Raw genomic sequence first — 115343 nt, 5'->3', positions numbered from 1 at the left:
TACTTTTAACGGAACTACTTCTTCTTCCGACCACTTTTGCGGCCGGTCACGCCTCCGGGTGCGCCCAGTCCTGGGCCACCCAAACCGGGGAAACCGGGTGGCAGACCCCCTCCCGGCATCCCGCCGGGAAGGCCGCCGGGACCACCCAGGGCGCCAAGGTCGGGGGGCATATCGCCGCCACCGCCCAGACCACCAAGGAGGCCCGCAAGGCCCTTCTTGCCACCCATTTTCTTCATCTTCTTCATCATCGTGGCCATCTGCTGGTGTTGCTTCAGCAGTTTGTTCACGTCGGGCACGGTCATCCCCGCACCCATGGCAATGCGCTTTTTGCGTGAGGCCTTGATCAGATCGGGATTGCGCCGCTCCTTGATCGTCATGGACAGGATCAAGGCTTCTTGGCGCTTGATCATATTGTCGTCCATCTTGGACTCCGCCATCTGGCGCTGCATCTTGGATACGCCCGGCAGCATGCCGAGCAGTCCCTTCATATCACCCATCTTTTTGATCTGACGAAACTGGGCCAGCAGGTCTTCCAGGTCGAACTTGCCCTCGGCCATGCGCTTGGCAAGCTTTTCGGCCTCGGCCACTTCGATGGTTTCTGCGGCCTTCTCCACCAGAGAGACCACATCCCCCATGCCGAGGATCCGGCCAGCGATCCGTTGGGCGTGGAACGCCTCAAGCGCATCCATCTTCTCGCCCATACCCATCAGCTTGATGGGCACGCCGGTAACCGCCCGCATGGACAGGGCCGCACCCCCGCGGCTATCGCCATCCACCCGGGTCAAAACGATGCCGGTAACGCCGACTTTCTCGTTGAACTCGCGGGCGATGGTGACCGCGTCCTGACCGGTCATGGCATCGGTGACCAGCAGGGTCTCGCGGGGATTGGTGATCTCCCGGACCTTGGCCACTTCCTCCATCAAGGCGTCATCGATATGCAAACGCCCCGCCGTATCAAGGATCACCACATCGTAACCACCCTCGCGCGCTTCCTTCATGGCGCGTTTGGCGATCTCCACGGGCTTTTGTCCCATGACGATGGACAGCACATCGACCCCGGTCTGCTCGCCGAGGATTTTCAATTGTTGTTGGGCCGCCGGACGGTAGACGTCCAAGGAAGCCATCAGGACCTTCTTGCGCTCGCGCTTGGTGATGCGCAGTGCCAGCTTGGCCGAGGTCGTGGTCTTGCCGGATCCTTGCAAACCGACCATCAGAACCGGAACCGGTGGGGTATGGGCCAGATCGATGCCGAGCGCGAGGGGATCCGGCTGCTCGTCCAGGGCGCCTTCGCCACCGAGCATCTCCACGAGTGCATCATGGACGATCTTGACGACCATCTGGCCTGGGGTGACGGAGCGGATAACCTCCTGCCCGACGGCCTTTTCCTTCACCTGGGCGACGAACTGCTTGACCACCGACAGCGAGACATCGGCCTCCAGGAGGGCGACGCGCACTTCGCGCATGGCTGCGTCAACGTCGGACTCCGAAAGGGAGCCGCGGCGGCGCAGCTTGTCGAACACATCTCCTAAGCGACCGGACAGACCGTCGAACATGAATAATGGTCCCTGGCTTGGGGTTTCGGCCCGTCCCGGTGAGCTCCACGCAAACGAGTTTGGCGCCAGTGCGCGATACTCGCGGACTGGCGGACCTCCTCGGAGGCAATGGGTCAACCGAAATGGGTGACACGAAACCGGCCCCGTGGATGGTCCACGGAACCGGAGCATCGGTTTCTAGTGCTGGAGGGCGCCGGAGTCAAGCTTTCCCTAGGCCCCATCCCCAATCACGATCCCCGGCCCTCATCCTTGAACGGAGAAACTCCAACGTATCAAAAGCACGTCCAACATCAAATACGCCCTTACTGCAAACGGCCCTCTTTCCTTCCGTGTCCCTTTCCCCTAAACACCTCCCTTGGTCCGAATTCACGGACCCCGGTCGCAGCCTACCCGGTAAAAAACAGGAACCCCCATGAAAACCATCGTCATCTGCTCCGGCGGATTGGATTCCGTCACGCTGGCCCATAAGGTCGCCCAGGAGGCGACCCTCTCCCGCCTCGTTTCCTTCGACTACGGGCAACGCCACGCCAAGGAACTGACCTTCGCCGCCCGCTGCGCTGACCGCCTCCGCGTTCCCCATGACATCGTGGATCTGCGTGCCGTTGGCGCCTTGCTTTCCGGATCCTCCCTCACCTCTGATGCGGTGGCCGTCCCCGATGGTCACTATGCCGAGGAGACCATGCGCATCACCGTGGTTCCCAACCGCAACGCCATCATGCTGACCATCGCCTTTGGCATTGCCTCCGCCCAGGGAGCCGAGGCCGTGGCCGCCGCGGTCCATGGCGGGGATCACTTCATCTACCCCGATTGCCGCCCGGGCTTTTGTGAGGCATTCGCCACCATGCAAAGCCATGCCTTGGAGGGCATGGGTCCGATCGCCTTCCAGACCCCCTACGTCCACCAAAGCAAGGCCGATATCGCCGGAGAGGGCGCCCGCCTGGCTGTGCCCTTCGCCGAGACATGGTCCTGCTACAAAGGGGGCGAGGTCCACTGTGGTCGCTGTGGCACCTGTGTAGAGCGGCGGGAAGCCTTTCACATGGCTGGGGTGGAGGATCCCACGGACTATGCCGATCCAGACTATTGGGTCTCTGCTGTGGCAGACGCCCGGGCTCGCGGTTTGGGCTCGAGGGGAGAAGGGTGATGTACCGGATTCTTAAGGAATTCCATTTCTCGGCCTCCCACCAGCTCAAGCAGCTTCCCGACGAGCACCCCTGCGGCCGCCTCCACGGCCACAATTATGTGGTGGAAGTGGCTCTGGCGGCGGAGGCTTTGAACGGCGTGGGGTTCGTGCGGGATTACCGGGAACTCTCCCCTTTCAAGGACTGGCTGGACAGGACCCTGGACCATCGGCATTTGAATGATGTGCTCGGCGATGAGTGCGTGACGGCGGAGCATATCGCCAAGACCTGCTTCGACTGGTGCAAGGCCCGATGGCCGGAAACCGAAGCCGTGCGGATTTCCGAGACACCAAAGACTTGGGCGGAGTATCGCCCTGAAAGGGCGTTGGGGAATACCCCGCCCGCAGAGGCGTTACCGGATAACGGGTCGTGACCGAGGGGATACTGCGTGTCAGTGAGATCTTTGGCCCGACCATCCAAGGCGAGGGACCGTTGATCGGACATCCCACGGTCTTCGTTCGCCTTGGTGGCTGCGACTATCGCTGTTCCTGGTGCGACACGCTCCACGCCGTTGACCCGAAATTCCGCGCAACCTGGATGCCCATGGACGCCGCCACTGTCTGGGCAAAGGTCACGCGGTTGTCCGGCGGGGATCCGGTGATGATTTCGCTTTCGGGCGGCAATCCGGCGATTCAGCCCCTCGGGGGAGTGATCGCCCGGGGGAAAGCCGAGGGCTATCGCTTCGCCCTGGAAACGCAGGGATCCATTGACCGGGCGTGGTTCGCTGATTTGGACCACCTCATCCTAAGCCCCAAGCCGCCCTCCTCGGGCATGGTCACAGATTGGGGGAAGCTCGCGGACTGTCTCCAGGCCGCCGGTGACGGACCGCAGGTCTCCCTGAAAGTCGTGGTAATGGACGAGGCAGATTACACCTTCGCCAAAGGAGTCGCGTCCCGCTTCCCAACCCTTCCCCTCACCCTGCAGCCGGGCAATCACACCCCTCCGTCCCCAGACACTGAAGACGGAGCCATCGACCTGGACGGGATCGGAGAGCGGTTGCGCTGGCTGGCGGAGCGGGTGACCGCCGACCGCTGGTTTTCCGCCCGGGTCCTCCCCCAATTGCATGTGATGATCTGGGGCAACCGGCGCGGTGTTTGACCGGGGGGGGCATCAGGGCGCCCCCCTTCCAACCGGACCCGCGTCACACCTCGGTCAAACGTCCATCAGCCATCCAGGATTATGGCAAATCCCCCTGGGCACAGCCCCCCTCCATCCCCATGTTCGAGCCATGACACACGATATAGAGCACTTCATCCAAGCTTTGCCCAAGGTGGAGCTGCACCTGCACATTGAGGGCAGCCTTGAACCTGAACTGATGTTCGATCTGGCCCACCGCAATGGCGTGGCTTTGCCCTACGACTCGGTCGAGGAGATCCGGGCTGCTTACCAGTTCGGCAATCTTCAGGAGTTCCTGGACCTCTATTATCAGGGCATGGCGGTACTGCGGACCCGCCAGGATTTCCAAGATCTCACCCGGGCGTATCTGGACCGCGTCGCCCGGGATAATGTCCGCCATGTGGAGATCTTCTTTGACCCTCAAGGACATACCGAGCGCGGCGTTCCCTTCGCCGAGACCATTGAGGGTATTCTGGATGCCCTGGAGGAGGGGGAACGGGACCTGGGCATCACCTCGGGGCTGATCCTCAGTATCCTGCGTCACCTGCCCGAGGCGGATGCGCTGAAAACCCTGGAAGCCGCTCTTCCCTATCGGGAGTGCCTATTGGGTCTGGGGCTGGATTCTTCTGAGGTTGGGCATCCGCCGTCCAAGTTCACCCGGGTATTTGAAAAAGCCCGGGGCCTGGGCCTGAAAGTCATGGCCCATGCGGGGGAGGAAGGCCCGCCCGCCTATGTGTGGGAGGCCCTGGACCTGCTGAAGGTGGATCGGATCGACCACGGCAACCGGTCGCTGGAAGATCCGGCCCTGGTGGACCGGTTGGTGGCAGAGGGGATGACCCTGACGGTCTGCCCGCTTTCCAACCATAAGCTCTGCGTGGTCGAGGATTTGGCGCAGCATCCCCTGAAACGGATGCTGGACCTGGGCCTGAAGGTCACGGTGAATTCCGATGACCCCTCCTATTTCGGGGGGTACCTGGGTGACAATTATCGCGCGGTTGCCCAGGCACTCGACTTGAGCCGGGTAGACCTCGCCCAGCTGGCGAGCAATGGCATCGAAGGCGCCTTCCTGACTCCGGAGAGAAAGGCTGCCCTGCTTGATGAATTGAACGGCCATCTGGCACGTGGCTGAGGCACTGCGTCCCAGCATCATCATATCGCCGAGACAGGGGGAGAGGCAGGGGTATCGACTGGCTCCTCTCAATTCATTGAAAAGAAACAATCGGACCCCCTTTGCATTCCGGTGAAGGTCCGCTTATATTGGGGCTGCCGGGCTTGCTCGGCTATGACGCTAAACCCTTCGTGGAATAAGCGTTGCGGACCCGGGGGCGGTACCCGGCGCCTCCACCAGTTTCAGCGGCCAACCTTGCTTTGCGAAAGTCTGGTTGGTCCCTTTGGGGGCGAAATAGGATCGACGCGCGTGGTAAAGACGTAGGCTGTGTTCGGCATGGTTCCACCGTTACCGGGCCATTGCAACAGTTGCCAATGACAACTTTGCCGAGGTGCGTGCCGCTGCGTAAGCAGTGTCACAATCTCAATTAAGTCCTAGGCCTTCGCACGTCTAGGCGCGGCTCGGGGGGCGCCGGGCAACAGAAGCCCTCCACTTTCCCCCACCCTCCACTTTCCCCCCACTACGCCTGAATGGGCAGAGACTCGGTCTAGAGCATTTTGAGCAACAGTGCTCGCCGGGTGTGCGCACAAAGTGAGATAAAGCAAGATGCTCCAACGGAACGGCCTCTGACAGAGAGGGTTTCTGTCATGAATAACCCACGATTAACTGATTTATCCTCTCCCCGACTACGGGACAGGATTGTGTTGCCCGTGGTTCCGTTTATGCTATGGGGTCAGGATGACCCACAAACCCACTCACGAGGGACGAAGGATTGCCCGTGGACGATATCATCGAACACCTCGCCTATGATCGCATGGTAGAAAAAGCCCTGCGTGGCGTTTTGCGCGAAGCCCTGGAAATTACCTTGCGGCAGGGCCTCCCCGGCGAGCACCATTTCTATATCACCTTCGACACCAACCACCCCGACACGGTTCTGTCTCCCCGGCTGAAAAGCCAGCACCCCGAGGCCATGACCATCGTTCTCCAGAACCAGTTCTGGGACCTGGAGGTTCGGGAGAGCTTCTTCGCTGTGGTCCTGTCTTTCGGCGGTATCCGCGAACGGCTGGTGATCCCCTTCGAGGCTGTCAGCGCCTTTGCCGATCCCCATGCATCCTTCGGTTTGCAATTTCAGACCGGTGTGGTTCTGGAGGACGAGGAGGACGAGGACGACGACCTGTTTCCCGACCCCGTGGCCGAGGACGATCAGGATGGTGTCGATGCCCAGGACGGTGTGACCGCGCCCGAAGATAACGTCATCACACTGGATACCTTCCGCAAGAAGCCCTAATAAAGCAGCCTCGCATGGGGGGTGGACCGGATCGGGAGACCGGTTTCGCTCCTCCACGACCGGAGTCCAAAAGCATGGGGACAAAAGCTTGGGGCCCTAAAGCGGGGGCATAGACCCTGCTCCCAAGGTCCCTGGGGGAGAAGACGACCATGATCGATGCCGCGTTCGCGGACATGTTTCCGTTGTCCAATGATACCACTGAATACCGCCCCGTTGAGGGGACAGAAGGCTTGGTGGAAAAGGATAGCTTCCGGGGCCAACCCATCGTGGTGGTCAAGCCTGAGGCTCTGACCCGGCTCGCTGAAGAGGCCTTCCGCGACATTTCCCACCTGCTGCGTCCGGCCCATCTGAAGCAGGTCCGTGCCATCCTCGATGACCCAGAGGCCTCCCCCAACGACCGCTTTGTTGCCCTGGAGCTCCTGAAAAACGCCAATATCTCTGCGGGCATGGTCCTGCCCATGTGCCAGGACACCGGAACCGCCATCATCATGGGCAAGAAGGGACAACGGATCTTCTCCGGTGACACCGACGCGTTGGCGCTGTCAGAGGGTGTGGCCAAGGCCTATGGCTCCCTGAACCTGCGCTACTCCCAGATGGCGCCCCTGAGCCTGTTCGAGGAAGTCAACACCGGCAACAATCTGCCGGCCCAGATCGACCTCTATGCTGAGCCGGGCGAGGCCTATAAATTCATGTTCATGGCCAAGGGCGGCGGCTCAGCCAATAAGGTTTATCTCTACCAGCAGACCAAGGCCCTTCTGAACCCCGCCACCTTTGCCGCCTTCATGGACGAGCAAATCCGCACCCTGGGGACGGCCGCCTGCCCACCCTACCACCTGTCCATCGCCATTGGCGGCACCAGCGCCGAGGCCTGCCTGAAAGCGGTCAAGCTGGGCAGCGCCCATTATCTGGACAACCTGCCCAGTGAAGGGTCCAAGGCAGGCCACGCCTTCCGCGACCTGGAGATGGAAGCCCAGATCCTCAAAATGACCCAGGATATGGGTATTGGCGCCCAGTTCGGCGGCAAGTACTTCTGCCACGACGTGCGCGTCATTCGACTCCCCCGCCATGGCGCCTCCTGCCCCGTGGGCATTGGCGTATCCTGCTCCGCCGATCGGCAGATGCTGGGCAAGATCACCGAAAAAGGCCTGTTCCTGGAGCGCCTGGAGTCGGATCCCGCCAAATACCTGCCCGAAGTCCGAACCGACAAACTGTCCGAAGACGTGGTCAAGGTCGATTTGTCCCAACCCATGGACGAGATTCGCAAGACCCTCTCTCAATACCCGACCAAAACCCGGGTGTCCCTGACTGGTCCCATGATCGTGGCCCGCGACATCGCCCATGCCAAGCTGAAGGAACGCCTGGACGCGGGCGAAGGTCTGCCCCAGTACTTCAAGGATATGGCCGTTTACTACGCCGGCCCAGCCAAGACGCCCGAAGGCTACGCATCGGGCTCCTTTGGTCCCACCACGGCGGGGCGCATGGATGCCTATGTGGAGCTGTTCCAGGCCAACGGAGGGTCCATGGTGATGATCGCCAAGGGCAACCGCTCGAAAGCCGTCACCGACGCCTGCCAGAAGCATGGCGGTTTCTACCTCGGCTCCATCGGTGGCGCAGCCGCTCAGCTTGCACTGAACAGCATCAAAAAAGTCGAAGTCCTGGAGTATCCGGAATTGGGCATGGAAGCGATCTGGAAGATCGAGGTGGAGGACTTCCCTGCTTTCATCATCGTTGACGACAAAGGCAACGACTTCTTTAAACAGCTTTGACTTGTACCTGTTGTGGGGGCGGCTTGATTTCCGCCCCCTCCTTCTTCCTTCCCATTTCGCGGCCCCTCCGGTAATTCTGTCCGGCCCGCTCCCTTGGAAGGTCCCCTGCCCATGGCCAACGACCAACAATCCACTGCCCAGGCCCTCTTGCCCCTGATGCGTGCGGCGCTCGGCGGGGTGAAGGCCCATGAGATGTCCGATGCCACTGGTTTCTATTTGGATGGCGTTTTGTTCGGCATTCTCTCTGGCGGATTGCTGCACTTCCGCGTCGATCAACAAACCCAGGCTCCCTATGACGCCTGGGAGCGGGAGGAAGGCCAAGAAGATGGCGGAGCGGGAGGAGATCTATTCTCCCAAGGCGGTGTGCCATCCGGTGGCCTGAAATTCCGCCTCGTTCCCCCCTTCGTTCTCGATAGTGAGGATCGCTTGGCCGAATGGGGCAAAAGGGCCTGGGAAGCGGCCAAGCGGTCCCGCAAAGCCGCCGGATAAGGTGCCTCTGAGCCGCCCCGGAGGTGATGGCGCGGGGTCCAGGTCACGTTGGGCCACTGTATTCGGCAGGGGATGTTTTCCTGTCACGGGGCTTTGCCCCGTCCCCCACTGGGGCCGAAAGGCCCCAGACCCCAGGCCATTAAAAAAAGGGGGTTTGGGGGCATTTGCCCCCAAATGGGTTTGGGCAATCGCCCAAAAATACGAAACACCGTCGTGTACCGTAGCCAGCTTGACTCAAGCTGATCCCGTTTCACTCTAGAGCAATCTCCTCGAAGGGGAGGCCTGAGATCTCTGCAGCGAGGCTGTCGGCGGTCAGGCCGCGCTCGAACAGGTGGTCAGGCCAGAAAAAGGCCTCTTCCGGGGTGAGTGTGGGATAGGTCTCCTCCAGTTCTCCAGCCCTGAGGTAGAAGGCGTTCACACCAGAGGTCTCGCAGCCGATCAGCCGATAGCCTTTGTTTTGCGCGAGTTGGGTCAGGGCGGCGAGTGAGGCCCCGTGGAAAAGAGGATTCTGACCATCGGCAACGGGCCTATGGATCAGGGGGAAGGTGGCCATGCGGGTAGGGCCAAGGGCGCCATTGTATTCGAGGACCACCAGGGGAGGGCGGGCGACCTCCAGGGCTTTCCAGATCCAATAGTCGATGCTGTCGACATCCAGCGAGAGAATCCCCAGGTTCGTCCCTCCGGCTTCCAGAACCAAGGCATTGATCGTGTCAGGCGTCACCCTCCGGTTCAGAATGCGGTAATTCGCGGGTCCGGATCGACGGAATACACGCTCTGCCAGGGCGCATCCCCGGGCGTTGGCGTCAACGAATGTCCCCTGGCCCGGGTTGCGCAAGGCATGGTGGATCAGGTTGGCCTCTGCCGGGTGAAACCCGATTTCCAGGAAGGGTCGCGCACCCAGGTCAAGGGCGCGGACCAAATGGGCGAGAATGCCATCTTCCCCATGCTGGGAAATGATCTCTCGCTCGTGGTTGTTGATGGCGGAATGGGCCACACCCACCCAGGGTGCTCCCTTTTGGAGGCCATTTCTCCACCGGCCTTTGGCCCAATTTTTGATACCAATACGCAGGGACCGGGGGAGAAGAGTATTCTTGAGGGATGCCATGAAAGCTCCGTCCTGATTGAGGCCTTTGGAAGGCTGGCTCAGGACAAGGGCAATCCGGAAACCACTGTGAAGGCTCAGTATACAAAAAAAGCCGCCCAAGAGGGCGGCTTTTCTGTGATGATCTTATGGGGCCGGGTCAACCGGTCCGTTCGAACATCTTGATCTTGAGTTTGGCGATCGCTTCGCCGGGGTTCAGACCCTTGGGGCAAGTGTCTGTGCAATTCATGATGGTATGGCAGCGGAATAAGCGGAACGGGTCGTCCAACTGATCCAACCGCTCCCCCGTGGCCTCGTCCCGGCTGTCCAGCACCCACCGGGCAGCCTGCAGCAGGATGGCAGGTCCCAGGTAGCGATCGCTGTTCCACCAGTAGCTGGGGCAACTGGTCTGGCAGCAGAAGCAGAGGATGCATTCCCACAGACCGTCCAGCTGTTCCCGGTCTTCGGGGCTTTGCAGACGCTCACCTGACGGCGGGGCCGGGGTATCGGCCTTCAACCAAGGTTCAATGGAGGTGTACTGGGCATAGATGTGGTTCAGATCGGGAACCAGATCCTTGACCACCTGCAGATGCGGCAGCGGGTAGATCGCCACGTCGCCTTTGATGTCGGCGATGGGCTTCAGGCAGGCCAGGGTGTTGTAGCTGTCGATGTTCATCGAGCAGGATCCACAAATCCCCTCGCGGCAGGATCGCCGGAAGGTCAGGGTGGGGTCTACCTCGTCCTTGATCTTGATCAGGGCGTCGAGGACCATGGGGCCGCATTTGTCCATGTCCACGTAGTAGGTATCCAGGCGCGGGTTGCCGCCCTGGTCCGGATCCCAACGGTAAATCTTGAAGGTCCGGGTGTTCTTTGCCCCGGCCGGTGCAGGATGGGTTTTCCCTTCCTGAACGCGGCTGTTGCGGGGCAGATTGAATTCAACCATGTCTCAAAGCCTCCAGCGGAGTGGCCGATATCGCGCCGGATGGGAGAAACCCCGAGACAGGGCATCCCATCCTGTTCTGGATCAGTACACGCGCGCCTTGGGTTCGATGTAATCGACCTCGTCGGTCAGGGTGTAGGTGTGCACGGGGCGATAGCTTAGGCTGACAGCACCCTTGTCATCAATGCGCGCCAGGGTGTGCTTCATCCACTCGCTGTCATTCCGGTCCGGGAAGTCCTCATGGGCATGGGCGCCCCGGCTTTCGTGACGGGCTTCCGCCCCGTGGATGGTCGCCTTGGCGCAGGCCATCAGGTTCTCCAACTCCAAGGCCTCGGCGAGGTCGGTGTTGAAGATCATGCTGCGATCGGCGAGCTTGATGTCGGCCAGGGTCTCGGCGATGGCGTCGACCTTGTCCTTGCCTTCGGCCAGCGAGCTGGTCGTGCGGAATACCGCCGCGTCGATTTGCATGGCCCGCTGCAGGTTGTCCCGGATCACCGAGGTCAGCTTGGTGCCATTGGCGTTGCGCAGGCGCTCCAAACGGGCCAGGGCGAAGTCGGCGTTGCCGTCCTTCAGGGGCTTGTGTTTGGTCCCCGGGGTGATCAACTCGGCCGCCCGGATGGCCGCAGCGCGACCGAAGACGACGATGTCGAGCAGGGAATTGGTGCCCAGGCGGTTGGCGCCATGCACGGAAACGCTGGCGCATTCGCCCACGGCCATCAGGCCCGGGAAGACCCGGTCCGGTTCGTCCGCCGTCGGGTCCAGAACCTCGCCCTTATAGTTGGTCGGGATGCCGCCCATGTTGTAGTGCACGGTCGGCAGCACGGGGATCGGCTCCTTGGTGGCATCGACGCCCGCGAAAACCTTCGCGGTCTCGGTGATGCCGGGCAGGCGGGCATGCAGCACGTCGGCGCCCAGGTGCTCCAGGTGCAGGAAGATATGGTCCTTCTGGGGACCAACACCCCGGCCTTCGCGGATTTCCACGGTCATGGCGCGGGACACCACGTCGCGGGAGGCCAGGTCCTTCGCCGTCGGCGCATAGCGCTCCATGAAGCGCTCGCCCTCGGAGTTGGTCAGGTAACCGCCTTCTCCACGGGCGCCCTCGGTGATCAGGCAGCCGGAGCCGTAGATCCCGGTGGGGTGGAACTGTACGAATTCCATGTCCTGGAGCGGCAGGCCCGCCCGGGCAACCATGCCGTTACCGTCTCCGGTGCAGGTATGGGCCGAGGTGCAGGAGAAGTAGGAGCGGCCATATCCACCGGTGGCCAGAATGGTCTGGTGGGCCTTGAAGCGGTGGATGGTGCCGTCGTCCATGTTCCAGGCGATGATGCCTCTGCACTGGCCCTCTTCGATGATCAGATCCAGGGCGAAATACTCGACGAAGAACTCCGCCTTATATTTCAGGGACTGCTGGTACAGGGTATGCAGAATGGCATGGCCGGTGCGATCCGCCGCAGCGCAGGCGCGCTGAACCGGAGCCTCCCCATAATTCCGCATATGCCCGCCGAAGGGGCGCTGGTAGATCTTGCCGTCCTCGGTGCGGGAGAAGGGCACGCCCGCGTGCTCCAGCTCGTGCACGGCGGGAATGGCTTCCCGGCACATGTATTCGATGGCGTCCTGGTCACCCAGCCAGTCCGACCCCTTGACGGTGTCGTACATATGCCACTGCCAGCTGTCCTCGGCCATGTTGCCAAGGGCAGCGCCGATGCCGCCCTGGGCGGCCACGGTGTGGGATCGGGTCGGGAAAACCTTGGTCACGCAGGCGGTCTTCAGACCCTGTTGGACGCAGCCGAAGGTGGCGCGCAGTCCGGCGCCACCGGCGCCGACGACCAGGGCATCGTATTCGTGGTCGATAATCTCGTAGGATGCCATCGGGTTAGCCTCCGAAGGTCAGCTTGAGGATGGAGACGGCGGCCAGAACCGAGCCCAGGGCGGTATACATCTTAAGACCAAAGACGAGGATGTGTTTCACCGTGTGATGGTGCACATAGTCTTCGATGATGACGATCAGCCCGAGCATACCGTGGTAGAAGGCGCAGAACACCGTCAACAGCATCAGGGTCGCGTTCCATGGCGACCGCATAAAGTCCACCATGTCAGCGTAGGAGGCATCCAGGTTGCCGATGATCGCCACGAAGACGAACCACAGCATCAAGGGGACCAGGGCGATGGCGGGCAGACGTTCGGCCATCCAGTGGGAAGACGCGCCTTCTTTGGCGGCGCCCAGACCACGGGCCTTGCCCAGAGGTGTGCGTAGCGACATTGTTCAGTTCCTCCCTCAGCCGTAAACCGACAGGCCGATGATCCAGGCCAGCAGGGTCAGCACGATGGCGGCGCCAACGGCGATACGGCCTGTCTTGCGCACGGTCGGCATATCGAACCCGTAGCCGGTGTCCCACAGCAGATGCCGCATACCATTGCACATGTGGTAGAATACCAGGACGGTCAGTCCGAAGAGGACGATGTACCCGAAGAAGGATCCGAAGAAATTCTGAACGGCCTCGAAGGCCTCCGGACCGGTGCCTGCGGCGACGATCCATAGAAGGAAGAAGAAGGTTCCCCCCACCATCAGGCCAGCGCCGCAGATCCGAAAGACGATCGACAGCAGTGGCGGAAGCTTGGTCTGCAGCTTGTAAACCTGAAGGTGCGGCGAAATGGGCCTGGGATGAGATTTCATGGCGTCAGCCTCTTGCGCTGGTCCGCGGATTATTTGGTGCGTGCGCCCCCGAAACACGCCCGTCGGCCCTAATTCCCCCAAGGACCTTTCGTGACGGAACCGCGATACCTTCGGCGGCGCGACATGGATAGCGGGTCGGACTGATTGAGTCAACGACACTGGTCTGTCCCGCAGGGTCCCCCCTCTCCTCTCTGCGGTGTGATGGAGAGGGGGAATGGCTTGTTTTGGAAGGGATTGCGCCTTCCAGTGATCCACCGGAGAGTCGGAAGCGATGCGGCAATAACCTACTCAACCGCGTGGCCGGACCGGTGGGAAATCAACCCTCGCGTGGTATGAGGACCCAATAGTCCAAGTCCAGCACCACGTTGGGCAGGTACTTTCCGTCTTCTCCCTTGAGGGGGAAGTCGGTGCAAGGCAGGTCTTTGGTGGCGACGGTGCGCAGGCGCAGGGCCCCAAGGTCCTCGCGGTCCGGCAGGCTGGAGGTTTCCAGGACCTCGGACCAAGCGTGGATGGTATCCCCGGCGAAGGTGGGGTTGCAATGGGTGCCCGCATTGATGGCGGCCAGACGGAAGGCGTTCCCCAGGCCATTGAAGCTGAGAGCCCGGGCGAGACTGATCACATGCCCCCCATAGATCAACCGCTTGCCGAAGCGGCCCTTGGCCTGTTCGAACTGGTTGAAATGGACCTTGGCGGTGTTCTGCCACAGGCGGGTGGCCATCATATGTTCGGCTTCTTCGATGGTCATGCCGTCCATATGGTCAATTCTCTCACCCACGGCGTAGTCTTCCCAGAGGTGAGGGGATCCGGCGAGCGTGGTGTCATAGCCGGACATGTCCAACCCGTCGGAGACATAAAGATCCTCTGGCGCCACCCGGTCGGGCAGGTCGGGAATTTCGGGATCCGGGGCGGGATGGCTGGCGTCGCGCTTGTTGACCATGACCCAGCGGCAATAGTCGGCCACCACCTCGTCATTTTGGTTCAGGCCCACGGAGTTGACATAGACCACGCCGGTTTTGCCGTTGGAGTTTTCCTTCAGGCCGATGACCCGGCTGACGGTGCGAAGGGTGTCACCGGCGTAGACCGGCACTCCCATGCGGCCCCGGGCATAGCCCAGGTTGGCCACGGCGTTCAGACTGACGTCGGGCACCGTTTTGCCAAAGACCACATGGAAAACCAGGAGGTCGTCGAGCGGCGCGTCTTCGTAGCCGATGGCCATGGCCATGCTGGCGGCAGATTGCACAGCGAAGCGGGAGCCGTACAGGGCGCAGTACAGGGCAACATCGCCCTCCGTCACCGTGCGCGGAGTGGCGTGGACCAGTTCCTGGCCCAGGGAAAAGTCCTCGAAAAAGTGACCCGGGTTGGTCTTGTTCATGGAACGGTTCCGTCCTTGTCGGTCGTGAGCTTAGAGTGTCGAGCGGAAAAGTGGGCACCGGTTTTCCGCTTCACTCGATGCTCAACGTGTTTGATCTAAGAAGACAGGTCGGCGGCCAGTTCGGCGATGCGCTCCGACAGGGCAACCAGACGTTTGGCGTTCTCGACGTGTAGGTTCTCTACCAGCTTGCCGTCCACGACGACAACGCCCTTGCCATCTTTTTCGGCTTCGGCGTGGGCGGCGATGATCTTCCGGGACCAGGCAATCTCCGCTTCCGAGGGCGAAAACGCCTCGTTGGCCAAGGCGATGGTCTTGGGATGGATCAGGGTCTTGCCATCAAATCCCAGCTCCAGTCCCTGCTTGCAGGACTGGGCGAACCCTTCGTCGTCCTGAAGGTCCAGGTGGACTCCATCCAGAATCGCCAGACCATAGGCCCGGGCTGCGAGCATGCAAAGCCCCAGGGAGGTGATCATGGGCAACCGGTCGCGGGTATGGGCGCAATGCAGATCCTTGGCCAAGTCCGAGGTGCCCATGACAAAGCCACCCAGGCGGGGGGTGGCCCCGGCGATCTCGCGGACGTTCAACATGGCCAGCGGAGTCTCCATCATGCACCAGATGGTCATTTCGGGCGGTGCGCCATGGGCCTCCATCAGGGCCTGAACTTGCAGAACCTCGGTGGCGCTTTCCACCTTGGGCAGGAGAATGCCATCGCAGCCGGATCCGGTTGCCGCAATGACATCTTCCCGGCCCCATTCGGTGGTCAGGCTATTGGTCCGGATCAGAACCTCGCGCTTGCCATAGGCTTTGGCGGCGGACACCTCGCAGACGGTCTTTCGGGCCTCGACCTTTGTCTCGGGAGCGGTGGCGTCTTCCAGGTCGAGGATCAGGCCATCGGCGGCCAGGGTCTTGGCCTTCTCCAGGGCTCGGGTATTGGAGCCGGGCATGTACAGAACGCTGCGACGCGGACGCACTGTGGGGACCATGGCGGAAAACCTCCTTGCCTGTAGGGCGAATACCTATGAGTGTTCCGGGATGTCGTGGCCCCGGATCGGAAGGGAGCGTAATGAAATTTCGCTCTGGCGCCCGGCAACGTATTCATTGTTGCGTCTCCTGACAAGGATCCCGCAGTGCGAAAGCTGCATCGCTGCGGCCCTGCGCACGATTGTTGCTTGATGGTTTGCTTTTGCCCTTGTCCCCCTCCGCCCAGAGTTCCGCCGTTCGGAGTGCCCCGCATGACCTCCCTTTCGACTGCGCCTTCCTCCTCTTGTTCCGTTTCTCCGATCCTGTCCATTCAGTCCCATGTGGCCTTGGGGCATGTGGGGAATGGGGCAGCGGTTCCGGCCTTGTTGGCGGCGGGGTTCGCCCCCTGGGCCATCCCCACCGCCGTCCTCGCCCACCATCCGGGTCGTGGGGGATTTGTCGGGCGGATCACTCCGGCGGCAGAGGTGGCTGCCCTGGTCGCCGGAGTCGCTGCCCTACCGGAATTCCCCTCCTGCGTCGGTGTCCTCTCTGGTTACGCGGGCGATCCCGGGACTCCGGAGGCGATGGCCGGCGCCGTAGACGCCTTGCGGCGGGTTCGCTCCGGGGCACCCTACCTCTGTGATCCGGTCCTGGGAGAGCTGGGGCAGGGCCTTTATGTCCATGGGGACTTGCCGGAGCGGATGGGGCGGCTTCTTCTGCCTCGGGCCACAGTGGTGACGCCCAATCCCTTCGAACTGGCCCTGCTGACCGGGCGTGCGGCTCCACCCGCGACCCCGGAGGAGGCCCTGGAGGCAGCCCGGGACCTCCGTGCCCGGGGGCCGGAGGTTGTGGTGGTGACCGGTTTGCGCTTGGGCGGTGGCGAAATCGGTGTCCTGCTGGTTGACGGGCAGGAGCCACATTTGTCCCGACAGGACTTCGTGACCGGAGTGGAGTCGGTGAAGGGAACCGGCGATCTTCTTGCTGCTTGGCTGATGGCCCATTTGGCCCGGACGCCGGTGGCGGGTATGGAAAGACGGATCGATCCTGGCCACCTGGACAGCTTGACGGAGCGTCTCGGTGACCTGCTGCGGCAGGCGCACCGCCTTGGCACCCCGGAAATCCCTTTCGTCGGACTCTCGACTTGCGGGTGTTGAGGTTGAAATCCATGCGTTTCCCTTGGGATAGCCCCCGTCCCTCTCCGGTATCGACAACGTTTTTTCCTGGTCTCAAGGGAGCGAGGGAGCTATTTCTGTGACACTCAGTAGCCCGTTTCAACGGGGGCGAGAGTCTTTCGTCACCGTTGAATGAGGTCCTTTGATCCGGCACGCGTTCTCGTTTCGTGGAAAGGTTGACCTTTCGTCGAAAGGGGAGGCCCGCGACCGAAAAAACCCATGGAAAGGAGTGGCCGTGCACGAGGCCCTCAAGCTCCAAAAAACGGAAGCATTGGTGGCAACCTTGGCTGCCCTGGTGGAGCGGACGCCTGACGTGATCCGCGCCCGGATCCACGCCGTGGCTGCCAAAGCGGCGCCAGATGTGGCGAATCAGTTCTATGAGACGTTCCTGCAACACCCGCAAGGGCGGGCTTTTCTGACCCATAAGCTGGTCCAGGAGCGGCTTGTTCATTCCATGACCCATTGGGTGGAAACCCTGTTCCAACCCATGCCTGCCGAGGCCCTGGCCGGGATCATTGGCCGAAATTTTGAAGTGGGCATGGTTCACGCCAGGGTGAACGTTCCGGTCAGTCTGGTGAACCAAGGGGTGCGGGTGGTTCGGGGGGACCTGATCAGCCGGATCATGGAACAGGGCGATTTGTCGATCAATGACCAGATCGGGGCCATTCGCTTTGTCACGGATCTGATGGATATTCTGGCTGACGCCATGCATGAGGCCTATCTGGGGGATTTGCTGGGGACGGTGCGTCATCAGCAATCCCTGAAGATGTTCATGACCAGCCAGAATCTGGCCTTGGAAGCCGAAAGGCTGAAGTCCAGTTTGTTTGATTGGTTGCGCAATACGATCGTCGCCCTCTACGACAGCCCCCAGGGAGTGAATGACATTCCCTCCATCGAACATTCGGATTTTGGTCTGTGGCTGAACCATAAGGCGGAGCTGACGTTTGGTCCGGTACCCGAATTGTCCGCCTTGCGGGATCGCACCCAAGACGTGGATCGACGGATTCGCCAAGGCTTGAGGGGGCGGGTTGACCGGGTCGATCGGGATTTTGTGAAAACCTTGAACACCGACGTCACCCAGTTGGCCTATCTGCTGTCGATCCTGACCGAAAAGGCCATGGAGATCGAAAGCGGCCGGGACGCCCTGACGCGCCTGCTCACCCGCCGTTTCATGCCCGCGATCCTCCAGCGGGAGGTGGGTATCAGCATGCGGCAGAATATGCCTTTCGCCGTGCTTATGCTCGATTGCGACCACTTTAAGCGCATCAATGATACCTACGGCCACAGTGCAGGGGATCAGGTGCTGACAGGGATTGCCGAAAGGCTGTTGGCCCATGTCCGGGCCGGAGATTTCGTCTTCCGATACGGTGGGGAAGAGTTCATGGTGGTCATGACGGAAATGGACGCTTCGGCCTTGCGGATCAAGGCCGAAGCTCTGTGCTCCGTCGTGGCTGCGTCGCCCTTTCCCATTGCGGGGGGCGAGGCGTTGACGGTGACCCTGTCGGTGGGGGCGGCTTTGCACGACGGTCATCCGGACTATGAACACACCGTTAACCAGGCCGATACTGCCCTGTTGGAAGCCAAGCGTGGTGGGCGGAACCGGGTGGTGTTCGCTAACTTGTGACCCGGAGCACAGCGTGATCAATCCCCACCGCCAAGCCCTGTCGGAGGACGCCGAAGGTTTGGACCACACGGCCTGGGATGTGTTTTGATCGAAGGATCGGTGCTTGGGCAGGGAGTAAGACGCTGTTACCCTTTCTGAAAGGCCTCGTGGTCGGTTTCGCCATTGCCGCGCCCGTTGGTCCCGTTGGTATTCTTTGCATCCGGAAAGCCCTGGCCGACGGGCGGATCGCGGCTTTTGTGGCTGGTCTTGGTGCTGCCTTCGCTGATACCTTTTACGGCGCTGTAGCAGGTTTAGGACTCAGTCTCGTTAGCGATTTCCTGTTTGCCCACAGAATCATGCTGTCCGTGGTCGGTGGCGTGTTCCTGGTCATTCTAGGGATGAAAACCCTACGCAAACCGCCTTTGATCCTGCCCACGGGCTCGTCACGGGTGGGGTTGTTCAAGGATTTTCTGTCCAGCTTCACCATCACCTTGACCAACCCTGGTACGATTATCGCTTTTATGGCGGTGTTCGCGTCCTTCTCCGTGGTCAGTTTCGAAAGGGACGCCCTGGACGCCAGCCTGATCATCCTGGGCGTCTTCGTGGGATCGTCCCTGTGGTGGGCAACCTTAGCCTGTGCGGCGGGGGCCGTGCGAAGCCACTTCACACCTGTTTGGTTGCTCTGGCTGAACCGGATTTCTGGTGTGGCCCTGCTGGTCTTCGGTTTGGCTGTCCTGGCGGGGATTTTCTTCTTTTAAACGAGACGGAAGCGGAGGGGCTTCAGCCATGCTTCGACTTAAAAGTCTAGAGTGCAACGGGAACAGCTTGAGGCAAGCTGTTCCCGTTGCACTCTGGTTCTATCGATTTTGGGGCGCCTTCGAGATCAAGTCGGGCCAAGAGGTGGCCCAACTTGATCTCGGAGCAGTCTAAAGCCGGGGCATATTGGTGATGGCGTTGGTTGGGAAGGCGCCCGGGGCGCCCGTCGTTCCCTCATCCCAAGAGGGGACAGCAGGGGTGTTCTGGGGCGCGTCCCCAGGGGTGGACGGGGCCGGTTGCGGCTCTTGGGGCGCGTTGTTGGGATCCCAGGGGGGCGCGTCGCTTAGGCCGCTTGGCGGCGTGGGCGGCTCTGGTGCGACGGAATCTGGGAGCCAGGCCGGGGCCGGAACCTTAATGCGGCCCGGTTGTACCGTTGCTTGGCCTTCTTCGGTTTTGAGGGGCGCCGGGTTGCAGGTGTAGTAGGCCACATTGGGAGCGAGGGGCGTGCAGGCAAATTTGGCGGTCGAAAGATATTGGGCGACCCGTCCCAATTCCGCGCAATGGGCGGCCGCCAAGGATTGGATCTCCCGCGTTTTGGGGTTGTCTCCGGAAAAACAGACGGCCGCCTTCAAACGAGTGCCGTTCATGGGGACGATATTGGCTTCTCGCACCGGGTAATAGTCCAGGAAGGGTTCGCTACCCCCGCAGGCGCTCAGGAGAAAGCCGGTGGCAGCCAGGATGGGCGAGATGCGCCCCATGGACCGCACCATGGGCCAGGGAATTAAACGGCCCATCAATCGCCCCCTGGACTGGCCCTCGGTCTGGCCCTCGGTCTGGCCCTCGGTCTGGCCAGTGGTCTGGCCCGTGGTCTGAACGGCTGAAGTCGACACGGCGGCATCCCCAGGATTTTCATGAACTACGGGTCCCTTTGTACCCGCCTGCCGGGGGAGACAACAAGTTCAAAGGACAAGATCGGTGGAGAGGTGCCTGTGTGCTTGCCTCGCGGGCTTGGTCGGGCTAAACCGGGTGCAACGCGGTTGTGTGGGTGCCAGAACCGGTAAGAGGATTCTGAGGTGCCTGCGCCCGATCGAAGGGAATGATGGAGGGAGAACCAACCCATGGCCGACGGTAAGTTCCGGCTCGTGACCCGTAGTGACTTCGATGGCCTGGTCTGCGCGGCGCTGTTGAAGGAGCTGGGGCTGATAGACGACATCAAGTTCGTCCACCCCAAGGACATGCAGGACGGCAAGATCGAGATCACCGAGCGGGATATCACCACCAACCTTCCGTATGTGGAGGGGGTCCATCTGGCCTTCGATCACCACCTGTCGGAAACGATTCGGGTGGGTAAGCGCGACAACCATGTGATCGACCCCCTGGCGCCGTCTGCGGCCAGAGTCGTCTATGATTACTATGGTGGAAAGGAGAAGTTTCCGCGCATTTCCGATGATATGATGGAAGCGGTGGATAAGGGGGACAGCGCCCAGTACAACATGGAGGAAGTCCTGCACCCCAAGGGGTGGGAACTTTTGAATTTTCTGATGGATGCGCGGACGGGGCTGGGCCGTTTCCGCGAGTTCCGCATCTCCAATTATCAGTTGATGATGGAACTGATCGATTACTGCCTGGAGCATTCCATCGAGCAGATCCTGGAGCTTCCTGACGTGCAGGAACGGGTGGAACTCTATTTCGAGCACGAGCCCAAATTCAAGGAACAGCTCAAGCGCCGGGCTACGGTCCATGGCAATCTGGTCGTTCTGGACCTGCGCGAGGAAGAGACCATCTGGGCGGGCAACCGCTTCATGATTTATGCCCTGTTCCCGGAAACCAATATTTCCATCCACGTGCTCTGGGGCGTCAAGCAGCAGAACACCGTTTATGCCACGGGTAAGTCCATCTTCAATCGGTCCTCCAACACCAATGTTGGTGAGCTGATGCTCAAGTATGGCGGCGGCGGCCACCATGCTGCGGGAACCTGTCAGGTGGAAAATGATCGCGCCGAAGAGGTCCTGGCCGAACTGGTGGCCCGGATCACAGAAGACGGGTAACATGCCCGATTCACCGCTGAGCAAATACCAGCGCAAGCTGGAAGAGGGGGGGCTCATCCGTGACCCCGCCCAGGAAAAGGCCCTGGAGACCCTTCAGGCCTTGCACCACGAGCTGAAGTGCCATCACCCACCCGCGCCGGCCGAGAAGGCCGGGGGCTGGGGGGCGCGCTTGGGCTTTGGCCGCAAGAAGGAGCGCGTGACCCACCCCGCCCCCAAGGGACTGTACATGTACGGCGAAGTGGGGCGCGGCAAGTCCATGCTGATGGACCTGTTCCACTCTTGTTTGGCCCCGGGGGTTGGGCGGCGGCTGCATTTCCATGAATTCATGCGTGAGGCCCATGCCCTGCTGCACCAATGGCGGAGCGGCGGAGGGAAGGGCGGCAAGGTTCCGGATGGCGCGGGAGATCCCATTCCCCGCCTGGCCAGGACCATGACCGAAGGCAATCGGGTCCTTTGCCTGGACGAGATGGATATTCAGGACATCGCCGACGCCATGATCATTGGTCGGCTGTTCCGCGAGATCGTCGATTTGGGCGTGGTGGTGGTCACGACCTCCAACCGGCACCCCGATGACCTGTACAAACATGGCCTCCAGCGCGAGAAGTTCCTGCCTTTCATTGCCTTGATCAAGGAGAAGACCCGGGTGGTCGAATTGGCCAGTGCCAAGGATTACCGCTTGGACCGGATGAAGGGCATGACCGTCTATGTGACCCCCACGGGGGAGGCAGCGGACGCTTGGCTTGACCGCTGTATGAGCCGGGTGGCAGGGGCGGAAAAGCCTGCTCCTGCTGTGGTGGAGGTCCATGGCCGTTCCGTGCCCGTGCGTGCGGCGACCTCCCGAATGGGGCGTTTTACCTTTGACGACCTCTGTGCCCATCCCTTGGGGAGTCATGACTATCTGGCCATCGCAGAACGTTTTGAGACGGTGATCATTTCCGGGATCCCGGTCCTTGGGCCGCGGAACAAGGATGAGGCCCGGCGGTTCGTGGTGCTCATCGATGCCCTTTATGACCATCGGACAGCTCTTATCTGTTCGGCAGACGCCGCGCCGGAGGTGCTTTATCCCGAAGGTCAGGGGGCTTTCGAATTCCAACGGACCGTTTCCAGGCTGATGGAAATGCAGTCCGAGGAATATTTGGACCAAGTCCATTTGCGAAATCTTCCTGCGACCACAGGAACGACCGAGGACATATTGGAGAAGGACGCCTTATGACCGAGAAGCCAATCCTGTTTGTGGTGGATTTGACCTACAAGGTGCCCATGGAGCGGATCCAAACCGTGCTGGAAGCCCATATGGCCTTCGTGCACCGCTGCTATGACGCGGGGGTGTTCATCGCTTCCGGTCCCAAGGAGCCGCGCACGGGTGGGGTCGTCATTGCCAAGGCCGGGGACGAGGCCTCTCTGCGGGCTCTTCTCGCCGAGGACCCGTTCGTTACCGAGGATTTTGTGGAAGTGACCCTTACTCCCTTCCGTCCCTCTCGGGTCGAGCCGGGCGCGTTGGGCGATTGGGTTTAGAGCGGTATAAGGAAAAGTGGGCACCGCGTTTCCGTTACGGTAGACGACAGTGTCTCGTCATTTTTGGGCGATAGCCCAAACCCATTTGGGGGCAAATGCCCCCAAACCCCCATTTTCCTTTTATAAATAAAAGCCTGCGGTCTGGGGCCTTTCGGCCCCAGTGGGGGACGGGGCAAAGCTCCGTGACTTTACGAGAGGGTACAAGGCCCGTCAGGGCGCGAGGAAGAGCCCCCCGGCAGTGCCCAGGGCCAGGACAATGGTCCAGGGAGGCAGGCGCCAAATCCGCAGCCCAAGGAAGCCCAATGCCGCCAGCGCGGCCTCCTGGCCACCGACGACAGAGCGGGCCAGAACAGGGTCCCAGAATGCGGCGGCAAGGAGGCCGACGACGGCAGCATTGATTCCGGCCAGGGCGGCCCGCACATCGGGGCGGCTGCCGAGCGTATCCCAAAAGGGCAGAACACCCAGGAGCAGAAGAAAGCCCGGTAGAAAGATGGCGAGGGTTCCCAGCGCTGCCAGGGCCAGGGCCGAATCGATCCCCATATTCTGCCCGGCGGCGGCGCCCAGGTAGGAGCCGATGGTGAAGAGCGGGCCGGGCATGGCCTGGGCCAGACCATATCCCGCCAGGAAGCTTTGGGGCGTCACCAAGCCGCTGTCCACCACTTCGGCCTGGAGCAGGGGCAGCACCACATGGCCGCCGCCAAAGACAAGGGCGCCGGAGCGGAAGAAAGAATCGAAGACCTGAAAGCCCGCTCCCAATCCGGCGGCGAGGGGAAGCCCCAGGAGCAGGGCTGCGAACAGGACGAGAGGAAGAAGGCCTGTTTTCTGGCTCAAGGGCAAGGAGAGGGCCGTCTGGGCGGGTGGGCTCCGCTCCAGGGCCGCCCAGGTTGCCAGTCCGGCGCAGCCAAGCGGAAGGAGCTGGCCAAGGACCAGTGGAAGGCCCGTGTGGGGCCAAACCAGGACGATCGTCAGGGTACCGATCGCCAGGCTCGCCCGGAATCGGTCTGGGCAGAGGGAGCGGGCCATGCCCAGGATGGCGTCGGCGATGACAGCCACAGCCACCAACTTTAAGCCGGCCAGGGCCCCTTGGGCGAAGGGGCCGTCCACCAAAGCCACCCCCAGGGCCGCCAGGGCCATTACCAGGGCCGAGGGCAGGGTGAAGCCCAGGAAGGCGATGAGTGCGCCGGCCAGACCGGCCCGCCGCAAACCGATGGCAAAACCCATCTGGCTGGAGGCCGGACCAGGCAGAAACTGGCACAGGGCGAGAAGGGAGGCGAAGGCCTCCTCATCCAACCATTTCCGACGGACGACGAAGGTCTTGTGGAAATACCCCATATGGGCGATTGGACCACCAAAGGCTGTGAGGCCCAAGGTGAGGAAGGCGCGTCCCACCTCTCGCAGGGAACCGGCGTTTGGCGTGGGGGGGGCGGCAGGTGAGGTCTTGGATCTGTTCATGGCGTATCAAGAGTGGGGGCATCGGAAAGGGCTGCCAAGAGACGGTTTCGTGACGATGCTTGGGCGACTGATACCAAGGTGCGGTGAGTTTGCCTCACCGCACCTTGGAAGCGGCCAAGTGGCCGCCGCGCCCTATGGCGCGTAAAAGCCCGCGTGGCGTTTGAACGCAAGAAAAGCGGCGTGGGTTTCAACCCGCGCCGCTTGGTATGACTCTCCGGTTGGGCTGTTCAATATCCGATCGTTTTACGCGGCCCGAAGATGGGTGAGGATTCCGTTCAGCTTGTCGCGGAGAGTGTGGTTGTGTTGTTCTATCGCCCTGCTGACCTGCGTGACCCTGTCAACCGCTTGTCCTGTTGACTTGGCGGCTTCCGAGACCCCGGCGATATTGCGTGTCACGTCTTGTGTGTTGCTGACCATGCCCTGGGCATTCCGGGATATTTCGGCGGTTGCTGCGCTTTGCTGTTCCACTGCGGAAGCGATGTGGGCCGTGCTTTCCCGCATTTCGTCGATGGTCTGACGCACATGTGAAATCGATCCAACGGTTTGCTCCGTCGCAGATTGCATGTCGCGAATTTGGTCGGAGATCTCCTGAGTCGCCTTGGCGGTTTGATGTGCCAAAGTCTTTACCTCGTTTGCCACGACGGCGAACCCCTTGCCCATCTCCCCGGCTCGGGCGGCCTCGATGGTGGCATTGAGTGCCAGTAGGTTGGTTTGTTCGGCGATATCCTTGATCAAGCTTGTGACGTCACCAATACGTCGTGCCGCGTTGGCGAGGCCTTCAACGGTTTCGCCCGCCTGTTTGGCTTCTTCGGTGGCCCTTGTGGAGATCGTCCTGGTGTCGTGGGCTTGGTGCAAGATCTCTGCTATGGAGTTGGAGAGCTCTTCAACTGTTGCGGCCACCATTTCCACATTCCCTGTCGTTTGGTCGGCAGCTTTCGCCACGGCGCTGGCCTGCTCACTGGATCGGGAGGCCTCGGCTGACATGTGGTCCGCCGTTCCGCGCAATTCGTCACAGGATGTCCCGAGCATGGAGACAATGTCGGACAGGCTCGCTTCGAAATCATTGGCGATGCCCCGCATCGACTCTCGGCGCCGTACAGCCTCCTGTTCGGCCGCCTTGGCTTGCTCGGTGTCGAGCCGGGTGTTCTCGATGGCTTGATCTCGGAACACTAGGACGGCGCGCGCCATGTCACCGATTTCCGTTTTCAAGTCACTGTCCACGAGGTCAAAGGTGGTGTCTCCGTCGGCCAAGCGACGCATCAACTGGGTTGTTTCTGCGATCGGTCGGCTAATGCTGTGGGCGGTTAGGCCGCCAAGGACGCTGACCGTGAGCAAAAGGGCGACCGCGATTCCAGCCATAGCTGTTTCAGTCCAGGACTGATTCTCAGCCCTCTTTTCTTCGGCCTGGACCATGGTTTCATGGGCGCTTTCGAAGATTTTTGTGAGCGCGGCTTCCATGGTGTCAAAGATCGTGCCGAGGTCTTTGATTTCCGACTTCAGGTCAAGAGTTGTGGCAACCCAGGCTTTGAACGCATTCTGATAGGTATCCATAAGTTGACCAATTTCGGTTTTAAAACCATCAGAAAGGTCCGTTTCTCTCAAGATTTTGTCAAATTCCAACCGCCGCGCGTCGAAGAGGTCCATGTATTTCTGGTCGTGGCGGAGCATGAAATCCTTTTCGTGTCGCCTCATCATCAGCATCTTGATTGTCAGCGGGTCGAGGTGGGCTTCCTTCAATTTGTCTTCAACGGTATGGACCGCGTCTCGAAGTTTCCCGTTCAGGCCTTGGTTCTCATCGAGGCCGATGGTGGTGTAGAGTTGGACTATATGCGAAAAACGCGCGTTCTGATCTACGATTCCCTGTTTGAACTTGGTGAGGATATCCTTGGTTTTTGTCGCTGCTGTCAGGGCAGTCATCTGGTCGAGGAGGCCCATCACGGTTTTGACCTCGGCGTGATATTGATCCGCAATGGCTAGATCGGGCCTGAGGAGGAAGTCTTTCTCCCTGCGACGCATTTGCAGTGCTCCCCTTTCGAGCGCACTGGCCATAACGTCAAGCTCTGTAGAGGTTTTGAGATTGGCTTCCGCACGGTTTATGGCGACGCTTCCCGAAAAATACGTGGCGATCAGGAGGAGGCCGGTCGTTAGTGCGAGACCCACAAGGATCCAAATCCGCAGGCGAACGGTCATTCGTTCCAGTAAACGAGATATCAATGCTGCAGATCCCTTTGTTTCCATGAAAAAAAAGCAGGGTTTTATCTGGCAAGTTTTCGCACGGATTATCCTGAAATGATTTGTGTGTGTAAAATTAAATTTTTCACAAATTTTTATTGAATTTATTTGATATTTAAGGATCGCGTCTGCTCCGGTAAGAATTGTTGGAGTGTATCCTTTATTTTTTCGTGGTTTTTTCGTGAAAGTCGCGGTTGAATGTTTGTGTCGTGAATGAATGTTCGGTGAATCTATTTCTATGCACGCTTGTTTTTCGGAAAATCATTTGATTTGGTAGCGGTTTTCTCGAAAATGGATTATTTTTGTTTTCCAGCCATCTCAAGGTGTATTTTGTGGAGTTGTGCGTCTGATTGTTCTTCTCGTTGAGCGGTGCTGTCCGGAGTGGAACGAAACCTGCTCATTTCAAGGGCAAACACGAACGAACCTTGCCTAGAACTCTTGCCTCTCCCGGGGAATCGCGCTAGGACAACCCCGCCTCTGGCCCCTCGGGAGCGGCCGGAAGGTGCTCCGTATTCGCAAGTCCTCTTGCGGATTCACCTATTTAATCGAGAGGGTTTCAATGGCACGCAAGAAGATCGCCCTGGTGGGGGCCGGTAACATCGGTGGCACACTTGCGCATCTCATCGGCCTTAAGGAACTGGGCGATGTGGTGCTGTTCGATATCGCCGAAGGGACACCCCAGGGCAAGGCGCTTGACATCGCCGAGTCCACACCGATCGAGGGGTGTGATGCGGCCTATTCCGGGTCGAACGATTACAGCGCGATCAAGGATGCCGATGTCGTCATCGTGACCGCCGGTGTGCCCCGCAAGCCGGGTATGAGCCGTGATGACCTGATCGGCATCAACGCCAAGGTTATGTCTGCGGTGGGCGAAGGCATCAAGAACAACTGCCCCGACGCTTTCGTGATCTGCATCACCAACCCGCTGGACGCCATGGTTTGGGTTCTACGCGAGGTCTCCGGTCTGCCCCACAACAAGGTGGTGGGCATGGCTGGCGTTCTTGACAGCGCCCGTTTCCGCTATTTCCTGGCCGAGGAATTCAATGTGTCCGTCGAGGACGTCACCGCGTTCGTGCTCGGTGGCCACGGCGATACGATGGTTCCGCTGACCCGTTACTCCACCGTTGCCGGTATCCCCCTCCCGGATCTGGTGAAGATGGGTTGGACCACGCAGGAAAAGCTGGACCAGATCGTTCAGCGCACCCGGGACGGCGGCGCCGAGATCGTCGGCTTGCTGAAGACCGGTTCGGCTTTCTACGCTCCGGCTGCGGCTGCGGTGCAGATGGCTGAGGCTTACCTGAAGGACAAGAAGCGTGTTCTGCCCTGCGCGGCTTGGGTGGACGGCCAGTATGGTCTGGACGGAATGTACGTGGGCGTGCCCACGGTGATCGGCGCCGGTGGCATCGAGAAGGTCGTTGAGATCGAGCTGAACGACGCCGAGAAGGACGCGTTCGGGAAGTCGGTCGATAGCGTTCGCGGTCTGCTCGCGGCGTCTAAGGAACTGATGCCGAAGTAAGTAAGAGAGAAGTGGGAACCGGCGGATCCTGCCACCGCGCTTCCCCCCGGGTCACCCAATGGATCGGTTCTGGTCCATTGGGGCGGGGCTGGCGTGCTTTGGGCCGTCGATTAGGAGAGGGAAACTTATGAATATTCATGAGTATCAAGCCAAGCAAGTCTTGGCGAAGTACGGCGTGCCCGTACTCAAGGGAGGCGTGGCCTATACGCCTGAGGAGGCAGCTAAGGCCGCTCAGGAGTTGGATGGTCCGGTTTTTGTCGTGAAGTCCCAGATCCACGCCGGTGGGCGCGGTAAGGGGACGTTTAAGGAGGCCGCAGCGGGCGATAAGGGCGGCGTTCGCGTTGTCAAGTCCGTGGATGAGGTCGCGGAAAACGCCAAGCAGATGCTTGGTCACACCTTGGTGACCCACCAGTCCGGCCCCGAAGGCAAGCAAGTCAAGCGCGTCTATATCGAGGATGGCTGCGACATCAAGCGCGAGCTGTACCTGTCCCTCCTGGTGGACCGCGCCACGTCTTCCGTGACCGTGATGGCCTCGACCGAGGGCGGCATGGACATCGAAGAAGTGGCCGCCGAGACCCCGGAGAAGCTGTTCTTCCAATCCATCGATCCGGCAACCGGCGTGTCCGGCTTCCATTGCCGGAACGTGGCCTTTGCGCTGGGCCTGGAAGGCAAGCAGGTTGGCGCCTTCGTCAAGCTGATGTCCGCGCTGTACACCTGCTTTGTCGATACCGATTGCTCCATGCTGGAAATCAACCCGCTTGTCGTCACCGGCGCGGGTGCGGTGATTCCGCTGGACTGCAAGATGAACTTCGACTCCAACGCCCTCTACCGTCACCCGGACCTGATGGACTATCGGGACGAGGACGAAGAGGATCCGATGGAGCTGGAAGCCTCCAAGCACGACCTCAACTACATCAAGCTCGATGGTGCCATCGGCTGCATGGTCAACGGCGCGGGCTTGGCCATGGCGACCATGGATATCATCAAGCTGAAGGGCGGCTCTCCGGCGAACTTCCTGGACGTTGGCGGCGGCGCCACCAAGGAGCGCGTCACGGCGGCCTTCAAGATCATTCTGTCCGATCCGAACGTGGAAGGCATCCTGGTCAACATCTTCGGCGGCATCATGCGCTGTGATGTGATCGCCGAGGGCGTGATCGCCGCGGCGAAGGAAGTCTCGCTGAACGTTCCCCTCGTTGTCCGTCTGGAAGGCACCAACGTGGAACTCGGCAAGAAGATTATGGCCGAATCCGGTCTGCCGATCATCGCTGCGGACAATTTGGCCGACGCCGCCGAAAAGGTGGTCAAAGCGGTGAAGGAGGCTTCCTGATGTCCGTACTTATTGGCAAGGATACCAAGGTTATCTGTCAGGGCTTCACCGGCTCGCAGGGCACCTTCCACTCCGAACAGGCGATTGCCTACGGGACCAAGATGGTCGGCGGCGTGACCCCCGGTAAGGGAGGATCCACCCACCTCGACCTGCCGGTGTTCGACACTGTGGCCCAGGCCAAGGAAGCCACCGGTTGCAACGCGTCGGTCATCTATGTGCCGCCGCCGTTCGCCGCCGATGCCATCCTGGAGGCTATCGCCGCCGAAATCGAACTGGCCGTCTGCATCACCGAAGGCATTCCGGTGCTGGATATGGTCAAGGTGAAGCGGGCCCTGCAGGGCAGTGCCACCCGCCTGATCGGTCCCAACTGCCCCGGCGTGATTACCCCCGGCGAGTGCAAGATCGGCATCATGCCCGGTCACATTCACCGTCGCGGCAAGATCGGCGTTGTGTCCCGCTCTGGCACCCTGACCTACGAAGCGGTGGCGCAGACCACCGCCGCCGGTCTGGGCCAGTCCACCTGCATCGGTATCGGCGGTGACCCGGTCAACGGCACCAACTTCATCGATTGCCTGGAGATGTTCCTGGACGATCCCGAAACCGAAGGGATCATCATGATTGGTGAAATCGGTGGCTCCGCCGAGGAAGAGGCCGCTGAGTTCATCAAGCAGTCCAAGGTGAAGAAGCCCATGTGTGGTTTCATTGCCGGTGTGACCGCCCCCCCGGGCAAGCGGATGGGCCATGCCGGCGCCATTATCTCCGGCGGCAAGGGTACGGCAGGCGACAAGCAGGAAGCCATGAAGTCTGCGGGTATCCTGGTTGCGGATAGCCCGTCGGCCCTGGGCAGCACTATGGTTGAGGCCATGAAAAAGGCCTAATAATATTACGGGAGTACCCCATCCCCCCGGAAAAATTTTCCGGGGGGGTTCCCGTAGCGTAAAAGGGCACCATAGTATGTGAAGGCCGGGGTGTAGAGAGAGCCCTCGGAACTGGTCTACAACGAACACTGTGCCTGTTTGGAACCCACGACCCTCCTGCTCCCTTCCCCTTCGACCCTAGACACTCCTCCGAAGCCTAGACAACGAAGCATGAATCCGAAGCACGGACGGCCGTTGCCCCCTCAGGCCCGCAGAAATGGGTGGTGACGTGGAAACGTCTTTTCTGACCGGCGCGAACGCGGTTTATATTGCCGAGGTTTACAGCCGTTATCTGGAGGATCCGTCCTCCGTCGATCCCAGTTGGATCGATCTCTTCCAGGAATTGCGCGACGGCGCCGACGACCTGTCCGGTGATCTGGTCGGTCCCTCCTGGACGTCCCGAGGCAACAAGGTCATTGGCGCTCCCGATCCGGAGGCCGCTGCGGCCAAACCGGGCAAGGGGAAGGGCGTTCAGCCCCCCCCCGGTGCCAGCCAGGAGGAGATTCGGGCCCGCACCCTGGATTCCATTCGCGCGTTGATGATGATCCGCGCCTATCGGGTCCGGGGCCATCTGATGGCCGATCTGGATCCCCTGGGGCTGCACAAGACCAACGAGCATCCCGAATTGGATTACAGGTCCTATGGCTTTGTCGAGGCCGACCTTGGTCGCGAGATCTTCATCGACAACGTCCTGGGCATGGAAAGCGCGCCCCTGCGCCAGATCATTGACGTGGTCCGCGATACCTATTGCGGCACCATCGGCGTCGAGTTCATGCACATCCAGGACCCCGATCAGAAGAGCTGGATCCAGCGGCGCATCGAGTCCGAACGCAACCAGACCAAGTTCACCCCCGAGGGCAAGACCGCGATTCTGGAGCGCTTGACCGAGGCCGAGGGCTTCGAGAAGTTCCTGCAGGTCAAATACACCGGAACCAAGCGGTTTGGCCTGGAAGGCGGTGAAAGCGTCATCCCTGCTATCGAGCAGATCCTCAAGCGCGGCAGCCAGCTTGGATTGGTGGATGTCAACTTGGGCATGGCCCACCGGGGCCGCTTGAATGTGCTGACCGCCATCATGCACAAGCCCTATCGGGCGATTTTCTCCGAATTCCAGGGGAATAGCGCCAATCCGGACGATGTCCAGGGGTCCGGCGACGTGAAGTACCACCTGGGGACCTCTGCGGATCGGGAATTCGACGGCAATGTCGTCCACCTCTCCCTGCAGGCCAATCCGTCTCACCTGGAAGCTGCGGACCCCGTTGTGCTGGGCAAGGTGCGGGCCAAGCAGACCTTGACCGGTGATCTCGAGCTCGGTCGCAAGAAGGCCATGGCCATCCTGATCCACGGTGACGCGGCTTTTGCCGGGCAGGGTTTGGTGGCCGAATGCTTTGGCCTGTCCCAGTTGAAGGGGTATCGCACCGGCGGCACCATCCATATCGTCATCAATAACCAGATCGGCTTTACCACCAGCCCGCAGTACTCCCGGTCCGGGCAGTATTGCACGGACATCGCCAAGATGGTCCAGGCGCCGATCCTGCATTGTAACGGTGACGATCCCGAAGCCGTGGTCCATGCGGCCCGCATTGCCACCGAGTTCCGGCAGGAATTCGGCGTTGATGTGGTGGTGGATATGGTCTGCTATCGCCGTCATGGTCACAATGAAAGCGATGAACCGGCCTTCACCCAGCCGATCATGTACCAGAAGATTGCCAAGACGGAGACGACACGCACCCTATACGCCAACAGGTTGGTGGCCGATGGTGTTCTCTCTCAGGCTGACGCAGACGCCATGAGCGACCGCTTCACCGCAAGGATGGAAGAGGAATATCAGGCCGGATCCACTTATAAGCCCAACCGCGCCGACTGGCTGGCGGGCAAGTGGGAAGGCCTGGAGGCGATGAATGGCGAGGAGGAATATCGCCAGGACAAGACCACCATCAGCCCCGAGGACCTGAAGCAGGTCGGGACTGTGTTGGGAACGCCGCCAGAGAATTTCGATGTCAATCGCAAGATCCTTCGCCAGATGAAGGCCAAATTGCAGATGATCGAAACCGGTCAAGGCTTCGACTGGGCCATGGGCGAGGCTTTGGCCTTCGGCTCCCTTGTCAAGGATGGCCACCCGGTTCGCCTGTCTGGGCAGGACTCCGGTCGCGGGACGTTCTCCCACCGCCATTCGGTGCTGGTGGATCAGAAGACCGAGGAGCGCTACATTCCCCTGGAGCAGATCTCCGAGACTCAGGCCCGTTACGAGGTGATCGACAGCCCGTTGTCGGAGTTCTCGGTGCTGGGGTACGAATATGGCTACTCCCTGTCCGAGCCCCGGGCGCTGGTGCTTTGGGAGGCGCAGTTCGGTGATTTTGCCAACGGCGCCCAGGTGATTTTTGACCAGTTCATCAGTTCCGGAGAAAGCAAGTGGTTGCGCATGTCCGGTCTGGTCTGCCTGTTGCCCCATGGCTACGAAGGCCAGGGTCCTGAGCATTCCTCGGCCAGACCCGAGCGCTATTTGCAGCTTTGTGCCGAGGACAACATGCAGGTCTGTAACCTGACGACCCCGGCGAACTACTTCCACGCCTTGCGTCGCCAGGTCCTGCGCAATTTCCGCAAACCCTTGATCATCATGGCACCCAAGTCCCTGCTGCGCCACAAGCTGGCCGTCAGCATCGCAACGGACTTCACCGATCATGGCTTTCGCCGGGTGATCGGCGAGACTGCCACCACCTTGGTTGCTGATGACAAGGTCCGGCGTGTGGTGCTTTGCTCGGGTAAGGTGTACTACGACCTGTTCCAGGCACGGGAAGACCAGGGCATTGATGATGTGGTCCTTGTCCGGGTTGAGCAGCTTTATCCCTGGCCCAAGGACACCCTGATGGCCATCCTGAAGCGCTATCCCAACGCTGATGTGGTGTGGTGCCAGGAAGAACCGGCCAATATGGGATATTGGATGTTCGTCGACCTGCGCATCGATTACGCGCTGGAAGAGCTGGACCACAAATATCGTCGCGTGTCCTACGCGGGCCGTCCGGCCTCGGCCTCTCCGGCGACCGGGTCCAACCGCGAGCATGGCCGCGAGCAAAACCTGCTCGTGGAACAGGCCCTCACCTGGAAGCGGGACGTTTTGCCCCAACCTTTCCGGCGGGCCACCAAGCTCAGCATTATTGGTCAGTGATCCCGGCCGCGCTTTAGATCCATCATTCATAAGAACGTAGAGTCCAGGAGACATCCATGGCCACCGAAATCACCGTGCCCCAACTGGGCGAATCCGTGTCCGAGGCGACGGTCGCCAAGTGGTTCAAGCAGGTTGGCGACGCTGTCGCCGTCGACGAACCCCTCCTTGAGCTGGAGACCGATAAGGTCACCGTCGAGGTTCCCGCACCTACCGCAGGCGTCCTGAAAGCGATTATCGCTGAGGAAGGCGCCGAGGTTGAAGTCGGCGCCCTTCTCGCTCATCTGGAAGAGGGTTCTGGCGCCGCTCCAGCCCCCAAGAAGGCAGAGCCGAAGGCCGAAGCGCCCAAGGCTGAGGAAAAGAAGGTCGAGGCCCCTAAGGCCGCTGCAGTGGCGGCTCCGGCCGCCAAGGCCGCCAATCTCGACTACCCCCTGCCACCCGCCGTGCGCAAGCTGGTGGATGACAACGCGCTGGATCCCTCCAAGATCCCGGCGACCGGCAAGGACGGCCGCCTGACTCGGGAGGATGTGGTGATGTACATGAAGGGCGGCGCGTCCGCCCCGGCTGCGGCGGCCCCCGCAGCTGCGGTTTCGAGCATGCCCTCCGGCCCGGGCCGCGAGCCCACCGAGCGCGAGGAAAAGGTCAAGATGACCCGCCTGCGCCGCAAGATCGCCGAGCGGCTGAAGGACGCGCAGAACAGCGCGGCCATGCTGACCACGTTCAACGAAGTGGACATGACCAACGTCATGGCCCTACGCAGTCAATACAAGGACGGTTTTGAAAAGAAGCACGGCATCAAGCTGGGCTTCATGTCCTTTTTCGTGAAGGCCTGCGTCCAGGGGCTCCAGGAATTGCCTGCTGTCAATGCCGAGATCAGCGGTGATTCTCTCATCTACAAGAACTACTACGACATTGGTGTTGCCGTCGGTGGCCCGTCTGGTCTGGTGGTTCCCGTGGTTCGGGATTGCGACGTCAAGTCCTTCGCCGAAATCGAGGGCGCCATTGCCGGGTACGGCAAGAAGGCCCGCGACGGCAGCCTGACCATGGAAGAGATGAACGGTGGAACTTTCACCGTGTCCAACGGCGGGGTCTATGGGTCCCTGATGTCCACACCCATCCTGAACCCGCCCCAGTCGGCGATTCTGGGTATGCACAAGACTCAGATGCGCCCGATGGTGATGCCCGATGGGTCGATCCAGGCCCGTCCGATGATGTATCTGGCGCTCAGCTATGATCACCGGATCATCGACGGCAAGGAAGCGGTGACCTTCCTGGTTCGGGTGAAGGAAAACCTTGAAGATCCGGCCCGTCTGCTGCTGCAGGCCTAAGTCATTGCCCCGGGCGCGCGTTTCCTTCGCGCGCCCGGTTCAATTTTCAGTGCCGGTTTCGGTCTCCTGTACCGTTTATTAATGAAGTCGCCGCGAGGGTCTCCCGGAGATCCCGGCGCCCGAAAGGAAAAGGGACGTGTCCATGTCCGATTATGATGTCGTTGTGATTGGCGGCGGCCCCGGTGGCTATGTCTGCGCCATCCGCGCCGCCCAGCTCGGCCTGAAGGTGGCCTGCGTCGAGAAACGGGGAGCCCTCGGCGGCACCTGCCTGAACGTGGGCTGCATTCCCTCCAAGGCCCTTCTCCAGTCCTCCCACCTTTATGAGGAGGCAGAAAAGCACTTCGACGCCCATGGTATCAAGGTCGGCAAGCTCTCCCTCGACGTGAAAACCATGCTCGACCGCAAGGACGAGGTGGTGAAATCCAATACCCAGGGCATCGAATTCCTCTTCAAGAAGAACAAGGTGGACTATGTGATCGGCGCGGGTCGCATTGAGGACGCCAACACGGTTCTTGCCGACACCAAGGATGGCGAGAAGACGCTGAAGACCAAGAATATCGTCATTGCTACGGGCTCTGACGTCATGCCCCTTCCTGGCGTGGACATCGACGAGAAGCAGATCCTGTCCTCCACCGGGGCGCTTGAACTGCCGAAGGTGCCCAAGTCCATGGTTGTCATCGGCGCCGGTGTGATCGGCTTGGAGCTGGGTTCCGTTTGGCGTCGCCTGGGTGCCGAGGTGACTGTGGTGGAATTCCTTGATGTGATCCTGCCGCCGCTCGATGGCGAGGTGCGCAAGAACGCCCAGCGGATCCTCCAGAAGCAGGGCATGGCCTTCAAGCTGGGCCAGAAAGTGACTGGCGCGGAAACCACCAAGTCCAAGGTGAAGCTGACCATCGAGCCCGCCAAGGGGGGCGACGCCGAAGTGATCGAGGCCGAGACCGTCCTGGTGGCCATTGGCCGCCGTCCCTATACCGAGGGTCTGGGCCTGGACAAGGCGGGCGTGAGCGTCACCGACCGGGGTTTTGTGGAGGTCGACCACGATTTCCAGACCAACGTCCAGGGCATCTTTGCCATCGGTGATGTGATCGGCGGCATGATGCTGGCCCATAAGGCAGAGGACGAGGGGTCGGTGTTGGCTGAGATGCTGGCCGGGCAGAGCGGCCATATCAACTACGATGCCATCCCCTCGGTGGTCTACACTTGGCCGGAAGTCGCGGCGGTGGGCAAGACTGAAGAGCAGTTGAAGGAGGCTGGGGTCAAATACAAGTCCGGCAAGTTCCCCTTCACCGCCAACGGTCGGGCCAAGGCCAATGGCGACACAGACGGTTTCGCGAAGGTGTTGTCCGACGCGGAAACGGGACGGGTTCTGGGCTGTCACATCATCGGCCCCGCCGCAGGCGATCTGATCAGCGAAGTGGTTTTGGGCATGGAGTTCGGGGCCTCGGCCGAGGACATTGGTCGCACCTGTCACGCCCACCCGCAGCTCGGCGAAGTGGTGAAGGAGGCCGCCCTGGCGTCCCACGATAAGCCGATCCACATGTAAAACGGGGACAGGGTGGGCGCCCGCCCATACCCGGCTGGGGAGCAGGGCTCCCCAGACCCCACATTCCTTTTCTCGACCGTTTGTCCGGTCGAGTGTTGGCAAGGGGACATGTTTCCTCTGTGTCGCACCGAGGGGTTTGGGGAGGTCACGCCTCCCCAATTCGGGGGTTAAAGGGGGCGAAAGCCCCCTTTTGTATGCCGGGAGCAATATGACGTGCGCGTTCTCTTCCTACACCAGAACTTTCCGGCTCAATTTCGCCATCTGGCGCCCCGTCTTGCCACGCGGGAGGGGTGGGATGTAAGGGGCCTGGGGGTTCACGAACCGGTCCCTCCCCCCCTGCTTGGTGTGACCAGTTACCGGTACCCCATTCCCGATGCCAATCCCTCGCCTCAACCCCGCTTGCGGGAGATAGACACCAAGCTGCGTCGGGCGGATGGGGTCTTCCGGGCAATATCGACGCTCAAGGAGAAGGGCTTCACGCCTGATCTGGTGATCGGCCACCCGGGCTGGGGGGAGATGCTCCGGCTGGGGGAGGTCTTGCCCGAGGCGAAGGAAATCTCCTATGCGGAGATCTATTACCAGGACACCGGTGGGGACCACGATTTCGATCCGGAGTTTCCCTATCCAGAGTCCAACCTTCCGTTGCGCAACCGGCTGGCCAATGCTGCCATTGATGTGAGCATGGCCCGATGCCGAGCTGCAGTGGCGCCGACGGCTTGGCAGGCCGGGCGTTTCCCTGCCCACTTCCAAGACAAGATCCACCAGATCCACGACGGCATCGATACCCGGATCCTGAAACCTCGGGAGCGGGGGATTCTTGACCTGGACGGTTGGACGGTGGCCAAGGGGGAAAAGGTGGTAACCTTTGCCACCCGCTATCTGGAGCCCATGCGGGGGGTCCATACCTTCCTGCGGGCCCTGCCGCTGATCCAGGCCATGGAGCCCGACTGCAAGACAGTGGTGGTGGGCCGGGACGACAAGTCCTATTGGCGCATGGAAAAGGACAAGCCGACCCATAAGAAACGTCTGATTGCCGAAGTGAGCGACCGCTTGGACTGGGACCGGGTGCGCTTTGTCCCCTGGCTTCAGCGTGACGCCCTGACCCGGCTGTTCCAGGTGAGCGCGGCCCATGTCTATCTGACTTTTCCCTTCGTGCTCTCCTGGTCGATGCTGGAGGCGATGGCCTGCGGCGCGCCGGTCATCGGGTCGCGAACGGACCCCGTGATGGAGGTGATCGAGGACGGGGTGAACGGCCATTTGGTCGACTGTCTGGATCCGGAGGACTTGGCAGAGAGAGTGGTGGCGGTGCTGCGCGACCCGGAAGGGCAGAAGCCCATCCGCGCCCGGGCACGGGAGACGGTGGTGGAGAAATACGACTTGGAAACGGTGTGCCTGCCCCAATGGTTGAAGGTGATCGATCGGGTGGTGGCATCGTGACTGCGGTTCGGCGCAAGGGCGCGGGCAAGGTCGCCGATGTGACGCCGGAGCTCCTCGCCCGACTGCATGGGGGACTTGAGGAAACACTGACGCTGAGCGAATGCTTGGCCGTTGATTTCGCCGAGATGGCGCGGGGCTGCCTGCCCACTGCAAGCGCTGAGGCCGTCGCCGCTGCGGTGGATCCGTCTGCGGGGATCACCAGGCGCATGGCCCAGGCTGCGGGCGCCTTGTCAGTCGAGAGTGTGGAGGGTTTGGCGTCCCATCCCAGCGATACGGTCCGGGGCTGGATGGCCTTCGCGTTGGCCGATCGGTGGGGGAGCGACTTGGAGGCTCTCTTTTCGGCCCTGAGGCCGCTCGCGGCGGATGCCCATTTCGGGGTGCGCGAATGGGCTTGGCTGGCGGCCCGCCCCGCCATCGTCGCCAAACCGATGGAGGCGCTGGTCTTGCTGACACCCTGGACCGGAGAGGACGACGAAAACCTCCGCCGCTTCGCCAGCGAGGCGACTCGGCCCCGAGGCGTTTGGTGCTCCCACATCGCCGGTCTGAAAGCAGATCCGGATCCCGGTCGCGTCCTCTTGGAGCCCTTGAAGGCAGACCCGTCCAAATATGTGCGGGATTCGGTGGCGAACTGGCTGAACGACGCCGCCAAGACGCGTCCCGATTGGGTGCTCTGGCTGACCGATCGGTGGTTGGAGGGGGGCCAAAAGGAAACCGCCGCACTGGTCAAGCGGGCGCGGCGGTCGATCAAGGGATAGGCGGGCTGTGGGCAGGGTCACCCCTGGCCGTCCCCCTTGCCCTCCCGGGCCATGTCCTTGAACTGTTGGTTCAAGGCGTATTCCTCGCTGGTGACATGGCGTTCCATGGAGGTTGCCCGGTGTTCCAGGTCATCGAAGGCCCGGCGCAGCTCGGCGAATTCCGAGTCGGGGTCCACCGGACGGGGCTTTGCGCTCGCCATGCCAGAACCGGGACCAGGGCCGACCGCATTGGCTGTCGGAGGGCTGGAGAAGGTCTCGCGGATTGCAGCGCTCGCCCGATCCGTGGCGCGACGGACCGAATCGGGGTGCTCGGACCAGAGCCACACGCCGATAAAGACCAGAACCGCCAGGGGAAAATTCATGATCACGCCGATAATCAGCAGGGCAAGGATGGCCTTGCGAGGCAATCCCGTCTTGTCGGCGGCGAATTGGGTCACGCGGCGGATCAGGCCCGGATGTCCTTCGCGGAAGGCGCCCTTCGGGCCGGGGCATCCCTTGGCCCAACCCTCGTGCCAATGGGTGTGGTAATGGGTATGGCGTTCCTTAGGGGCGCTCATGATTTGGATCTCCAATCGGGCTTATCGGACGCCAGGATCCGTTCCAGGGTTTCCAGGCGTCCGGCCAGGTCCTTGGCCCTGGCACGGAGGTGTTCCAGTTCTTCCCGGGAAACGGCGATCTTGCCATCACCCAGGTCGGCCATCTTCATGCGTTTCCATTTGGTGATGTAGTGGAAGACCACCCAGGTGGGCAGCACCAGGGAGACGAAGATCACCAGGGGAACGAAGGTGATGGCGAAGAAGGACAGCATGGGTGATCACCGGCGGCGGGAAGGGAAAGGGAAGGGCGGACAGGTCCCGGTTTGGCTGGCCTGGGCTCGTTGGCCAGGGCCGGGCTGAGGGGAAAGGACCGCCCAGCCTAACCCAGGGACCGAGACAAGATCAGCCTTAGGCTTTCTTGCCACCGATCTTTTCCTTGAGTTTCGCCAATTCGTCTTCAACGTCGGCATCGGCTCGCAGGGAAACGAACTCCTCCTCCAGGCTGGGTTTCCCGCCAGTGCGCCCCATTTCCAGCACGTCGGCGTCGGCCTCCAGCTCGTGGATGCGGCGCTCCAGCGAGTCGTAACGGTCGATGGCGTCATCGACGCGCCCGTCGTACAGAGTCTTGCGCACCTGGACCCGCTTTTGGGCGGATTGCATGCGGATCTCGATGGATTTCCGCTTGCTCTTGGCCTCATCCAGCTTGGCTTGCAGTTTGGCCAAGTCCTGGTTGGTCTTGGTCAGGCTTTCGTCGATGACCTGCAGTTCGGCTTCTGCGGCGATGGCCCGGTCAGCCAGTTTGCGCTTGGCCACCAAGGCCCCCTTGGCCAGATCTTCGCGGCCTTTACCCAAGGCGAATTCGGCCTTGGCGCCCCAGTCTTCGGCGTCCCTCTCCAGGGCAGCGAGCGAGCGCTCCAGGTCCTTCTTGTCGGCGATCATACGCACGGCGGAGGCCCGGACTTCCACCAGGGTGTCCTCCATCTCTTGGATCATGAGACGCGCCATCTTCTCCGGATCCTCAGCCTTATCAAGCAAGGCGTTGAGGTTGGCGTTCACGATGTCGGTCATACGGGAAAAGATACCCATCGGTCATGTCCCTTTGGTTTGGGGGTGAGGAGTGATGTCCCCGTTATTGCGAAGACCGTGCCAAAAGGTGACAACCCCCAAATGCCTCGGTTTCTCACAGGAGTAACTCGGAAAAAGTGGCGAAAACCGCTAACTGTTGGCGAAAACATATAGCGATAATCGCTAATCTACTCGTCATAGGGGGGGCCAATGCCCGGTCAGGACGATCATGCAAAGGAGCTTCAGGGTGTTCCCGTAATAGTCTTCGTCGGCAAGGGATCGTTTGGTGATGTCTTTCCAGAGGGCATCGAGCCATTTCTGGTGGTCGGGGTCGACCATGGCGGCGACGGCCATGGGGGCCAGGAAGGCCATTTGATCCTCGCCCTGGTCGGCCATGGGAGCGCCCGACAGCCAATATCCGGCGTTGATTTGGCTGGGGTCGTCTCCGGTGTCCTTGCGAATCCAGGCAATCATCGGCAACAGGGCCGCCCGGGCCCGCTGGTTGCCATAGAGGACCGCGTCCATGGCGATTCGCCAGGGAACGCGGGCGGCGTTCCAGGAAAAGGCGCCATCACCCTCTCCCTCCAGGACGTTGCGGGCGGCTGGTTCGGGGCCCTCGAGTCGGGCAATGATGAAGTCGGGCACCAATCCCGTATCCCGGGCCCAGCGGTGGCGCAGCTGCTCCAGCAGAGCATAGCTCTGGTCGCGGAGATCGTACCATCGCGTTTCCCCGGTGGTTCGGGCGAAGGCGGTGAAATGGCCGGGCATGAAGTCTGAGGTCCGGGTGGTGATGGCCCTGTCGGGGTTCTCTGGATCGGGTGCCTTGGCCCAGTCTCCCAGCAGCATATATCTGTCCTCTGCGGCCACTTCCCGGGCAAGGATTGCCGCAAGGACCGTCTTGGCCTCGGTCTTGTAGGAAATGGCGCCCTTCGATCCCCAGGTCTTGTCGGCGAGTAACAGGGCCATGGCGATGTCCAGGTCCCCGTCGCTGGCCGTCGTTGCCCCGTTCACCCGACCGCTGGCATCGTCGCATCCCAGGACCTGGTTCCAGGCCATCAACCCGGGACCGGAGGCGGCGGGATGGTCCCGGAAAAAGCGCACCATGTCGTCGAACAGGGCATGGGCCTTTGGATCTTTGTCTGCCATCAGAACAGTAATCAGCATGCCGTAGCCATGGGCCTCCGACACTGTAATGGTGTCTTCCGCCGCTCCTCCTTGCATGGCCTTGCCGTCGGCACCGACGTTCACATAGGCCCGGTCCTTGCCGCATCCCTCGGTCAGGTAGAGGGATTTCCATTGGGTGTAAAAGTCGGTCAGGGCCTTGTCCCGGTCCGCCTCGGGACTGTCTGGCAGGATGACCCCCAGGGCATAGGGATGCCCGGCTTGGGTCACTTCTTCCGCCCGGGCGGGGAGGGTGAGAAAGGCGAGGAGAAGGAGGCTGTTGAGAAACAAGCCAGGGGAGAGACCGGGGAGAATGGGGCGAGGATGCAAGGGGGACTCCTGTGGCTGAAGGGCTGTGCGCCATTATCTTCGCATGGTATGGGGAAAATGGAGCGATTTTGGGTATGCTCTCCCCTATGACCCCATTGCCCCCCATTGTCGGCGAGGATCCGGCTTTCCTCGACGTTATTGAAAAGGCCTCCCAACTGGCGCGGTTGGACAGGCCCTGTCTTGTCCTGGGCGAGCGGGGGACCGGCAAGGAGCTGGTGGCGGCCCGTCTGCATTATCTGTCACGGCGCTGGGAGGGACCTCTGGTCAAGGTCAACTGCGCCGCCCTGTCGGAAACCCTGCTGGATACGGAGCTGTTCGGCCATGAAGCGGGGGCCTTTACCGGTGCCCAGCGGCGCCATGTGGGCCGATTCGAGCGGGCCAGCGGTGGCACTCTGATCCTGGATGAGATCGCCTCGGCCTCCATGACCGTTCAGGAAAAGATTTTGCGGGTGATCGAATATGGCGAGCTGGAACGGGTTGGCGGCTCTGCGTCGATTTCCGTAGATACGCGGGTGATTGGCGCGGCCAACGTGGACTTGGCGGCGCGGGCTCAGGCCGGGTTGTTCCGGGCGGATCTGTTGGACCGGTTGGCCTTCGATGTCCTGACCTTGCCCCCCCTGCGCGCCCGCCCCCTGGACCTCTTGCCGTTGGCGGAGTCCTTCGCCCGGGACATGGCGCATGAGTTGGACCGGGAGGAAGCTCCCCGCTTTTCGCCGGTCGCTCTGGCCCAGTTGGCGGCCCACAGCTGGCCGGGCAATGTGCGCGAGTTGCGCAATGCCGTGGAACGGGCGGTGGCTCGCCTGCCAACGGATGGTGCTGTGATCGAAGAGGTGCCCATCGATCCCTTCGCCAGCCCCTGGCGTCTTGGAGCCACCCTGGGAGAGGGGCCCGACGATTCTTCCTCCGACCAATTGGGGAGCGCTTTTGCGTTCCATGACTTCGATCGCGCGGTGGCTGACTACGAGCGTTCCCTGTTGCGGAATGCCCTGAGGGGGGCCCGCCAAAACCAGCGAAAGGCCGCAGAGTCCCTGGGGCTGGGTTACCACCGCTTTCGGCGCCTTCTGGTCAAGCATGCCCTTTTGCCGGACAAATGATTGTTACGATTTGGGGAGATTGCGTCTTTTTGTTTCCGGAGTCGCCGTTCGACCCTAAAGTGAACCTGGATCAGCTTGAGTCAAGCTGGCTCAGTTTCACTTTGATTTTATAAATTTTAGAGTGTCTCTGATGCCAAATTAGGCCATGAAATGGCCCAACATGATTTCGGAACACGCCAGACTGGGATTTCATGTGAAAGATAGTGATAGCCTGGAGAAACAGAGGCCCATGACCAACGGTATAGAGACGGCAACGGTGGGGGAGGTTCCTCCGGTGGCCAAGCGGCCTTCGTCGGGTACGTTTGTCCTATTTTTCCGCCGTCGGCGGCGGCGCCTTTACGTCTTCACGCAGCGTTCTCTGCGGCAGGTGGTCGGCTGGAGCTTGATTTTCCTCGGTGTGATTGTGGCACCGACGCCCTTGCCGCTGGGTCTGCTGCTCATGGCGGTCGGCTTGTATATGGTGGCTCGGGATTCGGTTGTGGCGCGACGTATGGTTCGTTGGATCCGTCGCCACATTTCCCCCCTGAACAAGGGACTGGAGGCTCTTCACCCCAGGGTGAGCAAGGGGATGCGGGTCTTCATCGAACGCACCCATCCAGATCGTGGAGACTGACCCTCCACTTTTTCGCGATCGGCTTCAGACCCAACCCTTGTTGATGTTGCCAAAAGGGGAGCCTGGGACCGGAGTGACATCGTTTCCTCGAAAGTCCGGAAACTGTGCCTCGCAGTTTCTGGGCTCTGCCCAGACCCGCAAAGGGTCGCGGACCCTTTGATCCCAAATGGGGGTCCGGGGCACACTATGATTGACAAGCTGATCCGGTTTCCCTCTCGCCAGGGGGGCGCTGGAACCCCGGGATTGCCCTACTACCTTGCCCGAGGGTGGCTCGCCTTGTGAATGGCCGCGAGTCGGGCTGCGTCCACCTTGGTGTACCGCTGGGTCGTTGACAGCGATGCATGCCCCAAGAGGTCTTGAATCGCCCGTAAATCTCCGCCTTGGGCCAAGAGGTGGGTTGCGAAACTGTGACGCAAGGCATGGGGCGTGGCGGATTCGGGCAATCCCAGGGCGGCACGAAGCCGTCGCATCTGCCGCTGGACCACTCCCGGATTCAGGCGCTTTCCCCTGCTGCCAAGGAAAACCGGAGTCTCCGGCCCGCCTTCGTAAGGACAGGCCTCCAGATAATCGGCCAGGGCTTCCAGAACGACGGGAAGCAGGGGAACGACCCGGTCTTTCCGTCCCTTACCCGTGATCATCATCGTTTCCCCCCGGGGCAGGTCGCGTCGATCCAGGTCGAGGGCTTCTCCCAGGCGCAAACCGCAGCCATAGAGTAAGGTAAAGAGCGCAAGGTCCCGCTTGGCCAGCCAGGGTTCGTCCTGTAGGTCTCCGGAAAGGGCGAGCGCGTCCAGGGCCTCGTCTTCCGTCAGGGCCTTGGGGATACTTTGTGGCTGTTTGGGTGCGCGTAGGGTCCGGGGAACCGGGTTGGTCATGTAGCCTTCCCGGTCGAACCAACGGTACAGATTGCGCAGAGTCGACAGGGCCCGTGCCAGTGAGGCCTTGGAGAGTCCCCCCGACAATCTGCTGGCCATATAGGCGCGGAGGTCTGCCGCTGTCAGGGATTCGAGCAGGGCCCGGCTTGTTTCTTGCCCGTGGTAGTCCCGCATGAATTCCAGGAAGGCCGAAAGGTCCCGGGCATAGGCCAGCAAGGTATGGCGACTCGCTCGTCGTTCATTGGCCAGCCAACTGATCCAGTCGCGCAGAAGGGGCATCAGGTCTGCCGTCGCAGGCAGGGGGATGGCGATCAGCAGCGGGTCATCCCAGGGGGGAGGGCGCGATAGGGAGGACTCCGCGCTGGACATGGCCCTGGTTTCTCCTTTTTCCGCTTACAGGCTCTCCGGCGCCCAACGGCGCACAGCATGTTCGACGACCCGGGCGAGGAAGAGCAAGAGATCCAGCGCCATTTCCGGCTCGAAGGTGCCTTCCACCCGGGTGCCGAGGGCGAAAATACCCGGCGGCAGGTCGGAACCCGCGTCGATGCGCACCAGGGCGTCAGAGCGAATGACTCTGGCAGCTTGGCCATACAGAACCTCTTCGGCGTCGACAGAGGGGCGGAGGACGGCATGGGCTTCGGCGCCGAACAGGGCTTCGACGAAGCCTGCGGGCAGGGTGGCCACGTCAAAGTCCGTGTCAATTCCAATCCCGTCCATGTCTCCCTCCATGTCCGCTGGGGGTTCCACATGGCGCTCCAGGCGCAGGGAGCAGTGATCCACGTCCAGTAGCATGGGCAGGTCTTCGGCGATGACCTGGGCAAGGGAGGACAGGCCTTCGCAATCCATGACAGCCGCCGCCGCCTCAAGCGTGCCTTTCTGGGTGGCCATGTTGGAGCGGGTCGTGATGATCAGTTGTTCGGCGCAATCCTGCAGGTCGGCCATTTCTGTCTGCAGCCGCTTGAGCATGACATGTTGGATATCCACCACCTTGTCGTCTCCGGCTTCCTCGAAGCGGGCGGGCGGGGTGGCCACCATCAGAACCTCCGGATGATCCATCAGGAAATCCGGATTCTCCAACAGGTAACCGAGCACGGAGGCCTCGTCCAAGTCGGCCGAAGACGGTTTGTTCCTAAGCTTGTCACCGGCGTCTCCCACGGATCGCCCTCCCATGCCTGCGGTCAAAAATACGAATGTCACCCATGGCTTGGACCCAAACCGGTGCCGACGTCAAGATGGGTCGCGTCCGGCGCGACGATGGCGTACATCTGGGGGCTTGAGCCCGCGACCCAGGTTCCCTATTGCCTGCCATGTGATGTTTCCGATTTCACGACACTTATTGGACGCCCCTTTGGATGGTGGAGTGTAGACCATGGCCATAGCCCCCGCCAGCCCTAGGCTGCCTCTGTTTTCGGAACGGCGCGTCTCCGTCCTTTTGCCTCTGCCGCTGGCCGGGGCCTATGATTATCTGGTTCCGGAGGGCATGGAAGAGCCGCCTCCGGGTACCCTGGCCCGGGTCCCCTTGGGACGGCGGGAGGTTGTTGGTGTGGTGCTGGGACCTGGGGAAGGGGAGGTGGAGGCCGCCCGACTGAAGCCGCTCAACGCCGTCTTGCCTCTCCCTCCTTTGCCGCCATCCCTGTTGGCATTGGTCGATTGGGTGGCGGCCTATACGGTGCAACCTCGGGGGGCTGTGCTGCGCATGGCGCTCAGCGTGCCCGATGCCCTGGAGCCCCCCAGTGGCACCCCCGCCTGGGTGGCGACTCCGGGTGTGGAGGGAGATACCCTGCGGTTGACGGCCGCGCGCAAGCGGGTTTTGGCCGTCTTGGCAGACCATGGAGCCATGCCCTTTGCCACCGCCGATCTGGCGCGGGAGGCTGCGGTAAGTCCTTCGGTCATCACGGCCATGGGCAAGGCGGGGCTGCTGCACTCCCTGACCCTGTCGCGGGAGTGGGAGCCCCCCCGCCCGGATCCCGACCAAGCGGGTTTTCCCCTTTCCGAAGAACAAGGAGCCGCAGCCAGTCGGTTGCGCAGCCTGGTGTCGGGTGGGTTCTCCACGACTCTGCTGGATGGCGTGACGGGGTCGGGCAAGACGGAGGTCTATTTTGAGGCGATGGCCGAATGCCTGCGCCTGGGACGGCAAGTCCTGGTTTTGCTGCCGGAAATTGCCTTGGCGGCCCAGTGGCCGGACCGATTCGCCGCCCGCTTTGGCGTGGAGCCCGTGCAATGGCACTCCCAAATGGGGCAGGCGGGGCGCAAGAAGGCGTGGCGGGCCGTGGCCCTGGGGCGGGCACAGGTTGTGGTGGGGGCCCGATCGGCCCTCTTTCTGCCCTTTCCGGATCTGGGATTGATCGTCGTCGACGAAGAGCACGACTCCGCTTTCAAGCAGGAGGACGGTGTGACCTACAATGCCCGGGATATGGCCGTTGTCCGGGGGCGCTTAGGCGCCTTTCCGGTGGTGCTCGCCTCGGCTACGCCCTCGCTGGAAACGATCGAGAATGCCCGCCAGGGACGCTATGGTCATATCCTTCTGCCCAGTCGCCATGGCGGGGCGAGCCTACCGCGCATTGAATTGATCGACCTGCGGCGCCACAAACCGGAGAAATGGCAGCCGGAACCGGTGATTGTCGAAGGCGGGGCCAAGGTCGAAGACGGGGCCAAGGACGGTGTTGTCGACGGCAATGGGGCAGCATCAGGAGTGCAGGCCAAATCGGTTGTTCGCCACGAACAGGCGCGCATGGGATGGCTCAGCCCGCCTCTGATTCAGGCCACCCGCGAAGCCCTGGCTGCGGGGGAGCAGGTGCTTCTCTATTTGAACCGCCGGGGCTACGCGCCGCTCACCCTGTGCCGAACCTGCGGGCACCGGCTCCAGTGTCCCCGCTGTACGGCTTGGTTGGTGGAGCACCGCCGGACCAGGCGGCTGCAGTGTCACCACTGTGACTTCCAGATGCCTTTGCCTGATACCTGCCCTTCCTGCGAGGCGCCCGATAGCCTTGCCCCTTGTGGCCCCGGCGTGGAGCGTTTGGCCGAAGAAGCCCTGTTCCGATTCCCCGAAGCCCATCTGGAGGTTGCCGCCAGCGATACCCTGCCAGGCCCCAAGGAGGCCCGTGCCATGGCCGAGCGGGTGCGCTCGGGCGCGGTCAACCTGATTGTCGGGACCCAGATCATGGCCAAGGGGCATCATTTCCCGGCCCTGACCTTGGTGGGCGTCGTGGATGGGGATTTGGGGCTGTCCGGGGGAGATCTGCGGGCCGCTGAACGCACCCACCAGCTTTTGCATCAGGTGGCGGGCCGGGCGGGCCGGGCGGATCGGCCGGGGCGGGTTCTCATTCAGACCGTGGATCCCGGCCATCCGGTCATGGAAGCCTTGGCAACGGGAGACGCTGACCGGTTCATTGATACGGAGACCGAGGAGCGCCGGGCGCTGTGCTGGCCTCCCCATGGACGGTTGGTGGCCCTCATTGTATCCTCGACGGATCCAGCAGCCGCCCAGGCTGCGGCCCGGGCTCTCGGGCGGACGGCTCCCCTGGCTGCGGGAGTCGATGTTTTGGGGCCTGCGCCCGCCCCCCTATCCATGCTGAGGGGACGCCACCGGCATCGGTTGCTCCTCAAGGCGGAAAAGGGGGTTCGGGTCCAGGGAATGGTGGCGGAATGGCTCTCCCGGACGCCAATTCCATCAAGTGTGAAGGTTCAGGTGGACGTGGACCCCCTTTCCTTCTTATAGTCCGCGCCGTCACGCCGTGTCAGTGATCCCCGGGGGACTTGCAAAGTGGGGGGTGGTTGACGGTTGGGACGGCGGGTTTAACAGGGGCTCCCGTGAGAGGCCACGCATGTTGCATGCGAGTATGGTCTGTGCTAGATAGCCCCCGCGCTTGGGGGAAGCGTCTCAGTCCGAGGTCGCGGATCCCCATCAATTTCAATGACTTGCGCCATTCGGGCGGGAGTCGTTCGAACGCTAATATTGGGGCTATCGCACGTGTCATCCGATATGGCAGGAGTTACCGGAGTTGCCGACCGCTATGCGGCGGCGCTCTATGAGCTGGCGGACGAACGGGGCGCGCTTGATCAAGTGGCCACCGACCTCCGCTCGTTGAAAACCATGCTCGAAGAGAGCGAGGATCTGCGTCGCGTCATCGCGAGCCCCATCTTGGGCCGCCTGGAGCAACAGCGGGCCCTCGGTGCCCTTGCCGATAAGGCGGGGTTCTCAGAGGTCGTGAAGAATTTTATGGGCTTGGCCGCGTCGAATCGGCGCGCTTTTGCCCTCCCTGGCATGATCAAGGCTTTCCTGGTCCGCTTGGCGACAGCCAGGGGCGAGGTGACAGCCCATGTGTCGACAGCCAAGGCGATGACGCAAGCCCAGCAGGGCGCGCTTGCCGCGGCACTGAAAGAAGCCATGGGGAACGAGGTGTCCATCGAAGCTACGGTGGACCCCGCCATTCTCGGCGGTATGGTTGTGCGCATTGGATCGCGCATGGTCGATAGTTCCCTCAGCACAAAGCTCAAACGGTTGCAACTCGCCATGAAAGGGGTTGGGTGATGGATATCCGCGCCGCGGAAATCTCCGCGATCCTCAAGGAACAGATCGCCAATTTCGGTGCCGAGGCTGAATCTGCCGAAGTCGGTCAGGTTCTCTCCGTCGGTGACGGTATCGCTCGTGTCCACGGTCTGGATAATGTCCAGGCCGGTGAGATGGTGGAATTCGCCAACGGTGTGAAGGGGATGGCCCTCAACCTGGAAAGCGATAACGTCGGTATCGTGATTTTCGGTAATGACTGGGGCATCAAGGAAGGCGACGTCGTCAAGCGGACCAAGTCCATCGTGGACGTTCCCGTTGGCAAGGGCCTGTTGGGCCGCGTCGTTGACGGTCTGGGTAATCCCATTGATGGCAAGGGCGATCTGACCGATGTCACCCGTGCCCGGGCCGACGTGAAGGCGCCGGGCATCATTCCCCGGAAGTCTGTGCACGAGCCCGTGCAGACCGGCATCAAGGCCATCGACAGCCTGATCCCCATTGGACGTGGTCAGCGCGAATTGGTGATTGGTGACCGTCAAACTGGTAAGACTGCCGTCATCCTGGACACCATCCTGAACCAGAAGGCGGTGAACGATAAGGCTACGAACGACAGCGAGAAGTTGTTCTGCGTCTACGTGGCCATCGGTCAGAAGCGGTCCACGGTTGCCCAGGTGATGAAGGTTCTGGCCGAGCATGGTGCGCTGGATTACACCATCGTGGTCGCAGCGACCGCGTCTGATCCGGCCCCGGTGCAATATCTGGCGCCCTATACCGGCTGCACCATGGGTGAGTTCTTCCGCGATAACGGCATGCATGCGGCCATCTTCTACGATGACCTGTCCAAGCAGGCCGTCGCCTATCGCCAGATGTCCCTGCTGCTGCGTCGTCCTCCCGGGCGCGAGGCTTTCCCGGGCGACGTGTTCTATGTTCACTCTCGTCTGCTGGAACGCGCCTGTAAGCTGAACGACGATCACGGCTCTGGATCCCTGACGGCCCTGCCGGTCATCGAAACCCAGGCAAATGACGTGTCGGCCTATATTCCGACCAACGTGATTTCCATCACCGATGGCCAGATCTTCCTGGAGACGGACCTGTTCTTCAAGGGTATCCGCCCGGCCGTGAACGTTGGTCTGTCTGTCTCCCGTGTGGGGTCTTCCGCGCAGGTCAAGGCGATGAAGCAAGTTGCGGGCTCCATCAAACTGGAGCTGGCCCAGTATCGAGAGATGGCTGCGTTCGCACAGTTCGCCTCTGATCTGGATCCGGCTACCCAGAAGCTGTTGGCTCGCGGGTCCCGTTTGACGGAGCTGTTGAAGCAGCCTCAGTACTCTCCGCTTTCGGTGGCAGAACAGGTCTGCGTGATTTTCGCTGGTACCAAAGGGTACATCGATGGTCTGAAGCTGACAGACGTCAACCGCTATGAGGCATCGCTGCTGAGCGAGTTGCGTAGCTCTGGGGCCGACATTCTGGAAACAATCCGGACGGAGAAAGTCCTGTCGAAGGAAACTGAGGCCAAGCTGGTAAGCTTCCTTGGTGACTTCGGTAAGAAGTTCGCCTAAGTCTCAATCCGCGTCATATGGGGATGCCATGTGACGCGGATCCTGTGACCTAGAAAATAGGTGAGTGGTGGACGGAGCGGACATTCGGTTTTCACTTTTCCGCCCGCCACTTTGATCTCCGACGGACGGGATTAACCCGAAAGGGACCATTAAACCATGGCCAGCCTTAAAGACCTCAGAAGCCGGATCACCTCGGTCAAGTCGACCCAGAAGATCACCTCGGCGATGAAGATGGTCGCCGCATCGCGTCTGCGCAGAGCGCAGGAAAACGCCGAAGCGGCGCGGCCCTATGCCCAGCGCATGGAACGCATGCTCGGCAACTTGGCGGCTTCGGTTGCCGGGACCGCTGGGGCTTCCCCGCTCTTGGCCGGGACCGGCAAGGACGATACCCATTTGGTTGTCGTGATGACTGCGAATCGCGGTCTTTGCGGCGGCTTTAACGGCTCCATCATCCGCGCTTCTCGCCTTCTTATTCAGGACCTGAAGGCCCAGGGTAAGACGGTAAAAGTCCTATGCGTGGGTAAGAAGGGGAACGATGCCCTGAAGCGGGAGTACGCCAAGGATATCGTTGGGTTCACCGATGAACTGGGAACCAAAGCGATCGGGTTCTCCGTGGCCGACGACATCGGCACGAGGGTTCTGAAGATGTTCGAAGCGGGCGAGTTCGATGTCTGCACGATCGTCTACAATACCTTCAAGTCGGCGATCTCTCAGATCGTCACCAAGCAGCAGATCATTCCCTTCGCTTTGCCCGAGGCCGTCAACGATAATGACGCGGTGTCGGCCGCCGGAGCCAAGGCGATCTACGAATATGAGCCGTCCGAGGAAGGGATCCTCGACGCCCTGCTGCCCAAGAACGTGGCCATCCAGATCTATCGGGGTCTTCTCGAGAACTTCGCTTCTGAGCAGGGTGCGCGTATGACCGCCATGGACAACGCGACCCGCAATGCGGGCGATATGATCAAGAAGCTGACCCTTACTTACAACCGCACGCGACAGGCGCAAATCACCAAAGAGCTGATCGAGATCATCTCCGGTGCCGAGGCCCTTTAAAGCGCGACCGATATTCAGGAGTAGTACTTATGGCGAAGACCAACGTCGGTACGATCAGCCAGGTGATGGGCGCTGTCGTTGACGTGAAGTTCGAAGGCGAGCTTCCCGAAATTATGTCGGCCCTGGAAGTCGACAACAATGGATCCCGTCTCGTTCTCGAAGTGGCGCAGCATTTGGGCGAAAACACCGTCCGGACCATCGCCATGGATGGGACCGACGGATTGACCCGTGGGCAGGATGTGACCGCCACCGGGAACCCCATTATGGTTCCAGTGGGTCCTCAGGTTCTGGGTCGTATCATGAACGTTCTAGGCGAACCGGTGGACGAGCGTGGCCCTGTGGTCACCGAAAAGCGTTATCCGATTCACCGGGACGCCCCTCCTTTCGCCGATCAGGCCACGGATACCGAGATCCTGGTGACGGGCATTAAGGTCATTGATTTGATCGCCCCCTATACCAAGGGTGGTAAGGTTGGTTTGTTCGGCGGTGCCGGTGTGGGCAAGACCGTGTTGATTCAGGAATTGATCAACAACGTCGCCAAGGGGCATGGCGGATATTCCGTGTTTGCGGGCGTCGGTGAGCGGACCCGCGAAGGCAACGACCTGTATTATGAAATGATCGACGCCGGCATTATTGACCTTGAAGGCGATAATTCCAAGGTGTCTCTGGTGTATGGCCAGATGAACGAGCCCCCAGGCGCCCGTGCCCGTGTCGCTCTGTCCGGTCTGACCCAGGCCGAGTACTTCCGCGACGAAGAAGGTCAGGACGTGCTGTTCTTCGTGGACAACATTTTCCGCTTTACCCAGGCCGGTTCGGAAGTGTCGGCTCTGCTGGGTCGTATTCCTTCTGCGGTGGGATATCAGCCGACGCTGGCCACCGACATGGGAGCCCTGCAAGAGCGCATTACCTCGACCAAGAAGGGCTCGATCACCTCGGTTCAGGCCATCTACGTGCCTGCCGATGACTTGACCGACCCGGCGCCTGCCACGTCGTTTGCCCACTTGGACGCCACCACCACCCTGAACCGCTCCATTGCCGAGCTGGGCATTTACCCGGCCGTGGATCCGCTGGACTCCACCTCCCGCGCCCTGGATCCGCATGTGGTTGGTCAGGAGCACTACACGGTGGCCCGTGAAGTGCAGCGGGTTCTGCAGACCTACAAGTCTCTGCAGGACATCATCGCCATCCTGGGTATGGACGAGCTGTCGGAAGAAGATAAGCTGGTCGTGTCTCGCGCCCGTAAGATTCAGCGCTTCCTGTCTCAGCCGTTCCACGTGGCCGAGGTCTTCACCGGATCGCCGGGTAAGCTGGTGTCCCTGGAAGATACCGTCAAAGGCTTCAAGGGTCTGGTCGAAGGTGAATACGATCACATGCCTGAGCAGGCTTTCTACATGGTCGGCAACATGGATGAGGCCATCGAAAAGGCCAAAAAGATGGCTGCCGAAGCCGCGTAATGACGCGGATGTCGCACGCGGAGTGTCCTTCGCGTGCGGCTTTCCTTCCTGTTTAGACGAGCGGAGGGCCGGTAATGGCCGAGACGACTGAATTTGAACTGGTGTCGCCGGAACGGCTACTGTTCTCTGAGCCGGTGGAGATGGCTGTCATCCCCGGGAGCGAGGGAGATTTCGGTGCCATGCCGCGGCACGCGCCCCTTCTGTCCACCGTTCGCCCCGGGGCGATTGCCATTTATAACGGTGGCAAGGTCGAGCGTCGTATCTTCATCGCGGGCGGTTTCGCCGAAGTGAATGAAGAGCGCTGCACGGTTCTAGCCGATGAAGCCATCGATTTGGCTGAGATTTCCTCAGAGGATATTCAGAAGCGCCTCCAGGCGGCGGATGATCGCCTCAAGGAAGCCAGCAGCGATGAGGAGAAGGCTGCGGCAGCCTTCGCGAAAGACATCGCCCAGGCCCTGGCGGATGCTGCCAAGGGCTGAGGTCTCCTCACAAAGGCGAAAGATATGGGCCCGGACGGTAACGTTCGGGCCTTTTATTTTGAGCAGAGCGGAAGGGACGCCTGAGCAACAGGTGGAGCCGAATCCTACTCCAATCATTGCCTCTCGATCGCGCGACACTCTACTGAGGCCAAGTTGGTCGGCGAACCACGGCGCACGACAGCCGGTGCTTTCCCGTCACGGGGCTTTGCACCGTCTCCCACCGGGGCCGCAAGGCCCCAGCCCCGTGGGCTAAAAAAAAGGGGGGTTGGGGGCATATGCCCCCAAATGGGCTTGGGCAATCGCCCAAAAAAGACAAGACACTGTCGTTTACCCTGTCCGCCAATGCGGCCCAATTTGATCACGAACGACTCCAGCATCTCGGTAAAAAGTGCAGATTATTCGGAAGTCAGGACCAAACGGAAGGGATGGCTCCAAAGGAACGGAGCCATTCTCTGGTGTTTTTACCCGGCCCGCAGCCGATCCAGGAAGCTTCCTACGGCGTCCCGGAGCTGGATGGATTGGTCGGAGACTGCTCGGCTTGCGGATAGCACCTTGGCCGAAGACTGCTCTGATGACGTTGCCGCATCCATGACCTTGTCGATATTCTGATTCACATCTTCGGTTCCTTTCGCGGCTCGTAGGGCGCTTTGGGCGATTTCATTGGTGGCTGAGGATTGCTCCTGGACTGCAGAGGTCACGGCGCCATTGATCTCATTGATGCGGCCGATGACTTCGCCCACGGAGCGGATCCCCTCCACAGCGCCATCGGTTGCCCCCCGCATTTCGGCAATCTGTTGGCCGATTTGTTCCGTCGCCTTGGCTGTTTGGTTGGCGAGGTTCTTCACTTCATTGGCAACAACGGCGAACCCCTTGCCGGCATCTCCGGCACGGGCGGCTTCGATGGTGGCGTTGAGCGCCAACAGATTGGTTTGCTCCGCAATATCCTGGATCAGGGTCAGCACTTCGCCCACTTGGGCGGCGACGGACGCCAAGCCTGTAATCCGCTCCGTCGAGGCGGAGGAGGCGGTGACGGCTTCGTTGGATGTTTCGGAGGAGGTCTGGACGTTCTGATCAATTCCTCGGATGGAGATGGAAAGTTCCTCTGCTGCTGCCGCAACGGTTCGCACCCCGTCTTCGGCGACGGCTGAGGCTCGAGACACCTCCGCCGCCCGTTCCTTGGTCTCCAAAGCGGAGCGGGTCATGATGTCGGCTTCCTCGCCTAACCCGCGGGCGGCTTCGGCCATGTTTTCCAGAAGGTGGCGCACCTCCCCTTCGAACTCCTGCGCGGTTTGAGCCAAGACGGCGCGCTTTTCCCGCTCTGCAGCTTGGGCAGTGACTTGCCGCTCGCGCTCCATTTCCTGCATGCGCAGGGCATTTTGGCGGAAGCGCTCGGCTGAGGCCGCCATCCGCCCGATTGCATCATCGTTGGCAGGCGGAATAGTCACATCAAGATCGCCATCGGCCAGGGAGACCATGACGGCACCAATTTCTTGCAAGCGACGGTTCAGGTAACGCACCACGAAGAAGATGATGATCAAGAGGGAGAGGATCACACCGGCGACGGCCAATCCGGTGGCGGTAGCCAGCATCGTCTCCGCACGTTTATTGGCTTTGGCCGCTGCAGTTGTCGCGGTATCGTTGGCTTGGCCCCCGAGACCGCTGACCAGGGTGGCAAGGCGGGCGGAGCTACCATGATTCTCCATCATGAGGGTGGAGAGTTCCTTCTCCAAGTCCAGCTGTTGCGTCCGAATACTGATGGCGCTGCCTTCTCCTTTACCGGTGATCCCCTTCAAAGAGTTGAACATCTCCGTCAGGGCTTTGACGACTCCACCGGGTTGACCCGTGACGTGCTTCGGTAAATCGTTGAGGATCAGTGACATCCGGAAGGCGCGGGCGGCCAAGAGATTGGGGTCGGTTTCCGTGAGAACCCGGTTCAGCTCCACTCGGAAATCGGTTAAGGCGCTGCGCACCCAATTCATATTGTCCAGGTTCGTCGTGACTCGAACGCTATCTTTCAACAATTTGACGAGATCCTGACGGGTCGTGCCGAGGGCCAGATCATCGAGTTTCTCGGCCTTAGCGGCAAGACTATCGGCGGCCTGACGGTCAACGCTGATCATCAGTCGGGTCAAGTCGGTCACATTGTTTTGGGCTTCGTCAACCTTGCTGGACAAGGCTTCTTCCCCGCTTACCAGTTTTGTGCGCTTGCCCAGCAGTGCGCGTACGCGTTTCAGGTTGTCCACCAACGCGGCAATCTGGGCGCGCAACTCCGTGATTTTTTCATCTGGTACGCCTGTTGCCGCCAAGGAAGCGATGATCTCCTTGCTTAAGTTCAATTGGGTTTCGACAGCGTCCCATTCCTTTTCCGGCTCTTCCACGTTTCCTGTCATCAGGACGGTGACTTGAGAGAGAACCTGATTGACGGCGCTGTCCAGAGTATAGGCGGTGGTGACCCGAGGCAGACTTGTCGAGGCGACCTCGGATAGCGCTCGGCGAAGATCGCCTATGGCGTAAATGCCAACGCCAGAAGTGAGAACAATCAAAAGGGTCACGGCCACAAAGGCAGTGATCAATTTCATTCTGATTCCGAAATGCATGCGTTTCACTCTTTTGATTTTTTAGACTCCCTTGGCATGCCCTTGCCTAATGAGTCCCGTTTCTTCCCTGAACCCGGAGAGCCCCTTCGGACCCGGGCCGTCCACCGATGTGGTACCGGTCATACTATTAAAGCGATGATATGATGAGAAATGATATCCGTGTTTTCCCTTAGAATGAGGTGAACTTTGCGCCTCTGGTCGGAGATGTTGGTACTTTAGTCCCGCGCTGCGGAGATTTCGGCCATGCGGATTTGGCGGTACTCCTCTTTCTCTCTCGGGTTTATACCCCCGGCCAACGTAATAGACATCCGGTTGACGAAGTCCCGTTACTGAAATGGGGACGCCTATTGTCGGCCACCAAACGAGCTTCAAGAAGAAAAAGAGAGCATGATGCGTACCGGACTTTTAGACCACCTTCTCGCCGCCCTTTCGCACCGCGTCGAAATCTGGAAGGCCCGCCAGGACCTGCACCGGTTGGACGACCACCTGCTGGCCGACATTGGGTTGCGTCGCGCCGACATCAACCGGGTGGTTGATTACCGGTCAAGGACCGCTCGGGTCAACGGAGCCGCTAGGGATGAACGCGCGGTGGCGATCCGTGGTGTCGCAACCCAGTAACGGGAATTGGGACGAGAGGGCTCCGAGATCAAGTTGGGCCACTTTGCGGCCCAACTTGGCCTCGAAGGCACTCTAAACTCTATATAATTAGAGTGAAATGGGGCCAGCTTGTTCCAAGCTGATCCCATTTCACTCTAGGATTGTCCCTTCTGTCTCCTGCGGGAGGGGAAGGGTATGTCACAAGGGGGCCTTGGACGGGATGTCGTCCAAGGCCCCTTTGTTTTGCCTAATACCAAGCGGCGCGGGTTGAAACCCACGCCGCTTTTCTTGCGTTCAAAGGTCAGGCGGGCTTTTACGCGCCATAAGGCGCGGCGGCCACTTGGCCGCTTCCAAGGTGCGCTGAGTCAAGCTCACCGCACCTTGGTATAAGGTTTGGGCGTCAAGGGGGCGGTCTTGTGATTTAATAGGGGCAAAAGGGGCCAGATTTGACCGTGACTTGGTCGAGAGCAGAAAGTCTACAGGTTGCGTAGAAAAACCCCTCTCTAGGAGCCTGTCGGATTTGAGGGGATTTCAGGCAAATCGCGCAAAAATGGATCTTTTTCTCGCAAAATAAGAACGCAACTTTCAACAGCTGCTCCCATTGCGCATGTTTCGTCCCTGATTTGGCTAAATTCGACAGCCAGCCAAGTGGGGGAGGAGGGGGAATCTTGGATCATATATACACCGCGTCCTCGAAAATCCGGAAACTGTGTTTCGCAGGTTCTGGGCTCGGCCCAGACCCGCAAAGGGTCTCGAACCCGTTGATCCCAAATGGGGGTCCGGGGTAAAGCCCCGCGTTTTTCGGCTTTTCAAGGAGACAGAGTATAACACGATCATCCCTCCTCGCTTCGTTTTGCAGAGGGTGCCGGATTCTCGCTTTGCGGCAATTTGTCTGTTTCTTAACCTTTCTCCCCGCTCTTACCGTTCCTACATACAACGGTGGTTCATCAAAATTGGGAGGCGGATTTGGGTATTATCGCGTGGATTGTTTTTGGCCTGTTGGCTGGCGTTGTCGCAAAGATGCTGATGCCGGGGAAGGATCCCGGCGGCTTCATCATTACCGTTATCCTGGGCATCGTTGGTGCGGTTGTTGGAGGCTTTATCGGTCGCGCGCTTGGGATCGGTGCGGTGAGCGGATTCAATTTTGTGAGTTTCGCGCTGGCTGTCCTGGGGGCGGTGATCCTGCTCTTTGTCTACCGGACGATTAAGAAATAGTGCGACGTCAATATTTTGGGGCGGGCTGTGTGACATGGGGGTCACACAGCCCGCCTTTGTTATTTCCGTCGGTCAGGGAGATCGAAGAGGTTTGGCGACCGTGGCATGGGGGATGCGGTTGGGCCTGTCCGGTTTAATGCGGATCACGATACACGACAGGGGGTGTTTTCCCGTCACGGGGCTTTGCCCTGTCCCCCACCGGGGCGTAAAACCCCAGATCCCATGCCCTTATAGATCAAACAAAAATGGGGCTTTGGACAATCGCCCAAAAACATACAAGACACGATCGTGTTCTGTGAAAGCCGATGATTTGATCCAAAGCCAATGGTGCGGACCGTCTGCTGGCGAGCAGAAGCACGAGGCCGAACAGATGTAACCAGAGCCCGCGCAGAGTCGGTGGCGTATCGCGAGAAAGGAGCCTCGGCATGACCATGGCCGCAGGTAAAAAATGGATCATGGGCTTGGCCCTTCTTCTTTTGCTGGGGGGTGGGGCGGTTGCGGCTTGGTATTGGGCAACCCGTTCCGATGTCGCCAAGGAAACGCAGGTGCTCACCACTCCGGTGACACGGGGCGATATCGAGGAAACGGTTTTGGCCACGGGCACCTTGAAGCCCGAGAAGCTGGTTGCCGTGGGGGCTCAGGTGTCCGGCCGGGTGTTGAATTTGGCCGTTTCCCTGGGGCAGGCGATCAAGGAAGGGGAACTGGTGGCCGAGATCGAGTCCACCAGCCAGGAAAATGCCCTGCGCACGGCCAAGGCCTCGGTTGATAACCTGCGGGCTCAGAGGGCAGAGAAGGAAGCGACCCTGGTCCAGGCTGAGGCCGACCGGAGCCGACAGGCGAAGACCTTGGCACGGCGGGCCTCCTCCCAGGCCAATTATGATCTGGCAGTGGCATCGGTGGCCACGACCCGGGCGCAGATTGCGGCCCTGGAGGCCCAGATTGTCGAGGCCGAGGTGGCCGTGGAAACCGCCGAATTGAACCTGAGCCATACCAAAGTGACGGCACCCATGGATGGGACGGTTCTGGCCATTGTTACCCAGGAGGGGCAGACGGTGAACGCCACCCAGTCTGCACCGACCATTATCGTCCTGGGCCAGTTGGAACGCATGACCGTCCGCGTGGAGATCTCCGAGGTCGATGTGCTCAAGGTGGCGCCAGGGATGGCCGTGCGCTTCACGGTCCTGGGGGATTCCAAGCGGGTACGGGAGGCCAAGTTGGATGCCATCGAGCCCGCTCCCACATCCATCACCAGTGACAGCGCCCTGGGTGGGACCTCCAGTACGTCGTCCACTTCGGCCTCGGCGATCTATTACAACGGTGTCTTCACCGTACCCAATCCGGATGGCGCCCTGCGTACTTATATGACAGCAGAGGCGAAAATCGTCGTCGGCTTTGCCAAGGACGTGCCCTTGGTCCCCGCCTCGGCCCTTGGACCCGTCGGTCCCGATGGGGCTTATCGGGTCCGGGTACTTGTGTCCGATGGCACCATGGAGGAGCGGACGGTTACCGTTGGCTTGAACGATAAATCCCGGGCCCAGGTTCTGTCCGGGCTGGAGATCGGGGACAAGGTGGTTACCGGGGTCGCTCCGGTGGAAGGGAGCGGGTTTCAAATGCGCGGCCCGCGGATGAGGTTGTAGGCCATGGCGCGGACTCCTCTTATCGAACTGCGGGGGATCACCCGGTCATTCACTGCGGGCGAGAGCCTGCTGACGGTCCTAAAAGAGGTGGATTTGACCATTCACCGGGGCGAGATGGTGGCCATCATTGGGGCCTCCGGTTCCGGGAAGTCCACCCTGATGAACATTCTTGGACTGCTTGACCGGCCAAATCGAGGGCACTATCGCCTAGATGGCAGGGATACGGCAGCCATGGGGCCGGATGCCCTGGCCACCTTGCGGCGGGAGCATTTCGGTTTCATCTTCCAGCGCTATCATTTGCTTGGGGAACTGGATGCCACGGGGAACGTGGAGATCCCGGCTACCTATGCCGGACTTTCCGTATCAGAGCGCAAGACCCGGGCCGAGGCTCTGCTCGACCGCTTGGGTATGGCCGACCGTCTGGGGCACCGTCCGGGGCAACTCTCCGGTGGCCAGCAGCAGCGGGTGTCCATCGCCCGGGCACTGATGAACGGGGCGGAGGTGATCCTCGCCGATGAACCCACTGGCGCCCTCGACAGCCACAGCGGGGCCGAGGTTCTGCGCATCCTCGATGAACTCCACGCCGAAGGCCATACGGTGATCCTGGTCACCCATGACCCCTCCGTCGCCGAGCGGGCTGAGCGGATCATTGAAATCAAGGACGGGGAAATCCTGTCCGACCACCGCACCGAGCGCCCGGAACGGGGGGCAGCCGGTCCGGCCCAGGTCGAGGTGGTGCCCAAGTCCGAGACGAGGCAGGCGCGTCTTTGGGGAGAATGGCGCCGGTTGCGTGATAGTCTGCGCATGGCTCTCCTGTCCATGCGGGCCCATAAGGTTCGTACCTTCCTGACCATGCTGGGGATCACCATCGGCATCGCTTCGGTCGTCTGCGTCGTCGCCCTGGGGGAGGGATCCCGGCAACAGGTGCTGTCCGACATCCGGGGCCTTGGGACCAACACCCTGGAGGTTTTCCCCGGAGGGGGTTTCGGTGATGTGCGGTCGGGTAAGGTGAAGACCCTGGTTGTGGATGACGCCGAGGTTCTGAAGGAACAGCCCTATGTGGCGGCGGTGACACCGACGGTATCGACCAACGGTACGGCCCGTCGCGGCTCCATCGAGGCGAATGCTCTGGTCAATGGCGTGGGAGAGCAGTATTTCGACGCCGAAGGCATGATCTTGATGCGGGGGCGATTGTTCGATGAAGGCGAAGTGGCCGCCATGGCCCAGAATGCCGTGATCGACGACAGCACCGCCAAGACCCTGTACGGTGATGAGCCCAATGGTGGACTGGGGGAGGTCCTTTTGGTGGGCAGCGTGCCCAGCCGGGTCATTGGCGTCGTTAAGGCCAGGGAAGGGGGGTTCGGTGGGCGCAACAACCTGAATGTCTATTTGCCCTATACGACGGTGCAAGCCCGGTTCACGGGGAGCACCGCCCTGCGGGGGATTACCGTACGGGTCGCCGACGATGTGGCGCCTTCGCTGGCCGAGGCGGCGGTGACCCAATTGCTGACCCTGCGCCATGGCTCCAAGGACTTCTTCATCATCAATACCGATGATATCCGCGAGACCATCACCAGTGCCACGGAAACACTGACCTTGATGATCGCCGCCATCGCGGTGATCTCTTTGCTGGTCGGAGGCATCGGGGTGATGAACATCCTGTTGGTCACGGTGTCCGAGCGGGTGGGGGAAATCGGCATCCGCATGGCAGTGGGCGCGCGGCGCGGGGATATCCTGCGCCAGTTTCTGATCGAAGCGGTTCTGGTCTGCCTGATCGGTGGTGTTTTGGGGATCGCTGCGGCCTTGGGATTCGGTTTTGTCTTTTCCATGGTGGGGAGCAGTTTCACTCTGGTCTATTCCGGCAATGCCATTCTTCTGGCCGTCCTGTCCTCGACGGTCATCGGGGTTGTGTTTGGCTATTTGCCCGCGCGCAATGCCTCCCGCCTGGATCCGGTGGTGGCGCTGACACGGGATTAGAGTGATCTGGGATCAGGTTGGGTCGCTTTGCGACCGCAGCTCAGGACGGTGTCTCGCATTTTTTTGGCGATGGCCCAAGCCCATTTGGGATCAAAGGGTCCGCGACCCTTTGCGGGTCTGGGCAGAGCCCAGAAACTGCGAAGCAGGTTTTCCGGATTCTCGAGGAAACGGTGTATAAAAGTAGAAGCCCAGTTGAGGACTTGGCAAAGCCCTGTGACGGGAAAATACCCCCTGTCACTCTACCCCCGCCAAAAACGGGGCATAATCAGGACCAGGACGGTGAACAGTTCCAGCCGCCCCAACAACATACCCAGGGACAGCAGCCATTTGGCCGCGTCGGGCAGGGAGGAGAAATTGCCTGCGGGGCCAATGATCTCTCCCAGGCCCGGACCCACGTTGGAAATGGCCGTCGCCGCGCCCGAAAGCGCTGTGACAAAGTCCAGTCCCAGGGCGCCCAGTGCAATGGTGAGCAGTGCGGTGCACAGGCCATAGAGGAAGAAGAAGGCCATGACCGATTCCGCCACGCCGTCCTCGATGGGCCGTTTGTTGTAATAGGGGATGAACACCCCATGGGGCTGGAGCAGGCGCAGAAGCTGGATCCGCGCCGTTGCGGCCAGGATCTGGAAGCGGAAGATTTTGATGCCGCAACTGGTCGATCCGGCGCATCCACCGACGAACATCAGGCAGAACATCACACTGACCGCGACCCCGGACCATTGCCAGTAGTCGGCGGTGGCAAAGCCGGTTCCGGTCATGACCGAAGTGACGTTGAAACTGGCATAGCGCAGGGCTTGGGCAGGGTGCATCCCCCCATCCCACCAGAGCCACGCGGCCACACTGAGAATACCCAGGCCCAGGGTCATCAGGTACCAGCGGACTTGGGTGTCCCGGATAATCGACAGGGGTTTACCCCGGGCGACCTGGAAGTACAGCAGAAAGGGAATGCCCCCGACGACCATGCCCAATGTGATGATCACGTCGATCCGCCAGCTTTGGAAGTACCCCACCGAGGCGTCGGCGGTGGAATAGCCCCCGGTGGCAATGGTCGTCATGGCATGAACCACCGCTTCCAGGCTGGTCATGCCCACCATCCACAGCATCATGGCCCAAAGGGCAGTCAGCAGGACGTAAATGCCCACCAGGGCGGAAGCCAGGGAGGTGGCCCGGGGAAGGACCTTTTCCTGGGCTTCGAAGGCCTCAACCTTGAACATCTGCATGCCACCGACCCGCAGCATGGGCAGGACGGTCAGGGCCATGATGATGATTCCGATCCCCCCCAACCACTGAAGGATCCCCCGCCAGAGCAGCAGACCGGGCGGACTGACATCCAGCCCAACGATGACGGTCGCTCCGGTGGTGGTGATTCCGCTCATGGCCTCGAAAAAGGCATCTGCGTAATCCAGATCCAGTTCGGAAAAGGCAAAGGGCAGGGCGGCGAAGGCGGGCAGGATGACCCAGATCAGGGTGGTGAGCAGAAAGGCCTGGCGGATGGTCAGGCGGACGATGTCCGTACGGCAGGTGAAAACCAGGGCCAACCCGATGAACAGGGTGACCATTGCGCTGGTGGCGAAGACCCTCCAGTCCCCATTGCCCATCATGGCATCCACTGCTCCGGGAATGATCATCCCCGCAGCCAGGATACACAACAGGACGCCGTTGATGAGCGCGACGGGTCGTAGGTCTAGCAAGAAGAAACCCCCGGAAGCCCGGCCTGGAGCCGCGCTCTCCTTTTTAATGAAACGGGGGGTATCATCGCTCCAGTTTGGTCCCCTGTCCATCACGGAGGCGCAGGAGACTGGACCTGGGGACGGCCTTTGGCCGGAGCCGCTTTCGTGCCGAGGGTCTTAGAGAGAGCCGCTTCCCGCGCGATTTTGACCAATCAGATGCAGGAATTCCCGGCGTGTGTCCGAGTTTTTGCGGAAGGCACCCAACATGCGGCTGGTCACCATGGTGACACCGGGTTTGCGGATACCGCGGGTGGTCATGCATTGGTGGGCGGCTTCGATGACCACGGCGACGCCCTTGGGTTCCAGCACCGTGTTGATGGCGTTGGCGATTTGGGCGGTCATTGTTTCCTGGATTTGCAGACGTTTGGCATAAACCTCGGCGACGCGAGCCAGCTTGGAGATTCCCACCACGCGCTTGTTGGGCAAGTAGGCGATATGGAGCTTGCCGATGATGGGCACCATATGGTGCTCGCAATGGCTTTCAATGCGGATGTCCCGCAGCAGAACCATTTCATCGTACCCTTCCACCTCCTCGAAGGTGCGGCGCAGGATGTCCTCCGGGTCGGATTCATAGCCCTCGAAGAATTCCTCGTAGGCCCGGGCAACCCGGGCGGGGGTATCGAACAGTCCCTCTCGGTTCGGATTGTCCCCAGCCCAGCGGATCAATGTCCGCACCGCAGCCTCAGCTTCCTCGCGGGAGGGTTTGTGGGTCGGCCAAGTGGTCGTGGCCTTGGCCACCTGCGGAGCGTTCGAAGTCTTCGAGGTGCCTTCATTTGAAGAAAGGCCCGGGGGGGAGACGGGCGTATGGGTGCTCACGGATAGGATCCCTTCGGTTGTCCAGCCGACCCGCCGTGGCCAAAAGCGCCGGGGGGGAGAGGTGCGGGAGGGCGTGTCATCTTTCCGATACATGGAGAGTAATCTTGAACGGGGCAAGCGGTCCTATGGATCAGAAAACCGGTAAAAAATCATGGGATCCGTATCACGGTGAGGTTTCCTCCCGATGTCAGTCGGAATCAGTGAACGGCGCCGGTCGCATGGGGGCTGTCCAGACTGAAAGACGGAATGGTCGCGCGGAAATCCTCGCCACTGTCCAGGTCCCGGAACAGGTAGGTTCCACCCATGAAGCCTGAGGCCGTTGCCAAGGGGGTGCCGGATGTATACTCGAACTGCTCTCCTTGGCTGAGAGTGGGCGTTTCGCCAACCACACCGGCCCCTTCGACCTCTTGGGTACGCCCCAGGGAATCCGTTATGATCCAGTGGCGGCGCAGCAGTTGAACCGGTCTGGAGCCGCCGTTGACAATGGTCACATGGTAGGCCCAGACGTATTGCCCCTGGTCGGGGGTGGATTGGTCCGGTAGATAACGGGGTTCCACCCGGATGATCACATCCCGTGTGGTTTCTTCATACATGATTATCCTCTCCGGGAACGATCCCTGCTCGGGCGTTCCCCTTGTTTGCAGGGGAGAGGACATCATGGTTGGGGCCCTGTCGGCTTTTCAAGGGAAAAGCGGCAACGACAGGTCTTATTGCAGGGGGATGCGGCTCTTTTGCGCGTGTCCCGATAACGTCCTATTTCTGCGAGTCCACGCCCGTCATGGACTGTGGGATTTGGGCCACCAAAGGCGCTCCCTCCGCAGTCGGAGGGGGAGCGCTTGCGACAGCCGGATCTTCCAAGAAGAGTTCAACCCGGTGGCCCAAGGGGTCGGGCAAGGGGTCGCCGGGGATGGGCATGATCTCGGCGGTCTGATCGACCTGCCCAGACAGCGCGATCCGATCCGCAGGAACGCCAAGGTCCCTCAGACGCCAAGCAGCGAAACGCGCCCGTTCCAAGGCCAGGTCGGCGGTCCGGGGAAGTGCTTTGTCTCCGGTCTTCATCTCTTCGTCTGTGGCGTAACCGGTGATCAGGATTCGGGTTCCGTTGCTTTGAAGTAAAGCGGCAAGGGCACCCAGGACGGCATTGGCGTCTGGATCGGTCAACTTGGCTGTGCCCGCGTCATTAAACAGAACGACCAATTGGTTCAGGCCCAAGTCGGTGGCGCCTTGAAGCCCCCGTAACCCTTCCAGTCCAGCCAGGGTTTCCCTGGCATGCAGTCGAGCTTCCTGAGGAGTGCCCGAAGACCGGGCGTTCTCCCAAAGGTCGATCCTCTGCTTGGTCCAGGCCACGAGGCCACCGGCCCGTTGCGTTCCAGGCGAAGCGGAAAGGTCCTGCAGAGCGCGCCGAGCGGCGTTGGGGCTGTCGATTGCCAGCCGGTTGGCCAAGTCGTCCAGGGCGGAAGAGGTCACGTTTGAAGGCGCAGGGACCCCATCAGCCTGATTGTAGGGGGAGGGCGTTTGGGCCAGTGCGGCTGTGCTGAGGGAAATGCCGCCGCCAAGGCACAGGGCCGCGGCAAGGGCCAGGGTGGATGCGGTATGGCGGATCGGGGCGATCATGACGGTCTTCCTTCTGGTCCAACGAATCCTGTAGAGCGTTCGGACTCGTTTTGGGAAATCCAACATGGAGGAAACGCCTTCACCCGCCGACGGTTCCCTGAAGACATCAGGCCAGAAAAAAAGAGGAAAATAAAAACCCCCGCCTTTGGGGGCGGGGGTGACCCTATGTCCACCAAACCCCTTGGGGAAAGAGACCGAAGGGGCGCGAGGACTAGATCAAACCGCCTTAAATCGGAATCGATTTAAGGCGGTTTGATCTAAAATCATATAGTTAGAGCATCGAGTGGACCGGAAAACTGGTACCCACTTTTCCGCTCGATGCTCTAGTCGGGTGCGGATTGAGGAAAAGTGTGTCGCGGGTTTCCGTCTCATTCCGCTTTAACCATATAATTTAGATCACGGTTATGAAAACCGGTTGATCAGACCTCATTTCATCGTGATCTAGAGTGTCTTCGAGGCCAAGTTAGGCCATGAAACACAATACGCGACAGTCTCTCGTGTTTTTTGGGCGATAGCCCAAGCCCATTTGGGGGCCAATGCCCCCAAACCCCCATTTTTCTTTTACAAATAAAAGCTTGGGGTCTGGGGCCTTTCGGCCCCAGTGGGGGACGGGGCAAAGCCCCGTGACGGAAAACACAGGCTGTCGTGGACCGTGGCCATGAAATGGCCCAACTTGATCTCGGAACACTCTAGTACATGTGTTGACCGCCATTGATCGACAGGGTTGCACCGGTGATGAAGTCGGCTTCATCGGCCACCAGGAAGAGCACACCGCGCGCGATGTCCTCGGCCCGGCCCAGGCGGCCCATGGGGATCTTGGCGATGATCTTTTCCAGCACGTTGGGGGGCACGGCGCGGACCATGTCGGTGTCCACGTAACCCGGGGCAATGGCGTTCACGGTAATGCCTTTGGCCGCCCCTTCCTGGGACAGCGCCTTGGTGAAGCCATGAATGCCCGACTTGGCCGCAGCATAGTTCACCTGACCGTACTGACCTGCCTGACCATTGATGGAGCCGATGTTCACGATACGGCCGAAATTCCGCTCGCGCATGCTTTCGATGACACAGCGCGAGAGGTTGTAACAGGAGGACAGGTTGGTCTGGATCACCGCCTCCCACTGGTCCGGGCTCATGCGGTGCAGGGTGCCATCCCGGGTGATTCCGGCGTTGTTGACCACAACGTCGATCGGCCCCAACTCTTCGGTGATCTTGGCCACGTTTTCCTTGACCATGTCGAAGTTCGACACGTCGAATTTGTAGACGGCGATACCCGTTTCATCCTTGAAACGCTCGGCTGCCGTATCATTCCCCGCATAGTTCGCTGCGACGGTGTAGCCCGCATCGCGCAACGCCGTGCTGATGGCCGCGCCAATACCACGCGTTCCACCGGTAACCAAAGCAACACGCCCCTTAGACATTTTCATTCCTCCAAACGCTGATTTCATTACTGATTATTTCGCGACTTCCAACCCGAGAAGATCGATTGTTACCATGGGTCGTCCAGCGGGAAAAGTCCGGGACGGAATTCCGGTGATTTTTCCGAAGGGTCGGTGACCTTTTCGTCAGGCGACAGGGGGAGTCGACGACCCGGGCGGTCGATCGGGTTGGATGGTGGATGCGGGGGCGGCTCTCTCGATCCTGTCCCCCGCGCCCAAAGGTGCTTTTTTCAGGGGAGACACCCATGGTGCTCCCCGTCTGGCGTCGACCGTTTGACGGGCCGATGCGCGTCTTCTTTCTCTAGCGTTCCACACACATGGCGATACCCATGCCGCCGCCGATGCATAGGGTGACCAGACCTTTTTTCGCGTCGCGCTTGATCATTTCGTGCAGCAGGGTTACGGCGCAGCGGGCGCCGGAGGCACCAACCGGGTGGCCGAGGGCGATGGCGCCACCGTTCACGTTGACCTTGGCCGGATCCCAGCCCAAGGTCTTGTTCACGGACAGGGCTTGGGCGGCGAAGGCCTCGTTGGCCTCGATCAGGTCGAGGTCGTCGACGGTCCACCCTGCCTTCTCCAACGCCTTGCGAGAGGCCGGGATCGGGCCGGTGCCCATGATGGAGGGATCAACGCCCATGGTCGCCCAGGACACGATGCGGGCCAGCGGGGTCACGCCGCGTTTGGCGGCATTGGCGTCGCTCATCAGCACCAGGGCGGCGGCGCCGTCGTTGATGCCTGACGCATTGCCCGCCGTGACCGTGCCGGTCTTGGAAAAGGCCGGGCGCAGCTTGGCCAGACCCTCGGCGGTGACGCCTGCCTTGGGGTATTCATCGGTGTCGACGATGGTGTCGCCCTTGCGGCCCTTGATGGTCACCGGGGTGATTTCGTCCTTGAAGCGGCCCGCAGCCATGGCGGCTTCGGCCTTGTTCTGGGATCCGGCGGCGAAGGTGTCCTGCTCCTCGCGGGTGATCTGGAACTGTTCGGCCACGTTCTCCGCAGTGGTGCCCATGTGGTAGCCGTTGAAAGCGCACCACAGGCCGTCCTTGATCATGGTGTCAACCATTTCGGTCGGTCCCATTTTCACGCCGGAGCGCAGGTAGGAGGCGTGGGGGGCTTGGCTCATGCTTTCCTGGCCACCGGCGACCACCACGTCGGCGTCGCCATTGCGGATCGCCTGGAAGCCCAACGCGACGGTCCGCAGACCCGAACCGCAGAGCTGGTTGATGCCATAGGCGGTCTTTTCCACCGGGATCCCGGCGTTGACGGCGGCTTGACGGGCCGGGTTCTGGCCTTGGGCTGCGGTGAGGATCTGCCCCAACACCACTTCGTCCACCTCGCCAGCTTCAGTCTTCGCGCGGATCAATGCCTCGCGGATGGCGACTTCGCCCAGGAAGTGGGCGGGGACGCCGCTCAGGGCGCCATTGAAGGCCCCCACGGGCGTCCGAGCGGCGCCGGCGATGACGATATCGGTCATGACGTTTTCTCTCCATGCGTTGGTAAACGCGGGCGACTTCCGGAAGTCGCCCCTTGCTTTTTGATCCCTCAACCCCTTTGGCCGAGCGCGCAGGGCTGAGGTAGAGCCTCCCTCTCTCCATCAAATACTGTCCTTCGATGGGGTGATGGAGCGCTTTTCATAGTGGTACTCTAAGCATCCCCGTTGCGGTGCGCAAACCTCTCGGGGAAAGTCAGTGAATTTTTCCTTCAGTAACATTCGATCCTGGTGGCAAACCGGCAAGAGGGGGATTTCCCTGGCCCGTCAAGCGATCGTCTGTTGTGTGGCTAGAGTGAAACGGGATCAGCTTGAGTCAAGCTGGCCCGGTTTCACTCTCATTCTATAAGTTTTAGAGTATCTTCGAGGCCAAGTTTGGTCGCGAAGCGACCCAACTTGATCTCGGAATACTCTAGGTGAAACGGGATCAGCTTGAGTCAAGCTGGCCCCGTTTCACTTTCATTCCATTGGTTTTAGAGGCGCTGAGAGGGGGGTTAATCCTGGGAGAGCTTGTCCAGCCAATGGCGGATGGGCCGATGGACCCGGGCGACGGCTTGCCGCCCGACGACCATGCCCACATGACCCAAGGGAACGGTTCGGACATGCGCTCCGGGAAGGGCTTGGGCCAGGGCCAGGGCCGATTCGGGGGGGACGATTCGGTCCCGTTCGGGAATGATGACCAGACTGGGCGCCGTCAAGGCCTTCGGGGTGATGACTTGTCCACCCACATCCCAGGTCCCCCGGGCCGTTTCATTGCCCATATACCAGCGGTCCAGGGCCTCCCGGGCTGCGGGACCGGCCAGGGGAACGCCGTCGTTCAGCCAATCCTCCACGGCCATGAAATCCAGGGCACGGGGGGTCTGGGGGTCAAGGTGGCCAAAGCTCTCATATTTGCGAGCCAGGGCGAGGGGGTCGAGCAGAGAAAAGGGCAGTTGGACCAGATCCGCAGGCACAGCTTCTTCCCGGTCGGCGAAGCGGTGAACCAGTGGGGCCAGGGCGCGGGACAGGGCGATCAAGCCGCTGTCTCCGGCCTCGAAATCCCAGGGCGTGGCCAACAGGGCCAGGCCGCGGATGCGGTCCGATTGCCGCTGCGCCAGGGCCATGGCCAGCAATCCGCCCATGCAATACCCTAGAAGGACGGGCCGTCGTCCGGTTCGTTCGATGACCGCTTCCAGAATCGGTTCCAGGCGGCGCAAGACATAGTCTCCGATGGAGAAGGACCGTTCTTCCTCGCCGGGAAGGCCCCAGTCTACCAGGAAGGGGCGGTGCCCCCGGTCCGCCAAATGGCGGCACAGGGACCGTCCGGGCGTCAGGTCCAGAACCTGGGCGCGGTTGATCAGCGAGGGGATCATCAGGATTGGCGGTGCGTTCAGGAAGCCTCCATAGTCCCTCAACCCTGTCGTTCCTGACTGCCAGATCGGTGGGGGGTCCTCCAGGGGCCGACGGTAGGGGTGGGCGTGGTAGGCCTCGACCCCGGCCAGGAAGCGGTCCATGCGCCGCCGCGCTTCCCGGTCGAGGGCGGCGATCAGCTCCGACCGCCGGGTTTCGCCCATGGCCTGCCTCAGCCGGTCAGCCAGCTCTTCGGGTGGGTCAATCGCCGTTGCGCCGTCCTGACTGGGCGAGGATGCCGCCCAAGGCGGCTTCGAGGAGGGCAACCCGGCGGTCAAGGGAATCAATCCGTTCGGCCAACCCATCCATGTCAGCCCCTGAAGGGCCAGATGCAGGGCCAGTGGTCGCGGACCCAGGCGCTGCGCTGTCGGTGTCGGGTGGTGTTGCGTCATTGGCTGAAGCCCCGTTTGGTGTCATTCCAGGGGGCATGCCCGGCCCAGGGGACATGCCCGGAGGCATCCGTCCCCCGGACTTCGCGGTTTCGGCCATGAAGTCCATGGTTTTTGACATGGCTTCGGCAAGGCCAGGATCCGCAGCCATGGCGGAGACCTGCTTGCCCCACAACTCCATATAGCGTTTGGCGAGTGTTTCCATGTCCGGAGGGTCGTCTTGTCCGCTTCGGGTGCTTCCGGACCCCTTTGGTCCATCGGTCTGGTCGCTCATCCTTTTCCTCCCATGAATTGTCGGTTGTTGGCACCAAGGTCTGGTTCCAGTCGAATAAATCGGTTCTTTCCCCTGGCTTGTTATGGCCTTCCCGCGCTATTCTTGCATTGCGAAGGGCTAAAGCGTGGTCCGATCCGGCCCCGTCCGGAGGTGAACCGACGCATGGTCCAGAAAGGGGGCATGACCCGTTTGGAGTCCAGCCCGGTGCCCCACCCGGTGCGCTGGGTTCGAACGGTGGGTATGGTCCAAGAATGGGGATCCGCATGGCGTGGATTTCCGGCGGAAAGGGATGAGGCCGTATGACGTCTAAGGGAACCAAGTCCGGAGGCGCAGACGCGCCGATCACAATTAAAAAATATGCCAATCGCCGTCTGTATAACACGGCTACCAGCAGTTATGTCACGCTCGACCACTTGGCTCAAATGGTCAAGGAGAATACGGACTTCGTCGTCTTTGACGCCAAGTCGGGGGATGATATCACCCGTTCTGTCCTGACCCAGATCATCGTGGAAGAGGAAAACAAGGGGCAAAACTTACTGCCCATTGGTTTCCTGCGCCAACTCATCGGCTTTTACGGGGACAGCCTTGGGGGGGTGGTGCCCCAGTATCTGGAATATTCCATGCAGTCCTTTGCCCGGAATGAGGAACAGATGCGCGGCATGATGACCAGCGCTTTGGATGGTCTCTTCCCCTTCCAGAATTTCGAGGAAGTGAACAAGCAGAATATGGCGTTTTTTGAGAACGCCATGAACATGTTCAATCCCTTCCAGATCGACCAGATGAAAAAGTCGGCTCAGTCCTCATCCAAGGAGGAAGGACCCAAGGACGAAGCAAAAGACGTTGATGCCCTGAAGGAAGAAATTTCTGCGATGCAGCAGAAGCTGGACAAGCTGATGGGGACCAAGGAAAACGGGTAATCGCGTGGGGGGGTGTTCTCCTCGTGATTGATTTGTTTCTTTTTTCCTTTCTGCGCGTTAATATATCCTTCTCAAGGCTGGGAGGGGGATCCGTCCTGAATCACCCGGCTTCTGGATTGCAGTGAACCAATCGGGTCCAGAAAGTCTCCCGTAGTTCAAGGCGAGAGATGCGAGTTACGGGATGGTTTCCCTGGGAAGGGTGTCATGCTCCAGGTTAATGGATTGGGATCGACCATTCGTGACGTGCTGGCTTCCGGCGCAGGACGTGGTGGCGTGGCCGGGTCGAGTGCTTCCGCTCCCTTACCTGCCGGTCAGGCCTCATCGCCGGATGCGACCCAGGTCGCCGCCGTCCGGCGGGCTGCGGATGGGACTCTGGCCTTTCAGCAGGCGGTGGGCGAACCCCTCCAAGGGGGCCGCTCTCGCGGCATCGAACGGACGAAATCCCGGGGACCGGGGATCGAAAGTCGGGGGGATACGGATGCCTCCGAAAACTCTCAAGCAACGGCAGAGAGCTCTGCGCCCCCTTCCCATCAGACTGTGTCCGCTGGGGAGGGTGGGACCAAAGGCGTCAATGCCCTTGGTGGAAAGGGGCGAGCAACGGCCTTTCAGGCTCAAAGGATTGCTCAAGAGGTCACACCCGAGGCCTTAACGGGCAGCGCCGAGGCCGAAGGTTCGGGCGCTGTTCAAGGCATTTCGGCCCTGGCCCGGCGCGTCGTCTCGCAGCTCTATGATTTCGTTCGGGATGCGGTGGGGCGCCCCTCCTCTCAGAAGGGGCTTCAGGGCGCGGTGCAGGTGCTTGTTCGAGATGGCTACCCTGGACGGGTAGACCTGGAGGCCTGATTTGTGACTCTCCAGTACAGGACTGTGTCTTGTCTTTTTTGGGCGATTGCCCAAGCCCATTTGGGGGCATTTGCCCCCACCCCCCCCCTTTTTTTTTAGCCCGAGGTCTGGGGCCTTTCGGCGAATAAATGCCTGGGGTCTGGGGCCTTTCGGCCCCAGTGGGGGACGGGGCAAAGCCCCGTAACTGGAAAACATCCCCTGTCGTGTACAATGCTGTGAATCGGACAAGATGCTCTAATCGCCAGAGTATCGGTGAGGAATGGGCTTCGATCTTTGGCGGATTCTGTGTCTTGATCGGTGGTTTTTTACAATTTTCTAATATTAAAGACATTCTAGAACGCAATTTACTGGGATTTTTTTTGAGCGGCCTCCCCATTTGGTTCATTCTGTAAGAGTGATTTGCTAAAAATTTTCTCTAAGTGAATTCAGATCTATCGCTTACTATGATTTGCCAGAGGTGAAGCGTTCCATTTCGAGGGTCTATCGGACTGGGGGGCTCTGGGTTGCCCAGCGTGGCAGTTCAGCGTAACTCTAGTTTGATTGTTTCTCGTTTTGGTTGTTCAAGTGTGCTCTTCGCACAAACAGAAGTCCAATTGACTTCTAGAGTGCTCCGAGATCTGTAGAAGTAGAGTGAAACCGGATCAGCTTGGCTCAAACTGGTCCCATTTTACTCTAGAGTATCGTGCGGAAAAGTCGGAACCGGTTTTCCAGTCCACGGGATACTCTAAGGATTATTTGATGTAACACATCTGGAAAGGTGTGAGCACCGGGTGGGGTGGAGGTGGTCCGCTCATTTGTCTAAGGGGGTATGGAGTAAAATGGATAGAGTAACTCTGCTAGAGCGTTCCACAGCGGGGACGAGTCGTGCCAGCGATGCTGATCGTCATGTGGGCAAGCGGATTCGGGAGCGGCGGGTCATGCTGGGGCTGTCTCAGCAACAAATGGCTGATATGATCGGGGTCACCTATCAGCAAGCCCACAAGTACGAACGGGGAATCAATCGGATTTCAGCGGGTCGGCTGTACGAGATCGGACAGGTGCTGAGCGTGCCGGTGAACTACTTCTTTGAAGGGCTGGATGACGACCCGCCGGAAAATGTGAGTTCACGTCAGCGCATGTGTCTGGAGTTGGCCCGCAATTTTGCGCTGATTCAGAACGAGCGCCACCAGGAAGCTTTGAGCCAACTGGCCCGTGCCCTGGCGGCCCAAGCCGGGGCATCTGACGCAGACACAGGTCAAGCCGAGGATAACGTCATCCGTTCCGGCACCACGGGCTGACGGGGTCCGCCCTGGCGATGCTCTGGTATTGAGCCGTTATAAAAAAAAGCCCGCCTTCCGATAGGGAAGAGCGGGCCTTCTCTTTTTTGGGATGGCGTGTTTCCGTCCCTATTTTTCGACAAAGGCCTTTTCGATCACGTAATGTCCTGGATCGTTGTTGCTGCCTTCCTTGAAGCCGTTGTCCTCCAACCAGGAGGTCATGTCGTCGAGCATAGCCGGGCTACCACAGAGCATCACCCGGTCGTTCTCGGCGGAGAAGGGGGGGAGGCCCAGGTCGGCGCTGACTTTTCCGGTTTCAATCAGGGTGGTAATCCGTCCTTGATTGCGGAAGGGCTCGCGGGTAACGGTTGGATAGTAAAGCAGTTTTTCAGCGACCATCTCGCCAAAATACTCGTTCCCCGGCAGGTCTTTGGTGATCTCTTCCACATAGGCCAGTTCGGCAACGAATCGGCAACCGTGCATCAGCACCACTTTTTCGTAACGCTCATAGACCTCGGGGTCCTTGATGATGGACATGAAAGGCGCGAGGCCCGTGCCGGTTCCCAGCAGCCACAGCACCTTGCCCGGCAACAGATTGTCCACAACCAGCGTGCCCGTGGGCTTTTTGCTGATCAGGACTTCGTCGCCGATTTTGATGTGCTGCAGACGGGAGGTCAGAGGGCCATTTGGGACCTTGATGGAGAAGAACTCCAGGTTTTCCTCATGATTGGCACTGACGATGGAATAGGCACGCAACAGGGGGCGCCCTTCCACTTCCAGGCCGACCATGGTGAATTGGCCATTGTCAAATCGGAACCCCTGGTCTCGGGTGGTCTTGAAGCTGAACAGCGTGTCGGTCCAATGGTGGACGTCGGTCACGGTTTCCTTCAACAGATTGCTCATGGTCTTCCTTGAAACCCCTTCCGCTCTTCCCTTGGACTCCTGAAACCTCGATGCGGCCTGAATTGGCGCTCGAGATTTCGGATGTCGCCGGATGGCGGCGTATCAGACAACGGCCCCTGCTTCGATCCCCTGTCCTGGTCCGTCGGAACGGAAAACGCCAGCACGCGGATCAGCCTTGACCATCGAAGTGGGAGTGCCCGAACGCCGGCCCCTGGCCCCGGACACCAAATATACCCCCAGCGGGTTGGTCGGCTATAAACGAAACTTGGCGCGGATGCAAAGCGAATCCAAGCTTCGAGCCCATGAGAAAAACGCGGGCCAGCCATATCCTTGGGTACTGTGGCGGGGCCATCGACAAAAAGTGGTTATCGAATGCCCTAATCCTCCTCCTGGCCCCGGTCGAGCAGGTCGAGTACCGCTTGGGCACCTGTCTGACCGGAGAAATCCAGTTTTGCGGCCTGGGACAGGGCGATGCGGCCTTCCTCGACCTCGCCCCCACGCAGCAGGACATAGCCATAGGCCGCCAGGGAAAAAACATAGAGTCGGGGGGCGGGCTCCAGGCTGTCGAAGGCGGCGTCGCCGGGCTCCACCAATCGCCAATCCTGGCAGAGACCCAATTCCCGCCCCTTGATACCAACGACGGCCAGGGCGTGGGGGGCGGCGTCCAAGTGGCGGTGGCGGTAGAACAGGGATTTGTAATGGGCGAGATGCACGGCCAAATGTCCCGGTGCCAGGGCCATGGCCGCCGCGAGGTGGCTGTCTACTGCATCGGGGTCTTCCCAGGCCAGTCCGGCCAGATGAATTTCCCGTTCGGCTTCAGCAGGCAGATCACCGCCGTAGTACCGGCGGTCCGCCCAGGCGTCAGCGTCCATAATCGACATGGTGATTGTCCCCCCAAATCTGCTTTTCGACGTGGCGACACCTCCCCATCCTGGCGTCCCCATTTCACTTTAATTATACCCCGTCTCCTTGAAAAACCGAAAAACGCGGGGCCTGAGGCCCCGGACCCCCACTCGTTTTTTGACCAAAGGGATCAAAGGGTCCGTGACCCTTTGCGGGTCTGGGCAGAGCCCAGGAACTGCGAAGCAGGGGTTCCGGATTTTCAAGGACACAGAGTATATATACGGTTCAGAGTGCCCCGAGGCCAACGTGGCCTCTGGCACTCCCGTGGGGATATTCGCCCGTCGAGCGGGCCGCTGTCGAGTCCGAGGGGCGTGCTGATGCTCAGGGTGGAGCCGGGGGAGGACTTTCCTCGGCGAGACGCTTCTGCATCAGCTCCAGCAGGGTGGCGGTCAGGCGGCGGCGGGGGTGGTCCACCCGCTCGAGCATGCCGAGGCCCCGGGTCAAAGGGGGATCACCGAAGGGGGTGAGCCAACATTGACTCTCGGTTTCCGCTTTGCGTTGGGCGTTCAGGGGCACGATGGCCACGCCCAGGCCACTGGCCACCATGTCGCGGGTGCCGGTCAGGGTATTCAGCAGCATGGTTTCCTGGGGGAACAGGTCTCGATCCTTCAAGCTCTGGTCGATGAGACGGCCAGCCCAGGCGATTTTGTCCATGCGGATGAGGGGACGACTGGACAGCAAGTCGACGTCCCCCTTCCCCGCGTCGGATAGGGGGGCGAGGACATAGAAGGGCTCCCGGAACAATTCGACGAAACGCAACCGATCCGAGGGCGGGCGGGGTGGGGCGGTCAACAGGGCCATGTCCAACTCTCCCTGTTCGACCTTTTGGGACAGCTCGTTTGACATGCCACTGAAAACCCGGGGAATGACAGCGGGATGGTCGGTCCGGTAGGTCGCCAGAACCTGAGGGAGAAAGCCCGATTGCAGGGTCTGGATGGTGCCGATGTCCAGGGTGCCGGTCAGGGGGCCGTCGCCGGACAGCTCCGTGGCCAGATTGTCGTAAAGGGTCAGAATGGTCTCCGCCCGGCGCAGGACGGTCAATCCGGCCTCCGTCAATTGGGGGCTGCGCGCGCTCCGGTCGAAGAGGGGAACGCGCAGGTCTTCTTCCAACTGCTTTACCCGCAGACTGATGGTGGCCTGGGTTAATCCCAGGGCCTCCGCAGCGCGGGCGAATCCACCGTGTCGACCAATGGCGACCAGACCGCGGAGGGCACGCAGGGACATGGGGGCGACTCCCTTTGGGGAAAAGGATCAGAAGGCGGATGGGTATCAAAAGGGGATGGGGCGGTGGGGTCAAGGCAAGCTTGGACTGAATGAATCGGACCGGGAAGGAGTGCTCCTCACCCACCTTTTTGGAGGTCCAAGAGGACGTTTTTGCCATTGAGAATGCGTTGCGTTTGAGTATAGTATCCCCTTATTAATTGCGGATAAAGCGATTGGGCATTCCGGAAGTCGTTGGGTTTCCAAAGGTTATGGGAGGGTGCGGCTCGGCGTTCTGGGTGAATGGGGATAATGAAAATCACTTGCATTTTCATATATTGCCCCTCTAAGCTCTCAGGACATTCATTCGAGGGAGGGGGCCAAGCGGTTCCTTTCCGCCTCCGACCACCCGAATCGCATGAGGGGAAGTATGTTCAAGACGATGACCGCCGCCGCCGCCCTGGCGCTGGCCCTTGGCGCCCAGACCGCCCAGGCCGTCGAGCCCGCCGAAGTGCTGGACACCTACGTCAAGATCGCGGAGGCCACCTACGCGGACAGCTTGGCAACGGCCAAGGTGCTTCAGCAGAAGGTGGACGCGCTGATCGCCGCCCCCACCGAGGACAATCTGGCCGCCGCCAAGGTGGCGTGGAAGGCCGCGCGGGTGCCCTATCAGCAGTCCGAGGTTTATCGGTTCGGCAACGGCATCGTCGATGATTGGGAAGGCAAGGTGAATGCCTGGCCCCTGGACGAAGGCCTGATCGATTACGTGGACGGCGCTCTTTACGGTGCGGATGTGGGCGAGAACCCCTTCGCGGACGCCAATGTGATCGCTAACCCCAAGGTCGAGGTTGCGGGTAAGACCATTGATGCCTCCAAGATCACACCGGCCCTGCTCTCCGAGCAGTTGCATGAAGTCGATGGGATCGAGGCCAATGTGGCCACGGGCTACCATGCCATTGAATTCCTGCTTTGGGGTCAGGATCTGAACGGGACCGGTCCGGGTGCGGGTGCCCGTCCGGCCACGGACTTTGATCCGGCCAACTGCACCGGCGGCCATTGCGACCGCCGCGCCGAATACTTGAAGGCTGCGACGGATCTGCTGGTCAGTGATTTGGAATATATGGCCGCAGCCTGGAAAGACGGTGGCGAAGGGCGGACAGCCCTGTTGGCCGAAGGGCCGGGTCAGGGGCTGCGCACCATTGTCATGGGTATGGGCTCTCTGGCCTATGGCGAGCTGGGCGGCGAGCGGATGAAGCTCGGCCTGATGCTGCATGACCCCGAAGAAGAGCATGATTGCTTCTCCGACAACACGGTTTATAGCCATTACTACGATGCCAAGGGCATTCGGAACGTCTATTCCGGCACCTACACCCGGGCCGATGGCAAGGTGCTGGTCGGCCCCTCCCTGCACCAGTTGGTGGTGGAGAAGGCCCCGGCTCTGGCGGCCGAAATGGACGCAAAGCTGGAGGCCACGGAAGAGGCCATGGCGACCTTGGTCTCCACCTCTGAGGATGGCGAGGCCTATGACCAGATGATCGGCATGGGCAACGTGGCTGGAAACGCCAAGGTACAGGCCGCCGTCGATGCCCTGGTCGCCCAGACCAAGACCTTGGAAAAGGTTGTCGCTGCCTTGGATATCCCGCCTGCGGCCTTCGAAGGGTCCGACAGCCTGGACGCTCCGGAAACTGTCGGGAACTAACATCCTGAACGGTGCGGGCCGCTGTCTCTTGGACTGATGTCCTTGGGGTTGGCGGCCCGTCACTCTTTTTTGACGTTTAACGAGTCTTTCGTTTTTGTTGGGTGCCTTTGGATGACGGGTGGTGAAACCATGGGGAGCCGTTGGAAAGGTCAGGGACTGATTGTCGGAGTCGGCCTGGGTGTCGCCTTCGCCCTTGTGGCGCTGAGCGGAATCGGCGTGAGCCGGGGCGGATCCGTTGCCTTTTCCGGCGAGACAGCCGCCTTCCTCACAGATCCGGCCGCCGCCCGCCCGGGGGGAGCCTCCACGCACAGCGGCCCCTTTGGCCGGGATGCCTTCCTGCGGACCACCCCGGGCCTGACCGACGACCAACGCATGAATGTGACTCTGGGCAACGCCCTGTTCGCCCGTCCCTGGGTCTCTGCGCCGTCCTCCACGAAGGCTGCAGATGGTTTGGGTCCCCTCTACAATGCCCGCTCCTGCCGCCAATGCCATTTGCGCAATGGCCGGGGGCATCCCCCTGAGGCCGATGCCTCCAATGCCGTTTCCATGCTGCTGCGCCTGTCCCTGCCGGCAGAGACGGACGCAGAACGCTCCGCCATGGCCGAGGGCCGTTTGAAGGTTGTTCCCCATCCCATCTTGGGCACCCAGCTCCAGGAATTTGCCATTCAAGGCCTGAAGGCTGAGGGGAAGCCGGTCGTTACCTATGAGCCGGTGGAGGTCACCCTGGCGGGGGGAGAGACCATCACCCTACGGAAGCCCAGCTTTACCATTGCCAACCCCGGCTACGGGGCCATCGACCCGGCAATGCTGACCAGTGCCCGGATCGCGCCGCCCATGATCGGCCTCGGTCTTCTCGACGCCATTCCCGCTGAAGCCCTCGAAGCTCGCGCCGATCCCGAGGACCGGGATGGCGATGGCATCAGCGGACGGACCCAACGTATTCCCGATCCGGCGACGGGTGAGTCCGGGCTCGGCCGGTTCGGCTGGAAAGCGGGTGAGCCCACGGTCAACGCCCAGAGTCAGGCCGCGTTCAATGGCGACATCGGAATGTCGACGCCCTTGTATTCCTTCCCTGCCGGGGATTGCATGGCGGCCCAGGAAGACTGTCGGGCCGCGCCCACTGGCGGGGATCCCCAATACGAGGGGTTGGAAATTCCCAGCCAGATGGCGGCCTTGATCGTTGAATACGCCTCCCATATTGCCGTTCCCGCCCGGCGGAATGGGGAGGACCCCCAAGTCCGTGCCGGGGGTGTTCTTTTTGCCGAGGCCGGATGTCCCGCCTGCCATGTGCCCCGCCAAGTTACTGCGACCGATTATCCTGACCCGACCTTGGCCGGGCAGACCATTTGGCCCTTTACGGATCTTTTGCTTCACGACATGGGGCCGGATCTGGCCGATGGGCGGCCCGAGGGGCGGGCCAGTGGATCCGAATGGCGGACGCCTCCCCTATGGGGGGTCGGTCTGACCCAGGAGGTGAGCGGCCAGATTTCCCTTCTTCACGATGGACGGGCGCGCTCCGTCCCCGAGGCCATCCTGTGGCACGGGGGCGAGGGAGAAGCCGCCCGGGAGGCCTTCCGCGGAATGGACGCCGCAGATCGGGCTGCCCTCGTGGCTTTCGTTGAATCCCTATGATGACCTTTCTCCGGCCCTGGAAGAAAAAGAGCATGACCCTGACAAAAACACCCAAAGACCAATCGGGACCCAAACCCACGCTTCCGAACCAAAAGGGGATGAAGCGCAAGGGTTTGGGGCGTCGGCTTCGCCCCAGCGTGATCATGGGATTGTTGGCTGCGGCGGTGGGGTCGACCTCGGCGAAGGGGGCGGATGTGACGCCCGAACTGGCGGCCGTCCTCTCCGAGACCATCCCCGCCCACGAGGCCCTGGTGGCCCGGACCGGGGCCCTGTCCCAAACCATCGATGCCATGTGCTCTGAAGGCAAAGGCGCGACGGAGGCGGAGATCACGGCGGCCCGCGAGGCCCTGGGGAACACATTGGCCGCTTGGGCGCGTCTGCAACCCTATACCTTTGGTCCTGTGGAGGACCAAAACCACCGGGCCCGGTTCGAGTTCTGGCCCGACAAGTCCAATGCCACGGGGCGCCAGATGGAAGGCCTGCTGCGCCAACGCAATGAGGCCCTTCTGACCGAAGCGGTCTTCCCCACAACCAGCGTCTCGGTGCAGGGGCTACCGGCCTTGACGGTGCTGCTTTATCCCCGGGACGGTGCCAAGCCGGAAACAGCCCGGACCGATGAGCGGGGCGCCTATGCCTGCAAATTGGCTCAGGCCATCGACACCAATCTGACAACCATGTCCAAGGACATGCTCGACGCCTGGACCAAACCCGACAAGGGCTGGCGTGACCGGCTGGCCGCCACGGCGGAAGGGCAGGGACCCATGGGGGACGTGGCCGCCCTGGAGAGCCTGTTTCTGGCGACCGTTGACCAGGGGTTGGCGCTGGTGAAGGATCTGAAATTGGAGCGCCCCTTGGGAGACTCCTTCAAGAAAGCCCGCCCGACCTTGGCTGAATCCCCCGAGACCGGGCAATCCCTGCGGATGGCGGAGGAGACCCTGAAGGCCTCCTCAGCCCTGTACAAACTGGCCCTCGGCCCCAAGGTGGCCAAGGTTGACGCTGCGTTGGATGCCAAGGTGCAGGCCGATATGGCGGATATCGAGGATCGGTTGGGAGCCATCGATCCCCCCTTGAGCGCCGTGGTCGGCGACCTGTCCCGCCGCTTCCGGGTTGAGGATGTGACCGGTCGTCTGGATTCCCTGAGAGCCCGTCTGGCGCTGAAAGTGGCGCCCTCCCTGAACATTGTTATGGGGTTCAATAGCCTTGATGGAGATTAATCGCCGCGCTGCGCTGACCCTGGCGGGCGGCGCGCTTGTCACATCGGCCCTGTTTCCGCGTCTTGGACTGGCCCTCGGCAACGGGACCGGCACACCGGGGCTCCTCCGAGCGAAAAGGCCGGAGGAGGAGACTTTGCTTTTGTCCGGGCGGATCGGCCCCGACAGCTACGCCGCCGTGGCGCTTGATGCGGATGGTGCCGAACGGTGGCGTCACGTGATGCCGGGGCGCGCCCATGGCGTCCATTGGCGGCCAAACCACCCGCAAGCGGTGGTGGTGGCGCGCCGCCCCGGATTCTGGATGGAAGTGCTCGACGGCCATGATGGGGCGGTGCTCGCGACCATGGCTCCCCCCGCCGGGCGCCACTTCCAGGGCCATGCCGACTTCCTGCCCGATGGCCGTCTGGTCACGACGGAGAATGCCTTCGATGAGAAGCGGGCCGTTCTGGGCTTGTGGGAGATCTCGCCGGAAGGCCAGCCCATCCGGGTCGCCGAATGGGACGCCGGAGGTGTCGGAGCCCATGACGTGTTGGTGAAGGCTGACGGCTCGGTTGTCTGGGTCGCCATCGGGGGCATTCTGACCCATCCGGACATGGGGCGAACCAAGCTGAACCTGCCGACTATGAATCCGGCCCTGGTGGAACTGGATGCCACAACGGGCGAGATCCGCCGGACCACCCGGTTGGCCCCCTCCCTGCACCAGTTGGGTATTCGCCACTTGGCGGAGGCACCGGATGGCTCCCTCTGCGCCGCGCTGCAGTACGAGGGACCGGCGGAGGATTATCCGCCGTTGGCCATGGTGGTTCGCCGGGATGGCAGGCCGATGCTGCTGGACATGCCCCAGGACATGACCGTCCGCTGTCGGAACTACACCGGCGATGTGGCGGTAAATGCCGAGGGATCGGTGATGGCGTTGTCCTGTCCCCGGGGCAATGCGGTGCTGCTGTGGGATCCTCGGGATGGCCGATATCTTGGCCACCGCGAGACCCCGGACCTCTGCGCGCTGGGAACCCTGCCCGATGGGCGGATCGTCGGAGCAGGAGGAGATGGTGCGGTGCGTTTGTTGGAAACAGCGCAGGTTTTCAAGCGCTATGACCCCTTGGTCAGCCGGTGGGATAACCACTTGGCGGCGGGCTTGGGGTAGCCGGGGTGCGGCGGTTATTGAATAATCGAATAGCCAAATGTCCGTCGCGCAGAATGCCGAATTCCAGGTGGGATGGGCGCGTGGTCCGGTCCGCGTATAGGGGCCGGGAAAATAGGAAGACGCCGGGGTTATTGGCGCAGTAGCGTTCCATATCTCGAAATTGGCGCCCCTCTTCCGACCACCCTCGATTGAGACGACGATCTTGGGGAAACCATGCGACACTATCTAAGACATCTCCCCCTGCGGAATGGGCGATGAAATGCCCCTTGTCGGTGTCTGGGCCAAAGACTTCGTAGGTCTTGCCTAGGTATCCCCGCATGCGTGCCGCGTCCCTCCCGGTCTGGGGCGGGGTAGAAAGCCCATGAACGGCGATCACGCGGTCTTCCCGCCAGTCCGCAGAATGCTCTTCGGCTTTGGAGGTAAGGTCGAAAATGACCTGAAAGGACTTGATGTCAATGAACATCGGATTGCTGTCAGGGAACCGGATTGCGTATGCCGCGCACCAAAGGTCGGGAAGACTGGACTGGAGGAAGGGTATTTTCTCCTCTTCCCCCATGGTGGTAAGCCTCTGGTGCATGGCCGAGTAATCGATTTTCATTCTTTTTCTGCCGTCTAGAGTGTCTTTCCCGCCAAGTTGGGTGATTTCACATGCTACACGACAGGGAGGGGCGTCACGGGGCTTTTTTGCCCTGTCCCCCACTGGGGCCGAAAGGCCCCAGACCCTAGGCTAAAAAATAGGGGTTTTTGGGAGCATTTGCCCCCAAATGGGCGTGGGCAATCGCCCAAAAAAGACCAGACACTGTTGTATACAGCAGTCATTTTATGGTCCACCTAGGCCGCGAAGATACTCTAGAGCATCGAGCGGAAAAGTGGGTACCGGTTTTCCGGTCCACTCGATGCTCTCGCTATATGATTTTAGATCAAATTACCCGCCTTAAATCGATTCCGATTTAGGGCGGTTTGATCTAAGGGCGAATGGGAGGCTTAGGTTGGCGGCAGGGAGTAGGTATGGGAACACCTCCGGTTGTCCGGGGTCCTCAGCAGGGCTAAAAACTGCGCTTGGTCGTTCCCATATGCTCCGAAACCTTTGAATGGGAAAGGGGGCACCGACCCATGACGTATGAGTTGTTTTATTGGCCAAGTTTACCAGGGCGAGGCGAAGTTGTGCGTCTCGCTTTGGAGGACGCGGGGGTGGATTACTTCGATTACGCCCGCCTGCCCGAGGAAAAGGGCGGGGGAGTGACCGGGATCATGCGGATCCTGGGGGAGGAGGCGGGGGGGCGTCCATCCTTCGCCGTACCGGTTCTGCGGGACGGGTCGCTGGTGATCGGGCAGACGCCGGCTATTCTTCAATATCTGGGGGACCGGTTGGGGCTGGCCCCCCGGGAGCCGTCGGACCGGCTCTGGTGTCACCAGATCCAGCTCACCCTTGGGGATTTCATGGACGAAATCCATGACACTCACCATCCCCTGGGCTCGGCCCTGTATTACGCGGACCAGAAGCCCGAGGCTCTGAAGCGGTCCCAGGTTTTCCGCGAGCATCGCTTGCCCAAGTTCCTGGGCTGGCTGGAGCGGGTGGCGGCGGTTTCGGGGGCGGCTTGGTTGGTGGGAGACCGGGTGGGCTATGCCGACTTGACCCTGTTCCAATGCGTTGAAGGGCTTAAATATGCCTTTCCCAAGGCAGCAGGCCGCGCGCTGGCGGAAACCCCCGCCGTGGTGGCCCTGTCCGCCCGGGTGGCCGAGCGCCCGAACATTGCGGCCTACCTTGCCAGCGATCGGCGTCTCCCCTTCAACGAGGACGGACTGTTCCGCCATTATCCCGAACTGGATGGCTGAGGGGAAGGCGCTACAGCTCCCTTGTCCAGAAGCGCAGGGTCTTGGGGCTCTGGCTGTCTTCGTCCAGGTCTTGCCACGTCATCTGGCAGGTCATGGACTCTTGCCGCACGTAACCCCGCTTGGTCCAGAAGGCGTCCAGGGGCCGGTAGTCCGCTGGGCGGCGTGGATGGTCTTCAGGCCGGATGATGGCGCAGAAGGCCGAGGTCGTGTAGCCCAGATCCCGGGCATGGTTTTCCCGACCGTCGAAGAAGGCATGGCCAAGCCCCCGGCCCCGGTAGGCTGGCTCCAGAACCGATTCCCCGAAGTAGAAAACCGTCTCCGGTGCGATCCCCGCTTCACGGAAGGGGGCGGCCATGTGATCGGGCTCGGCTGTCAGGGGCAGGGCCGTGGCCGCACCGATGACCCGATCCCCGTCAAAGGCGGTGACAACCACGCCGTCCCGGGCCTTGGCATAGGTCTCAAGGTATTTTCGCTCGTATTCCGTGGTCCCGTCGTAGAGGTAGGGAAATTCCCGGAAGACGGAGATCCGCAGGCGGGCCAAGTCATCGGCGACCGCTCGGGCGGCCTCTCCGGTCAGGTTTTTGACTCGGATGGTCATCGTGGATCCTCTCGGTGGGGAAGGCAAAGGACGAGAAGAGGAGTGTATCGCTTCGCCTCGCGTCTGCGCGACCTAGACTTAGAGCGTATTCGTGGCCAAGGTGGGCCAGGAAGCAGGGGGCACGACAATGTTCTGTATTTTTTGGGCGATTGCCCAAGTCCGTTTGGGGGCCAATGCCCCCAAACCCCCATTTTTTTAGCCCGGGATCTGGGGCCTTTCGGCCCCAGCCTCGCCAAAGAGGGGGGGGACGGGGCAAAGCCCCCTGGCGGGAAACACCCCGGTCATGTCCCTTGGCGAAGAAGGGGGGCGGCTTGATCTCGGAGCATTCCAGGCGGCATTTTACAGGTGGGGGACGCCTGAGGTGGTCGAATGCTCGAAATGGAGGGCTTCGCCTGGACGGCAGTCCTTGAAGGCGTTGTGGGCAGCCGCAGAGGCCTCGGCGAAACCGGTCAGGATCAGTTTCAGCTTGTCCGGATAATAGGCCACGTCGCCAATGGCATAGATGCCGGGCTTGCTGGTGGCGCAGGTCCGCTGGTCCACGGGGATGGTATGACGCTCCACGCCGAGACCCCAGTCGAGGATTGGCCCCAGATTCGACGCCAGCCCGAAGAAGGGGAGCAGCACGTTTGTCTCCAAAACCTTTTCGCCACCCGCCAAGTCGTCGATGATCACGGCATCCAATTGGCCTTCGGCGCCACGCAGGGCCTTGAGTTGCCCGGGGACCACCAGCTCCACTTTGCCCTCTTTGGCCAACATGTCCAGGCGGGCGGCGCTTTCCGGTGCGCAGCGGAACTTGGCCCGGCGGTGGACCAGTTGTACTTTCGCGGCGACGTCAGAGAGGGAGATGGCCCAATCGACGGCGGAGTCTCCACCACCGGCGATCACCACGGAGCGGTTGCGGAAGGCCTCCCGCTTGGACACCATGTAGAAGACGCTCTTGCCTTCATAGGCCTCCAGGCCCTCCAACGGGGGGCGTTTGGGTCCGAAGGCACCCGCACCCGCCGCAATGATCACCGCAGGTGCCTCGATGACCTGACCCTTGGAAGTGGTCAAACGCCAAAAGGACAGGTCGGGATCGGTGATCCGCTCCATCCCGTCCACCCGCTGGTCCAGGTGATAGGTGGGGGCGAAGGGCGCAGCCTGTTCCAGCAACCGCTCCACCAGATCTCCGGCGTTGATGGAGGGGAAACCCGGAACGTCGTAGATGGGTTTTTCCGGATAAAGGGCCGTGAGCTGGCCGCCGGGGGCCTCCAAAGCGTCGATGACATGGCAACGCAGGCGCAACATGCCGCATTGAAAAACGGCGGAAAGACCGACCGGTCCGGCGCCGATGACGGCGACGTCCGTACGGACGGGGGAGGGAAGGGACATCGGAGGGTTCCTGGTGTTCGGTTCTGGTTGTGACGTGTCCGGAAGTGCTCTCAGATGTACGGATCCTCACCTGTTCTGACAACCCTTCTGACCCATTCCGTTGAGCCGTTACCGGTCCCATCTGTTGCAGCGCGACGCCAGGGGCGCTAAAACCCATGTCACGGTCGGGGGGCGGAAGGTCTCGCCGCCGCTTTTCCCGATTTTCCGGATTCCGCTTCATGACCCTGCCCAGCAGTTTACACCCCACGGATCAGGCCACACGTGACGCAGCCTTGACCACTTTATTGGAGGCGTCCGGCTGGAGCCAGGCCCAGCGGGGATTGCTCGCCGGGGATGCCAGTTTTCGTCGCTATGACCGGTTGGAAAAGGCAGACGGATCCCGCGCCGTTCTGATGGATGCCCCTCCGCCGGTGGAGGACACCCGCCCCTTCCTGGCCATCGCCCGTCATCTGGCTGGCCTTGGCTTCTCTGTCCCGACCATCCTGGCCGAGGATGTGGCACACGGGTTCCTGTTGCTTGAAGACTTGGGCGACGACACCTATACGCGGCTCCTTGCCCGGGGTGCCGACGAGGAAGCTCTCTATGCCCTGGCAGTGGACACCCTGGCCCGGCTCCATGCGCTCCCCCAGGATCAGGTTCTCGCCGTTGCGGTGCCCCCCTACGATGATTCGCATTACACTGACGAAGTCGCCCTGCTGACAAGGTGGTATTGCCCCGGGGTCGGGCTGACGCTGACCGATGCGGCGGTTGCAGATTATGTCCGGATCTGGGAGGCGCTCTACCCGGTGGCCCGGTCCGTGCCGGAAACCCTGGTCTTGCGGGATTTTCATGTGGACAACCTGTTGCTGTTGCCCGGGCGGGAGGGGGAGGCGGCCTGCGGGCTGCTCGACTTTCAGGATGCCCTGCGGGGACCGGTGACCTATGACTTGATGAGTTTGCTGGAAGACGCCCGTCGGGATATCGATTCGGATCGGATCGCCCGCATGAAGGCCCGCTATCTGGCTCGGATGCCCCATGTGGATTCGGAAGCCTTCGCCGCCAGTTGGGCCGTCCTCGCGGCCCAGCGCCATGCCAAGGTCATCGGAATCTTCACCCGTCTGGACGCGCGCGATGGGAAGCCCCACTATCTGGGGCATATCCCCCGTCTCTGGCGGTTGATGGAGGGCGCCTTGACCCATCCCGTTCTGAAGCCTTTGGCTGACTGGTTCGCCCAACATGTTCCGTCGTCCGCCCGTGTGATTCCTCCGTCCCAATCCGGGGCGGTTCACCCAGCCCCTTAAAAGGAGCCGGCATGACCCTCGCCAAGGCCCCCGCCCGGACCCCCGTTATTCCCAAACGCGCCATGGTCCTGGCCGCAGGTCTGGGGACTCGCATGCGTCCCTTGACCAACAGTCTGCCCAAGCCCCTGGTCCGGGTGCACGACAGGCCCCTGATCGACTGGGCGCTGGATCATTTGGCGGAGGTCGGCGTCGAGGAGGCGGTGGTGAACCTGCACCACTTGCCCGATTTGATCCGCCGTCACCTGGCCGACCGGACCCACCCCCGGATCCTGTTCAGCGATGAAACAGGCGAGCGGTTGGAGACCGGGGGCGGAGTCGCCCGCGCCCTGCCCCTGCTGGGGGAGGATCCCTTCTTCGTGGTCAATTCGGATGTCCTTTGGCTGAATGGGACCCAATCGGCCCTGAAGTTGATGGCACGGGCCTGGGATTCGGAGGCCATGGATGCTCTGCTGTTGCTCCACCCTCTGGCCGCCGCCCATGGCTACGACGGTTTCGGGGATTTTACGCTGGACGAGATCGGCCGCCCCCAGAGGCGGACCGAATTGCACATGGCCCCTTTTGTGTTCGCAGGCGTGCAGATTCTCCACCCGCGGCTGTTCGAGGCCCTGCCCGATGGGCCGTTCTCCCTCAATGTTCTCTATGACCGGGCCCTGTCGGAGGAGCGTCTGGCCGGTGTCGTGCACGATGGGGAGTGGTACCACGTGGGGACGCCCCTGGCCCTGGCCAATACGGAAGCCATCCTGGGTCAGCATAGCTCTATGAGTGACCAATAGGGCGCGCCGGTCCTAGAGTGAAACGGCGCCAGCTTGACTCAAGCTGACCCCGTTTCACTCCAAGCTGACCCCGTTTCACTCCAAGCTGATCCCGTTTCGCTCTAAGACAGCTTTTCCAATCGGGAGGGGGGTGTTCTCAGTCGTTCAGGAGGAAGGAAGACCGAGACCGTGGTCCCCTGTCCCAGGGTGCTTTCGATGGTCAGACGGCCCTGGTGGGCCTCGGTCAGTTTGCGGGTGAGGGGCAGCCCCAGGCCCGTGCCGCCCTGGTGGCGGGTGTAGGCGCTCTCTACTTGGCCAAAGGCTGTCATAGCCACACGGATACCGTCCTCGTCCATGCCGATGCCGGTGTCGGAGACCTTGAGAATGAGCCCTTTGGGAGTGGAGGGGGAGGCAGGACTTGGTTTCACCGTCACGGTCACAGTGCCTTCGTCCGGGGTGTACTTGACGGCATTGGACAGCAGGTTGATGAGGATCTGCTTGATCCGCAAGGGGTCACAGTAAATGGCTTCGGGGGCGTCGTTCAGGATCGTGTTCAGCGTGATCCGCTTCAGGGACGCCCGGGGAAGCACCATTTGAACGGCCACCTCTACCATGGCTTTGGGGGCGGCCCATTCCTCGTCCAGGCTCAGCTCTCCGGCTTCGATCTTCGACAGGTCGAGGATATCGCCGATGATGTCCAGGAGGTGACTGCCCGACTCGTTGATATTGCGGGCGTAATCCAGATAGGCCGGGTTTTCGACGGGGCCGAACATTTCATGCAGGATAATGTCGGAAAATCCGATGATGGCGTTCAATGGCGTGCGCAGTTCGTGGCTCATGTTGGCCAGGAACTCGCTTTTGGCATGGTTGGCCAGTTCCGCAGCCTCCTTGGCTTCGGCGAGCGTCCGTTCCCGGATCTTCAAATCCGTGATGTTCGTATGCAGGATCAGGGTGTACCCCCGCGCGGTGCGGCTTTCCCGGATCAAGAACCACGTGCCATCCCGGCGTTGGACCTCGAAGGGAGCTGGCTTGCCCCGGTGGAGCCTGGCACGCCAAGCGCTCCAGGCCTGGGGATCAGGATCCATCTGGGTGAAAACATTGGCTTCCATGGTGGCGCGGTTCAGATCCTGGAAGGTTACGCCCAATTTAAGGACGGAAGCCAGTTCCGGCATGGAAGCGGTGAAGGCGGAATTGGTCAGGACCAGACGGTCCCGGGCGTCGAACAGCAACAGTCCCTCCGACATCAATTCCGCCGCTTCGAGCATATGGGTCTCGGCGGTGCGGGCTCGCTCTTCCGCTTCCCGGCGTTGGGTGATGTCCTGGACATGGAGGACGAAATAGAGGGGATCGCCGTGGTCGTCGCGGACCAGGGAGCCCGCAGCATGGATCCATCCCCGGCTGGCGTCTCCTCGTAGGACCCGCCGTTCGACCGAGCAGTCTTCCCTGTCGCCTGTGACCATTGCCTCTAGGGAATCCTCTTGGTCGGATGCGTCTTGCCTTGTGTCGTCAAGGACATGGAGGTCCATCGCCAGCAGCTCATCCTGGCTCCGGGCAAGGATTCGGCAGAGCGCCCCATTGACCCGAACCAAGCCGCCCTCCAAGGAGAGGAGTGCGATGCCATGGACGGCACCGTCAAAGGCACCCCGCAGGCGGGCCTCGTTTTCCAAGAGCTGTTGTTCGGTTTCCCGCCGCTTGGTCACATCCCGGGCGTGGAGGGTCACGCCCATGGCTCCACCAGCACCGTCCACCACCGGGAAAATCACCACATCCATCCAGCGGTCCGCCCACCGTTCTTCATGGTTGATGGGCAGCATGGTGGTCATGACATCGCGGAACAGCCTTCGCCTCTCCAGGGCTTCGCGGTGGTCCAGGAAAGAATAGAACGTCTTGCCCGTGACCCGACGGATGGTCGACCCCAACAGTCGCGCCCCCGATCGATTGATGACACGGACCACGCCGTCGGCATCCAAAAGGCAAATGGCGTCAGTGGTTGCGTTAATCATGGACCGAAGCCGTGCTTCGTTGGCCGCCTGGGCCTCCTCCCACCGCTTGCGGTCGGAAATGTCCTGAACGAGGATCAGGACCTGGGACACCTGTTCGCTTCCCTCCCGAATGACACCAAGGGAAAGGCTAACCGCCAAGTATGAGCCGTCCTCCTTAAGCAGGCGCGTCTCGAGGCTCATACTGGACCCATCGATGGAATGGGAGAGGGCGCGGAACAGGTGGCCTTCCTTGGCCTGTTCGTCTGGGTGGATCCGGTCTTCCCAGGCCGTGTTGATCAGGTCCTTCTCCGTCGTGGCGAGCATGCGGGTCATCGCCCGGTTGGCGGCCACCCAGCGGCGGTTGCCGTCCAGCACGGCCATGCCCACAAGGTCCAGGTCGAACAGGGCCTGGAAGCGATCGGACAGCCGTTTGGCCCGGGATTCTGTTTCCAGATTGGCGCCAATGTCCCGGACGATGGCCAAAAGCCGCTTTTGGCCGTCTTCGAAATAGGCGCTGACCCGGATGTCTACGGGGAAGGTTGTGCCATCCTTGCGACGGTGGATGCCGTGGCGGTTGATCAAATCTCCAACGGCGTAACTCCGGATGTCGTGGATCAAGTCCTCGGGCTCCAGACTGATGTCCAATTGGTGGATGGGCATGGTCAGGAGTTCGGTGCGACTGTAGCCCGTTGCTTCGATCACCTGAGGGTTGATGTCGACGATGCGGCCTTCGGTCGACACGATGAAGACCATGTCTGCGGCGCCATCCAGCAGACTCCGTAGCTTGCTTTCGCTGGAGACGAGGGCGTTGGTCGCTTCCATCAAGTCCGTCACGTCCTGGCAAACGCCCTGTAGACCAGGTGGCCCACCCAGGGGGGAAGGCTGGACTTCCAGGATGGCGCGCAGATGGATCCGCCCCCTTGGCCCATTCAGTTGGAAGGTGAAGGAGCCCACCCCCGGACCGTTTTCACCCGCAATCGTGGGGTGGGTCAGGGCGCGTCGCAGGGAGCGAAGGACCCCTGGACGGTCATCGGCGGGAATGAGGCGAAGAATGGTTCTGGGGGAGACCGATTGCTCCGGCGCTGTCCCTGGCGTCAAACCCAGCAACCCGGCCATGGTTCGGGAGATTCGAAGCGACAAGATGTCCGGGTTCCAGGCCCAATAGCCGATGCCGCCGATCCGTTCTGCGGTCTTGGCCAGGCGCTCGGCGTCGCGGTCGGCTTCCCGCAGGGCATGGGCTTCGCTGATATCGACAATCAGCAGAGGTGTGCGGGAGGCGGCTTCCGGCCGGTTGGAGGGGGAGGACAGGGAGAGGAGAAGCCGCTTTGCCCGCACCTCTTCGGACCGGGAGTCGTCGGGCGAGGCCTCCAGAGGACGAACCGCCTGACCCGATCGAGCGAGGGTTAGAGCTTCGTGCAGGGCCGGGCGGTCTGCGGGGGAGATCAACTCTGAAAGCGAGGGAGGGCTGCCTTCGGGGCTTATCGGTTCCTTGTTCAGGCCGAACAGGGCGCGGGCCCGGTCATTCATGCCAACAATTCGAATATCTTCTGGCTTACCCAGGCTCAGGTCCACCTCCATCAGGCCGACCACTGGGTCTGTGAAAAGGGATAGATAGCGTGCGGCTTCAGCCCCGAGCCGGGCTCGTTCCCGTTCCCTCTGACGCTCCTGGGATATATCCCTGCCAACGGATTGGAAGCTGACGATTTTTCCATTGGCGTCGAGGATGGCCCGGCGGCGCCAGACGATTTCCTGGGTCCGTCTTGACGGGGCGTCGGCGAGTTCAAAGGACTCCTCGCCATCACGGACCAGCTCCTCTCCGGCGAAGGAGGACAGGTAGTCCAGGAAACGGATGCCCTCGTCCTCATCCAATAGATCGACCAGGCGGCGACCGATAAGCTCTGGTGCCGTTTTGCCCATGACCTTGGCGAAGGCCATGTTGACAAAGGTCACGGTAGTGTCGGGCAGGAACTGGCAGACCAATTCGGTTTGGGCGTCGAAGGCTTGGCGGTAACGGTCACGGCTTTGCTTGATGCGGCAGGCCAGGCATTTGGTATCGGTGACATCGGTGATGGTCAGCAGATGTCCCCCCAACTCCGCAGAGAAGGGGCCGAGGGAGAGCATCACGTCCAGGGTTGCGCCATCAATGCGGCGGATGACCCCGTCTCCTTGGAAGGGCAACAGCCCCTGGGCGATGATCCAGGGGAGGGGGCGGGGTCCTTGGGGGGAGCCTGCGTCGGCATGGAGGACGGGGCAGGGAAGGCCTGGCGAAATCTCGGGGGGACCTTCTGGGGTGCCGGAGTCCCCGCTTTCTCTGCGGGCCAGATCTGAGGAGATGGATGCCGTCACAAGGCGAACAAGGGCGGAGTTGGCGCCCAGCATCAGCCCGTCGGCGTTGATTACCGCAGCGGGGGCCGCCAAGGCATCCAAAACCGCCGACCGTATGGTGTTGCCCTCTGGACCGATGCCCTGCTCCCCCATATCGCTTCGGCTTCCCTCCAGAGAATGTGATTGAGCGTTGCCCAGCTTGAGTATTCTTCCCGTGGGAAGAATACTCAAGAATCAAAATTTTAGACCACGAGAGTCAAAGAGCCAACGCGATGATTGAGACGGATTCGATCCGGCCTTTTGGTTGCGCTTGCCACCTTCATTTGGGGAGAGCACCCTGTGTGGGGTATTCAGTATATTCAGAAGAGCTGTTTTGGGGGAAGCGCCTTTCGCGGAAGGAGAAGTCGGCATATTCTGGAATGCCAAGACATCGGGGAAACCGGCAAGTGGTAAAAGCCGTTGGGAATGAAACCTAATCTTATGGACTATAGCGGCAATGATCGAAGGCCGGAAACGCGGAGTTCCAAAATGAAGAAGCTGGGGCGGGCGTTTCACGGATCTGAACAGAGGCCGAAGGGCCATCAGGCGTTTCTCGTGGTGGCGGGGACTGTTCTGACAGTTGTGACCATTCTGACGGGGCTGATGGGACCGCCTGGAAGTGGTCCCGGTCAAGCCATGGGGGCTGTGCGGTCGGACATCTCTGTGGCCGATTTACCCCCTGTCGATGACGTCCGCCCTCTCACCGGAAGTCCTTCAGAAAGGGTGACTCCCAGCTTCACGCCCCAATCGGACCCGGGGGGCAGGAGGGAGGTGTCTATGAATCCTGCGCTTGAGGGCGTGGCTCCTCCCCCGGTCTTCTGGGGGAGCGATCCATTGGTGCTTGGGGGGATTGGGGGGGGCATTCTTGCTGCCCTTGTGGCTTTGGTCTTGGTGGTTCGCCATCAGGTGGCGCTCGTCTCTGATACCCGGAAAGATCTGAGGGAAACCCGAGGCCGATTCAGGGCACTGTTTGAAAACGTGCACGAAGGGGTTCTTATCAGTCGGGATGGCGAGATTCTGGAGGCCAATCCGGCCATGGAAATTCTATCCGGACGCCCGAGACAGGCGTTGATTGGGTCTTTGGTGACCGACCTTGTTGATGTTGCGGATCGGGAAACGGTTGTGGGGCGTATCCTGTCCGGGGATGAAAATCCGGCCATGGTCACCTTGCTTGGTCCCGATGGCGCACGCCTGCCCGTGGAGGCCCGGGCCAAGGGGGTGATCTATGCCGATGGTGCGGCGCGCATGACCACCATCCGGGACATGTCCGCCCGCATGCGTCTGGAAGACCGGATGCGGCGACTCGCAACGGTGGACACCATTTCCGAATGCCTCAACCGGCGGGCCTTCCTGGATCAGGCGGAAATGGAATTCGAACGGTTCCGCCGCTATGGCCGAACCCTGTCCGTGGTGATGGTCGACGTGGACGACTTGCGGGGCATCAACACCAGGGAGGGGTATCGGGCCGGGGACGCGGTTCTGCGCCATTTGGTCCGCCGCTGTGACGCCCTTTTGCGGGTCTCCGATGCGGTGGGCCGCTATGGGGGGGCGGAATGCGCCATGCTGCTGCCCGAAACGCCGTTGGCCGGAGCCATGAATGTGGGCGGTCGCCTTTGTGCCGACGTTCGGGTTGATGGGGCACCCTACCAGGAAAAGGTGATTGCCTATGAGGTCCATGTCGGCGTGGCGGAGGTGAGCCCCGGCGATACCTCGGTCATCGCTGCCTTGGAGCGTTCGGAAATAGCCATGCGGCGCGCCAAGAAGGAAGGGCAAGACATGCTCGTCGGCTAGAGTGAAACGGGGCCAGCTTGACTCAAGCTGATCCAGTTTCGCTCTCATCTGATAAATTTTAGCGGGCTCCCCTGAGGACCGAATGAGGGAGAGGGGGGGGGACGGCTTGAAAATGGCAGGTCGGTGGGTGGTTGGCGGGGTGGCGTGGTGGGACGCCCCGTGGTACATCCTCCCCGATTTTCCGCGTCTTACCCTTCGATCTGGCCCTCCGATCTGGCCCCCGGACGAGGTCGAGGCCGAGCCCTTTGTCAGAGAAGATCACGCGCCATGACCGTCCCTTCCCCCTCCGTTTCCCCCGACACTGCGTCCTTGCCCGTCGAGGTGTCTTCGGGCAAGGACGCCGACTACGAGAATTTCCCCGTGGGGTCGATCCTGTTGCCCGCGCGTCTGCGGCCCCATGTGGCCCGCTTCTACGCCTTCGCTCGGGCCATTGACGACATCGCCGATGCCCCGGAGCTCCTTCCGGAAGAGAAGTTGGCCCGCTTGGACGGATTCGAGGCTGCGGTCACTGGACGGGAGACCGTCGATCCGGCCTATGTCAAAGCCCACGCCATGCATCAAAGTTTGGTTGAGACCGGTGTTTCCGACCGCCATTGTGTGGATTTGATCCGTGCCTTCAAACGTGACGCGATCAAGAGCCGGACCCACGATTGGGCGGATCTGATGGAGTACTGCCTGCTGTCCGCCGCGCCCGTTGGTCGTTATCTGATTGACCTGCATGGGGGGGCCCGGTCCGGCTATGTGTATTCCGATGCCCTGTGCAATGCCCTGCAGGTGATCAATCATCTGCAGGATTGCCAGGACGATTACCGGACTCTGGACCGGGTCTACCTGCCTGAAGACTGGATGGTCGCAGAAGGGGTCTCGGTCGAGGCCCTGGACGCGTCGACCAGTTCTCCGGCCCTAAGGCGGGTGATTGATCGCTGCCTGGAGGGAACCCGGATGCTGTTGGAAGACGCCAAGGCTGCGCCAGGCGATATTGTGGATCGGCGCCTGGGGTTGGAAACGTCGGTCATCGTGGACATTGCCCTGGCCCTGACGGCGAAGCTGTCCCGCCAGGACCCCCTGGCCACACGGGTGAAACTGTCCAAGGGCGAGACGGCGTTTTGTGCGGTGAAGGGCGTTTGGCGTGGCCTCTTCCGTTCCAGCGCTCCGGGGCAAAGGGAACAAAGCCAGGGAGCTGCAAAATGAGCAGTCTGACCCTTCTTGCGCTTCTGTCCCTGGTTGCCTGGGCCGGAGTTCTGGTCAGTCGTCGGGGGTTTTGGTTGTGCGACCAACGGTTGGACAAACAGTCCACCACGCCGGGGCTGCCGCCCGAGGTGGTCGTGGTCATCCCAGCCCGGGATGAAGCGCCGACCATTGGCGAGACGGTGCGCTCCCTGTTGAACCAAAGTTATCCGGGCAAGCTGCGGATGATCGTTGTGGACGACAACAGCACTGACGGCACGGCCAAAGCCGCCCGGGATGGGGCTGTCCTTGTGCCCGATGGACCGGACCGGTTGACCGTGATTTCGGGCAAGCCCTTGGAAGCCGGTTGGTCAGGCAAGCTCTGGGCCTTGCACCAGGGCCTCAGCGCCATTCCTGAGGTCTTGCCCGGGGCCAGCTATGTGCTGTTCACCGACGCCGATATCGAGCATGCGCCGGGCAATATCGCCCGCTTGGTCTCCCAATGCGAGCGCAAGGGGCTGGCCATGGCCTCATTGATGGTCAAGCTGCGCTGCCGCTCCCTCTGGGAACGGCTGTTGATTCCCGCCTTCGTCTTCTTCTTCCAGAAGCTCTATCCCTTCCCCCAGGTCAATGACCCCAAGAACCCGATGGCGGGAGCGGCGGGGGGCTGCATCCTGGCCCGTCGGTCGAGCCTGGAGGCTATCGGGGGTGTCTCCGCCATTCGGGGCGCCTTGATCGACGACTGCACCTTGGCTGCGCGCTTGAAGGAAACCGGCCCCATCTGGCTGGGATTGGCCGGTCGCACCCGGTCCCTGCGCCCCTATGACGATCTGTGGGATGTCTGGAGCATGGTGGCCCGTACGGCCTATGTGCAATTGCGCCACTCCCCCTTGCTGCTGACCGGTTCTGTCCTGGGCATGACTCTGATATATCTGGTCCCGCCTCTGGCCGTGGTTCTGGGGGTGATCCAGGGCGACTGGTCGGCCCTGGTCGCCGGTTTGGTCGGTTGGCTTGGCATGGCGGTACTCTACCGCCCCACCTTGAAGCTCTACCGCCAATCCATGGTCATGGGCGTGCTGCTGCCCGTCGCGGCCTTCCTCTACACGCTGATGACCCTGGATTCCGCCCGCCGCCATTACGCTGGTCGGGGGGGCGAGTGGAAGGGGCGGGCCTATTCGGTTCCGGGGCATGGTGACGCAGGCAGCGAAACCGGTCCCGAGCCTCCCGCCGTCGCGCCAGAGGATCTGGATGCCCATGTGGAGGCCATTACCCGGGCCTCTGGCACGTCTTTTTTCCGGGCCATGCGCATTTTGCCCGAAGAACGCCGCCGGGCCATGTATGCAATTTATGCCTTTTGCCGGGTGGTCGACGATATCGCCGACAATCCGGGGGAAGAGTCGGTGAAGCGGGCGCAACTCGCCCAATGGCGCGACGAGATCGAGGCCTTGTATGACGAGGGGCGAAAGCCCACCCTGCCAGTCGCCCAGGCGTTGGATTTGAAGATCCGCCGGTTCGGGATGCGCAAGGAGGATTTCCTGGCGGTCATCGACGGCATGGAAACCGATGCCGGTCCCTCTGTTCGGATCAAGGACATGGACGACCTGGAGCTTTACTGCGACCGGGTGGCCTGCGCCGTGGGGCGGTTGAGCAACCGGGTTTTCGGCGTCGACCCGGCCCTGTCGGACGATGTCGCCCGCCATACGGGGCTGGCGCTCCAACTGACCAATATTCTGCGCGATGTGGTCGAGGATGCGGGGCGGAATCGCTTGTACCTGCCGGAAAGTCGTCTGAAGGTCCACGGTCTGAACGCCTTCGGCGATTTGGGGCATCTGATCGGCCATCCCGCCACGGCCAAGGTCTGCGCCGAACTGGCGAGCAAGGCCCAGCACGAGTTCAAAGAGGCCGATCGGGTCCATGCCCTCTGTGATCGCAAGGTGGTGCGTCCGGCGATCCTGATGAAGGAAGCCTATCGCCTGATTCTGGAGGCCCTGTTGGTCCGGGGGTGGAAGCATTTGGACAAGCCGGTGTCCATCTCCAAGGCGGCGAAAATCTGGGTGGCCATCCGCCACGGATATTTGTGAGGGGCCAGTTTCCATGACAGAAGCACGCTCCGCCGCCCCGTCGCGGCGTGTTCATGTGGTGGGCGCGGGGATGGCCGGCTTGGCCTGTGCCGTGCGTTTGACCGCCAAGGGCGTTCCGGTCTCCCTATGGGAAGGCGCCGGACAGGCAGGGGGCCGATGCCGCTCCTTCCACGACGCGACCTTGGATCGCCATATCGACAACGGCAATCACCTGCTGCTCTCCGGCAATCGGGCCGTGGGGGAGTTCCTGGCCACGATTGGCGCCCCTGCGGATGTCTTGGCGGGGCCGGAGCGGGCCAGCTTCCCCTTTCTCGACCTCTCCACGGGAGAGCGCTGGGTGGTGAGGCCCTCGGCTGGCCTGATCCCCTGGTGGGTGTTCTCCCCCAGGACCCGCATTCCGGGAACGGCGATCGGTGAGTACCTGGCCGGAATTCGCCTGGCCCGGGCCAAGCCGGGGGACACCATTGCCGAGCTGTTCGACACCGGGAGTCCCCTCTACAAGCGGTTCTGGGAACCGTTGACTATCGCCGCCCTGAACACCGACCCGGAGGAGGCCGCGGCCGAACTACTCTGGCCGGTGATCCAGGAAACCTTCGGCAAGGGCGAGGCCGCCTGCCGTCCCCGCTATGCCCCCGACGGCCTGAGTGCCGCCTTCGTTGATCCGGCCTTGGCTTGGCTGGCGGGCCGGGGGGCGAAGATCACCCTCAAGCGCCGTCTGTCAGGGGTGGAGTTTCAGGGAGACCGTGTCGGTTCCCTGTTGTTCGGGAGCGAGCGAGTTGTTGTGGAAGAGGGAGAGGCCGTGGTCCTGGCCTTGCCGCCCGCCGGGGTCGCGGGGCTTCTGCCGGACCTGGATCTGCCGGACCAATACCGGGCCATCGTCAATGTGCATTACCGCCTGGATCACGCGCCGAAGGGCTTTGTCTCGCCCCTGGGGATTCTGGGGGGGACGGCGGAATGGCTGTTCGTTCGGGGGGATATCGCCTCGGTCACCGTCAGTGCTGCCGATGCTTTGGCCGAGGTCGATGCCGGGGAGGTGATCGCCCGGGTCTGGCGGGATGTCGCCCGGGCCTTGAATCTTGATCCGGCGAGCCCGGCGCCGTTGGCCCGGGTGATCAAGGAAAAACGGGCGACCTTTGCCCAGACGCCCGGGCAGGTGGCCAAGCGACCCGAGGCGCGGACTCGCTGGCGGAATTTGGCTTTGGCCGGAGACTGGACGAATACGGGCTTGCCCGCAACCATCGAAGGGGCTATGCGTTCCGGTGAATCCGCTGCCGTTGCGGTCGATTCTCGGTAGGCCTTGAATAAGGACCTGATCTTCCTATTGGTATAAGACCTTGTGGAAGTGAGAGTTTTAGGAAGGAGTGTGTTGGGGAAGGCACAGTGGGGCGCTGAATGTTGCAGTGCACCAAGGGTCTACTTGACTCAATGCCGTCTTTTCTTCACAAAGGGCCCTTGGCGTTTGACAGGTTTTCGAAATAAGAAACTCTGCGCGCAGAATATTTTTTCAGTTCGTACAGTTAGAGAGTGGGGCACATGGACGCGACCTTAGACCCGAGGGAATTGGGGGCGCCGTTTGCTGGTGTGGATGGTATCGACCGCAGTGATCTGGATGCCATTATCTCCGAGGCCAGCGGATGGCTGGGCGAGCGCCAGAATGGCGACGGACACTGGGTGTTCGAGTTGGAGGCGGATGCCACGATTCCCGCCGAATACATTCTGCTGAACCATTTCCTGGACGAGATCGACGACGCGCGCGAAGCGCGGTTGGCCAACTATTTGCGCCGTATCCAGGGCTCCCACGGGGGATGGCCCCTGTTCCACGACGGCGATTTTGACATGTCGGCCAGCGTGAAGGCCTATTACGCATTGAAGATGGTGGGCGACCATGTGGACGCCCCCCATATGGTCCGCGCCCGGCACGCCATTCTGGCCCATGGTGGGGCGGAACGGACCAACGTTTTTACCCGCTTCACCCTGGCCATGTTCGAGCAGGTGCCTTGGCGTGCCTGTCCCGTGACCCCGGTGGAAGCCATGCTGCTGCCCAAGTTCGCACCCTTCCACTGGACCAAGGTCAGCTATTGGTCGCGGACGGTGATGACGCCGTTGATGATACTCTATTCGCGGCGGGCCAAGGCGATCAATCCCCGGGGCGTGGGTATCCGTGAGCTGTTCCGCCGGGATCCGGAGATCATCCGCGATTGGATGAAAAATGCCGCCGGGCATTGGATTGCCGAATCGCTGATCCACATTGACAAGATTCTGCGGATCGTCGAGCCGCCAGTGCACTGGCTGTTCCAGAAGAAGGCCGAGGCCTGGGCTCTGGATTTCATCGAGACGCGCCTGAACGGCAAGGATGGACTGGGTGCCATCTATCCGGCCATGGCCAATGTTCTGATGGTTTATCAAACCCTGGGTCTGTCGAAGGACGATCCCAAGTACAAGATCGCCCGGGAGTCTGTGGACCTGCTGTGCGTCGTCCATGGGGAGGAAGAGTATGTCCAACCCTGCGTCTCGCCGGTTTGGGATACCTGTTTGGCCAGCCATGCCATGCAGGAAGCGGGATTGACGGCAGCGGATTCGGAAGTGGCCAAGTCCAATGAATGGCTGCGCGACCGGCAGATCCTGGATGTGGTTGGCGACTGGGAGCACAATCGCGGTCACCTGCGCCCCGGCGGCTGGGCTTTCCAGTATAACAATGACTATTATCCGGATGTGGATGATACGGCGGTGGTCGTCATGGCCCTGGCCCGCTCCCAAGAGGACGAGGCCAACCGGGAGGCCATCGCCCGGGCCGAGGAATGGATTGTCGGCATGCAGTCCTCTAACGGGGGGTGGGGGGCGTTTGACGCCGAAAACCAGCACGACCTCCTCAACTACATTCCCTTTGCCGACCATGGCGCCTTGCTGGATCCGCCCACGGTCGATGTTTCGGCCCGCTGCATCGGGATGCTGGCCCAACTGGGGCGCAAGAAGGACGATCCCGTTGTTGCCAGGGGGATGAACTACCTGTGGCGGGAGCAGGAAGAGGACGGCTCTTGGTTCGGGCGCTGGGGCACCAATTACATCTATGGCACCTGGTCGGCGCTCAATGCCATCAACGCCGTGGATTGGGATATGACGGACCCGCGCGTCCAGAAGGCCGTGACCTGGCTGAAATCCCGCCAGCAGCCGGACGGCGGCTGGGGTGAGGATTGTGCCAGCTATTGGAAAGAGCGTAAGGACGAGGTGAAGGGGTCCACGCCCAGCCAGACTTCATGGGCGCTGTTGGGTCTGATGGCTGCGGGCGAGGTGGACAGCCCGGAGGTCGAGCGTGGCATCCAATATCTGATGAACGCCCCCCGGAATGGCGGAAAATGGGAAGAGGAGCTTTATAACGCCGTTGGCTTCCCGCGTATTTTCTACCTGCGCTACCATGGCTACTCGGCCTATTTCCCCCTGTGGACATTGGCTCGTTACCGCAACTTGACCAGCGGCAACAGCAAGCGCACCATTCATGGAATCTGAGGGTTCGGATCGCGCCGCTTTTGGACGGTCATGCGCCCCGATAGAAGGGGAGCGGAAAGATGTCCACGTCGGTCGGTGCGAAACGACTCCATTACAATGACCGTTCTCTGACCACTTTGGGGGTGGTGACCGGGCTGGCAATGGAGGCAGCCCTGGTTCCGGTTGGCACCAGCCCCCGCTTGATTGCCCATTGCGCCGGTCCTGGTCCAGCGGCTGCGGCCAAGGCCGCCTGGCACCTCCTGGAAAAGGGGTGCGAAGGCTTGGTGAGTTATGGGACGGCGGGGGGGCTGGATCCGGCCTTGGCCTCCGGCACGCTGGTTTTGGCGACAGAGATCCTGGGGCTTCGTGGGAGTCTGCCGCTCCCTCTGGATAGTATCGCCCGGGCCGCCCTGCGCGAGACTTGCGAGCGACGGGGCATTCCCCACGCCGAGGGAGCCTTGCTCGGGTCCGACACCGCTATTCTCTCTCCGAAAGACAAGGCCGCTCTTTTCCAGGAGACGGGTGCCCTGGCCGTGGATATGGAAAGCCACCGCGTTGCGGAGATCGCCCAGGATGCGGGGTTACCGTTCCTTGCGGTGCGCGTGGTGGCCGACCCGGCGAATCGGACGGTGCCCTCCTGGGCCCTCAAGGGCGTCGATGCCAAGGGTGAGACCCGGGCGCTTCCCATCCTGTTGGCGGTGTTGATGGCGCCTTGGCGGATCCCTGCGCTCATCCACCTCGCCAAGGATAGTGCTCGGGCGTCCACGACGCTGGAGGCGGCGGCGAAGGAAGGCTTTCGAGTGTAAAGCAAAGCGCGAGAGTATTTATATATACCCCGTCTCCTTGAAAAACCGAAAAACGCGGGGCGTTGCCCCGCCCCCAACCGGGGCCTGAGGCCCCGGACCCCCATTCGTTTTTCACCCAATGGGATCAAAGGGTCCGTGATCCTTTGCGGGTCTGGGCAGAGCCCAGGAACTGCGAAGCAGGGGTTCCGGATTTTCAAGGACACAGAGTATAGTTGGAGTGAAACGGGATCAGCTTGACTCATGCTGATCCCGTTTCACTCCAAGAGCTCTGGTCCGGGCAGCCGGACTTGAACCGGCACGACCTTGCGGTCGAGAGATTTTAAGTCTCTTGCGTCTACCAATTCCGCCATGCCCGGACAAAGGGCTTTCCCCGAAAGCATCTTCGGAGAAAACGAAAAAACGCGGATCGGACGCTACATCCTTCGGCAACCCAACGCAAGGTCGCGTGTTTCCAAAAATTCAGTAAACTGCGGATCCTCGCAGCGTTCGCCTGGAGTGAAACGGGATCGGCTTGGCTCAAGCCGATCCCGTTTCACTCTGGTTATATGGATTTTAGAATGCCTAGGAGGCCAAGTTGGCCTCCTAGGCATTCTAGTGAGGTTATTGTTCGTGTCCGGTCTCGGTGGTAGCTTGCGCACCCTCAGACACCTTCTCCTGCCCTCAGCCGGAATCTCACCATGTCCCTGACCTGTTCCCGCCGTGCCTGCTCCAAGCTCCGCGCCCATGGGGCTTGGCTGCGCGTTCATCCCCTGTTGGGCCTGTTCCTCTACCTCAGTGTTTTTTGTCTTTTTCTCATGGTCTTTGTCGATAAACCCTTGGAGCTATATCTGAAGGCCAATGTCCATGGCCATGTGGAGGGGTTCTTCAAAGTCATCACCAATTTGGGAGGGGGGATGTTCTGGTATCTGGGGGCGATTCTGGGCACCGTCGTTTGCTTTGTCGGGGCTCAGATGGCCTTGACGACGGAGGTCCATAGCCGTCTCCTTTCCTGGGCACGGTCCTGGGCTTTTCTGCTAGCGGCCATCGCCTCGTCCGGTCTGGTGGTGACCATGCTGAAGCATGTCTTCGGTCGCCTGCGGCCCCGACACCTCTTCGATCAGGGGCTTTATGGGTTCGAGCCCTTCAGTCTGGCGTCAGGGGCGAACTCCTTTCCTTCGGGCCATTCCCAGACCATTTGCGCGGCCATGGCGGCGTTGACGGTGCTCTTCCCCCGTCATGGCATCTGGTTTGCCGTGATCGCTTTTTTGGTGACCCTTAGTCGGTTGATGACCACCGTCCACTTCCTCAGCGATACTCTGATGGGGGCCTATATCGGCGTGGCCGCGGCCATTCTGCTGAAACCCCTGTTCGAAGCGGGTGGGCACGACCTCAAGATCGGCAAACCGCGCTAGAGTGAAATGGGGCCAGCTTGGAACAAGCTGGCCCCATTTCACTCTAATTATATAGAGTTTAGAGTGCCTCGCTTGATTGGTGTCTCGTGTTTTTTGGGCAATAGTCCAAGCCCATTTGGGGGCTGGGGCCTTTCGGTCCCAGCCTCGCCAAAGAGGGGGGGGGCGGGGTAAAGCCCCGTGACGGGAACCCCCCCACTGTCGTGTACAGTGTCATGATCTCGGTATAGTCTAGGGTTTTGTTTCATCCCCTTTTTGCGCAAAACCGGTGCCCAGTTTTCCTCATTCCACGTTAACGCACAGCGAAATGCGTTTCTGTGATTCGGGGCAGGTGGGTTTGATCCTGCTCCGACTCGCCAACCAGATCGGCGAGAACGGACAGCACGTCTGGCATGTCCCACTCCTTGAAGCCCTCGTGACGGGCGACCTCCCGTCCCTGAATGTCAAGGATCAGGGTGGTGGGCAGGCCGCGGAGACCGAAGATTTTCCCGGCGCTTAGGGTCGGGTCCAGGGCAACGGGCAGGTGGGTCAGGCCTGCGCCCTGGTAATAGGCCGGAACCTTGGTTTCCCCGCCCCGATCCTGGGACAGGGTCAGCACAACCACCCCTTGGCCAGCGGTCTTTTCCGCCAGCGAATCCAAGGTCGGCATTTCGCGAACACAGGGTGCGCACCACGTGGCCCAGACGTTCAGCACCACCACCTGCCCCCGCAGGTCGGAGAGGTGACGCTCCCGCCCATCACCATCCTGATAGGTCAGGTCCACGGGATTCTCCCGGTCTGCCAGGGGGGTTACGGCAAGGCGCTCGTTGGCCACCGGTTGGGCCACCGATTGGGCGAGCGCGGCCCTTTTGTCCAGCGCACAGAGCGTATCGGCCGTCTGCGCCCTTGCATCCTGGACGGAAATGGTCAAGATCACCCCTCCCAGGGCGAGAAGACTCGCTCTGGCCAGTTTTCGCGCCCAGTTCCGGAACAACGGTTTATCCATCATGTCCTCTCCCAATACCGAGACCAATGAGACCACCCGATCCGCCAGCACCATTTGGGGCGGCCGCTTTGAAAGCGGCCCGTCGGCGATCATGGAAGCGATCAACGCTTCCATCGGCTTTGACAAGCGTCTCTACCGTCAGGATATAGAGGGCTCCAAGGCCCATTGCGATATGTTAGTCGCCGTCGGCATCTTGACTGAGGAAGATGGGGCGGCCATTCAGGGCGGTCTCGATCAGGTTCGGGCAGAGATCGAATCGGGCCAATTCGTCTTTCGGACCGAATTGGAAGACATCCACATGAACGTGGAAAACCGCCTGCGAGAACTGATTGGCGATGCCGCTGGGCGGTTGCATACGGCGCGCTCCCGCAATGATCAGGTGGCCACGGATTTCAAGCTTTGGGTGCGCGATACCCTGGACGGTGTCGATGGGGCGTTGGCCAAGCTGATCCATGTTCTCATCAATCGGGCCGAGGAGCATGCCGAAACGGTGATGCCCGGATTTACCCACTTGCAAGCGGCCCAGCCGATCACCTTCGGCCACCACATGCTGGCCTATGTGGAGATGTTCGGCCGGGACCGGGGACGCCTTGCAGACTGCCGGGTGCGCATGAATGAAAGCCCGCTGGGCAGCGCGGCGCTGGCCGGGACCTCCTTTCCCATCGATCGGGAGAAGACGGCGGCGGCGCTTGGCTTTGACCGGCCCACGGCCAATTCCCTGGATGGGGTCTCCGACCGGGATTTTGCCCTGGAGTTCCTGTCGGCGGCAAGCATCTGTGCCATCCACCTGTCCCGTTTGGCCGAGGAACTGGTGATCTGGACCAGTGCCCAATTCGCCTTCGTTCGCCTGCCCGACGAATATTCCACCGGAAGCTCGATCATGCCGCAGAAGCGCAACCCGGATGCCGCCGAACTGGCCCGGGCCAAGGCAGGGCGGATCATCGGTGCGCTCAACAGTCTGCTGATTGTCATGAAGGGCCTGCCGCTGGCCTATTCCAAGGACATGCAGGACGACAAGGAACCGGTCTTCGAAGCCGCAGATACCTTGGAACTGGTGCTGGCCGCCATGACCGGCATGATGGAGAAGGTCACCCCCAACACCGAGCGTCTGCGCGCCGCCGCAGGCGTGGGCTTCACCACGGCGACCGATCTCGCCGACTGGCTGGTGCGCGAGTTGGGCACCCCCTTCCGCCATGCCCACGAGGTGGCAGGCAGTCTGGTGAAGATGGCCGAGAAAAAGGGTGTCGGGCTCGAGGATCTGACCCTGGAGGAGATGAAGACCATCGAACCCCGCCTGACCGAGGATGCGGTGAAAGTCCTGTCCGTGGACTGGTCCGTGCGAAGCCGGACCAGTCAGGGGGGGACCGCACCGGACAGGGTCCGCGCAGCCTGCGCCGCAGCCCGTGACCGTTTCCCCCCGCCCCAAGCGTAAAAGAGGACGTTGGCCATGCGCTCCCTCAGTACCCCTCTTCTCCTGTCTCTGGCTCTGACCACGGGTTTGTTGGCCGGATGCGGCAAGGTCGCGCCGAACAAGTCGTTCAAGGGTGAGGACGTTTATCCCCTACGCTATCCTTACGAGCCGAGCGATCTTTATGCGCCCTACTATCCCAAGGATCCGGCCCTCCGGTCCGTTTCCAGGGCCGAACGGGATCAGCGGGAAGCTGAGAAAAACGAAAGTAACACCCAGGTCATTGTCCGAAAACGAGTCGAGACCGCCCCCGGACGGGTCATGACTGCCCCTGCGGGGTCGGTGATCACGGCCAATCCCTCAGGTGTGACCACGACGAGGACTGTTCCGAACACGCCCGCGCCCAGCACGCCTGCGCCCAGCTATTCAGCGCCGACTACCTCGGGGACATCCTATCCGGATGGGTATAAACCGCTTTGAACCGTCGATCGATTTTCTCCCATCCTCTCCCGTTTGCTTCTTAGATCAGGCCTTATTCCATGGATCATTTTGCCTATCGCGATGGCGTATTGCACGCCGAATCCGTCTCCATGACCCGCATCGCCGAGGCTGTGGGGACGCCCTTCTACGTTTATTCCTCTGCGACTTTGACCCGCCATTTGACGGTCTTTACCGAAGCCTTCGCCGGGCTCGACGCTCTGGTATGTTTCGCCACCAAGGCCAACGGCAACAAGGCCGTTCTGAACCTGTTGGGTAAGCTGGGGGCCGGGGCGGACGTGGTCAGCGTTGGCGAGATGCACCATGCCATTGCGGCGGGCATCCCGGTTGACCGCATTATTTTCTCCGGCGTGGGCAAGACCCGGGATGAACTGGCCGCAGCCCTGACCGCCGGGATTTTCCAGATCAACGTGGAATCCCTGCCCGAGTTGGAATCCCTGTCCCAGGTGGCCGTCGAGATGGGGGTGGAGGCTCCGGTCTCCATCCGCGTCAATCCGGACGTGGCGGCCGATACCCATGAGAAGATCACGACGGGCCGCAAGGAAAATAAGTTCGGCATCGAGTGGATCAATGCTCCGGCCATCTACAAGCGCGCCCAGGCCCTGCCCGGGATCGCGGTGAAGGGCGTGGCGGTTCATATCGGGTCGCAAATCCTGGATCTCGCTCCCTTCCGGGCCACTTTTCAGCGTCTGCGTGACCTGATCTTGCAACTGCGCGTCGAGGGCATCCACCTGGAGCGGGTGGATCTGGGCGGCGGTTTGGGTGTCCCCTACCGGCGGAGCGATCCCAGCAGCCCACCGCCCGCAGACTATGCCGCCATGGTCAAGGAGGTGCTGGGCGACCTGGGCATCAAGATTGTTTGCGAACCTGGACGGCTGATCGCGGGCAATGCGGGCATGCTCGTGTCCAAGGTGATCTATGTGAAGGAGGGGGAGAGCCGGTCGTTCCTGATCCTCGACGCGGGCATGAACGATCTGGTGCGGCCCGCCATGTACGAGGCGTTTCATGACATCCTGCCCGTGGACGAACCGGCGGCCGATGCGGAAAACGCACCGGTCGATGTGGTTGGACCCATTTGCGAGACCGGGGACTTGTTCGCCCGCCAACGCCTTCTGCCGCCCATCCCGGCGGACGCCCTGGTGGCCTTCGCCACGGCGGGAGCCTATGGGGCGGTGATGGCGTCGACCTACAACGGCCGTCCGTTGATCCCCGAGGTTCTGGTGGATGGGGACCGCTTCGCTGTCGTCCGTCGTCGCCCGACGCTGGAGGAAATGACCGCCCTGGAAAGTTTGCCCGACTGGCGCTGTTAAGGGGAATCCCATGGTCCGGGAGATGGACTCCCTTCGCCACGAAAACGCCACGGATTGACCCCGGTGCTGACCTTGAGTTGGACGCCGGGATGTGGTGTTGTGACACTCGCGTGATCATTCCACGCACCAGACCCATTCCGGGCGTCGGGACCCGGGCTTCGCCACATCCGTTCCGGGGTGCGGAGCCCAGGGGTCTTTCAAACAAGACGCACTTCAGAACAAGACAAGGAACAGTGTTGATGCTTTCCACCCGCGTCCGCCGCGCCACCCTGGCCGGATTCCTCGCTCTGCCCCTGCTCGCCGCCCCCGCCCTGGCGCAGGACGATACGAAAGCCGCGCAGGCGGACCCCAATGCGGTTGTCGCCAGGGTCAATGGGCACGAGATTCCCTATTCTGCGGTTGAAGACCGCTTCGCCGAAATGAAGGCCGCCCAGCCCCAACTCGGCGCCATGCCCCTGAGCATGGTTTACGATCATATCCTGAATTCTGTGGTCGAGGCCGATCTGGTGACCCAGGCGGGTCGGGACGAGCGGCTGGAAAATGACCCCGAGGTTCAGAAGCGCATGGCCGCTCTGCTCGACCGCTTGATCGCCGGGGCCTACATGCAGAAGGTGGTGGATGAAACCGTCACCGACGAGGCCATCAAGGCCGAGTACGAAAAGCGCAAGGCCGAGTTCGTTCCCGCCAAGGAAGTTCATGCCCGGCATATCCTGGTGAAGACGGAAGACGAGGCCAAGGAGATCATCAAGGAGCTGGACGGCGGTGCCGATTTCGTCGAGCTGGCCAAGACAAAGTCCACCGGTCCCTCCGGCCCGCAGGGCGGCGACCTGGGCTTCTTCACCAAGGATCGCATGGTGCCCCCCTTCGCTGAGGCAGCCTTTGCCATGGAGCCCGGCACGGTCTCCAAGGAACCGGTGAAGACCGACTTCGGCTGGCATGTCATCAAGGTCGAGGAAATTCGCGATACGGCCTTCCCGGCGCTGTCTGAGGTTGAGGAGGACATCAAGAATGAACTGGCCAACAAAGCCGTTGGCGACCGTATTGAGGCCCTGAAGAAAAAGGCAGAGATCTCTCTCTTCACCCCTGACGGGAAGCCCCTGGAAGAGGCCAAGACCGAAGGTGAGGACAAGGCGGCCGACGAGGCCGCCAAGGACGAGGCTCCCAAGAAGTAGGCGTTCCAGCGGGAACTTGCTATATACGAGGGGGAGGGGCGAAGTGTTCCTCCCCCTTGTCTTATGCGGGTTCGGGGTTTCGAACCCATCGACGGTTTTCCTTCCACCAGGGGCATCTGTCCCGCTTCTTTCTTCGTGAGCCGCCATGAGCACGACCGCTTCTCCCCTCGCCCCCGCCGCTTTCCCCGAGATGCCGCCCATCGCCGGTGTCGAGCTGGCCGCCCATAACACCGGGCTTCGCTACAAGAACCGGTCGGATCTGCTGGTGGTTCGCTTGGCGGCGGGCACGACGGCGGCGGGTGTTTTTACCAAATCCAAGACCCGCTCCGCGCCGGTGGATTGGTGCCGGGCCGCCTTGAAGGCGAGCGATGGTCAGGGCCGGGGATTGGTGGTCAATGCCGGAAACGCCAATGCCTTCACCGGCAGCCACGGCATTGCCTCGGTTCAGCGGACGGCGGCCAGCGCCGCCAAGGCCCTGGGCTGCGCCGAGACCGAGGTCTATATCGCGTCGACCGGCACCATCGGCGTGACACTGGATGACAGCAAGATCAGCGCCGTGCTGGAGACGGTGTCCGACAGCCTGGGCAAGGCCACCTGGGAACAGGCAGCCGGCGCCATCATGACCACGGATACCTATGCCAAGGGCGCCACGGCTACCGCCGAAATCGACGGCGTGCCCGTGACCATCTGCGGCATCGCCAAGGGGTCGGGCATGATTGCTCCGGACATGGCCACCATGCTGTCCTATGTCTTCACGGACGCCGCTTTGCCCGCTGACGTGTTGCAGGAGCTGTTGGCCAAGGGCGTCGACAAATCCTTCAACGCCATCACCGTGGATGGGGATACCTCGACCTCCGACACCTTGATGTTGTTCGCCACCGGGCAGGCCGGAAACGGTCCGATCATGAAGGCCTCCGACGCCAAGCTCAAAGCCTTCAAGACGGCTCTTCTTGCCGTGCTTCAGGACTTGGCCCACCAGGTGGTCAAGGATGGGGAGGGCGCGACCAAGTTCGTCACCGTGACCGTGAGCGGTGCCAAGTCGAACAAGGCGGCCAAGACCATCGCCCTGTCCATCGCCAATTCTCCCTTGGTGAAAACCGCTGTGGCCGGGGCAGATGCCAACTGGGGCCGGGTGGTCATGGCTGTGGGCAAGTCCGGCGAGGAAGCGGACCGGGATTTGCTGGAAATCCGCATGGGCGGTCATGTGATCGCTGCGGCGGGGATGGCGGTCCATGACTATGACGAGGGCCCCGTGGCCGCACATATGAAGGGCGAGAGCGTGGACATCGAGGTCGAGTTGAACCTGGGCAAGGGCAAGGCCACCGTTTGGACCTGTGACCTGACCCATGGCTATATCAGCATCAATGCCGACTATCGGAGCTGATCGACCGATGGTGTTGTCCGACGGGATCGTGGAAGAGGGATGCTGGGCGGCGGAAAACCGCCCGGCCAAGGGGGATCTGCCGATTCTTCTGGTGTCTGCTGTGGCTTTGGTCGACGTGGATGGGCGGATTCTGCTCGCCCAGCGGCCAGAGGGGAAAAGTCTTGCCGGGCTGTGGGAGTTCCCCGGAGGCAAGGTCGACCCGGGCGAAACACCGGAGGCCGCTCTGGTGCGGGAGCTGGAGGAGGAATTGGGCATCGACACCCGGACCAGTTGCCTCGCGCCGCTCGCCTTCGCGTCCCATTCTTACGAGCGTTTTCATTTGTTGATGCCGCTCTTCGTCTGTCGGCAATGGAAGGGCACGCCAATGGGAAGGGAGGGACAGACCCTGGCCTGGGTTCGGGCCGCCCGGTTGCGGGACTACCCCATGCCGCCGGCGGACCTGCCGCTCATTCCCCTGTTGCAGGATTGGCTGTAAAAGGATCCGGCGTGTCTTCTCCAGCGTAGGAGGAGTACTGCATAACCGGGAGATCCTCTATGTCCGCAGCCACCTCTACCGTCGCCCCCATTGCCGCTCTCGTCATCATCGGCAACGAGATTCTTTCGGGTCGAACCCATGATGTGAATGGCCAATGGCTGGGCAGTCGATTGGCGGGGATGGGCATTCCCCTCAAGGAAATCCGCGTGGTGGCCGATGACAAGGACGCCATCGTCGAGGCCGTGAATGCCCTGCGGTCCCGCAATACCTATGTCTTCACCACCGGGGGCATCGGCCCCACCCACGACGATATCACCACCGAATGCGTGGCCGCCGCCTTTGGTGCGAGGGTGGTGTTGAACCCCGAGGCCAAGCGTCGGCTAGAGGCCCATTATGGCGAGCGCCATACGGACCTGAACGAAGCCCGTCTGCGCATGGCCCATATCCCCGAGGGGGCCGATCTGATCGACAACCCGGTGAGTGCCGCGCCCGGGTTTCGGTTGGAGAACGTCCATGTCTTGGCCGGTGTGCCGTCCATCATGCGTGCCATGTTTGACGGGATTGCCCATACCCTGACCGGCGGCGCCCCAATCCGTTCCCTGGCTGTGACGTCCCATGTGCGGGAAGGGGATATCGCTGGATCACTGGGCGATCTGCAGAACCGCTATCCGGACACGGATATTGGGAGCTATCCCTTCGCCAAAGGAAATCGGATCGGCGCCAGTGTGGTGATTCGCGGAACAGATCCCCACATGTTGCAAGAGGTCGGGGACCAAGTGGCCAAGCTGATGCGCGATTTGGGAGAAGACCCGGAAATGGGCGAGGTCGCCTGAGGCTGGGGAGCTTGCTGCTGGCCCGCCTTGCGATTGATCAATGACACCGCACAATAGGGCGGCCAGGGTTAGCCTTGGATCACGGCTTTGAAATTCGGTCTGATCGACCGAATTTCAAAGCCGTGATCTAAATTGTAGTAATTTTAGAGTGTCTTAAAGTTTGCTCGCCTTTGCCTTCTTCGCTTCGCCGCCTTGTCAGAAGGATGGATTGTCATGCCCCTAAAACCCTATGAAATCCGCGCCCTGCGTTTCATGCTGGGGCATCTCGCTGTGGGAGTGCTTGGAGCCTTTGTCTTCGGAGGCTTGCTCCTTTACCTTGATGTCGGCTCCATCCGCACGCTGATCATGGCCTCCCGCGAATGGTATATCTATGGGGGATTGTTGTTCTTCGGCCTGATCGTGACCTTCGGCGGTGTCGCCATGGCTATCGGTGTCATGGGCCTGGGCGAAGATAAACACTGAAGTTTGACCTTTCGATTTTCAGAAGGGGAAACCGGAAGGAGATGGGAGCTTCGCGGCAAAGCAGCATTTTATTTGGGGCGATCTCTCACGCATCCCGGATATATGGGCGATTGTGCGGTGCAAAAGAACCAAGAATCGGGTCTTGAGTAATATCGTTACAGATTAGTCGAATTGTCGGTAAGAATATGAAAAATCAGGCGATTTTGTGATTTCCCCCTGAAAAACCAAGTTTTTGCCATCTTGAATTGGGTGGGGCCCTGGCCTGCAAGCGGTTTTTCCGCTTTTTTTCAGCGTTGGAATCGATATGCTGTGCGCCGTGGGGCCAGCTACGGAACAATAATAAGAAGAATTTAGGGGGGAGTGGGTTCCGATGTCTCCTCCTGGTTTTTCCGAATGAACGGCGGCCCCTGGGCGCTTTGCGCGTCCTGTCTGTCGGAGTGGGGATGAAAACCTTAAAGGGAGGTGATTCACCATGAGTGATCCCAATAAATCGGGAGCGGCCTACTGGAAGGCAACTCTCAAATTGATCATGACCTGTCTCGTGGTCTGGTTCGTCGTGTCCTATGGCTTGGGCATTCTCCTTGTGGAGCCGATGAACAGCATTCAGATCGCCGGCTTCCATATGGGCTTTTGGTTTGCCCAGCAGGGTTCGATTTACGTCTTCCTTGTTCTGGTCTTCTACTATGCGTGGAGGATGAATAAGTTAGACGAAGAATTCGACGTGCAAGAAGACTGAAGTCAAAGGGACAGATATTATGGATCTTAAGACTCTCACATATTTGGTGGTGGGTGCCAGCTTCGTGCTGTACATCGCCATTGCCATTTGGGCCAAGGCTGCGAGCACGGGCGAATTCTACGTCGCGGGCAAGGGGGTGCACCCTGTCCTTAACGGCATGGCCACCGGCGCCGACTGGATGTCTGCGGCCTCCTTCATCTCCATGGCGGGCCTGATCGCCTTCCTGGGCTATGGCGGTTCCGTTTACCTGATGGGCTGGACCGGTGGCTATGTGCTGCTGGCGATGCTGCTGGCTCCCTATCTGCGGAAGTACGGTAAGTTCACCGTGCCGGAGTTCATTGGCGACCGGTATTACTCTTCGGCGGCGCGGATTGTCGCCGTGGTCTGCCTGATCTTCATCTCCTTCACCTATGTCGCCGGTCAGATGCGCGGCGTGGGGATCGTCTTCGCGCGCTTCCTCGAGGTGGACCTGCTGACCGGCTTGATCATCGGCATGGGTATCGTCTTCGTCTATGCCGTGCTCGGCGGGATGAAGGGTGTCACCTATACCCAGGTGGCCCAGTACTGCGTGCTGATCCTGGCCTATACGGTTCCGGCCGTCTTCATTGCCTTCCAGCTGACCGGCAATCCGATACCCCAGTTGGCCTTTGGATCCACCGTTGTGGAAGGCAAGGCCGGTGGCGGTGCCTACATGTTGGACGCTTTGAACAAGATCGTGCAGGACCTCGGCTTCCTTGAGTATACTGCCGGTGGCAAAAGCATGATCGACATCTTCGCGATCACAGCGGCCCTGATGGTGGGTACGGCGGGTCTGCCCCATGTGATTGTGCGCTTCTTCACCGTTCCCAATGTGAAGGACGCCCGGTCTTCCGCTGGTTGGGCCCTGGTCTTCATCGCCCTGCTGTATACCGTCGCCCCGGCCGTTGGCGCCATGGCCCGGTACAATCTGACCACCACCATTCAAACCGGTGAAGTGGGCAGCAAGGACGGCAACCTAGCCATCGCCGACGTGCCCGAATGGATGACCCGCTGGCAGGCTACCGGCCTGATCGACTGGGAAGACAAAAACGGCGACGGTCATATCCAATACTACAATGACAAAAACGCCGCGATGCAGGCGAAGGCCGAAGCCTTCGGCTGGAAGGGCAACGAGCTGCATGTTGACCGGGACATCATGGTTCTGGCCAACCCGGAAATTGCCAAGCTTCCCAACTGGGTCATCGCCCTGGTGGCTGCGGGCGGTATCGCTGCGGCGCTGTCAACCGCTGCGGGGCTGCTCCTGGTGATCTCCTCCTCCGTCTCCCACGACCTTCTCAAGGGCGTGATGCTGCCGGATATGTCGGAAAAGGCAGAGCTGATGGCCGGTCGTATCGGCGCCGCCGTCGCGATTGGGATCGCCGGTTATCTGGGGTACAACCCACCGGGCTTCGTCGCCCAGGTGGTGGCCTTCGCCTTTGGTCTGGCGGCCTCCTCGCTGTTTCCGGCGATCATCATGGGGATCTTCTCCAAGAAGATTAACCGTGAAGGCGCGATCGCGGGCATGCTGACCGGTTTGGTCTTCACCATGGGGTATATCCTGTACTTCAAGGGCGTGTTCATTACCCCGATGGCGGAGAACATTCCGGCGAACTGGTTGTTCGGCATCTCTCCGGAAGGTATTGGCTTCATTGGTATGATCCTCAACTTCGTGGTGGCCTTCGCCGTCTCGAGGGTGACCAACGAGCCTCCCGCGCATATCCAGCATTTGGTCGAGGACATCCGGACGCCGCGTGGCGCTGGGATCGCCCACGACCACTAAGGATGGGGAGTGGGTCCGGGAAACCGGACCCAGGCACCGAAAATTCCTGGGCGGATCCCACGGCTGTCGTGGGGTCCGCTTTTTTCTGAGCTGAACACCGCCGGGAGAGAGACTGCGGTGATCGGCCCCATGGAAGCAGGGGAACCAAGATGGATGTGGAACTGATCGAAATACGGGACTTCCTGGCCGCGACCCATCCCTTTGACGTCCTGCCCGTCGAGGAGCAGGACCAGTTGGCCAAGGAGGTGGAGATCCGCTATGCCCGCAAGGGCACGGAGCTGATCACGCCGGGCAAGCCCGCCGAATTCCTATACATCGTACGCACCGGTGCGGTGGAAACCCATGACCCAGAGGGGGAATTGCTCGCCCGTCTGTCCGAGGGGGAAGTCTGCGGTGTGCGTGCCCTGATCCGGGGGGAGGCGATCAACCGCAGTCATGCGATTGAAGATAGTCTTCTGTACCAGCTTCCGGCCAAGCGTTTTGACACCCTGCGCAAGACCTACAAGCAGATTGATTTCTTCTTCGCCCCCATGGTGGGGGGACGATTGTCCACCGCTAAAGGCGCCGAAGGGGCCGAGCCGGAATTGAACATGCTCTCCATTCGCTTGGAGGAGATGCTGACCCGGGACCCGGTGACCGTCGATCCCGGAACGACGGTTCAGGGGGCTGCCCAATGCATGCGAGACAACCGGGTGTCCTGTGTCCTGGTCACCGAAGGGACGAGGTTGGTGGGAATTTTCACCGATCGGGATTTGCGCAACCGGGTGGTCGCCGAGGGGATCGCTTACGGGACCCCCCTGAAAGAGGTCATGACCGCCGATCCCATCCGTCTCGACGTGGGGGCCTATGCCTTCGACGCGCTGCTGACCATGTCCCGCTACAACATCCGCCATCTTCCGGTGGTCCGGGGGGCGGATATTGCGGGCTGTATCACCACCACCAACCTGATCCGCACCCAAACCAATTCTCCGGTCTATCTGGTGGGCGACATCCATAAGCGGGCCGATGCGGATGGACTGAAGGAAGTGCTGTCCCATATCCCGGAATTGGTCCATCAGATGGCGGAGTCCGGGGCGACGGCCCATAACATCGGCCATATCGTTTCGACCTTGACCGACGCAGCGACGGTGCGGCTGATCCAGATTGCCGAAGCCCAACTGGGGCCTGCGCCCATTCCCTATGCCTGGGCTGCCGCAGGATCCCAGGGACGGCACGAGCAGACTGCCCAATCCGACCAGGACAATTGCCTGATCCTCGATGACGCTTTCGACGAGGCCCGCCACGGCGACTATTTCGCCCGGCTGGCCAAGATTGTCTGCGATGGCCTGAATACCTGCGGCTATGTCTATTGCCCCGGCGAGATGATGGCCATGACGGACCAGTGGCGTCGCCCGTTGAAAACCTGGAAAGGGTATTTCAGAAAGTGGATTGAGGAGCCGGAGCCGAGGGCTCTCATGCTCAGCTCCATCTTCTTTGACTTGCGCTTCATCCACGGTGAGCAGGCCTTGTTTGACG

General features: G+C 61.1%; 95 protein-coding genes, 1 tRNA gene and 1 other RNA gene (1 of these 97 running past the window's edge). 62 read left to right on the top strand and 35 right to left on the bottom strand.

The features are described from left to right. Positions 1–14: 14 nt before the first annotated feature. Positions 15–1553 (bottom strand): signal recognition particle protein, encoded by a 1539-nt coding sequence (ffh, locus tag ACLIRY_RS12380; protein ID WP_413205698.1) that lies wholly within the window; start codon positions 1551–1553, stop codon positions 15–17. Between the two features lie 412 nt (positions 1554–1965). Here ffh and queC point away from each other — a divergent pair, with 412 nt between their 5' ends. From queC to ACLIRY_RS12340, 8 genes are all read left to right on the top strand, one after another. After that, positions 1966–2694 carry a 7-cyano-7-deazaguanine synthase QueC gene (gene queC, locus ACLIRY_RS12375; protein ID WP_413205697.1) on the top strand — a complete coding sequence of 243 codons (729 nt, stop codon included), beginning with the start codon at positions 1966–1968 and terminating at the stop codon, positions 2692–2694. Then, positions 2694–3104, top strand: a complete 411-nt coding sequence (locus ACLIRY_RS12370) for a 6-pyruvoyl trahydropterin synthase family protein (RefSeq protein WP_413205696.1) — start codon at positions 2694–2696, stop codon at positions 3102–3104. The genes queC and ACLIRY_RS12370 overlap by 1 nt, the downstream gene beginning before the upstream one ends. Continuing rightward, complete coding sequence (queE, locus tag ACLIRY_RS12365; RefSeq protein WP_413205695.1) at positions 3101–3829, top strand: 7-carboxy-7-deazaguanine synthase QueE; 729 nt, start codon at positions 3101–3103, stop codon at positions 3827–3829. The genes ACLIRY_RS12370 and queE overlap by 4 nt, the downstream gene beginning before the upstream one ends. A 130-nt stretch (positions 3830–3959) precedes the next feature. Beyond that, entirely contained in the window at positions 3960–4976 is a 1017-nt protein-coding gene (locus ACLIRY_RS12360; RefSeq protein WP_413205694.1) for an adenosine deaminase, read from the top strand. A 97-nt stretch (positions 4977–5073) separates the two neighbouring features. After that, positions 5074–5449: a transfer-messenger RNA gene (gene ssrA, locus ACLIRY_RS12355) on the top strand. Between the two features lie 284 nt (positions 5450–5733). Next, the gene (locus ACLIRY_RS12350) at positions 5734–6243 is read left to right on the top strand and encodes an SspB family protein (RefSeq protein ID WP_413205693.1); all 510 of its coding nucleotides are present in this window, start codon (positions 5734–5736) and stop codon (positions 6241–6243) included. 149 nt (positions 6244–6392) lie between these two features. Next, positions 6393–8009, top strand: coding sequence for a fumarate hydratase (locus ACLIRY_RS12345; RefSeq protein ID WP_413205692.1), 1617 nt, complete (start codon positions 6393–6395; stop codon positions 8007–8009). A gap of 111 nt (positions 8010–8120) precedes the next feature. Beyond that, complete coding sequence (locus ACLIRY_RS12340; RefSeq protein WP_413205691.1) at positions 8121–8498, top strand: TfoX/Sxy family protein; 378 nt, start codon at positions 8121–8123, stop codon at positions 8496–8498. Between the two features lie 250 nt (positions 8499–8748). Here ACLIRY_RS12340 and ACLIRY_RS12335 read toward each other — a convergent pair whose 3' ends face one another. The 7 genes from ACLIRY_RS12335 to ACLIRY_RS12305 all read right to left on the bottom strand — a co-directional run bounded on the left by ACLIRY_RS12335 (position 8749) and on the right by ACLIRY_RS12305 (position 15548). Then, positions 8749–9603, bottom strand: a complete 855-nt coding sequence (locus tag ACLIRY_RS12335) for a hypothetical protein (protein WP_413205690.1) — start codon at positions 9601–9603, stop codon at positions 8749–8751. Between the two features lie 136 nt (positions 9604–9739). Beyond that, positions 9740–10522, bottom strand: coding sequence for a succinate dehydrogenase iron-sulfur subunit (locus ACLIRY_RS12330; RefSeq protein ID WP_413205689.1), 783 nt, complete (start codon positions 10520–10522; stop codon positions 9740–9742). An 81-nt stretch (positions 10523–10603) separates the two neighbouring features. After that, on the bottom strand, positions 10604–12388 hold the full coding sequence (sdhA, locus tag ACLIRY_RS12325; RefSeq protein WP_413205688.1) for a succinate dehydrogenase flavoprotein subunit: 1785 nt from the start codon (positions 12386–12388) through the stop codon (positions 10604–10606). A 4-nt stretch (positions 12389–12392) separates the two neighbouring features. Continuing rightward, positions 12393–12779 carry a succinate dehydrogenase, hydrophobic membrane anchor protein gene (gene sdhD / locus ACLIRY_RS12320; protein WP_413205687.1) on the bottom strand — a complete coding sequence of 129 codons (387 nt, stop codon included), beginning with the start codon at positions 12777–12779 and terminating at the stop codon, positions 12393–12395. A 15-nt stretch (positions 12780–12794) separates the two neighbouring features. Continuing rightward, the gene (gene sdhC / locus ACLIRY_RS12315) at positions 12795–13193 is read right to left on the bottom strand and encodes a succinate dehydrogenase, cytochrome b556 subunit (protein WP_413205686.1); all 399 of its coding nucleotides are present in this window, start codon (positions 13191–13193) and stop codon (positions 12795–12797) included. Between the two features lie 316 nt (positions 13194–13509). Beyond that, entirely contained in the window at positions 13510–14565 is a 1056-nt protein-coding gene (locus tag ACLIRY_RS12310) for a MaoC family dehydratase (protein WP_413205685.1), read from the bottom strand. Positions 14566–14660: 95 nt separating this feature from the next. After that, positions 14661–15548: an HpcH/HpaI aldolase/citrate lyase family protein gene (locus ACLIRY_RS12305; RefSeq protein WP_413205684.1), complete on the bottom strand. Its 888-nt coding sequence runs from the start codon at positions 15546–15548 to the stop codon at positions 14661–14663. Between the two features lie 249 nt (positions 15549–15797). Between ACLIRY_RS12305 and pdxY the strand changes: the two genes are divergently transcribed. From pdxY to ACLIRY_RS12290, 3 genes are all read left to right on the top strand, one after another. Beyond that, positions 15798–16679: a pyridoxal kinase gene (gene pdxY, locus ACLIRY_RS12300; RefSeq protein WP_413205683.1), complete on the top strand. Its 882-nt coding sequence runs from the start codon at positions 15798–15800 to the stop codon at positions 16677–16679. 253 nt (positions 16680–16932) lie between these two features. Then, on the top strand, positions 16933–18321 hold the full coding sequence (locus ACLIRY_RS12295) for a GGDEF domain-containing protein (protein WP_413205682.1): 1389 nt from the start codon (positions 16933–16935) through the stop codon (positions 18319–18321). Positions 18322–18467: 146 nt separating this feature from the next. After that, positions 18468–19058, top strand: coding sequence for a LysE family translocator (locus ACLIRY_RS12290; RefSeq protein ID WP_413205681.1), 591 nt, complete (start codon positions 18468–18470; stop codon positions 19056–19058). A gap of 168 nt (positions 19059–19226) precedes the next feature. Here the strand turns inward: ACLIRY_RS12290 and ACLIRY_RS12285 are convergent, their stop codons facing one another. Beyond that, positions 19227–19946: a hypothetical protein gene (locus ACLIRY_RS12285; RefSeq protein ID WP_413205680.1), complete on the bottom strand. Its 720-nt coding sequence runs from the start codon at positions 19944–19946 to the stop codon at positions 19227–19229. Between the two features lie 228 nt (positions 19947–20174). Here ACLIRY_RS12285 and ACLIRY_RS12280 point away from each other — a divergent pair, with 228 nt between their 5' ends. The 3 genes from ACLIRY_RS12280 to ACLIRY_RS12270 are packed head-to-tail and all read left to right on the top strand — an operon-like array spanning position 20175 to position 22619. Then, the gene (locus ACLIRY_RS12280) at positions 20175–21104 is read left to right on the top strand and encodes an exopolyphosphatase (protein WP_413205679.1); all 930 of its coding nucleotides are present in this window, start codon (positions 20175–20177) and stop codon (positions 21102–21104) included. 1 nt (position 21105) lies between these two features. Beyond that, positions 21106–22317, top strand: coding sequence for a cell division protein ZapE (gene zapE, locus ACLIRY_RS12275; RefSeq protein WP_413205678.1), 1212 nt, complete (start codon positions 21106–21108; stop codon positions 22315–22317). Then, positions 22314–22619 carry a YciI family protein gene (locus ACLIRY_RS12270; protein WP_413205677.1) on the top strand — a complete coding sequence of 102 codons (306 nt, stop codon included), beginning with the start codon at positions 22314–22316 and terminating at the stop codon, positions 22617–22619. The genes zapE and ACLIRY_RS12270 overlap by 4 nt, the downstream gene beginning before the upstream one ends. 210 nt (positions 22620–22829) lie before the next feature. On the opposite strand, the gene chrA is transcribed toward ACLIRY_RS12270, so the two are convergent. Then, on the bottom strand, positions 22830–24071 hold the full coding sequence (gene chrA, locus ACLIRY_RS12265) for a chromate efflux transporter (RefSeq protein WP_413205676.1): 1242 nt from the start codon (positions 24069–24071) through the stop codon (positions 22830–22832). A 243-nt stretch (positions 24072–24314) separates the two neighbouring features. After that, complete coding sequence (locus ACLIRY_RS12260) at positions 24315–26261, bottom strand: methyl-accepting chemotaxis protein (RefSeq protein ID WP_413205675.1); 1947 nt, start codon at positions 26259–26261, stop codon at positions 24315–24317. 601 nt (positions 26262–26862) lie between these two features. Between ACLIRY_RS12260 and mdh the strand changes: the two genes are divergently transcribed. From mdh to ACLIRY_RS12220, 8 genes are all read left to right on the top strand, one after another. Continuing rightward, entirely contained in the window at positions 26863–27819 is a 957-nt protein-coding gene (mdh, locus tag ACLIRY_RS12255; protein WP_413205674.1) for a malate dehydrogenase, read from the top strand. 127 nt (positions 27820–27946) lie between these two features. Beyond that, complete coding sequence (sucC, locus tag ACLIRY_RS12250; protein ID WP_413205673.1) at positions 27947–29146, top strand: ADP-forming succinate--CoA ligase subunit beta; 1200 nt, start codon at positions 27947–27949, stop codon at positions 29144–29146. Then, positions 29146–30024 carry a succinate--CoA ligase subunit alpha gene (sucD, locus tag ACLIRY_RS12245; protein WP_413205672.1) on the top strand — a complete coding sequence of 293 codons (879 nt, stop codon included), beginning with the start codon at positions 29146–29148 and terminating at the stop codon, positions 30022–30024. Before sucC ends, sucD begins: the two co-directional genes overlap by 1 nt. Positions 30025–30280: 256 nt before the next feature. Further along, positions 30281–33226, top strand: a complete 2946-nt coding sequence (locus tag ACLIRY_RS12240; protein WP_413205671.1) for a 2-oxoglutarate dehydrogenase E1 component — start codon at positions 30281–30283, stop codon at positions 33224–33226. A gap of 56 nt (positions 33227–33282) precedes the next feature. Next, entirely contained in the window at positions 33283–34551 is a 1269-nt protein-coding gene (gene odhB / locus ACLIRY_RS12235; RefSeq protein ID WP_413205670.1) for a 2-oxoglutarate dehydrogenase complex dihydrolipoyllysine-residue succinyltransferase, read from the top strand. A gap of 142 nt (positions 34552–34693) precedes the next feature. Further along, on the top strand, positions 34694–36094 hold the full coding sequence (gene lpdA / locus ACLIRY_RS12230; protein ID WP_413205669.1) for a dihydrolipoyl dehydrogenase: 1401 nt from the start codon (positions 34694–34696) through the stop codon (positions 36092–36094). A 213-nt stretch (positions 36095–36307) separates the two neighbouring features. Next, the gene (locus tag ACLIRY_RS12225) at positions 36308–37531 is read left to right on the top strand and encodes a glycosyltransferase (protein ID WP_413205668.1); all 1224 of its coding nucleotides are present in this window, start codon (positions 36308–36310) and stop codon (positions 37529–37531) included. Further along, entirely contained in the window at positions 37495–38286 is a 792-nt protein-coding gene (locus ACLIRY_RS12220) for a DNA alkylation repair protein (RefSeq protein ID WP_413205667.1), read from the top strand. Before ACLIRY_RS12225 ends, ACLIRY_RS12220 begins: the two co-directional genes overlap by 37 nt. Positions 38287–38303: 17 nt before the next feature. Here ACLIRY_RS12220 and ACLIRY_RS12215 read toward each other — a convergent pair whose 3' ends face one another. The 4 genes from ACLIRY_RS12215 to ACLIRY_RS12200 all read right to left on the bottom strand — a co-directional run bounded on the left by ACLIRY_RS12215 (position 38304) and on the right by ACLIRY_RS12200 (position 41378). Continuing rightward, positions 38304–38843: a hypothetical protein gene (locus ACLIRY_RS12215; RefSeq protein ID WP_413205666.1), complete on the bottom strand. Its 540-nt coding sequence runs from the start codon at positions 38841–38843 to the stop codon at positions 38304–38306. Next, positions 38840–39094 carry an envelope stress response membrane protein PspB gene (gene pspB / locus ACLIRY_RS12210; protein ID WP_413205665.1) on the bottom strand — a complete coding sequence of 85 codons (255 nt, stop codon included), beginning with the start codon at positions 39092–39094 and terminating at the stop codon, positions 38840–38842. Before pspB ends, ACLIRY_RS12215 begins: the two co-directional genes overlap by 4 nt. 136 nt (positions 39095–39230) lie before the next feature. Then, entirely contained in the window at positions 39231–39908 is a 678-nt protein-coding gene (pspA, locus tag ACLIRY_RS12205) for a phage shock protein PspA (RefSeq protein ID WP_413205664.1), read from the bottom strand. 174 nt (positions 39909–40082) lie between these two features. Continuing rightward, on the bottom strand, positions 40083–41378 hold the full coding sequence (locus ACLIRY_RS12200) for a glycosyl hydrolase family 8 (RefSeq protein WP_413205663.1): 1296 nt from the start codon (positions 41376–41378) through the stop codon (positions 40083–40085). Positions 41379–41464: 86 nt separating this feature from the next. On the opposite strand from ACLIRY_RS12200, the gene pspF reads away from it, so the two are divergent. Together pspF and ACLIRY_RS12190 are read left to right on the top strand one after the other, a co-directional pair. Beyond that, positions 41465–42472, top strand: coding sequence for a phage shock protein operon transcriptional activator (pspF, locus tag ACLIRY_RS12195; RefSeq protein ID WP_413205774.1), 1008 nt, complete (start codon positions 41465–41467; stop codon positions 42470–42472). 229 nt (positions 42473–42701) lie between these two features. Continuing rightward, positions 42702–43085, top strand: coding sequence for a PGPGW domain-containing protein (locus tag ACLIRY_RS12190; protein ID WP_413205662.1), 384 nt, complete (start codon positions 42702–42704; stop codon positions 43083–43085). A 251-nt stretch (positions 43086–43336) separates the two neighbouring features. Here ACLIRY_RS12190 and ACLIRY_RS12185 read toward each other — a convergent pair whose 3' ends face one another. Together ACLIRY_RS12185 and ACLIRY_RS12180 are read right to left on the bottom strand one after the other, a co-directional pair. Beyond that, complete coding sequence (locus ACLIRY_RS12185; protein ID WP_413205661.1) at positions 43337–44326, bottom strand: tyrosine recombinase XerC; 990 nt, start codon at positions 44324–44326, stop codon at positions 43337–43339. A gap of 24 nt (positions 44327–44350) precedes the next feature. Next, a complete protein-coding gene (locus ACLIRY_RS12180) occupies positions 44351–45154 on the bottom strand; it encodes a DUF484 family protein (protein WP_413205660.1) in 804 nt (267 codons plus the stop codon). Between the two features lie 172 nt (positions 45155–45326). Between ACLIRY_RS12180 and ACLIRY_RS12175 the strand changes: the two genes are divergently transcribed. The 6 genes from ACLIRY_RS12175 to ACLIRY_RS12150 all read left to right on the top strand — a co-directional run bounded on the left by ACLIRY_RS12175 (position 45327) and on the right by ACLIRY_RS12150 (position 53006). Further along, a complete protein-coding gene (locus tag ACLIRY_RS12175) occupies positions 45327–47675 on the top strand; it encodes a primosomal protein N' (protein WP_413205659.1) in 2349 nt (782 codons plus the stop codon). A 252-nt stretch (positions 47676–47927) separates the two neighbouring features. After that, positions 47928–48488: a F0F1 ATP synthase subunit delta gene (locus tag ACLIRY_RS12170; RefSeq protein WP_413205658.1), complete on the top strand. Its 561-nt coding sequence runs from the start codon at positions 47928–47930 to the stop codon at positions 48486–48488. After that, the gene (gene atpA, locus ACLIRY_RS12165) at positions 48488–50020 is read left to right on the top strand and encodes a F0F1 ATP synthase subunit alpha (protein WP_413205657.1); all 1533 of its coding nucleotides are present in this window, start codon (positions 48488–48490) and stop codon (positions 50018–50020) included. The genes ACLIRY_RS12170 and atpA overlap by 1 nt, the downstream gene beginning before the upstream one ends. Positions 50021–50176: 156 nt before the next feature. Next, a complete protein-coding gene (locus ACLIRY_RS12160; RefSeq protein ID WP_413205656.1) occupies positions 50177–51073 on the top strand; it encodes a F0F1 ATP synthase subunit gamma in 897 nt (298 codons plus the stop codon). A 29-nt stretch (positions 51074–51102) separates the two neighbouring features. After that, the gene (atpD, locus tag ACLIRY_RS12155; RefSeq protein ID WP_413205655.1) at positions 51103–52527 is read left to right on the top strand and encodes a F0F1 ATP synthase subunit beta; all 1425 of its coding nucleotides are present in this window, start codon (positions 51103–51105) and stop codon (positions 52525–52527) included. Between the two features lie 74 nt (positions 52528–52601). After that, a complete protein-coding gene (locus tag ACLIRY_RS12150) occupies positions 52602–53006 on the top strand; it encodes a F0F1 ATP synthase subunit epsilon (protein WP_413205654.1) in 405 nt (134 codons plus the stop codon). A 461-nt stretch (positions 53007–53467) separates the two neighbouring features. On the opposite strand, the gene ACLIRY_RS12145 is transcribed toward ACLIRY_RS12150, so the two are convergent. Then, a complete protein-coding gene (locus ACLIRY_RS12145) occupies positions 53468–55585 on the bottom strand; it encodes a methyl-accepting chemotaxis protein (RefSeq protein WP_413205653.1) in 2118 nt (705 codons plus the stop codon). 405 nt (positions 55586–55990) lie between these two features. Here ACLIRY_RS12145 and ACLIRY_RS12140 point away from each other — a divergent pair, with 405 nt between their 5' ends. The 4 genes from ACLIRY_RS12140 to ACLIRY_RS12125 all read left to right on the top strand — a co-directional run bounded on the left by ACLIRY_RS12140 (position 55991) and on the right by ACLIRY_RS12125 (position 61029). Then, entirely contained in the window at positions 55991–56221 is a 231-nt protein-coding gene (locus ACLIRY_RS12140) for a DUF1127 domain-containing protein (RefSeq protein WP_413205652.1), read from the top strand. Between the two features lie 945 nt (positions 56222–57166). Then, positions 57167–57415, top strand: a complete 249-nt coding sequence (locus tag ACLIRY_RS12135; protein WP_413205651.1) for a GlsB/YeaQ/YmgE family stress response membrane protein — start codon at positions 57167–57169, stop codon at positions 57413–57415. 425 nt (positions 57416–57840) lie between these two features. Then, positions 57841–59052, top strand: coding sequence for an efflux RND transporter periplasmic adaptor subunit (locus tag ACLIRY_RS12130; protein WP_413205650.1), 1212 nt, complete (start codon positions 57841–57843; stop codon positions 59050–59052). A 3-nt stretch (positions 59053–59055) separates the two neighbouring features. After that, positions 59056–61029: a MacB family efflux pump subunit gene (locus ACLIRY_RS12125; protein WP_413205649.1), complete on the top strand. Its 1974-nt coding sequence runs from the start codon at positions 59056–59058 to the stop codon at positions 61027–61029. A gap of 239 nt (positions 61030–61268) precedes the next feature. Here ACLIRY_RS12125 and ACLIRY_RS12120 read toward each other — a convergent pair whose 3' ends face one another. The 8 genes from ACLIRY_RS12120 to ACLIRY_RS12085 all read right to left on the bottom strand — a co-directional run bounded on the left by ACLIRY_RS12120 (position 61269) and on the right by ACLIRY_RS12085 (position 70163). Further along, positions 61269–62717, bottom strand: a complete 1449-nt coding sequence (locus tag ACLIRY_RS12120; protein WP_413205648.1) for a TrkH family potassium uptake protein — start codon at positions 62715–62717, stop codon at positions 61269–61271. A gap of 156 nt (positions 62718–62873) precedes the next feature. Next, complete coding sequence (gene folE, locus ACLIRY_RS12115) at positions 62874–63494, bottom strand: GTP cyclohydrolase I FolE (RefSeq protein ID WP_413205647.1); 621 nt, start codon at positions 63492–63494, stop codon at positions 62874–62876. 275 nt (positions 63495–63769) lie between these two features. Further along, positions 63770–64165, bottom strand: a complete 396-nt coding sequence (gene apaG / locus ACLIRY_RS12110; RefSeq protein WP_413205646.1) for a Co2+/Mg2+ efflux protein ApaG — start codon at positions 64163–64165, stop codon at positions 63770–63772. A gap of 160 nt (positions 64166–64325) precedes the next feature. Next, positions 64326–65186 (bottom strand): OmpA family protein, encoded by an 861-nt coding sequence (locus ACLIRY_RS12105; protein ID WP_413205645.1) that lies wholly within the window; start codon positions 65184–65186, stop codon positions 64326–64328. A 689-nt stretch (positions 65187–65875) separates the two neighbouring features. Next, on the bottom strand, positions 65876–66604 hold the full coding sequence (gene phbB, locus ACLIRY_RS12100; protein WP_413205644.1) for an acetoacetyl-CoA reductase: 729 nt from the start codon (positions 66602–66604) through the stop codon (positions 65876–65878). Between the two features lie 319 nt (positions 66605–66923). Beyond that, positions 66924–68096, bottom strand: a complete 1173-nt coding sequence (locus ACLIRY_RS12095) for an acetyl-CoA C-acetyltransferase (RefSeq protein WP_413205643.1) — start codon at positions 68094–68096, stop codon at positions 66924–66926. Positions 68097–68605: 509 nt separating this feature from the next. Then, positions 68606–69778 (bottom strand): alpha/beta fold hydrolase, encoded by a 1173-nt coding sequence (locus ACLIRY_RS12090; RefSeq protein WP_413205642.1) that lies wholly within the window; start codon positions 69776–69778, stop codon positions 68606–68608. Then, positions 69702–70163 carry a hypothetical protein gene (locus tag ACLIRY_RS12085; protein ID WP_413205641.1) on the bottom strand — a complete coding sequence of 154 codons (462 nt, stop codon included), beginning with the start codon at positions 70161–70163 and terminating at the stop codon, positions 69702–69704. Before ACLIRY_RS12085 ends, ACLIRY_RS12090 begins: the two co-directional genes overlap by 77 nt. 299 nt (positions 70164–70462) lie before the next feature. Between ACLIRY_RS12085 and phaR the strand changes: the two genes are divergently transcribed. From phaR to ACLIRY_RS12070, 3 genes are all read left to right on the top strand, one after another. Further along, positions 70463–71080 (top strand): polyhydroxyalkanoate synthesis repressor PhaR, encoded by a 618-nt coding sequence (gene phaR / locus ACLIRY_RS12080; protein ID WP_413205640.1) that lies wholly within the window; start codon positions 70463–70465, stop codon positions 71078–71080. A gap of 204 nt (positions 71081–71284) precedes the next feature. Next, positions 71285–71920, top strand: a complete 636-nt coding sequence (locus tag ACLIRY_RS12075) for a hypothetical protein (protein ID WP_413205639.1) — start codon at positions 71285–71287, stop codon at positions 71918–71920. 818 nt (positions 71921–72738) lie between these two features. Continuing rightward, the gene (locus ACLIRY_RS12070) at positions 72739–73197 is read left to right on the top strand and encodes a helix-turn-helix domain-containing protein (RefSeq protein ID WP_413205638.1); all 459 of its coding nucleotides are present in this window, start codon (positions 72739–72741) and stop codon (positions 73195–73197) included. 108 nt (positions 73198–73305) lie between these two features. On the opposite strand, the gene ACLIRY_RS12065 is transcribed toward ACLIRY_RS12070, so the two are convergent. The 3 genes from ACLIRY_RS12065 to ACLIRY_RS12055 all read right to left on the bottom strand — a co-directional run bounded on the left by ACLIRY_RS12065 (position 73306) and on the right by ACLIRY_RS12055 (position 76206). Next, positions 73306–74079, bottom strand: coding sequence for a ferredoxin--NADP reductase (locus ACLIRY_RS12065; protein ID WP_413205637.1), 774 nt, complete (start codon positions 74077–74079; stop codon positions 73306–73308). A 377-nt stretch (positions 74080–74456) separates the two neighbouring features. Then, entirely contained in the window at positions 74457–74960 is a 504-nt protein-coding gene (locus ACLIRY_RS12060; protein ID WP_413205636.1) for a hypothetical protein, read from the bottom strand. 343 nt (positions 74961–75303) lie between these two features. Continuing rightward, the gene (locus ACLIRY_RS12055) at positions 75304–76206 is read right to left on the bottom strand and encodes a LysR family transcriptional regulator (RefSeq protein WP_413205635.1); all 903 of its coding nucleotides are present in this window, start codon (positions 76204–76206) and stop codon (positions 75304–75306) included. Positions 76207–76612: 406 nt separating this feature from the next. Here ACLIRY_RS12055 and ACLIRY_RS12050 point away from each other — a divergent pair, with 406 nt between their 5' ends. From ACLIRY_RS12050 to ACLIRY_RS12035, 4 genes are all read left to right on the top strand, one after another. Continuing rightward, positions 76613–77881 carry an imelysin family protein gene (locus ACLIRY_RS12050; protein WP_413205634.1) on the top strand — a complete coding sequence of 423 codons (1269 nt, stop codon included), beginning with the start codon at positions 76613–76615 and terminating at the stop codon, positions 77879–77881. Positions 77882–77992: 111 nt separating this feature from the next. Continuing rightward, positions 77993–79513, top strand: coding sequence for a di-heme oxidoredictase family protein (locus ACLIRY_RS12045; RefSeq protein ID WP_413205633.1), 1521 nt, complete (start codon positions 77993–77995; stop codon positions 79511–79513). Between the two features lie 32 nt (positions 79514–79545). Further along, positions 79546–80727: an imelysin family protein gene (locus ACLIRY_RS12040; protein WP_413205632.1), complete on the top strand. Its 1182-nt coding sequence runs from the start codon at positions 79546–79548 to the stop codon at positions 80725–80727. Further along, a complete protein-coding gene (locus ACLIRY_RS12035; RefSeq protein WP_413205631.1) occupies positions 80717–81868 on the top strand; it encodes a DUF1513 domain-containing protein in 1152 nt (383 codons plus the stop codon). Before ACLIRY_RS12040 ends, ACLIRY_RS12035 begins: the two co-directional genes overlap by 11 nt. Here ACLIRY_RS12035 and ACLIRY_RS12030 read toward each other — a convergent pair. Continuing rightward, the gene (locus ACLIRY_RS12030) at positions 81828–82466 is read right to left on the bottom strand and encodes a hypothetical protein (RefSeq protein WP_413205630.1); all 639 of its coding nucleotides are present in this window, start codon (positions 82464–82466) and stop codon (positions 81828–81830) included. The two genes, ACLIRY_RS12035 and ACLIRY_RS12030, sit on opposite strands and share 41 nt — an antisense overlap. A gap of 515 nt (positions 82467–82981) precedes the next feature. Here ACLIRY_RS12030 and ACLIRY_RS12025 point away from each other — a divergent pair. Further along, complete coding sequence (locus ACLIRY_RS12025) at positions 82982–83704, top strand: glutathione S-transferase (RefSeq protein ID WP_413205629.1); 723 nt, start codon at positions 82982–82984, stop codon at positions 83702–83704. A 10-nt stretch (positions 83705–83714) separates the two neighbouring features. Here the strand turns inward: ACLIRY_RS12025 and ACLIRY_RS12020 are convergent, their stop codons facing one another. Together ACLIRY_RS12020 and ACLIRY_RS12015 are read right to left on the bottom strand one after the other, a co-directional pair. Then, positions 83715–84302, bottom strand: a complete 588-nt coding sequence (locus ACLIRY_RS12020) for a GNAT family N-acetyltransferase (RefSeq protein WP_413205628.1) — start codon at positions 84300–84302, stop codon at positions 83715–83717. Positions 84303–84641: 339 nt separating this feature from the next. Then, a complete protein-coding gene (locus tag ACLIRY_RS12015) occupies positions 84642–85673 on the bottom strand; it encodes an NAD(P)/FAD-dependent oxidoreductase (RefSeq protein ID WP_413205627.1) in 1032 nt (343 codons plus the stop codon). 218 nt (positions 85674–85891) lie between these two features. On the opposite strand from ACLIRY_RS12015, the gene ACLIRY_RS12010 reads away from it, so the two are divergent. Together ACLIRY_RS12010 and ACLIRY_RS12005 are read left to right on the top strand one after the other, a co-directional pair. Next, on the top strand, positions 85892–86953 hold the full coding sequence (locus tag ACLIRY_RS12010) for an aminoglycoside phosphotransferase family protein (RefSeq protein WP_413205626.1): 1062 nt from the start codon (positions 85892–85894) through the stop codon (positions 86951–86953). Positions 86954–86964: 11 nt separating this feature from the next. Continuing rightward, complete coding sequence (locus ACLIRY_RS12005; RefSeq protein ID WP_413205625.1) at positions 86965–87726, top strand: nucleotidyltransferase family protein; 762 nt, start codon at positions 86965–86967, stop codon at positions 87724–87726. 101 nt (positions 87727–87827) lie between these two features. Here ACLIRY_RS12005 and ACLIRY_RS12000 read toward each other — a convergent pair whose 3' ends face one another. Beyond that, positions 87828–92165: a PAS domain-containing sensor histidine kinase gene (locus tag ACLIRY_RS12000; RefSeq protein WP_413205624.1), complete on the bottom strand. Its 4338-nt coding sequence runs from the start codon at positions 92163–92165 to the stop codon at positions 87828–87830. Between the two features lie 663 nt (positions 92166–92828). On the opposite strand from ACLIRY_RS12000, the gene ACLIRY_RS11995 reads away from it, so the two are divergent. The 6 genes from ACLIRY_RS11995 (at position 92829) to ACLIRY_RS11970 (ending at position 101379) form a co-directional block, all read left to right on the top strand. Continuing rightward, positions 92829–93842, top strand: a complete 1014-nt coding sequence (locus tag ACLIRY_RS11995) for a diguanylate cyclase (protein WP_413205623.1) — start codon at positions 92829–92831, stop codon at positions 93840–93842. 267 nt (positions 93843–94109) lie between these two features. Continuing rightward, positions 94110–95033, top strand: coding sequence for a squalene synthase HpnC (hpnC, locus tag ACLIRY_RS11990; protein ID WP_413205622.1), 924 nt, complete (start codon positions 94110–94112; stop codon positions 95031–95033). Next, a complete protein-coding gene (gene hpnD, locus ACLIRY_RS11985; RefSeq protein ID WP_413205621.1) occupies positions 95030–97090 on the top strand; it encodes a presqualene diphosphate synthase HpnD in 2061 nt (686 codons plus the stop codon). Before hpnC ends, hpnD begins: the two co-directional genes overlap by 4 nt. Before the next feature lie 13 nt (positions 97091–97103). Next, complete coding sequence (gene hpnE / locus ACLIRY_RS11980; RefSeq protein WP_413205620.1) at positions 97104–98384, top strand: hydroxysqualene dehydroxylase HpnE; 1281 nt, start codon at positions 97104–97106, stop codon at positions 98382–98384. 239 nt (positions 98385–98623) lie between these two features. Then, positions 98624–100594, top strand: coding sequence for a squalene--hopene cyclase (shc, locus tag ACLIRY_RS11975; RefSeq protein WP_413205619.1), 1971 nt, complete (start codon positions 98624–98626; stop codon positions 100592–100594). A gap of 59 nt (positions 100595–100653) precedes the next feature. Continuing rightward, on the top strand, positions 100654–101379 hold the full coding sequence (locus tag ACLIRY_RS11970) for a purine phosphorylase (RefSeq protein ID WP_413205618.1): 726 nt from the start codon (positions 100654–100656) through the stop codon (positions 101377–101379). A gap of 269 nt (positions 101380–101648) precedes the next feature. On the opposite strand, the gene ACLIRY_RS11965 is transcribed toward ACLIRY_RS11970, so the two are convergent. Further along, positions 101649–101735, bottom strand: a tRNA-Leu gene (locus ACLIRY_RS11965). A 321-nt stretch (positions 101736–102056) separates the two neighbouring features. Here ACLIRY_RS11965 and ACLIRY_RS11960 point away from each other — a divergent pair. Next, positions 102057–102770: a phosphatase PAP2 family protein gene (locus tag ACLIRY_RS11960; RefSeq protein WP_413205617.1), complete on the top strand. Its 714-nt coding sequence runs from the start codon at positions 102057–102059 to the stop codon at positions 102768–102770. Between the two features lie 289 nt (positions 102771–103059). Here ACLIRY_RS11960 and ACLIRY_RS11955 read toward each other — a convergent pair whose 3' ends face one another. Continuing rightward, complete coding sequence (locus ACLIRY_RS11955) at positions 103060–103755, bottom strand: TlpA disulfide reductase family protein (RefSeq protein WP_413205616.1); 696 nt, start codon at positions 103753–103755, stop codon at positions 103060–103062. Here ACLIRY_RS11955 and argH point away from each other — a divergent pair. The 11 genes from argH to ACLIRY_RS11900 form a co-directional block, all read left to right on the top strand. Then, on the top strand, positions 103754–105184 hold the full coding sequence (argH, locus tag ACLIRY_RS11950) for an argininosuccinate lyase (RefSeq protein WP_413205615.1): 1431 nt from the start codon (positions 103754–103756) through the stop codon (positions 105182–105184). The two genes, ACLIRY_RS11955 and argH, sit on opposite strands and share 2 nt — an antisense overlap. 15 nt (positions 105185–105199) lie before the next feature. Beyond that, complete coding sequence (locus tag ACLIRY_RS11945) at positions 105200–105640, top strand: hypothetical protein (RefSeq protein WP_413205614.1); 441 nt, start codon at positions 105200–105202, stop codon at positions 105638–105640. Between the two features lie 59 nt (positions 105641–105699). Beyond that, complete coding sequence (gene lysA / locus ACLIRY_RS11940) at positions 105700–106968, top strand: diaminopimelate decarboxylase (protein ID WP_413205613.1); 1269 nt, start codon at positions 105700–105702, stop codon at positions 106966–106968. A gap of 239 nt (positions 106969–107207) precedes the next feature. Beyond that, complete coding sequence (locus tag ACLIRY_RS11935) at positions 107208–108140, top strand: peptidylprolyl isomerase (RefSeq protein WP_413205612.1); 933 nt, start codon at positions 107208–107210, stop codon at positions 108138–108140. 145 nt (positions 108141–108285) lie between these two features. After that, positions 108286–109524, top strand: a complete 1239-nt coding sequence (gene argJ, locus ACLIRY_RS11930) for a bifunctional glutamate N-acetyltransferase/amino-acid acetyltransferase ArgJ (RefSeq protein WP_413205611.1) — start codon at positions 108286–108288, stop codon at positions 109522–109524. Beyond that, positions 109505–109999: an 8-oxo-dGTP diphosphatase MutT gene (gene mutT, locus ACLIRY_RS11925; RefSeq protein ID WP_413205610.1), complete on the top strand. Its 495-nt coding sequence runs from the start codon at positions 109505–109507 to the stop codon at positions 109997–109999. The genes argJ and mutT overlap by 20 nt, the downstream gene beginning before the upstream one ends. 59 nt (positions 110000–110058) lie before the next feature. Further along, positions 110059–110832 carry a competence/damage-inducible protein A gene (locus tag ACLIRY_RS11920; protein WP_413205609.1) on the top strand — a complete coding sequence of 258 codons (774 nt, stop codon included), beginning with the start codon at positions 110059–110061 and terminating at the stop codon, positions 110830–110832. Positions 110833–111045: 213 nt separating this feature from the next. After that, positions 111046–111294 carry a hypothetical protein gene (locus ACLIRY_RS11915; RefSeq protein ID WP_413205608.1) on the top strand — a complete coding sequence of 83 codons (249 nt, stop codon included), beginning with the start codon at positions 111046–111048 and terminating at the stop codon, positions 111292–111294. A gap of 472 nt (positions 111295–111766) precedes the next feature. Beyond that, complete coding sequence (locus tag ACLIRY_RS11910) at positions 111767–112030, top strand: DUF4212 domain-containing protein (RefSeq protein ID WP_413205607.1); 264 nt, start codon at positions 111767–111769, stop codon at positions 112028–112030. Positions 112031–112049: 19 nt separating this feature from the next. Then, positions 112050–113828, top strand: a complete 1779-nt coding sequence (locus ACLIRY_RS11905; RefSeq protein ID WP_413205606.1) for a sodium:solute symporter family protein — start codon at positions 112050–112052, stop codon at positions 113826–113828. Positions 113829–113977: 149 nt separating this feature from the next. After that, positions 113978–115343: the 5' portion of a DUF294 nucleotidyltransferase-like domain-containing protein gene (locus tag ACLIRY_RS11900; protein ID WP_413205605.1), read on the top strand. It continues 491 nt past the right edge of the window; the window shows 1366 of its 1857 coding nt (coding positions 1–1366); its start codon is at positions 113978–113980; the stop codon falls past the right edge of the window.

It is taken from the genome of Rhodospirillum sp. A1_3_36 (assembly GCF_047263945.1).
GTDB lineage: Bacteria > Pseudomonadota > Alphaproteobacteria > Rhodospirillales > Rhodospirillaceae > Rhodospirillum.
This window is presented reverse-complemented; position numbering and strand designations above follow the sequence as displayed.

What these genes read in the sequence shown, in the direction of transcription:
- ACLIRY_RS11945 (WP_413205614.1), top strand. Translation starts at nt 105,200, where the DNA reads ATGCGCTCCCTCAGTACCCCTCTTCTCCTGTCTCTGGCTCTGACCACG.
- ACLIRY_RS12335 (WP_413205690.1), bottom strand. Translation starts at nt 9,603, where the DNA reads ATGGCATCCCTCAAGAATACTCTTCTCCCCCGGTCCCTGCGTATTGGT.
- ACLIRY_RS12005 (WP_413205625.1), top strand. Translation starts at nt 86,965, where the DNA reads ATGACCCTCGCCAAGGCCCCCGCCCGGACCCCCGTTATTCCCAAACGC.
- ACLIRY_RS12140 (WP_413205652.1), top strand. Translation starts at nt 55,991, where the DNA reads ATGATGCGTACCGGACTTTTAGACCACCTTCTCGCCGCCCTTTCGCAC.
- ACLIRY_RS12045 (WP_413205633.1), top strand. Translation starts at nt 77,993, where the DNA reads ATGACGGGTGGTGAAACCATGGGGAGCCGTTGGAAAGGTCAGGGACTG.
- hpnE (WP_413205620.1), top strand. Translation starts at nt 97,104, where the DNA reads ATGACAGAAGCACGCTCCGCCGCCCCGTCGCGGCGTGTTCATGTGGTG.
- zapE (WP_413205678.1), top strand. Translation starts at nt 21,106, where the DNA reads ATGCCCGATTCACCGCTGAGCAAATACCAGCGCAAGCTGGAAGAGGGG.
- ACLIRY_RS12070 (WP_413205638.1), top strand. Translation starts at nt 72,739, where the DNA reads ATGGATAGAGTAACTCTGCTAGAGCGTTCCACAGCGGGGACGAGTCGT.
- pdxY (WP_413205683.1), top strand. Translation starts at nt 15,798, where the DNA reads ATGACCTCCCTTTCGACTGCGCCTTCCTCCTCTTGTTCCGTTTCTCCG.
- ACLIRY_RS12260 (WP_413205675.1), bottom strand. Translation starts at nt 26,261, where the DNA reads ATGACCGTTCGCCTGCGGATTTGGATCCTTGTGGGTCTCGCACTAACG.
- hpnD (WP_413205621.1), top strand. Translation starts at nt 95,030, where the DNA reads ATGAGCAGTCTGACCCTTCTTGCGCTTCTGTCCCTGGTTGCCTGGGCC.
- ACLIRY_RS12240 (WP_413205671.1), top strand. Translation starts at nt 30,281, where the DNA reads ATGGGTGGTGACGTGGAAACGTCTTTTCTGACCGGCGCGAACGCGGTT.
- ACLIRY_RS11910 (WP_413205607.1), top strand. Translation starts at nt 111,767, where the DNA reads ATGAGTGATCCCAATAAATCGGGAGCGGCCTACTGGAAGGCAACTCTC.
- chrA (WP_413205676.1), bottom strand. Translation starts at nt 24,071, where the DNA reads ATGAACAGATCCAAGACCTCACCTGCCGCCCCCCCCACGCCAAACGCC.
- ACLIRY_RS12075 (WP_413205639.1), top strand. Translation starts at nt 71,285, where the DNA reads ATGCTCCAGGTTAATGGATTGGGATCGACCATTCGTGACGTGCTGGCT.
- ACLIRY_RS12190 (WP_413205662.1), top strand. Translation starts at nt 42,702, where the DNA reads ATGACCAACGGTATAGAGACGGCAACGGTGGGGGAGGTTCCTCCGGTG.
- ACLIRY_RS12125 (WP_413205649.1), top strand. Translation starts at nt 59,056, where the DNA reads ATGGCGCGGACTCCTCTTATCGAACTGCGGGGGATCACCCGGTCATTC.
- shc (WP_413205619.1), top strand. Translation starts at nt 98,624, where the DNA reads ATGGACGCGACCTTAGACCCGAGGGAATTGGGGGCGCCGTTTGCTGGT.
- phbB (WP_413205644.1), bottom strand. Translation starts at nt 66,604, where the DNA reads ATGTCTAAGGGGCGTGTTGCTTTGGTTACCGGTGGAACGCGTGGTATT.
- ACLIRY_RS12010 (WP_413205626.1), top strand. Translation starts at nt 85,892, where the DNA reads ATGACCCTGCCCAGCAGTTTACACCCCACGGATCAGGCCACACGTGAC.
- ACLIRY_RS11955 (WP_413205616.1), bottom strand. Translation starts at nt 103,755, where the DNA reads ATGATGGATAAACCGTTGTTCCGGAACTGGGCGCGAAAACTGGCCAGA.
- ACLIRY_RS12020 (WP_413205628.1), bottom strand. Translation starts at nt 84,302, where the DNA reads ATGACCATCCGAGTCAAAAACCTGACCGGAGAGGCCGCCCGAGCGGTC.
- sdhD (WP_413205687.1), bottom strand. Translation starts at nt 12,779, where the DNA reads ATGTCGCTACGCACACCTCTGGGCAAGGCCCGTGGTCTGGGCGCCGCC.
- ACLIRY_RS12065 (WP_413205637.1), bottom strand. Translation starts at nt 74,079, where the DNA reads ATGAGCAATCTGTTGAAGGAAACCGTGACCGACGTCCACCATTGGACC.
- ACLIRY_RS11915 (WP_413205608.1), top strand. Translation starts at nt 111,046, where the DNA reads ATGCCCCTAAAACCCTATGAAATCCGCGCCCTGCGTTTCATGCTGGGG.
- ACLIRY_RS11960 (WP_413205617.1), top strand. Translation starts at nt 102,057, where the DNA reads ATGTCCCTGACCTGTTCCCGCCGTGCCTGCTCCAAGCTCCGCGCCCAT.
- ACLIRY_RS11920 (WP_413205609.1), top strand. Translation starts at nt 110,059, where the DNA reads ATGTCCGCAGCCACCTCTACCGTCGCCCCCATTGCCGCTCTCGTCATC.
- ACLIRY_RS12145 (WP_413205653.1), bottom strand. Translation starts at nt 55,585, where the DNA reads ATGAAATTGATCACTGCCTTTGTGGCCGTGACCCTTTTGATTGTTCTC.
- ACLIRY_RS12270 (WP_413205677.1), top strand. Translation starts at nt 22,314, where the DNA reads ATGACCGAGAAGCCAATCCTGTTTGTGGTGGATTTGACCTACAAGGTG.
- pspB (WP_413205665.1), bottom strand. Translation starts at nt 39,094, where the DNA reads ATGCTGTCCTTCTTCGCCATCACCTTCGTTCCCCTGGTGATCTTCGTC.
- ffh (WP_413205698.1), bottom strand. Translation starts at nt 1,553, where the DNA reads ATGTTCGACGGTCTGTCCGGTCGCTTAGGAGATGTGTTCGACAAGCTG.
- hpnC (WP_413205622.1), top strand. Translation starts at nt 94,110, where the DNA reads ATGACCGTCCCTTCCCCCTCCGTTTCCCCCGACACTGCGTCCTTGCCC.
- ACLIRY_RS12215 (WP_413205666.1), bottom strand. Translation starts at nt 38,843, where the DNA reads ATGAGCGCCCCTAAGGAACGCCATACCCATTACCACACCCATTGGCAC.
- sdhC (WP_413205686.1), bottom strand. Translation starts at nt 13,193, where the DNA reads ATGAAATCTCATCCCAGGCCCATTTCGCCGCACCTTCAGGTTTACAAG.
- ACLIRY_RS12340 (WP_413205691.1), top strand. Translation starts at nt 8,121, where the DNA reads ATGGCCAACGACCAACAATCCACTGCCCAGGCCCTCTTGCCCCTGATG.
- atpD (WP_413205655.1), top strand. Translation starts at nt 51,103, where the DNA reads ATGGCGAAGACCAACGTCGGTACGATCAGCCAGGTGATGGGCGCTGTC.
- sucD (WP_413205672.1), top strand. Translation starts at nt 29,146, where the DNA reads ATGTCCGTACTTATTGGCAAGGATACCAAGGTTATCTGTCAGGGCTTC.
- ACLIRY_RS12305 (WP_413205684.1), bottom strand. Translation starts at nt 15,548, where the DNA reads ATGGTCCCCACAGTGCGTCCGCGTCGCAGCGTTCTGTACATGCCCGGC.
- phaR (WP_413205640.1), top strand. Translation starts at nt 70,463, where the DNA reads ATGACGTCTAAGGGAACCAAGTCCGGAGGCGCAGACGCGCCGATCACA.
- ACLIRY_RS12040 (WP_413205632.1), top strand. Translation starts at nt 79,546, where the DNA reads ATGACCCTGACAAAAACACCCAAAGACCAATCGGGACCCAAACCCACG.
- ACLIRY_RS12095 (WP_413205643.1), bottom strand. Translation starts at nt 68,096, where the DNA reads ATGACCGATATCGTCATCGCCGGCGCCGCTCGGACGCCCGTGGGGGCC.
- argH (WP_413205615.1), top strand. Translation starts at nt 103,754, where the DNA reads ATGTCCTCTCCCAATACCGAGACCAATGAGACCACCCGATCCGCCAGC.
- ACLIRY_RS12175 (WP_413205659.1), top strand. Translation starts at nt 45,327, where the DNA reads ATGGCCATAGCCCCCGCCAGCCCTAGGCTGCCTCTGTTTTCGGAACGG.
- ACLIRY_RS12360 (WP_413205694.1), top strand. Translation starts at nt 3,960, where the DNA reads ATGACACACGATATAGAGCACTTCATCCAAGCTTTGCCCAAGGTGGAG.
- ACLIRY_RS11905 (WP_413205606.1), top strand. Translation starts at nt 112,050, where the DNA reads ATGGATCTTAAGACTCTCACATATTTGGTGGTGGGTGCCAGCTTCGTG.
- ACLIRY_RS12050 (WP_413205634.1), top strand. Translation starts at nt 76,613, where the DNA reads ATGTTCAAGACGATGACCGCCGCCGCCGCCCTGGCGCTGGCCCTTGGC.
- lpdA (WP_413205669.1), top strand. Translation starts at nt 34,694, where the DNA reads ATGTCCGATTATGATGTCGTTGTGATTGGCGGCGGCCCCGGTGGCTAT.
- sucC (WP_413205673.1), top strand. Translation starts at nt 27,947, where the DNA reads ATGAATATTCATGAGTATCAAGCCAAGCAAGTCTTGGCGAAGTACGGC.
- ACLIRY_RS12000 (WP_413205624.1), bottom strand. Translation starts at nt 92,165, where the DNA reads ATGGGGGAGCAGGGCATCGGTCCAGAGGGCAACACCATACGGTCGGCG.
- pspA (WP_413205664.1), bottom strand. Translation starts at nt 39,908, where the DNA reads ATGGGTATCTTTTCCCGTATGACCGACATCGTGAACGCCAACCTCAAC.
- ACLIRY_RS12345 (WP_413205692.1), top strand. Translation starts at nt 6,393, where the DNA reads ATGATCGATGCCGCGTTCGCGGACATGTTTCCGTTGTCCAATGATACC.
- ACLIRY_RS11935 (WP_413205612.1), top strand. Translation starts at nt 107,208, where the DNA reads ATGCTTTCCACCCGCGTCCGCCGCGCCACCCTGGCCGGATTCCTCGCT.
- mdh (WP_413205674.1), top strand. Translation starts at nt 26,863, where the DNA reads ATGGCACGCAAGAAGATCGCCCTGGTGGGGGCCGGTAACATCGGTGGC.
- pspF (WP_413205774.1), top strand. Translation starts at nt 41,465, where the DNA reads ATGACCCCATTGCCCCCCATTGTCGGCGAGGATCCGGCTTTCCTCGAC.
- ACLIRY_RS12085 (WP_413205641.1), bottom strand. Translation starts at nt 70,163, where the DNA reads ATGAGCGACCAGACCGATGGACCAAAGGGGTCCGGAAGCACCCGAAGC.
- ACLIRY_RS12130 (WP_413205650.1), top strand. Translation starts at nt 57,841, where the DNA reads ATGACCATGGCCGCAGGTAAAAAATGGATCATGGGCTTGGCCCTTCTT.
- ACLIRY_RS12330 (WP_413205689.1), bottom strand. Translation starts at nt 10,522, where the DNA reads ATGGTTGAATTCAATCTGCCCCGCAACAGCCGCGTTCAGGAAGGGAAA.
- atpA (WP_413205657.1), top strand. Translation starts at nt 48,488, where the DNA reads ATGGATATCCGCGCCGCGGAAATCTCCGCGATCCTCAAGGAACAGATC.
- ACLIRY_RS12220 (WP_413205667.1), top strand. Translation starts at nt 37,495, where the DNA reads ATGGTTGAAGGTGATCGATCGGGTGGTGGCATCGTGACTGCGGTTCGG.
- ACLIRY_RS12025 (WP_413205629.1), top strand. Translation starts at nt 82,982, where the DNA reads ATGACGTATGAGTTGTTTTATTGGCCAAGTTTACCAGGGCGAGGCGAA.
- ACLIRY_RS12055 (WP_413205635.1), bottom strand. Translation starts at nt 76,206, where the DNA reads ATGTCCCTGCGTGCCCTCCGCGGTCTGGTCGCCATTGGTCGACACGGT.
- ACLIRY_RS11970 (WP_413205618.1), top strand. Translation starts at nt 100,654, where the DNA reads ATGTCCACGTCGGTCGGTGCGAAACGACTCCATTACAATGACCGTTCT.
- ACLIRY_RS12060 (WP_413205636.1), bottom strand. Translation starts at nt 74,960, where the DNA reads ATGTCGATTATGGACGCTGACGCCTGGGCGGACCGCCGGTACTACGGC.
- ACLIRY_RS12035 (WP_413205631.1), top strand. Translation starts at nt 80,717, where the DNA reads ATGGAGATTAATCGCCGCGCTGCGCTGACCCTGGCGGGCGGCGCGCTT.
- apaG (WP_413205646.1), bottom strand. Translation starts at nt 64,165, where the DNA reads ATGTATGAAGAAACCACACGGGATGTGATCATCCGGGTGGAACCCCGT.
- argJ (WP_413205611.1), top strand. Translation starts at nt 108,286, where the DNA reads ATGAGCACGACCGCTTCTCCCCTCGCCCCCGCCGCTTTCCCCGAGATG.
- ACLIRY_RS12370 (WP_413205696.1), top strand. Translation starts at nt 2,694, where the DNA reads ATGTACCGGATTCTTAAGGAATTCCATTTCTCGGCCTCCCACCAGCTC.
- ACLIRY_RS12310 (WP_413205685.1), bottom strand. Translation starts at nt 14,565, where the DNA reads ATGAACAAGACCAACCCGGGTCACTTTTTCGAGGACTTTTCCCTGGGC.
- odhB (WP_413205670.1), top strand. Translation starts at nt 33,283, where the DNA reads ATGGCCACCGAAATCACCGTGCCCCAACTGGGCGAATCCGTGTCCGAG.
- ACLIRY_RS12280 (WP_413205679.1), top strand. Translation starts at nt 20,175, where the DNA reads ATGGCCGACGGTAAGTTCCGGCTCGTGACCCGTAGTGACTTCGATGGC.
- ACLIRY_RS12185 (WP_413205661.1), bottom strand. Translation starts at nt 44,326, where the DNA reads ATGTCCAGCGCGGAGTCCTCCCTATCGCGCCCTCCCCCCTGGGATGAC.
- queC (WP_413205697.1), top strand. Translation starts at nt 1,966, where the DNA reads ATGAAAACCATCGTCATCTGCTCCGGCGGATTGGATTCCGTCACGCTG.
- ACLIRY_RS12150 (WP_413205654.1), top strand. Translation starts at nt 52,602, where the DNA reads ATGGCCGAGACGACTGAATTTGAACTGGTGTCGCCGGAACGGCTACTG.
- ACLIRY_RS12030 (WP_413205630.1), bottom strand. Translation starts at nt 82,466, where the DNA reads ATGAAAATCGATTACTCGGCCATGCACCAGAGGCTTACCACCATGGGG.
- ACLIRY_RS12160 (WP_413205656.1), top strand. Translation starts at nt 50,177, where the DNA reads ATGGCCAGCCTTAAAGACCTCAGAAGCCGGATCACCTCGGTCAAGTCG.
- mutT (WP_413205610.1), top strand. Translation starts at nt 109,505, where the DNA reads ATGCCGACTATCGGAGCTGATCGACCGATGGTGTTGTCCGACGGGATC.
- sdhA (WP_413205688.1), bottom strand. Translation starts at nt 12,388, where the DNA reads ATGGCATCCTACGAGATTATCGACCACGAATACGATGCCCTGGTCGTC.
- ACLIRY_RS11995 (WP_413205623.1), top strand. Translation starts at nt 92,829, where the DNA reads ATGAATCCTGCGCTTGAGGGCGTGGCTCCTCCCCCGGTCTTCTGGGGG.
- ACLIRY_RS12105 (WP_413205645.1), bottom strand. Translation starts at nt 65,186, where the DNA reads ATGATCGCCCCGATCCGCCATACCGCATCCACCCTGGCCCTTGCCGCG.
- ACLIRY_RS12015 (WP_413205627.1), bottom strand. Translation starts at nt 85,673, where the DNA reads ATGTCCCTTCCCTCCCCCGTCCGTACGGACGTCGCCGTCATCGGCGCC.
- lysA (WP_413205613.1), top strand. Translation starts at nt 105,700, where the DNA reads ATGGATCATTTTGCCTATCGCGATGGCGTATTGCACGCCGAATCCGTC.